This is a genomic window from Anaerotignum sp., assembly GCF_051877975.1.
Taxonomy (GTDB): Bacteria; Bacillota; Clostridia; order Lachnospirales; family Anaerotignaceae; genus Anaerotignum_A.
Map to the genome: position 1 here is coordinate 1 of NZ_JBJEJK010000020.1, position 80,961 is coordinate 80,961.

Genomic DNA, 80,961 nt, shown 5'->3' on the forward strand with positions numbered 1-80,961 from the left:
CTCTATTTCCCTCTAATAAAACAGACCCTTTCTCTTCGGAGAAAGGGCCTTTATTTGTTGGATGTTAGTTCAGTGTTTTTTCATAAGCGGAAAGAATGGCTCCCAAACCTTCCTCTGGTGTGCCGTTGTTTTCCGCAATAGCTTCTGCCGCTGCTGTGTAGAGGGGCAGGCGTTCCTGATACAGTTTTTGTACTGCGGCCTGATCGGGGGCAAGGGGCCTGCCGTGGCCGCTTTGCAGCAGCTCTGCATCCCGTTTCAGCCAGATCATTCTGCCGTTGCGTTTCAGATAGTCTACATTCAGGAAATCCTTTATGATACCGCCGCCGGTAGAAATGACCAGATTGTTTTGTGCGGAAACTTCATGAAGAACTTTTGTTTCGATTTCCCGGAATGCAGGCTCCCCTTCCTTTGCAAAGAAATCAGAAATAGACATGCCGATGCGTTCCACAATGAGCTCGTCTGTATCAATAAAGGTTTTGCCCAGTTTCTCTGCTGCCAGTTTGCCCAAGGTGCTTTTTCCGCCGCCGCTCATGCCGATGAGCACCAGATTGGAGCGTTCTTTTACCAAGCCTGCATGGATTTCCCCAATACGGGCATCATCTATCTTTGTATCCAAAAAAATTTCTACAGCATATTTTGCCTGCGCTACCAGCATTTCCAAACCGCCTGCGGCGTTGATTCCTCTTTTTTGTGCTTCCAATACCAGCTGCGTCCGCAGGGGATTATATACAACATCCGCAACACCTGTAAGATGGGGGAATCTGCTCAAATCAATGGGGCAGTCGTCCGCCTTGGGATACATACCAACGGGCGTTGTATTTACAATGATTTCGGCATCGGCGTGTTCTGCATAACAGGTTTGGTAGGTAATGGTTCCGGGGCTTTCTTTATAATATACTGTCAGGATTTCAGAGGCCCCCAGTGCTTCCAATACAGCGCTGACTGCCTTGGAAGCACCGCCTTTGCCCAGCACCAGGGCCTTTTTGCCGGCAACATCGATACCATTATTCTGCAGCATATAGCGGAACCCGTAAAAGTCTGTATTGTAGCCGTACAGCTTTCCGTTTCTGTTTACTACCGTATTGACAGCGCCGATTTTTTTGGCATGGGCATTGATTTCATCCAGATAAGGGATGACAGTTTCTTTATAGGGAATGGTCACATTCAGCGCAGAAAAGTTTTTTTCTGTCAGAAATGTGTCCAGTTCTTCTCTTGTCAAGGGAATCAAATCGTATGTATAATCCGCCAGCTGTTCATGGATGATTTTGGAAAAGCTGTGTCCTAATTTTTCGCCGATTAGACCGTATCTCATGGGAATCCACCTCATATCTTTCGTTTTTTCTATCAAAGGATAGTTTGTATCTATCTTAATGCAAATAGAAAATTTATGCAATCTCTTTTTTTCAGGAAAAAAGCAGAGCATCGAAAGAGCGGGAATGGATTTGAGAGATTGGTAAATGTTACCAGTTTTGTGCAAATAGCTGTAAATACGAGGCGTAATCATAGTATTATATGAAAAAATGCACAAAATAGAATTGACATATGGATGAAAAATTGATATGATGCAAATATAGTTTCTGGAAACGTTCCCGGTAACGTTTCTGGAAATATTTCCGAAATGGTTATATGGCAGAAAAGAGGTAAGGAACCATGACGATCAAAGATATTGCGGAACGCTGCGGCGTATCCGTCAGTACAGTCTCCCGTGTTCTTAATGACCACCCTGATGTTAGTGACACTGTGCGGGAAAAGGTCATGAAAGTGGTGCAGGAAGTACATTATGTGCCAAACAACAGCGCAAGGGATCTGGTAAAACCCCAATCCAATACCATCGGTCTGGTGGTGCGCGGTGTTGGCAACCCTTTCTTTACGGAAGTCATTCGTTCGATTGAGAATGCAGTAGGGCAGGCTGGATATACTATGATATTCCACCAGATTGCCAGCGGAGCGGATGAACTGAGCGCAGGCGCAAGCCTGGTACAGTCCAAAAAATTGCGGGGGCTGATTCTTTTAGGGGGCTGCTTTGATTATTCTGAGGAGCTGATCGCTGTACTGCAGGTGCCTTTCGTCTGTTGTTCCTATACTAACAGCTTTGGTGGGCTGCAGGAAAATATGTATTCTTCTGTTACGATCAATGACCAGAAAGAAGCCTATAAAGCAACGGAACTGCTGATCAAACAGGGACATAAAAAGATTGCACTGCTTCTGGATTCCAAACAGGATCATTCTGTTTCAGAGCTGCGCTACAGGGGGTATCAGCAGGCTCTTGCCGATTATGGCATTCCGCTGGATGAGGAACTGGTGGAAGAAACGGGAAGATTTGATATGGCATCTGCTTATGAAGCCATGCGTCGTTTAGCAAAGCGCAGAAAAGATTTTACGGCAGTTTTTGCCATTGCCGATTCCATGGCAGTGGCAGCGATAAAAGCCCTTTCCGATGAAGGCTGGCGTGTGCCGGGGGATTGTTCTGTCATTGCCATCGATGGCATTACCATGTCGGCCTATACGGTGCCTACATTGACAACGCTGGTACAGCCGGCAGAAGCCTTGGGAAAATATTCTGTACAGATTCTTTTGGATATGGTGGAAAAGAAAGGGGACAATTGTCATATAGAACTGGAGACTTCCCTGCGGGAAGGAGGCAGTGTCTGTCAATTGGATTGATTTTTATATCTTGAAAAGGGATATGGAAATATATTTTTATGCAAAATAAAGAACGAAAGGGAGATGTTAAGATGAAAAGAATAATTGCACTGATGGTATCTTTGGTTTTGTGTGCAGGGCTGGCGGCTTGCGGCGGTTCTGAAACAGCATCCAGCAGCGATACCCCCAGCGTATACTATCTGAACTTTAAACCGGAGCAGGATGCCCAGTGGCGGGAACTGGCAAAGGTATATGAAGAAGAAACCGGCGTACCTGTCACAGTTGTCACGGCAGCCTCCGGCGATTATGAAACAACGTTGATGGCAGAAATGGGGAAATCTGATGCACCTACATTGTTTCAGGTAAATGGGCCCGTTGGCCTGAAAAACTGGGCAGATTACTGCTATGACCTGACAGGCAGCGATGTGCTGAGCCAATTGACAAGCGACGCATATGCACTGAAAAAGGAAGATGGCTCCGTTGCAGGGATTGCTTATGCCATCGAATCCTATGGCATTATTGTCAATAAAAGCCTGCTGGCACAGGCTGGCTATGCTGTGGAAGATATCACATCCTTTGAAACCCTGAAATCCATTGCAGAAGATATTACAGCAAGGAAAGATGAACTGGGCTTTGCGGCATTTACATCCGCAGGGATGGATAGCTCTTCCGACTGGAGATTTAAAACACATCTGGCAAATCTGCCCGTCTACTTTGAATATCAGGCAGATGGCATCGGCACTACAGATGCCATCAAAGGCATCTATCTGGATAATTATCGTGCAATTTGGGATCTGTATATTAATAACAGCACCTGCAGCCCTGCAGAACTTTCTGCAAAGACCGGCGATGATTCCAGAAATGAATTTTTGGCGGGCAAAGCGGTATTCTTCCAGAATGGTTCCTGGGAATATGGCAACCTGGTTGACGAAGGCAAATTCACAGATGAGGATCTGGCAATGATCCCTATTTATTTCGGCGTGGGGGACGAAACAAATCAGGGCTTGTGCACAGGTACGGAAAATTACTGGTGTGTAAACAACAGTGCATCCGAAGCGGATATCCAGGCAACATTGGATTTTATGAACTGGTGTGTGACCAGTGAAGTTGGTACAACAGCCATGTGCGGCGGCGAAGGCGCAATGCCCAGCGGCGCAGCAGGCATGGGCTTTGTAATTCCTTTCCGGAATGCACTGGAATCTTCCAACCTGTTTGTAAAACAGGATGCTGCAATGACAGCAGCAGGAAAAACGCCTGTATCCTGGAATTTCCCTACCATGCCTTCTGAAGAATGGAAAAATGGCGTTGGTTCCGCGCTGACAGCCTATGCGGCTAATCAGACAGAGGAAAACTGGGCCGCAGTTGTTTCCGCATTTGTGGATGGTTGGGCAACAGAATATCAGCTGGCAAACGGTTGATTTGTGCGAACAGCATTTTTTGCAGTCTGAGAAAAGGGGGAAGCACATGCTTCCTCCTTTTTTTATAAACATTTTCCTGAAATTTCCAAAAGAAAGTGAGATGAACTACCGTGGAAAAAGCTTTAAAAAGATGGTTTCCTCTCTTTGTGGCACCTACATTAGCAGCCTTTTGCGTAGGCTTTATCTGGCCCTTCCTGCATGGCCTGTATCTGTCCTTCTGCCAATTCACTACTGTGAAAAATGCGAAATGGATAGGCCTCAGCAACTATGCAAAGGCTTTGACGGATACATCCTTTATCAATTCCTTCTGGTTTACGGTAGCTTTTGTGATCGTTGCGACCCTCATCATTAATGTGACGGCCTTTGCCATCGCTTTGGCACTGACAAAAGAACTGAAGGGGACAAATATTTTCAGAACGGTTTTCTTCATGCCAAATCTGATTGGCGGTATCGTGCTGGGGTATATCTGGCAGACGCTGTTTAATGCGGTGCTGATGAAAATGGGAGAGCCGCTGCTGGCGCTGAATACACAAGCGGGATATTGGGGGCTGATCATTCTGCTTTGCTGGCAGCAGATCGGCTATATGATGATCATTTACGTTGCCGGTCTGCAGAATGTGCCGCCCGACTTGATGGAAGCGGCTTCCATCGACGGCGCAAATCACTGGCAGACGCTGCTGAAGGTAAAGCTGCCTATGGTCATGCCTTCGATTACCATATGCCTGTTTTTGACCATTACAAACGCTTTTAAGCTCTTTGACCAGAACCTGTCCCTGACCGCAGGCGACCCGGCCCATACTACAGAAATGCTGGCGCTGAATATTTACTATACCTTCTATGCCCGCGCTGGTGCAGCCTGGAAGGGCATCGGTCAGGCGAAAGCGGTGATTTTCTTTATTCTGGTGGTTATCATTGGCTTGACACAGCTGAAAGCAACGCGTTCTAAGGAGGTGCAGCAGTAATGAACAAGGCAAAAAAATCTTTTGGCAGCACATTAGGGACAATTTTCTTCTCGATTATTTGTGTGTTGTATCTATATCCTATTGTTATGGTGGTAATGAATTCCTTCAAAAAGGAAACGGCCATCACCACAGCGGAAACCTTTACCCTGCCCAATGGAGAAACCTTCGCAGGGCTGGCGAATTATAGCAAGGCTTTAAATGCCCAGGGCTTTCTGCAGAGCTTTGGATACAGTGCCTTTATCACCATCTCTTCTGTGGCATTGATTTTGCTGTGCTGCTCCATGTGTGCATGGTATATCACAAGAGTACATTCCAAGCTTTCCAAGCTGATCTATCTGCTGTGTGCCTTTTCTATGGTCGTGCCTTTTCAGATGGTCATGTTCACCTTGTCCCAGACGGCGGACAGTCTGAATATTTTTGGCCTGCGGTTCAATACGCCCTTGACCATCTGCTTTATTTATCTTGGCTTTGGCGCGGGCTTGGCGGTATTCATGTTCTCTGGCTTTGTGAAATCCATTCCCCTGGAGCTGGAAGAAGCGGCAATGATCGATGGCTGCAATCCGTTGCAGACTTATTTTAAAGTCGTTTTCCCTTTGCTGAAGCCTACCATGATTTCTGTTGGTGTGCTGGAAACGATGTGGGTATGGAATGACTATCTGCTGCCCACACTGGTATTGGATATCAAAAAATATCGTACTATCCCGATGCTGATCCAATATTTCCGGGGCAGCTATGGCCGAGTGGAAATGGGCCCTATGATGGCATGTATCGTTATGACTGTCCTGCCTGTTGTTATCATTTATCTGTTAGGGCAGAAACACATCATCAAAGGTGTTCTGGCAGGCGCGGTCAAAGGCTGAGGAGGGGTGTCTATGGAAAGAAGTTCCGGTATTTTGCTGCCGATTTCGGCGTTGCCTTCTCCCTATGGCATCGGTACCTTAGGAGAAGCCGCTTATGCTTTTATTGATTTTCTGGAAAAAGCCCAGCAGAGATGGTGGCAGATGCTTCCCGTTGGGCCCACCAGCTATGGGGATTCCCCTTATCAGAGCTTTTCCGCCTTTGCGGGCAATCCGTATTTTGTCGATTTGGAGATACTTTGCAAAGAAGGTCTGCTGGAACAGGCGGAAATCAATGCTGTGGATTGGGGCAGCGAGCCTGCAAAGGTGGATTATAAGAAAATTTACGAAGGCCGTTTCGACCTGCTGGAAAAAGCAAAGCAGCGCGGCTGGCAAAAAGATGCAGAAAAAATCAAAAAATTTACAGAAGAAAATCAAACATGGCTTCCCGATTATGCTTTGTATATGGCACTGAAACGTCATTTCGGCATGAAAGCATGGACAGAATGGGAGGATGAGGATATCCGCCTGCGGAAAGCGGATGCCTTGGAAAGGTACCGCTGGGAACTGGCTGACGATATGGAAGTATTCATTTATATCCAGTATCTGTTCTTCCGTCAGTGGAACGCCCTGCGGGCCTATGCCCAGGAAAAGGGTATCGGCATCATCGGGGATATGCCTATTTATGTGGCTATGGATTCCGCCGATGTTTGGGCAGAGCCAAAATTCTTCCAGCTGGATGAAAGGAATGTGCCTTGTGAAGTTTCCGGTGTGCCTCCTGATGCATTCAGTGCCGACGGTCAGCTTTGGGGCAACCCTCTCTATGATTGGGATGCCATGAAGGCCGACGGCTATGGCTGGTGGATCCGCAGAATCGATGGGGCAGCCAAGCTGTATGATGTGATTCGAATAGACCATTTCCGTGGCTTGGAAAGCTATTGGGCGGTGCCCTATGGGGATATCAATGCCAAAAATGGGCATTGGGTGAAAGGCCCCGGCATGGATTTGGTTTCTGTACTGAAAAACTGGTTTCCATATGTTTCTTTTATTGCGGAAGATTTGGGCTATCTGACACCGGAGGTGCAGCAGCTTTTGCAGGATTCCCAATTCCCGGGGATGAAGGTGTTGGAATTTGCTTTCGATTCCCGGGAGCCCAGCGATTATCTGCCCCATACCTATCCCTCCCATTGTGTATGCTATGTAGGCACCCATGATAATGAACCCGTAATGGCATGGAAGGATGCCGCAGCCCCTGAAGATATTGCCATGGCGGTCAAATATCTGGGCTTGCATGAGGAGGAAGGCTTCCATTGGGGCATCCTCAGAGGGGGCATGAGTTCTGTGGCGGAGCTGTTCGTAGCGCAGATGCAGGATTTTCTGGGGCTGGGCGCTGAGGCCCGCATGAATACCCCCAGTACCTTAGGCGGTAACTGGCAATGGAGATTGACAGAAGGCCAGATCACGGAGAAACTGACCGCAAAGATTGCCGAAATGACTCGGCTTTATGGAAGGAGCAGCAAAAAATGGCAAGCGTAACGCTGAAAAATATCAAGAAAATTTATCCGAACCCACAGAAAAAGAAGAAAAAAGGCGAGCCGGAAAGAAAATCCAACCTGAAGATCACGGCGGAAGGCGTTGTGGCTGTGGAAGATTTCAATCTGGAAATTGCCGATAAAGAATTTATTGTATTGGTTGGCCCTTCCGGCTGCGGAAAATCCACAACATTGCGTATGATTGCCGGCCTGGAAGAGATCAGCGGGGGGGAATTGCTCATTGATGGCATAAAAGTCAACGATGTGGCACCGAAAGACAGGGATATTGCTATGGTTTTCCAGAGCTATGCCCTGTATCCCCATATGACCGTATATGATAACATGGCATTTTCCCTGAAAATGAGAAAGCTGCCTAAAGAAGAGATCGACCAAAAGGTAAGGGAAGCGGCGGAAATTCTGGATATCACGCAATATCTGGACAGAAAACCCAAAGCCCTTTCCGGCGGGCAGCGGCAGCGTGTGGCGATCGGCCGTGCTATCGTCAGAAACCCGAAAGTATTTTTGATGGATGAACCCTTGTCCAATCTGGACGCAAAGCTGCGGAATCAGATGCGGGCGGAAATCATTAAGCTGCGCCAGAGAATCGATACCACATTTATCTACGTTACCCATGACCAGACAGAAGCCATGACCCTGGGCGACAGAATCGTTATCATGCGCGATGGTGTGGTGCAGCAGATCGGCACACCCCAGGAGGTATTCGACCATCCCGCTAATCAATTCGTTGCCGGCTTCATCGGTATGCCCCAGATGAATTTCTATGATGGGGAGCTGATACGGGAGAATGGCAAATATGCGGTGGTTTTGGAGGGGGCAAAGGTGGTTCTTTCCGAAGATAAACAGGAAAAACTGGCAAAGAATGACGTAAAGCCACAGTCCGTTACGTTAGGGGTTCGCCCCGAACATATCCGCTTGAAGGGAGAAGCAAGCCAGATGATCCATGGTACAGTGGATGTAAGCGAAATGATGGGTTCTGCTGTCCATCTGCATGTGAACGCCTGCGGGCAGGATAGCATTGTCATCGTACCGATGAATGATATCCATGAGGAAGGCATGGATTTTTCCATCGGCGCATCGGTTTCCTTTACTTTCCGGGGCAAAAATGTGAATATTTTTGATAAAGAAACAAAGAAAAACCTTGAATTCTGATAAAAGCGAAGAAAACTGATACGGCGGGAAAGCTTGTTTTTGGCAGGCTTTGCCGCCTGTTTCATTTGTCTGGAAAAAAAGATACAGATATGATATGCTAGAGGCAGAATGGAGGGATGAAAAATGGTATTTACACCATATAAAATCAGGGATTTGGAATTGAAAAACCGTTGGATCATGCTGGCGATGCACACGGGCTTTGCGCAGAGCAATACATTGACAGAGCGGGACTATGCCTTTTATGAAGAAAGAGCCAAGGGCGGTGCAGCGGCAGTGACATTCCTTTTGGCGGTGAATGAGGCGGGCGCGCTGAAGGGGATGTATGATGCGGAAACGGTGGAGCGGGAAAGCCTGAAAGCATTGGCGGACAGGATCCATGCCTACGATTGCAAACTGATTGTGCAGCTCTTCCATTGTGGGCGTAATGAAAGTGAACAAAACCATGGCGGAAAGCCTTTGCTGGCTCCTTCCGCGGTGGCTTCTCCCATTTTCAAAGCAGAGCCCAAGGAAATGACAGCGGAAGACTTGGCTGATACAAAAGAAGCCTTTGGAAAGGCGGCGGCTTTGTGCAAGGAAATTGGTGCGGATCTGGTGGAGGTGAGTGCTTCCGCCGGATATCTGCTTTCTGAATGTTTCTCCCCTTTGAGCAATCTGCGGGAAGATACCTATGGCTATCAAAACGAAAATGGCATCACCTATCCTTTGGAAGTGCTGGCGAAGGTACGGGAAGCAGTTGGGGAATTTCCTGTTTTGGTGAAGGTTTCCGCGGCACAGATGGTAGAGGGCGGCTATGAACTGGCGGATACCCTGCGTTTCTGCAAAAAAGCGGAGGAGGCAGGCAGCATCGATGGTGTGACAGTTACCGGCGGCTGGCATGAATCCCCTGTGGAGCAGATTTCTTATCACGTGAGCAAGGGCGCTTATGCACCTTTTGCGGGTATTCTGAAAAAATATCTTTCTGTGCCTGTTATTGCTTGCAACCGTATTCAGGACGAAGAAACGGCGGAACGAATTTTGGCGGAAGGCCTTTGTGATTTCTGCGGCACAGCCAGAGCCTTTCTGGCAGACCCGGCCTTTGCCGATCGGATGAAGGAAGGAAAACCTTATCTGCCTTGTCTGGGATGCAACAAATGTATTATGGGGGTATTGAAAGGAAAAGAGATTTCTTGTGCCTTCAATCCCGAAGCGGGTAATGAGCATTTTGAACATCAGCGCAGAAAAGTTGCCACCAGAAAAGAATGCGTTGTCATTGGCGGTGGCCCTGCAGGGATGGAAGCAGCAAAGAAATCTGCGGAGAGAGGGTTTAAGACCACTTTGGTCTGCAAGGAGAAGGAATTGGGCGGCCAGCTGCGGTTGGCAGCACTGCCTCCTAAAAAGAGTGATTTTCTGAAATATATTGATTATATGAAATACACCTTGGAAGAATTGGGTGTAAATATCCTGACGGAAACAGAGGGTACACTGGAGCTTGTGAAGGAAAAGAATCCTTATTTCACCGTGCTGGCTACGGGCAGTTTGCCGGAAAAACAGCCCATCGAAGGATTGGCGGAGGAACAGTATTTCACCGCACAGGAAGTTTTGCAGATGGAGGAAGAAAAAATTGCAGAGATGCTGAAGGGCGAAATTGTCATTCTTGGCGGCGGTGCCATTGGCCTGGAAACGGCAGCATTTCTGGCGGCTCGGGCGGAAGAACCGGAAATCAAGATCATTGAGCCCAACAAAAAAATGGGGGGAGATATGGGAGCTATGGCGCGACCTTTGCTGAACGACCTGAAGAAAAAGAACGTAAGCTTTTTGACAACGACAACGGCCGCGTTGATGGAAGGCAGAAAGCTCTTTGTGAAAATTGGCGCCATGACCATGTTTGTTTCTGCGGATACGGTTATTTGGGCAGGGGGCAGTGCATCTGCTGTGGATACGGAGATGACCATGTGGCTGATGGATGAACGGATGAGCTATGCCCTTGTAGGAGATGCCAATGAGGTGGGCGACGGCGGCGATGCTATCTATGATGCTTATGAGCTTTTCACCCGTATGTATCTTGCATGACAAGAATTGTGAATATTGTATTTTTTTCATTTGAGAATGAAATATTTTTCATCAGATATTGTCAAATCGGCCACATTGTGCTATATTTAATACAAGTGTTAAATAATTGCCAATGTTGGAAAGTGCAGGAGCGCATTTCAGGGAAAAATCGCAGTAAATTTCCCTTGGCAATGAAAAAAATACTGGAAAAAGGAACCATTTTTTCTTGGAAAGGAAGCGGAATTTATGGATTTTATCAAAAGAACATGGGCAGAAATCGACTTGGATGCATTGGATTACAACATTAAGAGCATCAAATCCAAAATGGCACCCGAACACAAAGTAATGGGTATCGTAAAAGCGGATGCTTATGGTCATGGCGATGGCTTTGTAGCACGTAAACTGCAGGCTGGCGGCTTCGACTGGTTTGGTGTTTCCAACATCGAAGAAGGTATGAGCCTGAGAAACGAAGGCATCACAAAACCCATTCTGGTTTTAGGCTACACACCCGCAAGCTGTGTTGAAATTCTGTGCCAGAAGAGCATCACAAACGCAATCGTTGGTATCGAACACGCAAGAAGCCTGCAGGAAGCAGCAGCAGCAGCAAACGTTGTTGTAGAAGGCCACATCAAACTGGATACAGGTATGACACGTGTTGGTTTCCAGACAGATGACGCAGACTTTGAACAGTCTCTGAAGGACATTATTGAAGTAAGCAAAATGCCTAACGTTAAAATCACAGGTATTTTCACACACCATGCAGTAGCAGACTCTTATACAGGCGATCATCCTGATTTCACAAAAATGCAGTTCGACCGTTTCGACAGAATGGTAAAAGCACTGCAGGATGCAGGCGTAAACGTTGGTATCCGCCACTGTGCAAACAGCGCAACAACAATCGCATATCCTGAAAGACACATCGATATGTGCCGTTCCGGTATCATTACATACGGTATGCTTCCTTCCGGCGAATGCGAAGGCATGATCGACCTGAAACCTCTGATGACAGTAAAATCCACCATCGGTCTGGTTAAGAAAGTTCCCGCTGGTTCTCAGCTGTCCTATGGCAGAACATACACAGCAGAAACAGAAAGAATCATCGCTACAGTACCTATCGGCTATGCTGATGGTTACAACAGAGCCCTGTCCAATAAAGCAAACATGATCGTAAAAGGTCAGTATGCTCCCGTTGTTGGCCGTGTCTGCATGGACCAGCTGATGATTGACGTTACAGATATCCCTGGCGTAAAAATGGGTGATGAAGTAATCGTTGTTGGTACAGATGGTGATAAACATGTAACATTCGATGATCTGGCAGCTATTCTGGGCACAATCAACTATGAACTGCCCTGCGTACTGACAAAACGTGTACCTCGTATTTACAAAGAAAACGGCGAAATCATCGGTATCGTAGACCACATTCTGCATCAGTATAAATAAGACATAAAAAGAAAGGAGCGACTTTGTCGCTCCTTTTTCTATGCAAAAAATTCTATGTAAAAAACCTTCCGACGAAACATCAGAAGGTTTCCCTTTGAAGATCAAAAACCATAGCATTCGTATTTTTTTACGAAGCAAATACCAGTTGTACCAGGGCCTGTATGTGACGCGATGGTGGCGCCGATTTGGAAAGGGGGCAGATAGTTCATTTTTATTTTATCCTTGAGTATTGCTTCAAAATCAGGCATATCGTCCCAGATATTTGTTGTACCGGCGGTAGCGATATAATCAGCGGGGGTTTCACCGCTTTCTCTAAAATATTTTTCAGTCAAATCTGCAATCTGTGCCAGCCCCTTTTTTCTGCTGCGGCAGATGCCGCCACCCCCAATTTCGCCGCCCTTCAGGATGATAAGGGGTTTGATTTTCAGGAGACTACCGGAAAGGGCAGCTACTTTTCCGATACGGCCGCCAATTTCCAGATAACTCAAATCGCCTACCATAAAGTTGATGCGGGCGTCGATTTTTGCTTTTTCTACATAAGATATCACATCTTCTAAAGGTTTCCCGTTTTTTTGCATACGAGCCATCTCCATCAGCAGCAAAGCCTGTGCGCCGGTTGCCAGCCAGGAATTGATGACGTGGATTTGCGCATCAGGAAACTCTTCCTCCAGCATAGATTTAGCAGCTATGGCAGATTCCAAAGAAGCAGTCAGGGTGCGGGTCATGGTGATGCAAAGGATATCCTTCCCTGCTTCCAAAGCGGGACGGAAGGCATCGATATAATCCTGTGTGGAAGGAAGGGAGGTCTTAGGATAGCCTTTTTCCTCTGTCATATAGTGATAATACGTATCCAAAGAAATTTCTGAAATCTCTTTATAGTAGTTTTCATGGTCGATAGAAACATAAAAAGGAACCAGCTGGATGTTTAATTCTTCTGCCTTTTCAAAGCCAATATCGCAAGCACCATCGCTGAAAATCTGATACTCCGCCATGGGATCCTCTCCTAACTTTTTTACATTGTATGTATGATTCTAAATGATAATTTTCTCCAAAATAAATGATTTTATCATTTTATTGAACAATATAGTCATTGAGTAATATAGCAAATAAAACCGAAGATTTCAATATATAAAAACAGATTATGTAGTTTAAAATACTATAAACCATTATCCTGATACCGGATTGGAATATTTCTTTGAAAAAATGGAAAAAATCTGGGAAAGGAGGGGTTTTATGTTTGAACAGGGACAAAAGATCATTTATCCAATGCATGGAGTGGGAATCATTGAAAGCATTGAGAAAGAATACTGCGTCATCCGCATTCCTTATGGAAATGTGCGTATTCGGATTCCTTTGGCCAATGCGGAAAAAATCGGCCTGCGGCCGCTGTTGCAGCGGGAAGAGATAGAAACCCTTCTGCGGGAAAAACCGATGCAGAAAACAGCCGGAGGAGAAAATTGGAATCAGAGAAATAAAGAAAATATTCAGCGGTTAAAATCAGGAAAACTGGACCAAGCAGCGGAGGTAGTAAAGCAGTTATTGGAACGAAATGAAAAAAAGAAACTTTCGGTGATAGAAAACCGGTTACTCTCTATGGCATGGCAGATCGTTTTGAGTGAAATCATTTCTGTATACGAAATTAACAGGGGAGAGGCGGAAGAACTGCTTGCCAAATGGATGAAAATGGGATAGAATTTTATTATGGTAAAGTAAGGGGATTTTATCTATTTTTTTATTTACCATAAAAATATTTAAAAGGGAGGTGGAACAAATGAAAAGAGCATTAGAATTGATCATGAGTCTGATTGTGACAGCGGCTACTTATGCTTTGATGCATGTAGTGATTTTTATGGACTTATTCAAATTTCAAGCAAAATTGCCGGTGTATGTGCCCACAGCCATATCGGTGATTGTCGGATTTATATTTTATTTTATTTTTTCTTCGCCACTGTCAGAATTGCTCATGAGTAGAATCTCTCAAACGGAAGATCGGTTGTCGAAAATGAACCTGAAGGACTTGGCTTTTTCGGTAATCGGCTGTTTCGTCGGCTTAGTTTTGGCGAATTTGATCGGGCTGGCCTTTAATGGATTTGGTGCATTGGGGACATTTATTGTTGTTCTCTTGAATATCGTTTTTGGTATTCTGGGCATCCGTGTAGCAAGGAGAAAAAAGGATGACGTCAATGTGCGTTCCCTCAAGGAAGTGTTGATGACAACGCCCCCCAGCACAACAGAAGATTCTATTTATGGCAGACCCAAAATTTTGGATACCAGTGTCATTATTGACGGGCGCATCTTGGATCTGCTGCAGACGGGTTTTATTGAAGGGAAAATCGTTATTCCCGATTTTGTATTGGAAGAACTGCGTCATATTGCTGATTCTTCCGATAGCCTGAAACGCCAGAGGGGGCGCCGTGGTCTGGATATCCTCAATGAGATTCAGAAACAGCTGGCAGTTCCTGTGGAGATCAAGGAATTTACGACAACGCAGCCTATGGAAGTGGATTCCATGCTGCTGAAAATGGCGGACAGTATGGATGCGTTCGTTGTGACCAATGATTTCAATTTGAACAAAGTGGCGGAATTTCAGGGCGTTCGGGTGCTGAATATCAATGAATTGGCAAACGCCATCAAGCCTGTGGTACTGCCTGGGGAAGAAATGAAGGTGACTATCATCAAAGCCGGCAAAGAAGCCGGACAGGGGGTCGCCTATCTGAACGACGGCACGATGATCGTTGTAGACGGCGGCAGTCGACATATCGGTGAAACAAAGACTGTGATCGTTACCAGCGTGCTGCAGACTGCGGCCGGCCGGATGATTTTTACAAAAATGATTGCTGCGGCATAAAAAAGAGAGGAAAGGCTTTCAGAAAACTGGAAGCCTTTCTTTCTGATAGGGTATCAGATAAAGAATGGTTTTGATTTTTAATGGAGGAAAAGATATGAAACCCATCAGCACAGCTGTCATCGTGGCAGCGGGAAAGGGAAAGCGCATGGGAACGGAGATCAGCAAACAGTTTTTGCCCCTTTGCGGAAAGGAAATTTTGACCCATACAGTAGAAAAATTTGAACAATCGGCAGCCATTCGGGATATTATTTTGGTGACAAGCGCGGATGCTTTGCAGGATGTATGGGATATGGTACAGGAATATGGCTGGAAAAAAGTGGTTTCTGTAACGGAAGGCGGAAAAGAACGGCAGGATTCTGTTTATCAAGGGTTGAAACAGCTGGGGAAAGATACGGAGATCGTCCTCATCCACGATGGCGTTCGTCCCTTTGTCACAGAAAAGATCATAGAGGAATCTATTGCGGTTGCGCTGGAAATGGGCAGCTGTGTGGCAGGTGTGCCGGCGAAGGATACCATTAAGGTTTGCGATGGAGAGAATATTGCCGTTGCAACTCCGGACAGAAGTACCCTTTGGCAGATCCAGACCCCCCAGACCTTCCGGAAAGAGTTGATTCTGCAGGCATATGAAGCAGCCAGAGCGGATGGATTTCTTGGGACAGATGATGCTTCCTTGGCAGAGCACAGCGGCTATCCTGTTAAAGTCATTATGGGCAGCTATCGCAATATCAAGATTACGACAAGGGAAGACCTGCTGATTGGGGAAGCATTTCTAAAGGAGGAAACGCCATGAAAACAGTGACGATTTATACAGACGGGGCCTGTTCCGGCAACCCAGGCGCAGGAGGCTATGGTGTGGTGCTTTTGTATGGCACTGCCAGAAAAGAGCTTTCCGGCGGCTATCGGCTGACGACCAATAACCGTATGGAGGTGTTGGCGGTCATCAAAGGCTTGGAAGCCTTGAAAGAACCCTGTAAAGTGAATCTTTACAGTGATTCCAAATATGTGGTGGATGCCATCGAAAAGGGCTGGGTCGTGAAATGGAAACAAAACGGCTGGATGCGGAATAAAAAAGAGAAGGCCTCCAATGTGGATCTTTGGGAACGGCTGCTGGTTTTATTGCAGAAGCATCAGGTTTCTTTTATCTGGGTGAAAGGCCATGCGGATAATCCGGAGAATGAAAGATGTGACCAGTTGGCGCGGGCGGCCATCCAAAGCGGGAAACTGTTAGAGGATACACAGTACGGCGCAGTATGAGAAATTTGCGGAGCGCAGATACTTTTCTGTGGCGAAAATCCGCGGGGATTGTCGTGCGAATCCCAAGTAGAATGGTAGAAATCTGATTGACACTTTCGGAAATATATGTTAGTATCAGTCTGTAACAAGTTTTTATCTATCTATGTAGGAGGATTTTAAGGAATGAAAAAAGGTACAGTAAAATGGTTCAACGCAGAAAAAGGTTTTGGTTTTATCTCCGTACCTGGTGAAGACGATGTATTCGTACATTTCTCCGCAATTCAGGCTGAAGGCTACAAAACACTGGAAGAAGGCCAGGAAGTAGAATTTGAAGTTGTTCAGGGTGCAAAAGGCCCTCAGGCTGCAAACGTAACACGTGCTTAATCGATTTTAATTATAGACCGTAATGCGAAAGCATACAGATATATACATTTGATTTTGGTTATGCAAAAGAGGCTCTCCGTTGTTCGGAGAGCCTTTCTTTTGTTTCTGTTTTCGTGCGTGGATTTTAGAGATTTTTTTGATGGAAAGATTGCATGACGGAAAACTGTGTGATACAATAAAGTGTCGTACGTAAGAGAAATTTGAATGTGAATGGAGTAATCAACAGTATGAATCAGAATATTGAAAATATCAGAAATGTTGCGATCATTGCCCATGTTGACCATGGCAAAACGACTTTGGTTGACCAGCTGCTGAGACAGAGTGGCATTTTCCGCTCCAATCAGGAGGTACAGGAAAGAGTTATGGACAGCGGTGATATCGAAAGAGAAAGAGGTATCACAATCCTTTCTAAAAATACAGCGGTAAATTATGGAGATACAAAGATCAACATCATCGATACACCCGGCCATGCGGATTTCGGCGGCGAAGTTGAACGTGTGCTGAAAATGGTAGATGGTGTTGTTCTGGTGGTAGATGCCTTTGAAGGCCCTATGCCCCAGACAAAATTCGTTCTGCGCAAGGCGCTGGAACTGAACCATCCCGTTGTTGTTTGCGTAAATAAAGTGGACAGACCGGAAGCCCGTCCCCAAGAGGTGATCGATGAAGTGCTGGAATTGTTCATGGAACTGGATGCCAACGACGATCAGTTGGATTCTCCTTTTGTATTTGCTTCCGCAAGGGGCGGCTACGCTTCGGAAGATCCTACCGTGAGAGAAGGAGATATGAAGCCTCTGTTTGAAGCTATCATCAACCATATCCCTGCACCCAAGGGCGATCCGGAAGCACCTTTGCAGGCACTGATCTCTACCATCGACTACAGTGAATATCTGGGGCGCATCGGTATTGGTAAGATCGAAAATGGTATCATCCGCGTGAATGATGAAGTTGTCGTTTTGAATATGCACAATGAAGAAACACAGAAAAAGGTGCGCATCACAAAGCTGTACCAGTTTGAAGGGCTGCAGAGGGTGGAAGTAAAAGAGGCAGGCGTTGGCAACATTGTTGCCCTCAGCGGTATCGAAAATATTATGATTGGCGATACAATCTGTTCTCCTGAAAAACCCGAACCGTTGCCCTTTGTGAAAATTTCCGAGCCCACATTGTCTATGAATTTCTCTGTAAATGACAGTCCTTTTGCCGGGCAGGAAGGGAAATACGTTACATCCCGTCAGATCAGAGACAGACTGTTCAAAGAACTGAACACGGATGTTAGCCTGCGGGTAGAAGATACTGATAATATGGACAGTGTAAAAGTTTCCGGCAGAGGGGAACTGCATCTGTCTATCCTGATTGAAACCCTGCGCCGGGAAGGCTATGAATTTCAGGTTTCTAAACCTGAAGTGCTGTTCAAAGAAATCAACGGCAAAAAATGTGAGCCTATGGAAGCGGTTACCATCGATGTACCCGAAGAATTTGTAGGCAATGTTATTGAAAAATTGGGCAGCAGAAAGGGCGAAATGACAAATATGTACCCTGCAAAGGGCGGCTATACCAGATTGGAATTTTCCATTCCTGCGAGAGGTCTGATCGGCTACCGCAGCGAATTTATGACAGATACAAAGGGGAATGGTATCCTGAATTCCCTGTTTGATGGGTATGCACCCTATAAGGGGGATATCATAACTCGTTCCCAGGGCTCTCTGGTGGCCTTTGAAAGCGGCGAGGCAATTACCTATGGTCTGTATAATGCCCAGGAACGGGGTGACCTGTTCATCGGCGCAGGCGTGAAGGTATATGAAGGGATGGTCGTTGGCAGAAACTCCAGATCTGATGATATGGATATCAATGTCTGCAAAAAGAAACAGTTGACAAATACCCGTGCCAGCGGTTCTGATGATGCATTGAAGTTGACTCCTCCCATCCAGATGTCTCTGGAGCAGTGTATGGAATTTATCAGTGATGATGAGCTTCTGGAAGTAACCCCTCAGAACCTGCGTATGCGGAAAAAGATTTTGGATAATACCCAGCGCAGAAAAGCAAGAAACCGTGCAAATAGTTAAAAAGCATTGAAAGATAAACAGAGGTGCACCATGGCAGCAAAAGCAAGGAAAAAAGGCGGATCATTCATCAAACAGGCGGCGATTTTGGCAGCGGCCAGTTTGCTTGTGCGCTTTTTAGGTTTCATCTACCGTCTGCCCTTGACAAATATGATCGGGGACGAGGGGAATGCCATTTATGCCGGTGGGTATTATATTTATACCTTCCTGCTGATCCTCTCTTCGGCGGGGCTGCCAGCGGCGATTTCTAAACTGGTTTCTGAGCGTATTGCTTTGCGCCAGTTCCGAAATGCCCATCGGGTCTTTCAGGCATCATTGGTCATCTCCACTTCTTTGGGGGCATTTTTCGCGATTCTGCTGTTCCTGACAGCAGATAAAATGGCGAATCTGATTGGCATTCCCGATAGCTACTATTCTATCCTGACCCTTTGTCCCACGCTGGTCATTGTAGCTATCATGTCTGTCTTCCGCGGATATTTCCAAGGGATGCGCACGATGGTGCCCACAGCTATTTCCCAGATCATCGAACAAATTTTTAATGCTTTTTTCAGCGTATATCTGGCATGGGTGTTTTTAAGTGTCAGTGTGCCGGAGGGAATGAAGAAAAATATCCCCCTGGCTTCTGCCGGCGGCACTATGGGTACCGGTATCGGTGCTTTGGCTGGCCTGATTGTGGTGATTTTTGCCTATTGCCTCATCCGTCCCTATCTTTTGTGGCGGGCAGAACGGTGCAGGCAGCCCTATGAAGAAAGCAAACGACAGCTCATTGGCAGAGTGCTGCAGACGGCATGGCCCATCATTGCCGGCACAGCGGTATTCAGCATCACGAATCTGATCGATATGGGCATGGTGGTGAACATCCTGCAGGAAACAGGTTTTTCTGCTACAGAAGCCAATGAATTGTATGGGCAGCTTTCCGGCAAATATGTCACATTGACCACATTGCCTGTAACCATTTCCACAGCCATTGCAACGGCAGTATTGCCCAGCATTGCGGCTTCTGTGAAATTGAGAGAGAAAAAACAGGTGCGCAGGAAAATGGCTTTGACTTATCGCATTTCCATGATTATTTCTGTGCCTGCGGCGGTGGGAATCAGTGCCCTTGGCCCTCAGATTATCCAAATGCTGTTTCCCAGAGCCAGCGACGGCGGTATGCTGCTGACGGTTGGGGGGATTTCTATCATCTTCTTGGCTCTCTGCCAGACCTCCACAGGCATCCTGCAGGGCATCGGGCATATTAAAGTGCCGGTGATTGGCGCGATTTTGGGCGCGATTACCAAGGTGATTTTGAATTTGATTTTGATTCGTATTCCTTCCATCAATGTATTGGGGGCAGTGCTTTCCACCACAGGCTGCTATCTGGTGGCGGCAGTATTTGATGTGATCATGCTCTCCCGTAAAACAGGAACGAGGTTCGATTTTATGGGCAGTTTCCTGAAGCCTGTGATTGGCTCTATTGCTATGGCGGCGGGCACATTAGGCAGCTATCATCTGTTCTATGCTCTCTTCGGCAGCAATACTATTGCTACACTGCTGGCGATTTGTGTGGCGATCGCGGTATATGGTCTGGTGATGCTGCTCATCAAAGGGATCGTAGAAGAGGATCTGCAGACAGTACCCGGCGGCGGCAAACTGATTCGTGTATTGAAGAGACTTCGTTTATTATAAGAACAACCAAAAGGAGCGTTATAGATGGAAACGCTCCTTTTTTTACAAATAAAAAGAAAAGAGGTGAGGTCTATGTTTGATATTCAGGAGGAATTGAAAAAACTGCCCCAAAAGCCTGGGGTTTATTTGATGAAGGATGCCGATGGTCATGTGATTTATGTGGGCAAGGCCGTCAACCTGAAAAACCGTGTGCGGCAATATTTTCAGAGCAGCCGTAACCAAACTGCCAAGACCCGTTCCATGGTGCCGAATATCAAGGAATTTGAATATATCGTGACAGATTCGGAAATGGAAGCACTGCTGCTGGAATGTAATCTGATCAAGAAATACCATCCCTATTACAATATCCTGCTGAAGGATGATAAGACCTATCCTTATATCAAGGTAACAGTGCAGGAACCATTTCCCCGTATCTTTGCGACCCGCAGGATGGAAAAGGACAAGGCGAAATATTATGGGCCTTTTACAGATGTTTTGGCCATGAAAGAAACGGTGGAAACTTTGCACAAACTGTTTCCTATCCGAAAATGCAAAAAGGTATTTCCCAGGGACATCGGCAAGGAGCGGCCCTGTCTGAACCACCATATCGGTCAGTGCATCGCCCCCTGCAGCGGAAAGGTATCTGTGGAGGAATATCAAGGGTATATCAAGGATGCCATGGATTTTCTGGAGGGAAAGCATGAAGATATTCTGAAAAAAATGGAGCAGGAAATGTTGGCAGCGGCGGAAAATATGGAATTTGAAAAGGCGGCTTCTTTGCGGGATAAGATTCGCTCTATCAAAAGTGTGGCAGAACGGCAGAAGATTTCTAATACAGGGCTGGGGGATGCGGATGTGATTGCCTTTGTGCGGGCTTTTGAGGAATGTCTGGTACAGGTGTTTTTCATCCGGGGCGGCAAAATGACAGGCAGAGAAAATTTCACCCTGACTGCTTTCGAGGAGCAGAGCCGCCCGGAAATCCTGACGGCCTTTGTGAAGCAGTTCTACAGCGGTACGGCTTATGTGCCCAAGGAGATCATTTTGCAGGAAGCATTGTTGGAAGAGGAAGCGGAGCTGATCGCGGACTATCTTTCCGAACGGCGGGGCAGCAAGGTGACCCTGACTGTGCCTGTAAAAGGGGAAAAGCATAAGCTGGTGGAACTGGCTCATAAAAACGCTATGCTGATTTTTGAGCAATTTGGGGAAAAGCTGAAACGGGAGGAACAGCGTACCAAAGGCGCTATGGAAGAACTGCGGCAGGCCTTGGGCTTGCCGGGAGAGTTGAAACGGGTAGAGGCCTATGATATTTCCAATACTCAGGGCTTTGAGTCTGTTGGCTCTATGGTGGTTTTCGAGGATGGCCGCTCCAAAAACAGTGATTACCGCAAATTCAAGATAAAGACTGTCGTTGGGCCGAATGATTATGCTTCCATGAAGGAAGTCATTACCCGCCGTCTGAACCATGCATTGAAAGAAAAAACAGAGGGCAAAACCAGCAGCTTTACCCGTTTGCCCGATCTGATTTTGATGGACGGGGGAAAAACACAGGTACATGCAGCGGAGGAGGTGCTGCAGGCATTTGGCATGGATATCCCTGTCTGCGGTATGGTGAAAGATGATAAGCACAGAACCCGAGGGCTTTTGTTCCACGAAGAAGAGATTTATGTCCCCCTGACTTCCGAAGGCTTCAAGCTGGTGACCCGTATCCAGGACGAAGTACATCGTTTTGCAATTACTTACCATAGAAAGCTGCGGGATGAGCGAAATCTGCACTCTGTGCTGGATGATATCAAGGGCATTGGGCAGGTGCGGCGAAAGGCTCTGATGCATCATTTTGGTTCGATTGAAAAAATTGCTGCGGCAGAAGTGGAAGAGCTGCTGGAGGTAGACGGCATGACCATCCCCGCGGCAGAGCAGGTGTATCTCTTTTTCCATCAGGAAGAATTGCAAAAGGGATGATTTTAGGGTATGCTATACTTAGGAGAAAATTTGGTTTTGATTTATAGCTAGAAAGAGGGAGACCCATGTATTCTGCGGAGTTAAAGAAGATCGTAGAAGCTTTTGAGCTTGAAAATATGCTGCCCGAGCTGGATTTGGAAGGGCGTGCTGTTATCAGAAAGGAAATCAACCGGCCTGCCCTGCAGCTGACAGGGTTTTATGAGCGTTTCGACAGCGACCGCCTGCAGGTCATTGGGCGGGTAGAATATAGCTACCTGCTGAGCCTAAGCGAAGAAAAACGAAAAGAGGCCATTCAGCATCTGTTTCAGTATCGGATCCCATGTTTGATCGTTTGTAAGAATCTGGAAATTTTTCCGGAAGCACTGGAATACGGCAGGGAATATAATGTGCCGATCTTCCGTACTGCTCAGACAACTACAGATTTTACGGCGGAACTGATTTTTTGGCTGCGGGAAGAACTGGCCGACCGTGTTATGATGCATGGGGTTTTGGTGGATATCTACGGCGAAGGGGTTCTGATCACCGGGCCCAGCGGTATCGGGAAAAGTGAGACTGCTTTGGAACTGATTAAAAGAGGGCATCGTCTCATTGCTGATGATGCGGTGGAGATCAAACGCATTGCCGACAGGCGTTTGATTGGTTCCTGCCCGGAAATCATCCGTTATATGATTGAATTGAGAGGCATTGGTATCATCAATGTAAAAGAATTGTTTGGTGTTGGTTCTGTCAAGGACCAAAAGACTGTGGATCTTGTCATCAAGCTGGAGGTTTGGGACGGCAAGACGGGCTCCTACGATAGGCTGGGGCTGAATGAAGAATATATGGAAATTTTGGGGAATAAGGTGCTTTGTAATACAATTCCTGTACGCCCCGGCAGAAATGTGGCGATGATTTGCGAATCTGCCGCTATGACAAACCGTCAGAAGAAAATGGGAGAAAATACATCACAGAATTTTGCAAATCGCATTGGAAAATAAGAAGAAGGTGATTTTATGGAGAATTTGATACAGGAACTGCAGGCAAGGCTGGGTGAAGAAGGGCTGAAGCTGCAGGAAATGATGAAGGAGCATACCACCTTCCGCGTGGGCGGCCCTGCGGATCTGTTTATTCAGCCAAAGGATGCGGAGGAACTGCGGGATGCTATCAGAATCTTGGAAAAATATCATGTGCCTGTAATGGTCATTGGCAATGGCAGCAATTTGCTGGTGCGGGATAAAGGGATCCGCGGCGCAGTCATTCAGATTTACAATCGTATGGCAGATATTGCTGTGGAGGGGGATATCGTCACAGCCCAGGGCGGGGCCCTGCTCAGTGCGGCAGCAGCAAAGGCGGCAGATGCTTCTCTGACAGGTCTGGAATTTGCTTCCGGCATTCCAGGCAGTATCGGCGGGGCTGTGGTGATGAATGCAGGCGCATACGGCGGAGAAATGAAGGATGTTCTGGTCAGCGTAGATGTGCTGACAAAGGATTTGGAAATCAAAACTGTTCCCGCGGGGGAATTGGAGCTGGGCTATAGACACAGCATTGTGCCTGCGGCAGGTTATATTGTTCTGGGTGCCAAAATGAAGCTGCAAAAGGGCGAGGAAGCAGCCATTCGCAGCCGTATGGCAGAGTTGGCAGAGCAGAGAAGAGAAAAGCAGCCCCTGCAGTATCCCAGTGCGGGCAGCACCTTTAAACGCCCGGAGGGCTATTTTGCCGGAAAGCTGGTACAGGATGCGGGGCTGAAAGGCAAGACCATTGGCGGCGCGCAGGTTTCTGAAAAGCATTCCGGTTTTCTGATCAATATTGGCGGGGCAACTGCCCAGGATATTTTGGATCTGATCGCTTTTTGTCAGAAGGAGGTCAAAGAACAGTTTGGCGTAACATTAGAAACCGAAGTAAAAATCGTTGGGGAAGAATAACGGAAAAAAGGAAAAGAGAAGGGATGGTGAAAGAGTATGAGATTTGTGATCGTTACGGGAATGTCCGGCGCGGGGAAAACCTCTGTGCTGAAATTTTTGGAAGATATTAATTTTTTCTGTGTAGATAATCTGCCCCCTGCATTACTGCCCAAATTTGCCGAATTGTGCTATGAGCAGGAAGGCGAGATCGAACGGGTTGCCTTGGGAATCGATATCCGGGGCGGCAAGCTGTTCAATGACCTTTTTGAGGTTTTATCCAGCTTGCAGGAGAAAGGTTATGAATATGAAATCTTGTTCCTGGATGCTTCTGACGAGGTGCTGATTAAGAGGTATAAAGAGACCAGAAGAAGCCATCCTTTGTCTAGAAATGGTTCGATTCAGGAAGGTATCCGCAAGGAACGGGAAATGCTGAAGGATGTAAAAACAAAGGCTACCTATATCATCGATACCAGCCAGATTTTGACCAGGCAGCTGAAAGAGCAGATCAACCGTATTTTTGTAGAGAATCAGTCTTATGAAAATCTTGTGATCACCATTCGCTCTTTCGGGTTCAAATATGGCATTCCTGCAGACAGCGACCTGGTTTTTGACGTGCGTTTTCTGCCCAATCCCTTTTATATTCAGGAATTAAAAGAAATGACAGGCAACGATGAGCCTGTCAGCAGCTATGTGATGGGCTTTGCCGAAAGCCAGATTTTTCTGAAAAAGCTGGTGGATATGCTGGAATTCCTGATTCCTCTTTATATCAAAGAAGGAAAAAATAATCTTGTGATCAGCATTGGATGCACCGGCGGTAAGCATCGCTCTGTTACACTGGCCAATGCGTTGTATGCAGCTTTGGATAAGGACAAGCACACGCTGCTGCTGAAGCATCATGATATTGAGAAGGATGCCAGACATAAAAAATAAGAAAAGAATGGGTTTTGGAATCTGGATAGATAGGAGGGGCAAATTTGTCATTTTCGTCTAAGGTTAAGGGGGAGTTGTCCCTTCATTTTGGAAATGGGCGACATTGCGAAATTGCAGAAACAGCAGCCTTTGTCAATATCTGTGGACAGACTGCGACCTTTGGAGAGAATTTTTGTTTAAAAATCCAGACAGAGAATTTTTTTGTCGCGAAAAAGTGCTTTACATTATTGCAAAATACTTTTAATATTATAGCGGACGTATCTGTACGAACCAGCGGGCAGAAACGGCAGACCAAAGTGTATACACTTTTGCTGCGAAATCATGCCCAGGCAGAGACAATTCTTCGGGCGACAGGAATGCTGTTTACAGAGGAAGGACAGAAAAAATTGTTAAAACGGATCTATGCACCGGTCGTCAGCAGTATTTGCTGCCGCAGGGCTTATATTCGCGGGGCGTTTCTTTCTGTTGGCTCTGTGAGCGATCCGGAGAAGAATTATCATCTGGAATTTGTTCTTGCAGATATATCATCCGCCGAACAGCTGCGGGAGCTGATCAATACCTTCGGGTTGGATGCAAAGGTAGTGGAACGAAAGGAACACTACGTTGTCTACCTGAAGGAAGGGGAGCAAATCGTAGACTTGCTGAATGTGATGGAAGCGCCTTTGGCATTGATGGATTTGGAGAATGTCCGTATTGTCAAAGAAATGCGCAATGATATCAACCGGAAGGTCAACTGCGAAACGGCGAATTTGAACAAGGTAGTCGGTGCAGCAGTGAAACAGCTGGAGGATATCAATTATATCGAGGAGACCATTGGCCTTTCCCAGTTGCCGGAACAGTTGGAAGAGGTGGCAAGGCTTCGGCTGGAATATCCTGATAAAAGTTTGAAAGAACTGGGTTCTTTCCTGACGACGCCTGTGGGAAAATCGGGCGTCAACCACAGACTGCGTAAGATCAGCAATATTGCTGAAACGCTAAGAGAGGGTAAAGGTGAGGTAGAATGACACAGAAATCAATTACCATCAAGGCGCCCCTGGATGCAAGACAGGCTGCGTATTTTGTGCAGACAGCAGGCAAATTTGAATCTGAGATCCAGGTGAGCATCGATGAAAAAAGAATCAATGCAAAAAGCATCATGGGCACAATCGCCCTGAACATGCAGGAAGGTCAGACAGCGCTGATCACAGCAGAAGGCGCAGATGAGGAAGCTGCCGTAGAAGAACTGGCAGCGGTACTGGCATAATAAAACCGCAATCATACATATATTTTTTTGAGAGAAAGCCCCGCGAAAGCGGGGTTGATTTATTCTGTACTTTGCGTTATAATAGCACGGCAAATATTATAAAGCGAGATGTACCTGCGAAGGATACCATATAAACGCCAAGGATATCCCACCATCTCGTAAAATAAAAAACAGGAGGCTTATTTTTATGGAAAAAAACAGGGCAAACATAAAATTCTTAGTTTCTACGGCATTGATTGCAGCAGTCTATGTAGTGATGACATTGGCGATTGCACCGCTGAGCTTTGGCATGGTGCAGGTGCGTTTTTCGGAAATGCTGATGCTGATGGCATTCATCGATAAGAAATATGCACCGGGTCTGGCTTTGGGCTGCTTTATTGCCAATTGCTTCAGCCCCTATGGTCTGATGGACGTTGCCTTTGGGACAATATGCACAGTGGCAGCCCTTTGGGGCATCACCCACCATAGCAAAACATTGTTTGGTGCCAGCCTTTGGGCAGTGTTCTGTAATGCTTTCGTTGGCATTGAACTGTATCTTTTTGGCAGTCCTCTGCTGTTGAGCATGGCAATGGTGGCGTTGGGGGAATTTCTTTCTGTTTCCTGTGCAGGTTATGCGCTGTTCCGCCAGGTGATGAAAAATTCTATGCTGATGGAAAAATTAAGAATTATTTCATAAGAAAAAAAGGGGCTTTCCACGGAGGAAAGTCCTTTGTCATTTTGGTATTGACAAATCAAATCATCGTGCTATAATCAATATATCCAAACAGAAAAACCAGTGATTAAGAAGAGTAGCCTTTCAAATCGGTTTGCAGAGAGTTGTGATTGGTGGGAGCACAGCAGCAGGAGGTTAGGTGAATGGACTTATGAGGGCGGTCGAAAGCGCAAGCAAGTAGAAGCCGACGGGGAGCGCACCCGTTATCAGGGCGCGGCTGTATGGCTGTACAGCAGAAAGAGCGGATGTTTTTTCATCAATTTGGGTGGTACCGCAGGATCTTCAAGTCTTGTCCCATGGAAATATGTGGACTGGGCTTTTTTTGTTGCATCGAAAAGAAAACAGTGACATAGACGGCAATTCTTTTTTTTGCAAAATATGAATAGTATGAATGGGTACTTCGTTCAAAAAACAGCCAAGACGAGACGAGACAGAAAAAGAAACAAAACAAGATTAGAAAAGGAGAGAGTATTATGAAAAAATTTATGGCAATGACAATGGCAATGGTAATGACAGCAATGGCACTGACAGGCTGCGGCGGCAGCACATCCGCAGAAGAAGGTGCAGCCAGCGGGGATGTACCTGTAATCGGCATCAGCCAGTATGGACAGCATGCTTCTTTGGATAACTGTCGGGAAGGCTTCCTGCTGGGCTTGGAAGAAGCAGGTCTGGTGGAAGGTGTTGATTATACGATCGATTACCAGAATGCCGGCTTTGATGATAATGTAGCGACACAGATCGCTCAAAATTTCTCTGCGAATAATGTGGCATTGATGTGTGCCATTGCAACACCTTCTGCAACAGCTTGCTATGCAGCGGCAGAAGATAAAGATATCCCTGTTATTTTCACAGCGATCACAGACCCTGAAGAGGCAAAATTAACAGGCGGCAACATCACAGGTACCAGCGATAAACTGCCAATCGAAGGACAGCTGCAGCTGATCCGTGAAATGCAGCCCGATGCAAAAACAATCGGTATCCTTTATACAACAAGTGAACCCAACTCTGTTTCCGCAGTAAAAGAGTATCAGGAAAAAGCAGGGGATTACGGCTTCACTATCGAAGCACTGGGTGTTACATCTCAGGCGGAAGTAAATCAGGCAACAGATACACTGATCTCCAAAGGTGTTGACTGCTTTACAAACCTGACAGATAACAACGTAGTCGGCGTTCTGCCCTCTATTCTGGAAAAAACAAATGATGCAGGCATCCCCGTTTACGGCAGTGAAATTGAACAGGTAAAATTGGGCTGTGTTGCTTCTGCAGGGATTGAATATGTGGCTCTGGGCAAACAGACAGGTTTGATGGCAGCAAAAATCCTGAAGGGCGAAGCAGCTGCCGTAGATATGCCTTACGAAACTATTTCCGAATTTGAAATCTATGTAAATCCCGATGCAATGGCTGCAATGGGACTGGATGCAGCAGTGGAAAATGCCATTGATGTAACAGCAGAATGATTTTGCTGTGATAGAAAGAGGTTAAACTATGTTGGATTTGATTATCAGCACATTGACGCAGGGCTTTATTTACGCCCTGCTGTCTTACGGCATTTATATCACCTATAAAATACTGGATTTTCCTGACCTGACTGTGGATGGCAGCTTCCCTCTGGGGGCAGCGGTTGCAGCGGTATTGCTGGTAAATGGCATCAATCCATTTGTGGCATTGCTGGCAGCCCTTCTGGTAGGGGCAGTCGCAGGGCTGGTGACGGGTGTCATTCATGTCAAATTGGGTGTAAGAGATTTGCTGGCAGGCATTATTACAATGACAGCACTTTTTTCCATCAATCTGCAGATTGCTGGTTCCAATCTGGCGGTGGAACGTGCCATTGATACCATTTTTACATCCGGCCCGATCATGGCTGTGATGGGAAATGCTTCTCTGATGATGCGGAAATTCGTGATGTCTCTGGTGGTGGCGCTGATTTTCAAATTCATCCTGGATTGGTATCTTCGTACGAAAAATGGTATGTTGCTGCGGGCTGTTGGTGATAACAGTACGTTGGTAACGACATTGGCTAAGGATAAGGGCATTGTAAAAATTGTTGGTCTTGTCATTGCCAATGCTTTGGTAGCTCTGTCCGGTGCTATGGTCTGCATGGAACAGAGAGCTTTCTCCAGTACTATGGGGACTGGCCAGATGGTATTTGGTCTGGCGGCGGTCATTATCGGCACTACACTGTTCCGGAAAGTAAGCTTTGTAAAAGGCACAACAGCGGTACTGGTGGGTAGTGTGTTCTATAAAGCCTGTATTCAGGTTGCCATCAGCTTGGGCTTGCCCGCAAACCTGATGAAACTGGCAACGGCAGTGCTGTTCCTTATTATTTTGGTATTGGGCAACAGACAGAAAGGCGGTGCGGAGCATGCTTGAGCTGAAGCATATCAAAAAAATCTATAATCCTGGTACGATTTCCGAAACCGTATTGTTTGAAGATTTTAACCTGAGTGTGCCTGATGGAGAATTTGTTTCCATCGTTGGTAGTAATGGCTCCGGCAAAACGTCTATGTTGAATATTATTTGCGGCAGTATTCCTATTCAGGGGGGCGAAGTGCTGATTGGCGGCAAGGATATTGCCAAAATGAAGGATTTCCAGAGATATCGTACCATTGGCCGTGTCTATCAGGATCCTTCCGCAGGCACATGCCCCAACCTGACAATGCTGGAAAATATGTCTCTGGCAGATAATAAAGGGAAACCCTTTGGCTTGGGCAGAGGCATCAATAAAACAAGAGAAAATTATTATAAAGAACAGCTTTCCATTTTGGGGCTGGGTCTGGAAAATAAGATGAATGTAAAGCTGGGCGCCCTTTCTGGCGGACAGCGGCAGGCAGCTACGCTGATCATGGCAACATTAACTCCCATCGAATTTCTGATTCTGGACGAACATACCGCAGCTTTAGACCCCAAAACTGCGGATATCATTATGGAATTGACAGATAAGGTCGTAAAAGAAAAGAAACTGACAGCTATGATGGTAACCCATAATCTGCGTTACGCCACGGATTATGGCAGCAGATTGATTATGATGGATAAAGGCCATATTGTGTTGGATAAAGGCGGCGAAGAAAAGATAAATACAAGAGTAGATGATATTCTGGATATCTTTACCTCTATCAGTATTGAATGTGGTAACTAAAGCCATTCGACAAAGTCGAACTGTGGGAAGCTTTTCGAGGAAAAGTGTTATCTGTTCGGCAGGGCTACAGGCTCGTTGAAAGAAAATAGCAGAAAAAATCCCCAAGCCATTTGGTTTGGGGATTTTCTTGTATTTGTTTTTTATCTTCTGCGTCTGTTAGAGATTCTGCGCTTTCTGCGGCGCTGTCTGCGATTTTTATAGCGGAGATACCCAATGGTGCGGGTGATGCAGAGAAGGATGATACAGATTAGAAGGAGAAGCACAACAATAAGGCCGGCTTTTTTCAGGATGCCTGAAACAGAGGCTTTGTCTAATGTAGCTTTTTGTTCATCGGTCATTACATCGACAGCATTCTGGGAGATCAGATCCACGGTTTTAATGGTCTCACCGTTCAGGGTAATATGAAGTGTGCCGACGGTCTGTCCCTCTTTGACAGGGGCTTCTATCGTCTCCGGGCAATCCATTTCCACTTTGATTTGGGAGATATCGGTGCCTTTGGGGAGAGTATGATACACATCTTCCTTAGGGGCTGCGGTAATCGTCCCCAGTTCTATGGGTTTATCATTATAGGTTTCTGTGACGGTGACCGTGGCGGTATGTTCGGCGGTGGAAAGCAGTTTTACGGATTCATAGTTTTCAAATCCATAATCAAAGAGGGCTGCAGTATCAGTGTAATGCTCTGCACCGTTACATTTCATTACGACGGCGATCAACTCCATGCCATCCCGTTCGGCATAGGTCACAAGAGTATTCAGGGCTTCGGTGGTAAACCCGGTTTTACCGCCGGTAGCGTCTTCATAATAATAGATGGAATTGGGATTCAGCATCTGATGCTGCCCGTGAAGATAGCGGGTTTCGGATTGTTTGTTGGTAGGGGGAATTTCATAATAGGTTTCGCTCATCATGGAACGATATTCTTCGTGGGTGAGCAATTCCCTTGCGATCAGGGCCATATCATAAGCTGTTGTATAATGGTTTTCATCATGCAGCCCATTGGCATTGACAAAATTGGTGTTTTTGCAGCCCAGTTCTTTGGCCCGTTCCGTCATATGTTTTGCAAATTCTTCTACGGTGCCATCCACATATTCTGCGACACCATTGGAAGCTTCATTGGCAGAGCGCAGGATGATGGCACGCAGCACCTGTTCCAATGTCAGGGTTTCGCCTTCTATGATGGCGATATGGGCGCTGCCCGGTTCAATATTATAGACTGCATCATGGGAAAAGGTGATTTCATCAGTCAGATTGCCATGCTCCAAAGCAAGGAGGATCGTCATCAGCTTTGTGATGCTGGCAGGGTACATCTTCTGGTCAGCGTTTTTTTCGTATAAAATTTCACCGCTGGCAGCATCCATCAGAACGGCTGTTTCTGCGGCAAGGTTGAGCGCAGATGTTTGTGTTTCAGATGCAGGATTGGATGTGGAAGCGTTCTCTGCTTCTTCCGCAAAAACGGAGGAGGTGGGAAAAATCAGGGAAAGAGCCATCAAAAATGGCAGAAATCTTTTTTTCATGGGATTCTCCTATCTGTTGATTTGAAAAAATCATATTTCTATGGTAAAATAAATAAAATACGCCGTTAATGAAAAACAGCGTGAATTCGGCACATAATATTTTCCATTATACCAGAAACGGGAATGAAGAAAAAGAGGTTTCGATGAAAGTTGCATGAAAAAGGCTTTTTGAAAAAATTTGGAACAGAACGACTTAAGCTTTTGGCGGTTGTGGTTTTCTTTTTGTTGTGTGGCATTTTTTATAGTCATAGCTTTTATGGAGGAGAATTGGAGATGGGCACGCCCATTTCCGCAGAGAAGATTGGCGCACCGGAAGAAACGACGGCTTATGCGGAAGAAAAGCTGGAAAAACTAAATATTAATACTGCTGCGGCGGAAGAACTGATTCGTCTTTCTGGTATTGGCGAAAAGCGGGCGGCGGATATCATCACATACAGAGAAAGAAACGGAAACTTTTCCTGTATCGAGGATATCATGCAGGTGTCCGGTATTGGGGAAAAGACATACGAAAAAATAAAAGAAGAGATTACAGTGGGAGAATAGGAGGCTGGAAATGGCTTATCAGATTTTGGTGGTAGATGATGAAAAGTTAATTGTAAAGGGCATCAAATTTTCTTTGGAACAGGACGGTATGGAAGTGACAACTGCGTATGACGGGGAAGAAGCCCTGCAGTATATCAAAGAAAAAAATTTTGACCTGGTGGTGCTGGATGTGATGCTGCCCAAGATGGACGGCCTGCAGGTTTGCCAGCAGACCAGAGAATTTTCCCAGGTGCCGATTATCATGGTAACGGCAAAGGGAGAAGATATGGATAAAATTATGGGCTTGGAATATGGGGCCGATGATTATATCACAAAACCCTTTAATATTTTGGAGCTGAAAGCCCGCATCAAAGCCATCCTGCGCCGCAGTGTGAAGAAAGCGCCTGCAGAACCGGCAGCGAAAAATGTGCTGAAAGCAAGAGATCTGGAGCTTTCTTTCGATAGCAGAAGAGTATTTATCAGCGGCAAAGAAGTGAACCTGACAGCAAAAGAATTTGATTTGCTGGAGCTGCTCATGGAAAACCCGGGCAAGGTGTACAGCAGAGAAAAACTGCTGGATACCGTATGGGGATATGATTATCCCGGAGATGTGCGGACCGTAGATGTACACGTACGCCGTCTGCGTGAAAAAATTGAAGCGAACCCTAGTGAACCGAAGTATATCTTTACAAAATGGGGAGTTGGTTACTATTTTAACTAAGCAGAAGGAACAGAAAAAACGCCCGTTTCTCTCGCTGCGCTGGATTTTGATGGGTGCTTATCTGGTCGCCGGCATCATTCCCCTGCTTTTGCTGGCCAGTACCATGCTCCATTCTGTACAGGGGTATTTTGTTGAAGAAAGGAAAAAGGAACTGCTCAGTCAGGCCAATGTGATTTCCGGACAGATAACTTCTTCTGGGTTTTTATATCATGAGGAAAACCGCAGCGATTTAGAGGAAAGTATTTTGGAAACCAGCCAAAACGAGGATTATCGTGTGCTGATTTTGGATGCTTCCTGTATGGCAGTTTACGATACGGGATATGAGGATGCAGGAAAGACTTTTCTGCTGCCGGAAGTTGTGCAGGCTTTGCAGGATAAAGATACGGCAAAGGAACAGAAAGACGGAACTGTTTATGCGGCAGCCTCCATTGTGGGCGCGGGGGACAGCCGCGTAGGCGTTGTGCTGATCGTCGATGGATTGACGGATGTGCGCGATATCATCGGGGATATTGGAAAAGAAGCATATTTACTGCTGGGAGCTTTAGTGCTTTTGGTGTTTGTGATGATGATCGTCATTTCCAAGGTTTTTACAGAGCCCGTAAAAAATTTGATCGGTGTCATTCAAAGAATGTCCGAAGGGCATTTTGAACAAAGGGCAAAGGTCAATGGAAGGGTGCATAACGAGATTGTGGATTTGGCCATTGCCTGCAACCAGATGGCAGAGCAGCTGGAAAAGGTGGAATCCAGCAGGCAGCAGTTTGTATCCAATGTGTCCCATGAATTGAAAACACCGCTCAGTTCTGTAAAAGTGCTGAGTGAATCTATTTTGCTGCAGGAAGATGTGCCGAAAGAAATGTATGTGGAGTTTCTCCATGATATCAATTCGGAAGTAGACCGTATGACGGCTATTATTAACGACCTGCTGACATTGGTGAAATTGGATCAGAAGGAGATTCCTTTGAATTTCCAGGAAACGGATTTGAATCAGATGATGGCGGATATCATCAAGCGGCTGCAGCCTCTGGCAGATGCGAAGGGGGTTTCTCTCCAGTGGGAAGCTTTGAAAGAGGTGCATGCTGATGCGGATGAAATGAAGCTTTCTCTGGCAATTTCCAATTTGGTGGATAATGCGGTGAAATATACCCCTGCGGAAGGCAAAGTGAAAGTAACTTTGGACGCAGATCATCAAAATGTTTTTTTCAGTGTATCGGATACGGGGATCGGCATTCCTGAAGATGAAGTAAATCGTATTTTTGAACGGTTTTATCGTGTAGATAAAACAAGAGACAGAGAGACTGGCGGCACTGGTCTGGGCCTTTCCATCACCCATGCGACGATCATGATGCATAATGGCAGCATCAAGGTAAACAGCAAGGAGGAGGAAGGAACGACGATTTTGGTACGTATTCCTCTGAAACAAACAGCGACTCAGTGATAAAGGAGGTATTCCATGGCAAAAGGAAAAAATTTTTTTCGAAAAGCCATCATATTGATCATTGCGCTGATCATATTGATTCCCTGTTCTGTTTTGTTCTATGATGCGGCGATTGCATCGGGAGAGGAAAAAGTAGATTTTTATTATATGATGACAGATGGGAAGATGAAGCCTTTTGAAAAAAAGATTCGCAGCGAAAGTAAAGAGGATACGCTGGTTACGGTGCTGAATACGCTGAAGGAAGAACCAAAAACCGACGGGGCAACCCATTCCATTCCGGAATCCATAGAAATTCTTTTTGCGAAGCTGGATGGAAGTACAGCTATTGTCGATTTTTCGGATGAATATTATCGCCTGAGCAATCTGGATGAAGTGATATGCCGTTCTTCTGTAGTTTGGACGCTGACTTCTCTGGATTTTGTAGATAATGTGGAATTTTGGGTAGAGGGACAGCCTTTGCGGGATCATAACGGAGAAGCAACTGCTGCTTTCAACCGCGGCAATGTGGTGATCGATTCTGAAATTTCTGCGGAAACCACAGAATATGCTATCCTGACTTTATATTTTGCCAATGCAGAGGGAACGGATCTGGCTATTGAAGAACGGGTGGTTGAAGTGAACGCAAATCAGACTAGGGAAAAAACAATTTTAGAACAGCTGATTGGCGGCCCTACGGAAAAGGATTGTGTGAGAACGATTCCTACGGAAACAAAGATCAGAGATGTGACGACGACGAGTGACGGCACTTGCTATGTAAATCTAAGTGAAGATTTTGTCGTGAAGCATAGTGGTGGAAAAAAGGAAGAATTGCTGACTGTTTATTCCATTGTTAATTCTCTTTGTGAATTGGATTATGTGGATAAGGTACAGTTTCTGATTGAAGGAAAGAAGCTGGATGAATTTAAAGGGAATCTGCAGTTCAAAACACCCTTTACAGCGATCAGCAGCTTGAAAACGGCAGAAGTGCAATGACAGGTGGATTAGGGGTAAGGGAAGATGAAACGGCCAATTGTATGGGCGGCAATTTTCACAATTTGTGGCATTTATATGAGGCTGGGCATATCAGAAATGATGTGTCTGGTCTCCTTTATTTTTATTGCCCTCTCAACATTGCATTTTGTGATAAAAGAGAAAGCTGCAAAATATTTGCTTTTGCTGTTGTTTGCAGCACTTGGCTTTTTATCAGCAGGATATCATTTGGAAGGGGAAAAAAGTGAAATAATGCCGGATGGCATTCTGCGGGGAGAGGGCGTTATCAAAGAAGCGGGTGTGACTTCTTCTGGAAATCAGAAGTTGAAAATGGTCTGTGATCTGCAGGATGAAACGGGAACCTCTTTGACAGGGGTGACGCTTTATGTCCTTTGGAATGGGGAGGATTCCTTTGCGGCAGGGGAGAAAGTTACATTTTCCGGAGAACTGGCGCCTTTCTATAAGCCCTCCTACCCAGGCGGATATGATGAAGAACTGTTTTTGACCACAAAGGGCTTTGATTACAAACTTTATCCGGATACAATGAGCCATCTGGAAAAGGATACTTCGATTTCTTCCGTATTGGCGAGAGGAAGGGCCTATTTTTCTGCTGTTTTGGAGAGAATCCTGCCTGTGGAGGAAAGCGGCATCATGAAAGCCTTTTTGACAGGGGAATAAGATGATATTCCGGATGGCAGCTATCAGTTATATACAGAAGCCGGGGTTGTCCATGTGTTATGTATTTCCGGTCTGCATATGTCCATCCTTGCCTTGTATCTATCCATTTTTATAGAGAGAATATTGGGACGGAGCAGAAGGATTTCTGCCGCAGTCACGATTTTGGCAGTTCTTTCCTTTTTGCTGTTCATTGAACCATCGCCTTCTTCTGTAAGAGCGGCGGTTATGATTTGTATTATTATGGTGGGTAGGATATTCTTCCGCCTTTCTGACCGTATGAATAATATTGCCATAGCGGCTCTCTTGATCTTGAGTATTCAGCCGCTGTATTTGTTCCATGCCGGCTTTCAGCTTTCTTTTATCACAGTCATTGGCATTTGCCTTGGCGTAGGCAAAATGGAAAAGAAGAAAAAGAAGGGGAACGGAAGATTGGATTGGCTCAAGGAGAGCCTTCTGGTTTCTTTGTATGCTTCCTTGTTCAGTTATCCCATAGTAGCGTATTATTTTTATTCTGTCTCCTTAGTGGGGATTCTAGCAAATCTCATCATAGTGCCATTGAGCGGGCTTCTTTTGGGCTTTGGTATGCTCAGCGGAATATTGGGGTTATTTTCTCTGCAGGCAGGAGTTTTTGCCGCAGGCAGTGTGTACGGCATTTTACAGATATTTCACAAAATATGTTCCGTATTGATTCAATTGCCTTTTGCTTATACTTTGGTAGGGCGTCCTTCTTTGCTGGTCATTTTGCTGTATTATAGTCTCCTGATTTGGTTTATGGAATTTGGAAATCGGAAAGGCGGTTGGAAGATAGGTGCGGTTCTTTGCAGTGGTCTGTTTTTCGCTGTTTTTGGAAATACGCTGTTTCGTAAGGAAACGACTGTAGCCTTTTTGGATGTAGGGCAGGGGGATGCGGCGGTCATTTCTACATGCGACAGAAAAACGTATCTGATTGATGGCGGCGGTATTTATGGAAAGGAATTGGGGGAAAATGTCGGGAAGAATGTAGTGCTGCCTTATCTGAACTCTCTGGGCGTTTCCAGGCTGGATGGTGTATTTCTTTCCCATCCGGACAGTGACCATATGACGGGCCTTCTGGAGGTTTTGAAGGAGATTCCGACGAAGGGACTGTATCTTTCTGATTATCCCTTTTCGGAAACAGAGGATATCCAGCTTCTCAAAGAAATGGTGGAAAAATTCCACGTTCCCCTGTATACTGTAAAGGCGGATGATGCATCCGGCGCGTTCCGATGTTTGTATCCTTTTGCGGGAGTGGCTTTTCGGGATGGGGATGATAATCACGGCTCCATGGTGCTGCAATACAGCTATGGCGGGACGGAACTGCTTTTTACGGGGGATATTTCAACAGAGGATGAACGATTCCTTCTGGAACAGGAGGCAGATGTTTCGGCGGATATCCTAAAGGTGGCGCATCATGGCTCGAAATATAGTTCCGATGCAGATTTTCTGAAGGCAGTCTCACCCCAAGCGGCAGTGATTTCCTGCGGCGCAGGCAATCTATATGGGCATCCCCACGAAGAAACCCTGGAACGACTGCAGGTTGCGAAAACAGAGATTTATCGCACAGATACTGAGGGAGCCATCCTCGTGAAGCTGAAACGGGATGGCACATTTGAAATAGAAACCATGGCGGAAAGGAAACCGTTCTATGAAAACGTTAAAGAAAAACTGGAAAAATCATGAATTTAGCCGCTGCTATCTGTTTTACGGCACGGAAACTTATCTCATTCGGGAATATGAAGCTGCTCTGACAAAAGCGATTTTGCCGGAGGGGGCAGAGATGATGAACCATGATGTTTTTGAGGAAAAGCGTGCTACGGCAGCAGCTATTATGGATGCTGCAGAGACATTACCGTTTCTGAACGAAAAACGGCTGGTGACCGTGCGGAACAGTGAATTTTTTCAGAAGGCGGGCCGAAAGGAAGAGGGAGAGAAGCTGAAAAGTTTTTTGGCCGATTTGCCGGAGACGGTATGCCTGCTGTTTATCGAGGAAAAAGCAGAAAAGACCAACGGTCTGTATAAAGCTGTTGTGAAATATGGTCAGGCGGTGGAATTTAAAAAGCCTACGGAAAAAGATTTGGGTACGTGGATCAAGAAACGCTGCAAAGAAAATGGCGTAGAAATGAGCGAGGGGGTATTGAATCTCTTTTTGCAGACTGTCGACCACGATATGGAAAATATAGATGGGGAATTGCAGAAGCTGATTGCCTATAAAGGGGAAGAAAAGGCGATTAAAGCAGAGGATATCCGGGCGGTGTGCACGGTCTCTCTGGAAGCCCGGGTGTTCGACCTGGTGCGGGCAGTGGCAGAAAAACGTCCGGAAAAGGCCGTACAAATCTATCGTACCCTTCTTTCTATGAAAGAATCTCCTTATATGGTGCTTTCTCTTATTTCCAGACAATTTCGCCTGATTTTGGAAACGATGCTCCTTTCCCAAAGCGGCATGACCAACGATGCCATTGGGGCAAGGCTGGAAATCCGGGATTTTGCTGTGAAGGAATATTTGCGGCAATCCAAACGATTTTCCGCGGAAGGCTGGAAAAACGCATTGCGGGATTGCCTGCAGGTTGATCTGGATATCAAATCGGGCAAGGCGGCAGAGGAGACGGCTGTAGAATTGCTGATTATGAAATATAGCGGAGAAGGTTCCGGAAAAGAAAGAGGATAAGAAAAAGCGTGAAACGTTTTATTTTAGAGAAACGTTTCACGCTTTTTTTATTTTAAGATGTGATTATTTATTTTTAATTTTCCGCCTTCATAAGAGGTTTCATCTCCATTGGCAAGGGTGGAGCGGCGGACGGCATTTTTGCCGTATTTCAGGCGGAGGGCGTCCATGGCGGCATCTGCCTTTTTCTGCTTGCTCCAATCCTGATCCAAAATGGAAAGTTGGATACAATCTTCTTCGCAGAGCTTTCCGGCGCGGATGCCCAAAAGACGCAGAGGCTCCCGTTTCCAGACTTCATCAAAGATCTCCTTTGCGGTTTCGTAAACAGCATTGGTGCAGTCGATGGCGTTAAGCAGCTGTTTCTGGTGAGAATAGACCTTGAAATCGGAGGATTTCAGGGTAACAGCGATTTCCTGGGCACAAAGCTTGCTGCAGCGCAGGCGCATGGAGACGGTTTCTGACAGTGCCAGCAGGATTTTATAAGCCGTTTCTTTATCTGTTACGTCATGGGGCGTAGTAGTGCTGTTGCCAATGCTTTTGGTTTCACAGGAATCCGTGGAAGAAGCCACAGGGGTATCATCGATGCCATTGGCATAGGCATGCAGCATTCGCCCGAAACTTTTGAATTCCTTTTCCAAAAGAGGCTGCGGATATTTTGCCAGTTCTCCGATTGTACGGATGCCCATTTTTCGCAGGCGGGGGGCAGTTCTTCTGCCCACCATAAAAAGTTCTTCTACAGGAAGCGGCCAGAATTTTTCCGGCATTTCTTCAGGAAAGAGAGTGATGAGTTTATCAGGTTTTTCCAATTCCCCTGCCATTTTCGCCAGAAGTTTGTTGGAACTGACACCGATATTTACGGTGAACCCCAATTCTTCCCGGATACGGGTACGTATTTTTTCTGCTGTTTCCAGAGGAGAGCCGAGGAGACGTTCCATTCCCGTGTAGTCAAGAAAGCCTTCATCGATACTGAATTGCTCGATGCGGTCGGAATATGCGGAAAGGATTTGGAACATGGCGTGGGAACAACGGGAATAGAGGGGAAAATCCGGCGGAATGACGACAAGGTCAGGGCACTTCTGCAGAGCCATGCCGATGGGTTCCCCAGTGGTAACGCCATATTTTTTGGCAGGGGTAGATTTTGCAAGGATGATGCCATGTCGGCTTTCACTGCTTCCGCCGATGGCAGAAGGAATGGTGCGTAAATCTATTTTTTCTCCATTTTTCAGACGTTCGGCGGCAGTCCAGCTCAAAAAAGCACTGTTGACATCAATATGAAAAATGACCCTGCCCATAGAAGTACCTCCCATTTTTTAAAAAGACGAACGTATTTTCTTATATAATATCATGTTGACTGGTATTTTGCAATGAAAGAAAGGATTTGGATGAAGAGGGGCACTGTCATAGCTTGTAATATAAATATAAACTTTCTCAAGAGCTGCAGAAAGGTGATTGCCCGCGATGTCATATTTAGATATAATAATGGTATCGACAAATTGTGACATTATACTGAATTTTTAAGCAGCGTAAGATGGAACTTTAGATAGTGAAAAGGCCGAAAAGAAACTACAGGAGGCATATAACAGATAGGCCGATGAATGATAAGTAGGACAGGGGGGATTAAGGTGGAATTGATGGAAGAAGAAAAACAGGCAGCAGGGCAAACAGCGAAGAATCGCTTGCAATTATCCTGCGAGATTGATGATGTGCTGACGTATGCCATCGTCCATAACGGGGTGCATATTGTCAGAGATGTCTGCATCAAAAATATTTCCGAAGCTGATTTGGATGATTTCATTGTAAGAATCAGCGCCAGCAATGGTTTGACTGAAAATTTTGAATTTGCTGTAGAAAAGATAAAGCCGGGGGAGGAACGGCACTTTAAAAACCTGGATGTTCCTATCAATGCAGAGTATCTGGCTTCTCTTACAGAGAGAAGCTCCTGCCAGCTAACGGTAGGGGTTTATTTTGCAGAGACACAATTAGCGGCGCAGACAGTGACGATTACAGCGCTTGCCTTTGATCAATGGCCGGGACTTCAGTATACACCGGAGCTTCTGGCGGCGTTTTCCATGCCGAATCATCCTGTAGTTACAAGTATGATCCAGCTGGCAGCAAAGTATCTGGAGAAATGGACTGGTGATCCGTCTCTTGCAGGATATCAGTTTGATGATCCCAATCGGGTTAAAAACATGGCGGCAGCTGCTTATGCTGCCATTCAGCAAAAAAATATTACTTATGCGGAGCCGCCTTCAAGCTTTGAGGCATTTGGCCAGAGAATTCGCCTGGCGGATGCGGTGCTGGATCAGCACCTGGGAACCTGCATGGATATGACATTACTCTATGTGGCTTGTCTGGAAGCTATGGGGCTGAATCCGGTCATGGTTATGATGAAGGGGCATATTTTTGCTGGTGTCTGGCTGTTGGAGGAATCTTTTTCAGATATGATCATGGATGATCCGTCTCAATTGGAAAAGCGCATGTCCAAGGGGATTCATGAGATGATTGTCGTGGAATGTACGGCTATGTGCGCCGGAAGGAATCGGAGTTTCGATGAGGCCGTTGCCCTGGCAGAACGGAATGTGTCGAATTACAATAGCTTTGCTTTTGTCATTGATGTCAAACGTGCAAGAAGCATGGGCATCCGCCCACTGCCGGTACGAGTGAAGACAGCAGGCGGCTTTGAAGTGCAGCATGAGGAACGCAGGGAAGAGGATGTCACGAATGCACCGAAAGCAATCGAACATACCTTTGATCTGCCGGATTCCTTTGAAAAAGAGACGGTTACTAAGCTGACACAGTGGGAACGGAAGCTTTTGGATTTAAGCCTCCGCAATATGCTGATCAATATGAGAATGACAAAGGCTGTTGTTCCCCTTTTGTCTTCTGATGTAAGTATTCTGGAGGATGCGCTTTCAGATGGTGAAGAATTTCAGGTTTTGCCGCGGCCGGCTGATATGTCTATTGCCGGCGATGGCGGGATACCGGTAGAAGCCTTGGGAGAACTGGGGCCATTTAAGGATTTTATCGCGTTAGAGAGTAAGCACCGGCGGCTGCATTCTCTGTATACAGAGAATGAATTAAACAGCTGCCTGACGAAGATGTACCGTTCTGCAAAGACTTCTATGGAGGAGAATGGCGCCAGTACGCTGTACCTGGTTCTGGGCCTTCTGCGTTGGTTTGAAGGAAAAAAAGAAGAAACGGCAAGGTATGCGCCGGTTGTCCTGGTTCCGATCGATATTATCCGTAAATCGGCCAGCAAAGGTTATGCAATGCGCATGCGTGATGAGGATGCACAAATCAATATTACACTGCTGGAATTCTTAAAGCAGAATTATGGAGTGCGGATTGGCGGTCTGAATCCGCCGCCGATGGATGAGCATGGCTTGGATTTGCCGAAGATATTCGCAATGATCCGCCACGCAGTCATGAATCTTCCTATGTGGGATGTGGTAGAAGTTGGGTTTATTGGCAATTTCTCTTTTTCGCAATTTGTGATGTGGAATGATATTCACAGCAACAAAGAATTTCTGGAAAAAAATAAAATTGTCCGCAGCTTGATGCATGGTGCTGTTGAGTGGGACTGCAGGATTCCGGAAGGTGTGGATACAGATGAGGCTTATCTTCCTGTAACGGTGGATTCTTCCCAGCTTCGGGCAATCAACATGGCAGCAGCAGGGGTCAGCTTTGTGCTGCATGGGCCTCCGGGTACCGGAAAGTCTCAGACGATTACGGCAATGGTGGCCAATGCGCTTACGAAGGGACAGACAGTCCTGTTTGTGGCAGAGAAAATGGCGGCTCTTGAGGTTGTGCAGAAGAGGTTAGCTGCCCTTGGCATTCAGGATTTTTGCCTGGAACTGCATTCCAACAAGGCTACCAAGAAGGCTGTACTCGATCAGCTAAAAAGAGGTCTGGAAATTGGTGTCCAGGGACTTGCTACAGATTATGATAAGAAGATACAGGACATCAGGCAGATGCGTGCCGATCTGGATGCCTATGCGAAAGCCCTGCACGCAAAGCGCCCATTTGGCAAGAGCCTTCGCCAGTTGATGGATATTTATGAAATGATTCCGGAACTGGATAAAAGTGTGCGCTTTGACCATGCCTATGCAGCTTCCCTTACGGAAAGTGACCTGGATCATCAGGTGCATAGCTTGGAAAGATTGATTGCAGCCGGCAAGGGGATCGGACATCCGCATCATCATCCGCTGGCTGCGGTACAGCAGACGGAATACAATCAACGTTTGAAATTTGATTTGGAAAGTGTTGTCCTTGCGTATGTTTCCGCATTGGAGAAGTATAGAGATAATGTATCGGCTTTTGTAAAGATGGCAGGCATTGCGCCTCCGGTGACGGAAGCAGAATGGGAGAATACCTGCAGCTATGCCCAAGGTATCATTGCTGCAGAGGAAATTCCTGTATTTTTAAGACAGTGCAATGATGTGGAGCTGGAATTTTCGACACCGATTCTCTATCTGGAAAAGCAGAATGCGTTTTTGGAAAAGAAGGCCGAATTCCTTTCTCAGTGGAATGAAAATTTCCTGCGCATGGATATGGACAGTTTCCGCCAGAAGTATGACCAGGCTAATAAGAAATTCTTTGGCAAGGGCAAGGCATTGGCAGCATTGACTTCTGAACTGCAGGCCTATGCGGCATTTACAGTAGAGACGGATCGTATTCCGGTTTACCTGACGGATATTACTTTCTATCAGCAGGAGCAGAAGGAAATCATGGATGCAGAGGCTGGGCTGTCTTATGAGTGGAAGAAAATATTACAGAATCATCCGACTTTGACGGCGCTGCAGGAATATAAAGCCAGTGTTAAAAGGCAGATACAGGAAATGAAGCAATTCGCTGAAGAGATAGGAAAGATGGAAGAAAATGAAACGCTTTCCAACTGTATGCAAAAGGCGAAATGCCTGATCGATTCTCTTCAGAAGGTGAAAGAAACAGAAGCGGAAGCGTCAGCACTGCTGAAGCTTAATTTTGCGGAGGATGGAAAGAATTGGATGGACAGCCGCCTTGCACTGTGTTCCTGTATCCTTGAAAATACAGCTTCTATGAAAAACTGGATTGTATACAAACAGTTTGATGCAGAATGCAGAGAACGGGGGCTGGCTCCTATATGCAATGCATACGAAGCAGGTTTGCCTCACGATGAAGTAATGACCGTTTATCTCAGATCCATTTACAGAACCATCATCCTGACTGTTATTGAAAATGAACCGGTTCTCAATGGTTTTACCGGTATCAGCTTTAATGAGAAGATTGCTCAGTTCAAGAAATTAGATCAGGAATTTATGGAGCTGACCAAAGAAGAAATGTTCTATCAGCTGACACACCAGCTGCCGACGGCTCAGGATTCTGTGGAAATCAGCAAGGAACTGAATATTTTAAGAAGAGCGATCAGCAGTAACGGGAGAGGCTTGTCTATTCGTGCTTTGTTTGAACAGATTCCCCATATATTGACCAGACTTTGCCCCTGTATGCTGATGAGCCCTATTTCTGCCGCACAGTATCTGAAAGCAGAGAATGACTTGTTTGATATTGTTATATTTGATGAGGCATCGCAGCTGCCTACCTGCAAGGCAGTAGGGGTTCTGGCCAGAGGGAAGAACGCAGTTATTGTAGGGGATCCGAATCAGATGCCGCCTACCAGCTTTTTCGCTGGAAATACAGTTGATGAAGATAATCTGGATATTGAAGATTTGGACAGCATTTTGGATGATTGCCTGGCATTGGGTATGCCTTCTGCTTATTTGCATTGGCATTATCGAAGCAGGCACGAAAGTCTGATTGCTTTCAGTAACCAGGAATTTTATGAAAATTCTATGCTGACGTTCCCGTCGGTAAACGACAGAGAAAAGAGAGTCAGCCTGGTTAAAGCAGATGGTTTCTTTGACCGCGGAAAAGGCCGTGTCAATGAAGGGGAAGCAAAGGCCATTGTTGCAGAAATTCGGAGAAGGTATGAAGATCCGGAACTGAGGCATCAGACGATTGGAGTGGTTACGTTCAATATCAGCCAGCAGACTTTGATTGAAGATCTGCTGCAGGAAGAGTATCAGAAAGATGCTGCTTTCGATCAATGGGCGAATATCGGAGAAGAAGCCTTGTTTGTCAAGAATCTGGAGAATGTTCAGGGGGATGAGAGAGATGTCATCCTGTTCTCCATCTCCTTTGGCCCGGATGCCAATGGCAAGCTGCTGCTGAACTTTGGGCCGCTGAATAAGGATGGCGGCTGGAAGAGACTGAATGTGGCGGTATCTCGTGCAAGATCTGAAATGATGGTATTTACCACCATGACTGCAGATATGATCGATCTGCGAAGGACAAAGTCCAAAGGCGTTGAGGCTCTGAAAGATTTCCTGGAATTTGCGGAAAAGGGAAAACTGCAGGGAGAATATGTAGAAACAAGAGTGCAGAAGGATCAGGGGATCATGGAGCATATCTGCCAGGCTATCACGAATGGCGGCTATCAGTATCAGAAGGCCGTTGGTCATTCTAAGTTTAAGGTGGATATTGCGGTGATCAATCCATATAATCCGGAAACATATTTGTTAGGGATTATGCTGGACGGAGATTCCTATCGGCAGTCTTCCAATACAAAGGATCGTGAAGTAGCGCAGATCAGTGTTCTGAAGGGACTGGGCTGGGAACTGCATCGTATCTGGACGATGGATTGGTGGGATAACCGGGATAAAGAACTGTCCAATCTGATGCAGCTGCTGGAGGAAAAGAAGAAAGCGGCATATCAAGTTTATCTGGAACAGCACATAAATGATACAAAAGAGGCACCAGAAGAGCCGATAGAGGATGTTGCTGCCGCAGGAGAGGATTCTTCCGATATTACAGATGAAAAACAGGAAAAGCCTGAACCGGAAACGGTGGAAGAGCCCATGGAGGAGAATGAGCCAGAGAAAGCAAAGCCGGAGCAGCAAACGGTGCTTGATGCAGAGGAACGATTTATGGTTCAAAATCCTATAACGGAAGCGGCGGATGTCATTGTGGCTTCTGGGCAGAATGCAGCAATCCATTTGATTGCGCAGGCGGATGCGGCGGAACTGGAATATCGCACAGAAGAATATGTTGCTGCGGATGTTGAAGTAACAGAGCTTTCAACAGCTGATTACATTAAGAAGGAAAACTTGGCGCTGATCGCTGAAAAGATGCAGCAGATCATGGATGCAGAGGCCCCCATTACTTATGACCGGCTGATCAAGAAAACGCTGCGGGCATTTCATATTGCCCGATCCAGCACACAGACGCTGGAAGCTACAGAGAAAGCGCTGAAGAAAGTTTCGGCAAGAATGAATAAGCAGGCCGGAGTTAAGTTCTATTGGCGTAAGGATCAAGATCCGGAGTTGTACAGAGTATACAGAAATGATGCGAATTCCGGTGACAGGAGAACTATGGATGAGATTTGCCAGCAGGAACTGAAAAATGCTGTCTGCATTACATTGAAAGAAAAGGGCGCTCAGGATAAGGAAGGCCTTATCAAGGCAGTGATTCGGACAATGGGCTACGCAAGAAGCAGTACTGCGCTGGCTGCTGCCGTTGAGAGAGGCCTGAAGTATGGCCGTAAGACCGGAGAAATCCTGCAGGATGAAGAAAAGAAGTTTGTACTTAACAAATAACAGCTTTTTCGGCTGCATCTGTAGATGCGGACTGTTCTAAGAACGCAAAAGCCTACAGGAAAACGAAAATGCAATGCGGTAACGCTCACTGAAATCGGTGGGCGTTATTTTTTTGCATGTTTTCCAAAAGGACTGCCATACTAACCAAAAGCATTTGGAAAGGTGGCGCGAAATGGATATATATATTAAGCCTGTAGAAAAAGCCCAGATCGTGCAGAAAAGAGAGGTACTCCTGCGGGATATTGCAGAGGTATTCATCGGCGGGCAGACAGCAGGTGAAGCAGAAAAACTGGTGGTGTTTCGAATACCGGAAGAAGGGAAAAAGACCTATCTGCTTTCGGTGGTGGATATTATAAAGGTGTTGAATCAAAAATGGCCTGATGCCACAATCTCTAATGTGGGGGAAATGGATATTTTAATTGAATATTTGCCTACGGCTGCAAAAAGGAATCCCCTTTGGCTGGGGGCGAAGGTCTTTTTTGTTTCGCTGGTTTTGTTTGTGGGGGCATCTACAACGATTATGTGTTTCCATTCGGATACACAGGTGCCATTGGTCTTTGAAAATATGTATTACATGTTTTTTGGAGAAAATAAAGAGATTCCCAAGCTGCTTTCCATTCCATACAGCATTGGCCTGGGGCTTGGCATTATTGTATTTTTTAATCATTTCTCCAAAATTTCCCTGACGCAGGACCCGACGCCCATCGAAATCGAAATGACGACATACGAAAAAGAAACAAACGCCAGCGTTATCGATTATCTGAATCGGCGCAAGGGAGGGGCGTGATATGGCAAAATCTCTTTTTTTGATTTTTTTTGGACTTTCTTCCGGGTGTCTGGTGGCAGCGGGGACATTTGCTTTTATTGCCGCCATTGGCATCGTGCCCCGTATGGCAAAGCGCACCAAGACCCAGCAATATATTCGCATTTATGAGGATGCAATCGTATTAGGCGGTATCTTTGGCACAACAGCCATGTTTATGGATTATCGGTTTCCGGATATTCCTTTCCTGTTAGGGGGATATGGGTTTTGTACCGGTGTGTTTGTCGGCGTGCTGGCAATGGCATTGACAGAGGTACTGAACGTAGTGCCGATCATGCTGCGGCGTGCCCGGATAACAAAGGGGCTGCAATGGTTGGTGCTGGCCTTTGCTTTGGGGAAAGTGTTCGGTTCACTGGCGTATTTTTTAGTAGACGGATTTTATGTTTTATAAATTTTTTGCGTTTTATAAGAAAAAAACAAGAGGGCTTTTCCTTTAGCCGTATTTATTTCTTATGCAGACTTTGCCTGCTTGCTGGAACTGCATCAGCATGGTCAAGCTGGCGAATCAAGGAGGGTTTCATTTGGATACAACGAAAAAAGCACAACAGGAATATGACAAAATGGTGAAGAAGGCTTCACCCAACAGCCCCATTTTGATGAACTGCCTGAAAGCTTTTGTTTCCGGCGGCATCATCTGTATCATTGGGCAGCTATTATCAAATTATTTTACAGGGAAGGATTTTTCCAAGGAAGAAGCGGCTTTGCTGGTTTCTATCACATTGATCGCGCTTTCCGCATTGCTGACAGCTTTGGGATGGTATGAAAAGCTGGGGAAATTCTGCGGCGCAGGGACGATTGTGCCAATTACAGGGTTTGCCAATTCCGTCGTTTCGCCTGCCATTGAATTTAAAAAAGAAGGCATGGTGTTCGGTATGGCCGCAAAAATGTTTATCGTGGCGGGGCCGGTCATTGTGTATGGCACGTTGACTTCCATGCTGGTCGGTTTGGTTTATTATTTTGTGAAATAGAGGTGAAGAAGATGAGTAAGAAGATTGGAAAACAGACGGTTCGCCTTTCGGAGGGGGTCGTGATTCTTTCCGCAGCGTCTACCGTTGGCCCCAAAGAGGCGGAAGGACCTCTGGGCAGCTATTTTGATCAAAAGGTGGAAGACCCTTTTTTCGGAGAAAAAACATGGGAATTGGCAGAAAGTAAATTCGTTGAAAAAAATATGGAATTGGCAGTTCAAAAAGCGAATCTGAAAGCAAAAGATATCGATTATGTGCTCTGCGGCGACTTGTTGAATCAATGTACCGGTTCTACCTTTGGTATCAAAAATTTGAACATTCCTTTTTTCGGCCTGTTTGGGGCATGTTCCACCATGGGGGAATCCATGAGCCTTGGTGCTATGTTGATCGATGGGGGATTTGCCAATCATGTGTTATCGGGGGCATCCAGTCATTTTTGTGCGGCGGAAAAGCAGTTTCGCTTCCCGCTGCCCTTGGGAACACAAAGACCCCCTACCGCTGCATGGACAGTAACGGGGGATGGGGCTGTGGTTTTGGCAAGAAAAGGAGAGGGGCCGAAAATTGTGGAAATTACCACAGGGAAAATTGTGGATATGGGGGTGACCGATGCCAACAACATGGGGGCGGCTATGGCACCTGCTGCGGCAGCTCTGCTGCAGGCCCATTTTGAGGATACCGGCAGAACCCCGCAGGATTATGACGTGATTGCCACAGGGGATTTGGGAACGGTAGGCAGGCAGCTGGCGGCAGAATTGCTGGCGAAGGAAGGGTATGAAATGGACAGCCGATTTACAGACTGCGGAATTGAGATTTTCGATGATGAGACGCAGGATACCCATGCAGGGGGCAGCGGCTGTGCCTGTTCTGCGGTAACCTTCTGTGGGTATTTTTATCCAAAGCTGCTTTCCGGGGAGATCAAACGGATGCTTTTCATCCCCACGGGGGCATTGATGAGCCCCACTTCTTCTCAGCAGGGGCAGCCCATTCCCGGCATTGCCCATGGGCTTGTGATCGAAGGCTGCAAAAAGGGGGCAGATTGATATGATGGAGATTTTGAAAGCATTTTTGGTCGGCGGCATCATTTGTGTCATCGGGCAGATTTTGATCGATAAAACAAAGCTGATGTCCGGGCGGATCCTGGTATTATATGTTTGTCTGGGGTGCATTTTGGGCGGACTTGGCATATACAAAAAAATTGAAGAATTTGGCGGGGCGGGTGCAACCGTTCCCCTGACCGGATTTGGGTTCCGTTTGGCGGAAGGCGTGATAAAAGAAGTGAACAGCGCAGGCTTTCTGGGGATTTTTACCGGAGGCATGAAGGCGGCAGCAGGGGGCGTGACGGCAGCGGTATTCTTTGCTTTTTTAGCGGCGCTGCTGGCAGATCCGAAAGAAAAATAAAGAAAAATCTTTAATTTTTAAAAGGCATGAAGAAATTAGGTTAAATAAAGAATTTATGGGGATTCCTGCCGATATTTTTTCTAAAAATTTTAATGGAATTTTAGGTATTATTTCATATACATTTCTATAAAATTATGATATAATACAGAAAAGCAAAAGTGAAGAGTATTTCAAATACAAAAGAGTGTTTTTATGTATTTGTAATATAAAGCTGTTACCGTATTTTCATATAAATCAGGAATAATAGGGTGATGGATTTCTCTCTTTGCTGATATGCAAATAAATAGGTAAGGAAGTGGAGCCCATGCACAGCGCTATTGGGTCCCGCAAGGATTTCAGCAACTTAGATGAAGATCAGCTGCTGGCGGAGTATAAGGAATGTATTGGAGATATCCTCTACAATGAGCAGGTTCAAAAATTGGATTTGCACACACAGCATTGCAATACAAGCAGACTTCAGCATAGTATAAATGTATCCTATTACAGCTTTTTGATTTGCCGCAGGATGGGCTGGGATTATCGTTCCGCAGCCAGAGCAGGCTTACTGCATGATTTATATTTCTACGATTGGCGGGTAAAAAAATATATTCGTTCCGGTCATGCATCTTGGCACCCTCGCGTTGCATTGGATAACGCGAAAAAAATCACAGAGCTGAATAAAGTGGAAATTGACGCGATTAAAAAGCATATGTGGCCTTGTACACTTGTTCCGCCTCGCTATATCGAATCCTTTGTTATTACATTTGTGGATAAAATTTGTGCGGTATGTGAATTCACAGAACGTAAATATGCACAGATGTTCAGAAGAAGCTATGCTTCCTGATCCTTGCTGGACGAATTCGGATGGCACATTTAAAAGTGAATATTTGAGATTTGAAATCAAAAAAGACACTATTTTTAGTGTCTTTTTTTACGGCTGTTGTTTTTCTGAAAAGGAATTTGCTTTCGCAGGAACCCCTGCTTCAGAGGGTTTTATTTTCAGCCATTCTGTCTGGGATAGATCATGTTTTCTTCTTTGATACAGGAAAGCACTTCATCCACAAATTTCTGACATTCAATTTTTGTGATACCCAGGTTATGATCCAGATAGTTCCCGCACATTTCAGGTTTTGCGGCAGGGATTTCTCCCGTAAAGTCTGCCATATATTGATAGCATTCTTTCATGATCTCAGCGACATCCGCAGATTCCAGATCGCCTTTGAAGATCACATACATCCCGGTGCGGCAGCCCATGGGGCCGACATAGATGGTTTTTTCTGCCCATACAGGGTGTGCTCGGAAAAAAGTTGCCATCAGGTGTTCAATGGTGTGCATCACGGAAGTATCCATGACCATTTCGCGGTTAGGTTCTTTCATGCGCACATCGAAGGTGGTCAAAATGCCATCGCCGACAGTATCTTTTCTGGAAACATAAATGCCCCGCAGCAGCAGGTTATGGTCAATGCCAAAGCTTGTTACGTCCATTGTATTCATCCTTTCCTTCAATAAATTTTCATTTGTGTTCCATTCTACACATTTTGGGAAGGGAATGCAAGCCTTTGCATTTCATACTGTATACCTGTGAAAAGCTATTGCAGGATGTCCGGAAGTTCGCTATAATGTACAAAAGAAAAAACATTTGAAGAAAGAAGGAATAATGATGGGGAAAGTTTTAACGAGAGAAGAAGCATGGGAACTGCTGAATGAATATAATAAAGAACCTTTTCACCTGCGCCACGGGGAAACAGTAGAAGGCGTTATGCGTTATCTGGCACAAGAGATGGGCTATGGGGATGAAGTAGATTTCTGGGGCAACGTAGGGTTGCTGCACGATCTGGATTTTGAACAGTGGCCCGATCAGCATTGTATAAAGGTGCAGGAAATCATGAAGGAAAAGGATATCGATGAAAGAATGATTCATGCAGTAGCCAGCCATGGTTATGAAATCTGCTGTGATGTTGAACCGGAACATGAAATGGAAAAGGTTTTATTTGCAGTGGACGAACTGACGGGGCTGATTGGTGCGGCTGCTCTGATGCGCCCTTCCAAGAGTGTAAAGGATATGGAAGTAAAATCTATCAAAAAGAAATTCAAAGATAAACATTTTGCTGCTGGCTGCGATCGTGAAATCATCAAAAAAGGCGCAGAACGCCTTGGCTGGGAATTGGATGAATTGATGCAAAAGACACTGGACGGCATGAAATCAGACGACAGAAATGCCTAAAGCGAATGGTTTTTCCATTCTCAATACGAAGCAAAAAAAGTTAATGGATCTGCCAATGTAAAAAGAAAGATGGTTCCAAAAAATAACCCCCCTCTGGATTTTCAGAGGGGGATTTTTTAGAGTTTTATCATGGAATCGATCATAGAACTGATCTTATCCCGACTGATTTTTTCCTGAATGGCTTTTTTGACAAATTCATCTTTGCTGAAGCCAAATTCAGCGATATATTCTTCCAGCAGGGCATAGGTTTCCTTATCCAAGGTGACAGAAAGCTTTTTTGTCGTGCTGGCAGCTTTTTTTGCCGTTGTTTTTTTTGCTGTGGTTTTCTTTTCTGCCATGGGATGCACTCCTTTTTGATGAATCAACTGATGTAAGCATACGGCATAACAGTATTTCTGTCAAGGCAGGCGATTTCTTGGCAGGCACGGCAGAAACGGTTGCTTTCAGAAGGTTCCCTGCTTTTTATTTAGATTTTTTGTTTATCTGTTTGGGGAGAAAGTGGCTTCCTGCAGGATAAACCCTCCTGTGGCAGGCTGATATTCTATTTGCAGTTCTCCGCAGAAAGTATCCGGAGATGTCTGGAGCAATACAGTAGCAGTCAGTTTATGGTCTGCAATGGTATATCTGACATTGTCGCTGAAAACCAGCTTGCCATAGCTGCCTAAGTCAGTGATTTCAGAGATACCATCTTTTGTGGAAATGAGGTATTTATCTGCCGTTTCATCATAGCTGATCAGGGGTTCGGCAATTTCGCGGGGATCTGGTACGAAATATTCCTGAAGGTCATCCTTTTCGTAGACGGCGATTCCCTCCACGTGGAACCCGCTTCCGGCACCGAGTGTCAGGATGATACAGATTTCATCTTTTCCATCGCCGTTAAGGTCGGTAAGGGTGAGAACCGGCTGATAGCTGTTGTCCACAAGGCAGTTCCATTGGATGTTCGCTTGGGCATCTTTGGAATTTAATACGAAATTCCCATCTCCCTCATGAAGCAGCGAAATAGATTCTTCTGGTATTTCCGCAATGATTTTTGTGTTTTTGGGTGAGGCAGCCTTTTCTATCATTGCTGCCGCATCTTTCTCTGTTACAGATGCAGAGGGTAGGATCCCTTCTTCTGTTCCAGAAAAGACGCCGCTGCCGCAGGCCCATTGAACGGCGGGAACGGCATATTCGCTGATGTGAAAAGCATCCGCATAACTCAGGATATTTGTATTTTCTCCAATGGAAACATCATGCCCCCGATAGGCGGCATATCGATAGAGGATTGCCGCCATTTGTTCCCGGGTGATTTCAAGGTCAGGCTCAAATTTGCCATTCCCATAGCCGCTGACGATTTTCTCTGCAGCTGCCCAGCGTACAGCTTCTGTGGCATCGCCGGCGATGTCGGTAAAGGGCATGGCATAATTTACCACTGGTTCCCCTTCTTGCTTCCACAACATTGTAACGACAGTTTCTCTGGTGGCTGCTGCGGAAGGCATTTCTGACTCATTCGCAAAAGCATTTACTGAAGTTCCCATTACCATAGCGGCGCTGAGACCTGCAAGCAAAGCTATTTTTCGTTTCATTTTTTCTCCTCCTTTAGTTAGAAAAATATTTTAATTTATTTATGATAAAATAACTATAGCAATTCCATAGAAAGGCTTCAATAAATCTGGAAAAGTTTAAAAATTTTGAAAGAATCTTTAAAAATTCCGCAAATTTTTTGAAAAATAAAATGGATATCTTCTTTGGCTGCCGAAGCATTCCGTTGGGATGCTATTTTTGAAAAAAGAAAAAACTTCTGTTATGTTTTCGGAAAAACAGAGCATACTAGGGTTGTAACAAATTTGAGGAGGGATTTTCACATGGAAAAATGTAATGAATGTATCAAATGTACAGTAGAACAGTGCAGACACCACCACGGCACAAAAAATTACTGCACACTGGATTCTATCCAGGTAGGTACACATGAAATGAATCCTACACAGGATCAGTGCACAGACTGCATGTCCTTTGCAGTGAAATAAGGACAAGGAAAAGGGAGCGGGCGTTTCGAGAATTCGGGGCGTCCGCTTTCTCTTGCATAGAAGCAGGGTTCTGTCGTACAATGAAACATGGGGGTGAGAACATGAAGTTATATTTTGTGCGCCATGGAGAAACGGAAATGAATGCCCGCAATATGTTTTACGGTTGGACGGATGCGGATATCAATGCAAAAGGCATTGCCCAGGCAGAAGAACTGCGGGAGGCCTTTCGGGATATTCCCGTAGATGCTATCTATTCCAGCGATTTGAAGCGGGCTTTACATACAGCAGAAATCATTGCCAATGGCAGGCCTGTCGAAGCAGTCTCTGATATTCGTGAATTGTATTATGGAAAATGGGAAAACCGAACCTGGGAACAAATGACGGAGGAAGACCGAACCGCTTGGCAAAAATGGAGGACAGACTGGGTGGACTGCGTGATGCCGGAGGGAGAATCCTTTATGGATTTTTATAATAGAGTGACCGCAGGGCTGGAACGCATCATTCGGGAAAATAAGAGCAAGCATGTTTTGATTGTGTCTCATAATGGGGCATTGAGTGCTATGCACTGCCATCTGACGGGGGCAGGCCCCAAAGGTTTCTGGAATTTCAATTCCAAGCAGGGGCATTATAGTGCTGTCTGGGTCTCTGAAAAGAAAATCACTTATGATTGCATCAATTATCCCGCTATTTTGAAATGAGAAGGGAAAACTATGGAAAAAGTATATATAGATATGGAGACTAGGGAAAAGATACCTGAAATGGAAGGAAAAGAAATTATCCCAGCAGGGAAAGGCTTTGCGCCTTTTATTATGACCTGTGAGGAAACCGGTTTTACTTCTCTTCAGAGAAAAAGAGGGGTTTTTTTGATTTTTGAAGGAACTATCCCGAATCTGGATTTCTACCCTGTGCCGAAGCTGACGCTTTTTGCCCATGACGGTGAAGGCGGATATTTTGCTTATGCAGAAAAAGATTTGGGCAGCCCTATTTATTTTATCTCCAAAAAACTGGAATGCTGGACTGTAGCAAGAGATTTCCGCACCTTTGTGCAGATGATTATTTTTGAACCGGGCTGGAAAGAAAAAATTACGGGAGACAAGGTGGATTTGCAGGAGACGGAAGGGGAAAGGGCGGCCTTAGGAATGCTGTTCGGGCTTTCTGCGCCGCAGGAATCCCTTGCGGAAAAAATACATTTGGAACCGTGTTACAAGATATTTGAAAATATTGAAAAAGCAAGGGAAAAAATGTGCATCTTATAAGGACATAGGGCTGTAAAAGCCTTGATTTTTCAAGAAAAACACGCTTTTTAAAAAAAGTTTTGTTTGTAAAGGGAAAATACTTGACAATGGGCGCTTTGTCTGGTAGGATATCTAAGGTGATTGTAAAGTAGTTATCCTTTACAGGAGGCAGGAAAACGATGGATGATATTTTGCAGCTGACTTTGCTTTATGATTTTTACGGCGAATTGCTGACAGAAAAACAGAAGCAGGTCTATGAAATGCATTACCAGAACGATCTTTCCTTAACGGAGATCGGCGAAGAATTATCCATCAGCCGACAGGCTGTCCGCGATCAGCTCAAGAGAACGGAAAAGATCCTGCAGGGCTATGAAGAGAAATTGCAGCTGATTTCCCGTTTCCAAGCACAGAAAAAAGCCGTACAGGAAATGAAGCGGATCATGGAGGGGATGGAACAGAAAAATCCCGATGCTTCCATGGTAAAGGCAATCTCCAAAATGAAAAAAATCGCTGATAAAATCTTGTCCTGAAAGGAGGTCGCGATCTATGGCATTTGAAAATCTTTCCAATAAGCTGCAGGAGGTATTCAAGCAGCTGAGAAGTAAAGGTGTGCTGACAGAAGCAGATGTAAAGGCTGCCATGCGTGAAGTAAAGATCGCGCTTCTGGAGGCAGACGTCAATTTCAAGATCGTAAAAGAATTTATCAAAAAGGTAACAGAACGTGCCGTAGGCACGGAAGTGCTGCAGGGGCTGAATCCCGGTCAGCAGGTCATTAAAATTGTAAACGAAGAACTGATCGACCTGATGGGGACGACCCAAAGCCAGCTGACCTTTTCCAGACGCCCGCCTACGGTTTTCATGATGGTAGGTCTGCAGGGTGCCGGTAAAACAACGACCAGCGGCAAGCTGGCAGGGCAGCTCCGCAAACAGGGCAGAAATCCTCTGCTGGTAGCCTGCGACGTTTACAGACCTGCTGCTATCAAGCAGCTGCAGGTTGTAGGGAAGAATTACAACATCCCCGTATTTGAAATGGGCACAGAGATCAGCCCGGTGGAGATTTCCAAGAAAGCCTTGGAGTACGCCGCAGAACAGCACCATGATGTGATCCTGATCGATACTGCGGGCCGACTGCATATCAATGAAGAACTGATGCAGGAACTGCAGGATATCAAAGCGGCAGTGAAACCCCAGGAAATTCTGCTGGTGGTCGATGCTATGACAGGTCAGGACGCTGTCACAGTTGCGGAAAGCTTTGACGGTCAGTTGGGTGTGGATGGTATCATCCTGACAAAGCTGGACGGTGACGCCAGAGGCGGTGCTGCGCTCTCTGTCAGAAGTGTGACCAACAAACCCATTAAATATATCGGTATGGGCGAGAAAATGGAGGACTTGGAGCCTTTCTACCCCGACCGAATGGCATCCCGTATTTTGGGCATGGGCGATGTGCTCTCTTTCATCGATAAGGTACAGGCCAATATCGATGAACAGGAAGCCCTTGACATGGCGAAGAAGATGCGTGCCAACGATTTTACACTGGAGGATTTCCTCTCTCAGATGCAGCAGATCAAAAAAATGGGTCCTTTGAAAGACCTGCTGGGTATGCTGCCCGGCATCCCCGGTATGGGTAAGATCGATCTGGATTCTGCATTGAATGGGGTTGACCCCCAAAAGGAAATGGCAAGAACAGAAGCCATCATCCAATCCATGACGAAGGAAGAAAGAGCAAATCCTTCTATTCTGAATGGCCCCAGAAAGAAACGTATCGCTGCAGGCTGCGGCCGCAGCATTGCAGATGTCAATCGCCTCATCAAGCAGTTTGAAGAAATGAAGAAAATGATGAAGCAGATGAACAATATGCAGAAAGGTAAGAAAGGCAAGCTTCCTTTCTTCCGCTAAAATGAAACTTCATTCCGAAAGGAATCAAGAGATAAAGAAACATTAATCACTAAGTATTTATTTTTAGGAGGACAAAATCATGGCAGTAAGAATCAGACTGAAAAGACTGGGCGCAAAGAAAGCACCTTTTTACAGAATCGTTGTAGCAGATTCCAGAACATCCAGAAATGGTAAATCCATCGAAGAAATTGGTATCTATGATCCTACAAAAGAACCCGTAGTTCTGAAGGTTGATGCAGAAGCAGCAAACAAATGGCTGGCAAATGGCGCACAGCCTTCCGATACAGTAAAAGCTCTGCTGAAAAAAGCTGGCGTAATTGGCGAATAATTCCGAATCAACGGGAGGCCGATTTATGAAAGAACTGTTAGAAGTCATTGCGAAAAGACTTGTGGAACATCCTGAGCAGGTAGTGGTTACAGAAACAGATAACGAACGTACGCTGGTTCTGGAACTGAAGGTTGCTCCCGAGGACATGGGTAAAGTCATCGGCAAACAGGGCAGAATCGCAAAAGCGATCCGTACTGTGGTAAAGGCTGCTGGCATCCATGAAGACAAAAAAATCATCGTAGAGATCGTGCAGTAAGCAGGAAGGCTACGATAGCGGCGGTGGGAATGTTCCTGCCGCCTTTTTTGTAAGGAAAAGAGGGTTGGCAGTGGAAGAGAAGATCATCATCAGAAAGAAGGTTCTAGATAAAAGAAGCCTAAAATTGATTCCTGGCTCTGTTCTTTTCTGTATCCCGCTGCTCTGGTTTTTGTGGTATTTCTGGAAGGATATGGGGGATTTTGCATGGCGGGCTTTGCCTTTGTATCTCCTTTTGTTATTATTCAGTACTTTGGCTGTTCTTTGCATCATAGTGATACTATGGTTTGCGATAACCATCATTCGGGGTGCGACGAAGGGCGAAATTGCTCTGCTGGCGGACGCGGAAGGGGTACATTCTTATCTGGGAACAATGTCAGTTGAATTTATTCCGTGGAAAGCGGTGGAGAGAATCTATCTGAACTGCATTGATGATAGCTGGTTTATAGAATTTGTCTTTCAAGACGAAAATAAATACTTGAGAAATTTCTCGAAACGGCAGAAAAGAGAAATGCGGATGGAGAAAGAAAAAGGGCACCAGTTGGTATATCTTCCTTTGGAAAAGTTGGGGGAAGACCCGGAAGTGCTTTTTTCGAAAATGGAAAAGATTTTTGAAAAAGTAAGACAAAAATGATTTTTTTTCATCATAAATATAAGTTTCCCTTTGTGGAGCTTTGCAGGGAAATCCCTTGAGAAAATAGAGGTGAAATATGGAAAAATATTTTGAAATTGGTAAAATTACAGGTACGCATGGTATCCGTGGTACCATGCGTGTATTTCCTACGACACAGGATCCAACGCGTTTTGAAAAATTGAAAGAAGTTACCATAGAGATCAGAGGAAAGCAAGAGGTTTTCCATGTACAGAAGGTAGCATATCAGAAAAATATGATCCTGCTGACAGTAAAGGAAATCAATGATATCAACGTGGCAGAGCTGTATAAAAACGGGCGTATTCTGATTCCCGATGCGGTTGCCATTCCTTTGGAAGAGGATGAATACTATACCCGTGATCTGTACGGCTTGCGGGTTGTGACAGAAGAAGGGGAAGAGTTAGGCGAGCTGGTGAAAATTTATGAAACCGGTGCAAATGATGTTTATGCTGTGAAAAAAGACCCCCAGGCAAAGGAACTGCTGATCCCTGCCATCAAGGACTGTATTCTGAAAGTAGATATAGAAGCTGGCGTTATGACGGTACATCTGTTGGAAGGGCTGAGATAAAATGAAGCAGTTTTTTGTATTGACATTGTTCCCCGAAATGATTGAGCAGACCCTTTCCCACAGTATTATGGGAAGGGCCCAGAGGGATGGCTTTATTTCTGTGGAAGCCATCAATATTCGGGATTACACATTGAATAAACAGAAACATGTAGATGATTACCCCTATGGCGGCGGTGCGGGCATGGTAATGCAGGGGCAGCCCATTTATGACGCTTATCAGAGCCTGATGCCCAGAGCGAAAGGGGCGAGGGTGGTCTACATGACACCCCAGGGCAGACCTTTTACCCAACGTATTGCGGAAGAGCTGGCCCAGGAAGAAAGCCTTGTATTTCTCTGCGGGCATTATGAAGGGGTGGATGAACGGCTCATTGAAGAAATCGTTACAGATGAAATTTCCTTGGGGGACTTTGTGCTGACGGGCGGTGAATTGGCGGCGATTACTATTATCGATGCGGTATCCCGTCTGGTGCCCGGTGTATTGGGTAAGGAGGAATCCTTTGCGGATGAAAGTTTTTCTGATGGCCTTTTGGAATATCCCCAGTATACCCGCCCCCCTGTATTTATGGGCAGAGAGGTGCCGGAGGTGCTTTTGAGCGGACACCATGGCAATGTGGCAAAATGGCGCAGGGAGCAGGCTCTGCTGCGGACGGCAAAGAAACGTCCGGATCTGCTGCAAACAGCAGAACTGACAAAAAAAGATTTACAATTCCTGCAGGAGCAGGGGATCATAATAGAGAAAGAATAAGAAAAAGGAACTGACTGCGTATCAATTGCGTATAGATCAGTTCCTTTTTGTGTCAATCTTTTCAATGATTTATGTGTTATTTATTCATATTTCTAATGTGCATATATACTGTGTTTTTGGAAATACCAAGATGGTTGGCAATGGTAATGACGGAATCCTTCAGATTGAAGATGCCTTTTTGATACAACAGCGCAATAATCTCTTTATTTTTATTGGAAGAAGAGATAGCCAAGTTACTGTAAACAGCTTTTTTGGCATCTTCCAGTGCATTCAGCATCAGTTCTTCTGCATTTTCTACAAAGGTTTCAGAGATATTTTCTGTTTCCGCTTTTGATGCAGGCGTGAAAGTCTGCATAAAAGATAACAGAGATGCATTCAAATAAAAATTGATGCAGAAAAGACCAATGATATTGTGATTTTCTCCTTCAATGGCGGAAATGGATGCTTTGAAAGCTTCTCCCCGTTTGTTTTTCGCAAAATATGTTACGTGATGCATTGCGGGGTTTGCCATCATTTTATTCAAAAAACCAAGCGTTACTTCAGAAATGGGTGCGCCGATTTGCCTGCCGGAAAGATGACCGTTGATAATCTTAACAACAGAAGAATCCAGATGGGACAAATCATGGATAACCACTTCACAATTTTCCCCCCAGAAATCTGCCAGACCGTCAGCAACGTTCGTGTAAGATTCCAAAATCGCCTTATCCTTTTCGGTCAGAATGGTGATCGTGTTTTCCATAGTGTACCTCCATATGTGATATTTGTTGCCCCTAACAACAAAATGACTCTTTAATTCTTGTATTATACATGATAGACAAATGTTTTTGCAAGGGGCAGAGGTGGTTTTTAGTGAAAATATTTCATTTCACTGAAATTTTTTCATCTGTTTTTGTGTTTCATTACAAAAAAGATGTTGTTAAAATGATGTTAAGGAAGAAAAGAAAAGGGTTCTTAACAGGAATTTAATGCACTTATCCCTTATAATATTATCAGAAAAGATAGAAATACAGAAATAGATAAGATGATATTAGGAGGGTGGAACGAATGAAAAAAATTTTAATTGGCGAAAAAAAGATTCGCGATGGGCTGTGCAAAGAATATATTCTAAAATATTCTCTTTTGATTCGTTCTGGCGAATCTGGCAAAATTTATGGTGTGGAAATAGAAAGAATGGATGCCTGCGGAATCTGCGAAAAAGATACGTTGGGTGTTTCTGAACAGAAGAAAGAAGTAGAACGATTCATCAGCAAACTTTGGAAGGGCAATGCGCTGCCGATAGAACTGGCTGCATTATATGATGATTTTGTTGGAGAAAAAGAGTGGAAGGAAGATGACGAAGGGATTCTTCCGGCATGCTGATATCCTGCCCATAAAAAAGACCTTCAATTCGAAAGAATTGAAGGCCTTTTTTCGTTTTTGCGAAGCTTTTGAAGCAGCTTAAGGTAAGTGCTGACCTGCATACTGGGTGATTTTGTCGGAAATCCGTTTGCAGATGTGAAAAATGTTTTTTGACAGGGGTGAATGATGTATTATTTTTGTATGAATTGGTGAAAAATTGGCTCAGAATGGAAAAGATTTCTCCAACTCAGAAAAAGTAAAATCGTTGCAAAAGCCTTTTGCGGCTTATATAATTAAATGTGAATTGTTTCATTATAAAGAAGGAAAAAATAATTGTAGATATTGAATAGAACAAAAGAGAGGGGCAATCTATGAACGACAAGGTTTCTGTACCTGAAATTTTCGGGATGAATGTATTCAATGACGCAATGATGCGGGAGCATCTGCCCAAGAAAGTATACGAAGAACTGAAAAATACCATTGAAAGAGGAGAAATGCTGAATTCCTCCATTGCGGATATTATTGCAAATGCAATGAAAGACTGGGCCATCGAACGGGGAGCGACCCATTATACCCATTGGTTCCAGCCTATGACAGGCATCACGGCGGAAAAACATGATTCATTTCTGGCGCCTCCCTCTAATGGCAAAGCGATTATGGAATTTTCCGGCAAGGAACTCATCAAAGGGGAATCCGATGCTTCTTCCTTTCCTTCCGGCGGTCTGCGTGCCACTTTTGAAGCCCGGGGCTATACAGCGTGGGACTGCACTTCTCCCGCTTTTTTGAGAGAGGATGCCGGCGGTGTTACCTTATATATTCCGACTGCTTTTTATTCCTATACAGGGGAAGCACTGGATAAGAAAACACCTCTATTGCGTTCTGCGGAAGCTGTCAGCAGACAGGCTATGCGTATTGTGCGTTTATTTGGCAACAAAACAGCAAAAAAGGTTACAGTCAGCTGCGGTGCGGAGCAGGAATATTTCCTTATCGACAGAGAGTTGTATAATCAAAGAAAAGACCTGATCTTTACAGGCAGAACCTTGTTTGGGGCTGCGCCTCCCAAAGGGCAGGAAATGGATGATCACTATTTTGGCAGCATCAAGGAAAGAATTGCTTGTTTCATGCATGAATTGAATGTGGAATTGTGGAAGCTGGGGGTTCCTGCGAAGACACAGCATAATGAAGTTGCTCCTGCCCAGCATGAGTTGGCACCAATCTATGATGACTGCAATCAGGCGACAGACCATAATCAGCTTATTATGGAAGCCATGAAACGAATTGCCAGTCACCATGGTCTTGCTTGTTTGCTCCATGAAAAACCCTTTGCCGGCGTCAATGGCAGCGGTAAGCATAACAACTGGTCTCTTTGCACAGATGATGGACAGAATTTACTGGATCCCGGCAAAACGCCCCATGAAAATGCCCAGTTCCTGGTATTCCTCACTGCCATCATTAAGGGTGTGGATGAATATCCTGAATTGCTGAGATTATCTGCCTCCAACCCTGGTAACGACCATCGTCTGGGTTCTCAGGAAGCGCCTCCTGCGATTATTTCCATTTTCCTTGGGGATCAGCTGCAGGATATTTTCGACCAGATTGAGCATGGGGAAGCTACAAGCAGCCTGCAGGGTGGAAAGATGCGTGTTGGCGTAAATACTCTGCCTGCCCTGAAAAAAGATGCTACGGACAGAAACAGAACCTCTCCCTTTGCCTTTACCGGCAATAAATTTGAATTCCGTATGCCTCCTTCCTCTGGTTCTATTTCCGGCCCGAATTTTGCCTTGAATACCATTGTTGCGGAAGAATTGAGACAATTTGCCGATGAACTGGAACAGGCAGAGGATTTCAATGCGGCAGTTCATGAGCTGATTCGCAAGACTTATGTGGAACATAAACGGATTATTTTTGATGGCAATGGCTATTCCGATGAATGGGTGCAGGAAGCAGAGCGCAGAGGTTTGCCGAATATTACAAATTCTGTGGATGCGGTCGATGCGTTTTTGGATCAGAAGGTCATCGATTTGTTCGGGAAGCATGGTGTGCTGAGCAAGATCGAGCTGCAGTCCAGAGCAGAAATTCGTTATGAAGGCTATGTGAAGCAGATCAATATTGAAGCAAAAACAATGATCGACATTGCTTCTAAGCAGATTCGTCCTGCGGTGGTGAAATATGCTGGAGAAGTTGCCCGCTCTGTTGCAGCATTAAAGGCCGTTGGCGCAGATGCTTCTCCAGAGGAAGAACTGCTGCAGGAAATCAATGATAATATGAAACTATTCCATAAATGCCTGAAAATGTTGATAGAAGTGACAGAACAGGCTGGCATGCTGAAAGGGGACAGTAAATCTCAGGCGATTTTCTATCGGGATTACGTATTTGAAGCAATGAAAGAGCTGAGAGAGCCTGCTGACCGGCTGGAAATGCTGGTAGATGAAAATGTATGGCCTTTTCCGACCTATGGCGAACTGCTGTTTAATATCTGATCATCTTGTATGACAAGAAAAAATAAAATATTAACAAACCCTCGTTTTCCAAAAGAAATTTTTGACGAAAACGGGGGTTTTTCTTGTTTTTAGAGCATTTTAACAATAAGAAAAGTTTGCTTTGTTTTGTATGACAAATAGCAAATTAATTCAAAAAAGTACTGGTTATTATGAAAAAAATATAACTTTTTTACAAATGACTTGTAGAACTGTATTCATTTCATCATTTTTTTGTGTCAGAAATTATGTATTTTTTTGAATACGGAGGAAAAAATATGTTAATTTTCTTGCAAGTGATAAAAAAATGCGTTATAATGTAAACATACAAAAGGAAAATGAATTCAAAAAAATAGATAAAAAATTTTTTGAATATACCATTATTTTATTTAAATCTTCTATAAAAGCCTTTTTGTCATACTTTATATAGAAAATATTTACAAATATGATGTATGAGAAAAAGAACAAAGGAAGCTTTTAGGAGGCGAAAACATGGTAACTGATGATAAAAGAGTAAGAATCATTACAGGTCACTACGGCAGTGGTAAAACAGAATTTGCAGTCAATTATGTGACAAAGCTGCGTGAAAGCGTGGAAGGCAAAGTTGCTATTGCCGATTTGGATATCGTAAATGTTTATTTCCGTTCGCGTGAAAAGAAAAAAGAACTGGAAGAAAAGGGGATCATTGTCATTGCATCCAATATTGAGGGTGCGGGTGCTGATGTTCCCGCTGTTTCCGGTGCCATGACAACACCTGTTACCAACAAGGAATATCAGTATGTGGTAGACTTAGGCGGCAACGATGTAGGTACTCTGGTTCTGGGCAGAATGAAACCCCTTCTGGATCCTGCGGAAACAGACTTTCTTATGGTAGTCAATGCATATCGTCCCAATACTTCTACACCGGAGGGCATCATAGAACAGATGGAAAGTTTGGAGTACGCTGCAGGGCTGAAGGTGACAGGCTTCATCAATAACACAAACCTGGTAAGGGAAACGACAGTCGAATGTCTGCTCCATGGGGATGAGGTATTGAAAGAAGTGACAAAACGCACAGGGGTTCCTGTGAAATATGTTTCTTATGTCAAAGAACTTTTGACAGAGGAAATACCCGAAGGACTTACTGGGGAATTATTCCCTATGGAGTTTAATATGAGAAAAACCTGGATGTAAATTCAAATATTTATGGAGGTGTATTTTGAATGGCAAAAGGTAAAGTAACGATCAATGAAGTGATTTGCAAGGGTTGCGGTCTTTGTGTATCTGTTTGTCCTAAGAAAGTTCTTGCTCTTTCGACAACAAAAATCAACCCCGCAGGTTACAATCCCGCTGAGATGATCAGCGAAGATTGTATTGCATGCACAAGCTGTGCGAAGATGTGTCCCGATTGTGCGATCACAGTAGAAAAACTGGACTGATAGAGAGGAGGATTTTTCAATGGCAAAAGTTTTGATGAAAGGCAACGAAGCAGTTGGTAAAGCGGCTATTGAGGCGGGTTGCAGATATTTCTTTGGCTATCCCATCACTCCTCAGAGCGAAGTACCTGAATATTTATCTAGTGAATTACCCAAGGTTGGCGGCACATTCGTTCAGGCTGAATCTGAAGTGGCTGCGATCAACATGGTTTATGGTGCAGCGGCAGCTGGCGCAAGAGTTCTGACAAGCTCTTCTTCCCCCGGGATTGCGCTGAAACAGGAAGGGATTGGTTATATCTCCAACGCTGGTCTTCCCGCAGTTATCATTAATATGATGCGCGGCGGCCCGGGCCTGGGTACGATTCAGCCCGGTCAGGCTGACTATAACATGGCAGTAAAAGGCGGCTCCAATGGTGACTACCACAACGTAGTTCTGGCTCCCGCATCCGTACAGGAAGCTGTTGACATGGTTATGGACGCTTTCGATATCGCTGATATGTATGGCACACCTGTTATCGTTCTGGCGGATGGTCTGATCGGTCAGATGATGGAACCCGTAGAATTCAACTACGTTCCCAGAGCAGGTATCCCTGAAAAAACATGGGCACTGACAGGGAAAGGCAAAGGCGAAAGACACAACATCAAGAACCTGGTTATCGATCCCGATGAATGTGAAGCATGGAACCATGAACACTTTGAAGTATATGAAAGAATCCTGGCCAACGAAGAAGCTTGGGAAGATTATCTGATGGATGATGCTGAATATGCATTCGTATCCTATGGTACAGCTTCCAGAGTTGTCAGAACAGCTATCGCTTACCTGAGAGAAGAAGGCTATAAAGTAGGTATGATCAGACCTAAAACACTGTGGCCTTTCCCTCAGAAAGCATTTGATAAATGGAATGCTCAGATCAAAAAATATCTGGATGTAGAAATGTCCATGGGTCAGATGGTACCCGATGTTGCATATGCATGTAATGACAAAAACAAAGTAGTATTCCACGGCAGAACAGGCGGTAACGTGCCTACTGTTGACGAAGTGGTAGCATTTGCGAAAGAAATTATGGGAGGTGACAAATAATGGCAGTTGTATTCGAAAAAACGAAAGCTTTAACAGATGTGAAATTGCATTATTGTCCTGGTTGCGCACACGGCATCGTACATAGACTGGTAGCAGAAGTTCTGGAAGAAATGGGTGAAGTGGAAAACACAATCGCTTGTGTTCCTGTAGGCTGTGCTGTATTTGCAAACAATTATTTCAACTTTGACGCAATCCAGTGCGCACACGGTCGTGCTCCCGCTACAGCAACAGGGATCAAGAGAGTACATCCCGACAAAGTTGTTATGACATATCAGGGTGATGGTGACCTGGCTTCCATCGGTACCTGTGAAATCGTTCATGCAGCAGCTCGCGGCGAAAAGATCACAACCATCTTTATCAATAATGGTATCTATGGTATGACAGGCGGTCAGATGGCTCCTACAACATTGCCTGGCATGAAAGCAACAACAGCAAAAACAGGCCGTGATCCCAAGATCAATGGTAACCCCCTGCGTGTTTCCGAAATGCTGGCTTCCCTGACAGGCCCTGCTTACATCGAAAGAGTAAGTATTTCCACACCTGCACAGGTTACAGCAGCAAAGAAAGCAATCAGAAAAGCATTTGAAATCCAGAAACAGGGTCTGGGCTTCACATTCATTGAAGTAGTAGCTTCCTGCCCTACAAACTGGGGTCTGACACCTGTAAAAGCTATGGAATTTGTAAGAGAAAAAATGATTCCTTACTATCCTCTTGGCGTTTTCAAAGATATCACAGCAGAGGAGGGCAAATAATATGAGTACATTTTCTATCATCTTTGCAGGTTTTGGCGGCCAGGGGACACAGTCCATGGGTAAAATCCTGGCTTATGCAGCAATGCTGGAAGGCAAAGAAGTATCTTGGTGCCCTTCCTATGGTCCTGAAATGCGTGGCGGTACCTCTAATGTACATGTTATCATTTCTGAAGAAGGCATTGGTTCTCCCGTTATCACAAAGGATGCAACTTGTGTAGTAGCGCTGAACAAACCTTCCCTGGATAAATTCGTACATACTGTTGCAGACGGCGGCGCTCTGGTAATCAACTCCGATTTGGCTGAATTGGAAGAAGGCCAGGCAAAGGCTGGCACAAGAGTATTCAATATTCCTGCAAACAAAATAGCTGTAGATGCTTTCGGCGGCTCCAAGCTGGCAAACCTTGTTATGTTGGGCGCAGTTGTTTATGCTACAAACCCCATTCAGGTAGAAAGCATTGATGATGCATTTACACATGTTTTTGAAGGCGGCAAAGCAAAATTCATTCCCGATAATAAAAAGGCGTTTGAATTGGGCTACAATTACGCAAAAGAACTGGATAAATAATTTCATCCTATAAAAATGACCCCTGAAGGAATTCCTTCGGGGGTTTTTAGATGGAAAAATGAGTAAAAATTTATATGTATTAGTCTTTTTTCAGGAATAAGTTTGCAAAATCCTGAAAAGAATCGTCTGGTCTTGTGTGGTCTGGATCGGCCAGATTGAAGAAGCAGGTGGGGATTTCTTTCAGCTTCAAATTTTTTGCGATACAGGGCGCACAACCTTTATCATGCTTTGTAGGATGCATGGGGCAAGCAAGATTTTGGCAGGTGCAAAATTGGCTTAAATTGTTCATAGAAACTCCTCCTCTCTATTTAAAATGTGTGATTTTTATATGATTTTGTTTGAGTTCAATGATACCGTTTTCCCGTATTTGCTTTGGGGAATGGCAGGTAAGCTGCATAAAATCCCGATACATGTGGGATTGATCGGCATAACCGCATTCTGCAGCAATTTCAGAGAGAGAAAGCTGCTTTTGGTTGTTTATTAAAGAAGCAGCGTGCTGCATGCGGATGGTCTTTTCAAACAGCTTTGGTGCGTTCCCGATATATTTTTTGAATAGGTTATGGATATATCTCCGGCTATAACCAGTATCCTGAGAAAGCTGTTCAACAGAGCATTTTCCATGGGTACGGATGATACGATCTGTGCAGTAATGCAGCAGACGCTGCTGCCCGCTGACTTCAAGACGTTGCTTCTGTAAAAAGCGAGTCAGGATCTCTTCTCGCTTTCCGGGGGTAGGGGCGTGAAAAAGTTCTTCTGATGGAAAATGGCTTTTGGGAAAAATATCTTCCAAAGGAATGGGCGTGTTCAAAAAAGAAGCAACGGATTCCCGGTGCAGTGCAATGGGAGCTCCGGGTAAAAAACGAATCCCCAATAGAAGTGTTCCTTTTTCAAAATGAAATCGACGAGGGGCATCTACCGAAACAGAAAAATATCCCTTAATTTTTTCTGGGCCGCAGGCAAGGATGATATCGTGACATCCATCGGGAATCGCAGAGAGAAAAGATTGATTTTCTGCACATCCATCAATCTCATAAATTTGACAGACCAAATCAGCAATGGGGTTGTCCGGATAAATGGAATAAGTTCTGGAGTTGGTTCCGTATGCTTCAAAGCCCGGATTCCATGGATAGTATCTCGTTGTTTTTTTTACCGAATTCATTCCATCACCTCCAGCTATGGTTCACTTTGTTCGCAATCATTATAGCAGATAAAATTTTGTTGGGCTATAACAAATCGGAACTGACAGAATGATTTGGATTATTTTGTTGAAAAGACTCTGTATCAGCGATATACAGGGTCTTTTTTGCAAAAAATCTGTTCCTTATAAAAAGCATTTGTGGTATACTTACAATTAAGTTTGTAGTTGTGAAAAAACATGAAGGAGTGTGCGGCACATGAAAAACAGAGTGAAGATTTCCATTGATGGAAAAAGCTTTACCCTGGTAGGGGACGAATCTGAAGAACATATGCGCAAAGTGGCGTCTTATATTGATGAGAAAATGACGGAAATGCGGGAAAAAGCCGTTGCCGTTTCGATGGATTCCAGCCTTGCTTATGTGCTGACTTCTATCAATGTGGCAGATGATTATTTCAAGCAAAAGGCCTATGTGGCGGAATTGGAGGGCAAATTATCTGGCCTGACGGCAGAAGTGCAGGAATTGTCTGAAAAATTGGAAGAAGCGGAAAAAGTAAGAGGAGAAGCAGAGAAGGCAAGAGAAGAAGCGGAAAATAAATTGGATGAATATACACTGGCATTGGAAAATGGCAGTGGTGTGCAGCTGCACCTGTCTCCTGCTAAAAATAAAAAAGGAAAAAAATAAATGAGACTACATAGGAAAGAGTAGAAAACCGTAGCTTGGGATTCCCCAAACGCAGAATCTGCTCTTTTCATTTTAAATAGAACTCGAAAAAAAGAAAGGGGATAACCATGTCCGTAGTGAAAAAACCGGAACTGCTTTCTCCCGCAGGGTCAATGGAAAGCTTGAAGGCGGCGGTGAATAATGGCTGTGATGCAGTTTATTTGGGGGGCAAGCAGTTCAGTGCCAGGCAGTATGCAGGGAATTTTTCCTTGGAAGAATTGGAAGAAGCTTGTGATTACTGTCATCTGAGAGGGGTAAAAGTATATGTAACGGTCAATACCGTTTATAAAGATGAAGAATTAACGGATTTTGTGGAATATATCCAACATCTGTATGAAATGGGCGTGGATGCTCTTATCCTGCAGGATGTTGGGGCGGCAAGGCTGGTAAAGAAATATTTCCCGGATTTCCCCTTGCATGCCAGCACCCAGATGACCTGCAATTCCCTGGCAGATGTAAAATATTGGGAAAGCCAGGGCTTTGATAAGATTGTGCTGAGCAGAGAGCTTTCTGTGGAGGAAATCAAGCATATCACGGAAAATGTGGATGCAGAGATTGAGACGTTCGTCCATGGGGCATTATGCGTATGTTATTCCGGTCAGTGCATCATGAGCAGTATTTTGGGCGGCAGAAGCGGCAACCGTGGCCGCTGTGCTCAGACTTGCCGTTTGCCTTATACCCTATATAAAGGCTACGACAACATGGAAGAGGGCTATTTGCTTTCCCCGAAAGATGTGATGACAGTGAATATTCTGCCTCAGCTTGTCGAAGCGGGCATTGCTTCCCTGAAAATCGAGGGCAGAATGAAAAGCCCTGAATATGTAGCGGGGGTAACGGGCATCTATCGAAAATACATTGATAAATATTTTGAAGACCCTGAACATTACGAAGTGGAACAGGCAGATGTGAAGGCTTTGCAGCAGCTGTTCAATCGCGGAGGCTTTACAGAGGGCTATTATACCTCTTTTGCCGGCAGAAATATGATGAGTATTGAACGTCCGAAGCCCTGGGGCTTGAAGGTTGGCATTGTGGATAAATATCTGCCGAAGCATAAGAAAGTGACCATCCGCACCAGAGAACCTTTGGTGCCCGGTGATGGTCTGGAGGTATGGACCCAGACAGAACCCCACGTTGGGACAAATGTTTCCAAGCATTCCAAGGCTGGTGAAGTGATTACTATCACCATGGAAGGGGATATCAATAAAAATGACGTGGTTTATCGTACCTTTGGCAAAGCCTTGAACGATGAACTGAAAAAGACCTATGAAAAAGACAGCAGAAAGCTGCCGATTTATGGGATGCTTCGGGTAAAGGAAGGGGAACCGATTTCCCTGCAGCTGTGGGATACCAGCGGGCATAGCGTGTTCGTCAGCGGCGCAGTGGTTGAGCCTGCGGGCAGTTCTCCGATGCTGCCTATGAAGCTGCGGGAACAGGTTAGCAAAATGGGCGCAACCCCTTTCAAGTTGGAAGATTTGCAGACAGATATCGATCAATATATCTATGTGAATATCACTGAAGTGAACCGCGTGCGCCGGGAGGCCTGCGAAGCATTGGAGGCGGCTATCCTCAAAAAATCCAAACGGAAAGCCAAAGGCAAAGCCTCTTTGGAGCAGGAGGAGAAAAAACCTTTCCTGCTCCGCAAAAAGCTGACTGCGTTGGTGATGAACCTGGGACAGTTGGATGCGGTGCTGCAGGCAAAGGGCATTTGCAGAGTATATTATGAATGTGGCGGGGATTTTGAAAAGAATCTGGAGAAAATCACAGAAAAATGCCACAAGATGGGTGTGACGCTTTATGCGGCACTGCCCAGAGTGGCAAGGGAATGGAATGCGGAAAAGGAACAGCCTATGATTGACCGTTTGGCGAAAAGTGATATCGATGGTTTTCTGGTTCGTTCCGCAGGCCAGTTTGCCCAGGTGAAGAACAGCGGCAAAAAGATTGTTGTAGATTACAATTTGAATGTAATGAATCGCAGTGCGGTGGAATATTGGAAGGAACAGGGGGCAGATAATGTTTGCCTTTCTGTGGAAGCCAATTTGCAGGAGATCAACCAGATGGGAGATAAAGACTGCGAAATGGTAGTTTATGGCTATCTGCCGCTGATGAAAACACAGCAGTGTCCCATCGGTAATTATGTGGGCGGTAAGGACGGCCATAAATATTGTACCGAGAAAAATAACGAAGACCTGTATTTCCTGCGGGACAGAAAGGGTGTCAAATTCCCCCTGATGACAGACTGTGAAAGATGCGTCTGTACCATCCTGAATGGGAAGCCTTTATTTACCTTGAAATTCTATGATGAGATTTTGGAAAGCACGACAGGGCTGGTTCGCCTGGATTTTACAAAGGAAGGTTCCGGCAGAACCGAAAGAATTGCGAAAGCTTATGGGGAAATGACAGGGGACGTGGAACGCATGAGCCCTGCGACCCGTAACCTTTTGGGAGAAATGAGTGAAAAAGGAAGTACAAAGGGTCATTTCTTCCGCGGAGTGGAGTGATTGGAATGTTTGATTTAATCATCATGCTGAGCAGATATCTGTTCATCTTCTATATTGTCTTGTTTCTATGGCAGGGTATCGTTTATATTGCCTATGAGCAGGGTGGCTTTTTGGGCAATCCTTATACGGCGGTGTCCATGCAGAGAAGAATCGTTATTCTGATGCACATGACGGCATTTTTGATTTTAGGATATAATCGGGAGACCCATTTGTTCGATTTATCGACACTGATTTTTGGGGCAGTTGCTTTTATCTTCCTATTATTGGCGGTCAAGCTTTTGGATAGATTTTATTATGAAGGCTGTCCGTTGATTTGGACAGGGATGCTGTTTTTGATGGATCTGAGTTTGATCATCCTGCAGAGGGTAGAGCCTTCTCTTGCCCACAGGCAATTGATGTGGATGGTGATCGGGTTGGCGGGAATGCTGTTTTTGCCCTTTTTCTTCCGTATGATACCCCGGTTTGAAATATTTGAATGGGCGTATATCATCGTTTGCTACGGTCTGCTGATCTGCACCAGATTTTTTGGCGTTGCCAAAGGTGGTTCTACCAACTGGCTTTCCTTTGGCCCGGAGGCCTTCAAAATCACCTTCCAGCCTTCGGAAATCGCAAAATTTTTGTTTGTTTTCTACTTAGCCAGTGTGTTCCGCAAGCGGGTGGAATGGAAACAGTTTTTGACGACGGCGATCCTGAGCGCAGGTTTGGTGCTGCTGTTGGTACTGCAGAAGGATTTGGGCAGTGCGCTGATCTTTTTTATGACATATATGGTCATGCTCTATATTGCTACATCCAATGAATTTTTGTTCCTTTTGGGCATGGCAGCGGCATCGGTAGCGGCGACTGGGGCCTATAAATTATTTTCCCATGTGCAGGTGCGTGTGGCGGCATGGCGAAATCCTTGGGCAGATATTGATGCAGGCGGTTATCAGATCGTCAGCTCTCTCTTTGCCATTACTACATGGGGGTTGTTCGGCAGCGGCCTGACAAAGGGTATGCCAAAAAGTATCCCTGTTGTGGAAAGTGATATGATCTTTGCGGCCATCTGCGAAGAATTTGGTGTGATCTTCGGCGCTGGTGTCATTGGTATTTTTATTATGATTCTATATCGCGGTGTGCGGATCGCTTTGGATTGCAGCCGCCGTTACTATAGTATTCTTGCGGCAGGGGTAACGACGATGATTTCCTTCCAGGCTTTTGTCATTCTGGGCGGCGTCATCAAATTGATTCCTCTGACAGGGGTGACACTGCCTTTTGTCAGCTATGGCGGCAGTTCTGTTCTGGTCAGCCTGATGATGATCGGGCTGCTGCAGTGGGTATGCGTATATTGTGAGCAGCATAGCCAGCAGGAGCAGGAACAGATGAGAACCATGGAAATGCAGATGGGAGGCGGCAGAAATGAGTAATATGAAGCGGAGCATGCGCCGTGTGTTTTGGCTTTTGGCGCTGTGTTTCTTCCTATTATTAGGGTATCTTGGCAAGTTGGTCCTTGTGGATCGGGCAGAGATTTCCGGCAATGCCTACAACAGCCGTTTGCGTTATGTGGATGAAACGATCAAACGAGGAGATATTCTGGATCGAGACGGCGAGGTTCTTGCCACCAGCACCTTGCAAAGTGATGGTACTTACAGCAGAGAATATCCCCGCGCACGCATGGCAGCCCATATCACTGGCTATAGCAGTGTGGGGAAGACCGGTGTGGAAGCGGCGGAAAATTTTGAGCTGATGAAGCTGCATAATGAATTATTCCAGCGGATCAGCGGCATCATAAGAGGGACAGAATTACAGGGCAACAGTGTTGCCTTGACGGTTGATATGGATATTCAGAGTACGGCGGGGAATCTGCTGGGCAGTGCCAAGGGGGCTATCGTGGTGATGGAGCCTTCCACAGGCCGTATCCTTGCATTGCAGGCTTATCCCGATTTTAACCCCAACAATGTGGAATCCCAGTGGGATACGCTGAAAGACCATCCAGACAGCCCTCTGGTAAACAGAGCAACACAGGGGCTTTATCCTCCTGGTTCTACATTCAAGACGGTAACGGCTTTGGCTGGGATGGAGTATCTTTCCAACTGGCAGGATTTTACCATTGAATGTACAGGAGAACGGGAATTTGAGGATAAGGTGATTCATTGTTACAATAATAAAGCCCATGGCACCGTAGATATGAAGGGGGCTTTGGCGGTTTCCTGCAACTGTTATTTTGCAGCCCTTGCAGAAGAGATTGGCGCTGGCAATCTGGCAAAGACCATGCGGCAGGTAGGAATGGATACCGAAAGCCATTTTGAATTGGAAACCAGCCTGAACAATATTTATCTGGAAAAGGGTGCAACAGAAAGTGAATTGGTGGAAACAGCCATTGGGCAGGGCAGAACAGGCGTGACCCCCCTGTATATGGCGATGTTGGCATCGGCCATTGCCAATGATGGTATGATGATGCGGCCGTATATTGTAGACCATGTGGTTTATCCCGATGGGACGGAAGCAAAGCATACGGTTCCAGAAAAATTGATGGATATTTGTTCTGCAGAAGAAGCGGCGATTTTAAAGGATATGATGACGGAGGTTGTTACCAGCGGTACGGGCACTGCGGCGGCGGTCAGCGGCGTGACCGTTGCAGGGAAGACCGGTACGGCGGAAAATGCCACAGGCTACGATCATAGCTGGTTCATCGGCTTTGCGCCTGCGGAAAATCCCAAGGTGGCAGTCGCTGTTTTGATTGAAAATTCCAATTACGGCAGTGCAACGCCGATCGCAGGCAAAATGATCCGTGCAGCTTTGGAAGAACTGGGAGAATATTAAAATGAGGTGGGCCGGATGGAGCTGAAGTTTGACATATCAAAAACATATGCCATTGCTTTAGAAGGCGGCGGTGCCAAAGGCGCCTACGAAGTAGGAGTCTGGAAAGCGCTGGATGAAGCAGGGGTGCAGTTTGATGCTGTAGCAGGAACCTCTGTCGGGGCATTGAATGGTGCCATGATGGTTATGGGAGAGTTGGAGCAGGCCATCCGTCTTTGGGAAAATATCAAATTTTCTCAGGTCTTTGATGCAGATGATACCCAGATGAAAAAGCTTTATGACAGGAATTTATCTGGGGCAGATATCAGGGGGCTTCTGAAAGATTTGATAGAAGCTATCAAAGAGGGCGGTTTGGATATTGAACCTCTGCGGGAGCTTCTTTCCGAATGGGTGGATGAAGAGAAGATCAAAGCTTCCGGTAAGAAATTTTTTCTGGTGACCTATTCTCTGACGGATAAAAAAGAACTGGATATCGATGCAGATGAACTGGAGGCTGGCAAGCTGAAGGATATGCTCCTTGCCAGTGCCTATGTGCCGTTGTTTCAGAGAAAAAAACTGGATGGCAAGGATTATGTGGACGGCAGTGTGCATAACATTGTGCCCATCAGCAGCTTGCTGGATCGGGGCTACAAAGATATCATCGTGATCCGTATTTATGGTGTTGGTTTTGAGAAGCGAACGAAGATTTCGGAAGATGTCAATATTACTACGATTGCTCCGCGGGAAAAACTGGGCGGCGTTTTGCAGTTTGATGCGGAACAGAGCAAAAAAGATATGAATTTGGGATATTTCGATGGCATGCGGATGCTTTATGGATTGGAAGGGGAAAAGTATTATATTGACCGCCAGTGGAATGAAATGCAGGCATATCTGGCATTGAAAACTTTACTGGAATCTTATTTAAAGGAAGAAACTGTTTCTCTGCGGGAAATGAACGAAAAACTTCTGCCGAAGCTGGCAAAAAAACTGAAGGCAAAGGATTGTGATTATCACGGATTACTGCTGCGCTTTTTGGAACAGCTGGCGGAGAAAGCGGAAATTTCTCCATATAAAATCAGAACAGAAGCCGAACTCTTAACTGAGATTGCAGAAATTTGGCAAAAGCAAAAAAATTAGAATTTTATGAAAAAATCTCTTCTGGCATATCATACTAGAAGGGATTTTTTATTTTACAAAAAAATTTTCTATGGAGTGAACAGAAAAACAGTGAAAAATAAAGAATCTATCAGGAAAAAGCTGGACAAGAAACATGCTGCGAAAAGGTATATCTATCTGGATTTTGCATATAATTTAACAAAATCATGGGAGCGGACAGGGGTTTTGAAAAGCACTGTATCGTGATAGGAATAAAAAATAGCCTGTGAAAGGGCAGGAAAGCCCAAGGAATAAGAAGAAAGAAAGCGTGAGGATGGAAAGGATTTGTCAAAAACAGAAAGGATTTTTAGGAAAAAAGAGATCATTTTTACAAAAAAATAGGGAAAATATGTAGGATGCGAAGTACTTTGTATACAAGAATTTGCTTTTTTAAAAAGAAGTACCATTTTTCTGCAAATTTTCCAAAATAATAATAAATTTTTAACAATTTAGGTTGAAATATAATGATATTGATGTTATAATCAAAACAAATACAGGAGGATGTAAAAAAATCAACCTGTATTTTGGAATGATTGGGACTTATATTCAAGGATATAGGTTTTTTCTGATGTCATTCAAAGGATGATCTGCGGAAAGAGAAACACGGGGACAGCAGATACATCTAAAACTCTTCATGATTGTTTTATCGCATGGTTGAATATAAAACAGAGGAGGTAAAAAAGAATGTATACATTGGGCATTGATGTTGGCTCCGCTTCTTCCAAGGCAGTCATCCTGAAAGACGGAAAAGACATCGTAGCTGCAGAGGTTGTACAGATCGGTACAGGCTCTACAGGACCCCAGAAGGCCTTAAAGAAGGCTTTTGAAGCCAGTGGTCTGACGAAAGACGATATCGCCTTTACAGTAGCCACAGGGTATGGCAGATTTGCATTCAAGGAAGCTGATAAACAGATGTCTGAGATCAGCTGCCATGCAAAAGGGATTTATTTTTTGGTACCCACTGCACGAACCATCATTGATATCGGCGGTCAGGACGCAAAAGCGATCAGACTGGATAACAAGGGCGGCATCAAGCAGTTTTTTATGAACGATAAATGTGCGGCAGGTACAGGCCGTTTCATTGAAGTAATGGCCAGAGTTCTGGAAACCACACTGGATGAAATGGCTGGACTGGACGAACAGGCAGAAGAAACAGCACCAATCAGCAGTACTTGTACTGTATTCGCTGAATCTGAAGTTATTTCTCAGCTTTCCAAAGGTACAAGCAGAAATAACATCGCCAGAGGCGTTCATATGTCCGTAGCTAGCAGAGCGTGTGGCCTCGCTTACAGAGGCGGCCTTGAAAAAGACGTTGTCTTCACTGGCGGCGTTGCAAAAAATGCAGGCGTAGTTAGAGCGGTCTCTAGCGTATTAAAAACAGATGTAATTGTGGCACCAAATCCACAAACAACAGGCGCTCTCGGTGCGGCACTGTTCGCATACGAAGCGGCACAAAAAAAATAAGAAAGAGGGATTAGAATGAGTTTAACACAAGGCATGACAGCAAAAAAATTGTTAGGCTACTACCAGAACAAAGCTGACCAGGACGCAAGAGAAGCTAAAGCAAGAGGCGACCTTGTTTGCTGGTCCGCATCCGTAGCTCCTTCCGAATTTTGCGTAACAATGGGTATCGCTATGGTTTACCCTGAAACACACGCAGCTGGTATCGGCGCTAGAAAAGGTGCTATCGATATGCTGGACGTTGCAACTAGAAAAGGTTACAACATCGACTGCTGTTCTTATGGTAGAGTAAACATGGGTTACATGGAATGTCTGAAAGAAGCAGCTATCACAGGCAAAAAACCTGAAGTACTGGTTAACTCTCCTGCAGCTGACGTTCCCCTGCCCGACCTGGTAATCACATGTAACAACATTTGTAACACACTGCTGAAATGGTATGAAAACCTGGCTGTAGAGCTGGATATCCCCTGCATCGTAATCGACGTACCTTTCAACCACACAATGCCTATTCCCGAATATGCAAAAGCATATATCGCTGACCAGTTCAGAAACGCTATCTCTCAGCTGGAAGTAATCTGCGGCAGACCTTTCGACTGGAAGAAATTCAAAGAAGTAAAAGACCAGACACAGCGTTCCGTATACCATTGGAACAGAATCGCTGATATGGCTCAGTACAAACCCTCTCCTTTGAATGGTTTCGACCTGTTCAACTACATGGCTCTGATCGTAGCTTGCCGTTCTCTGGACTATGCTGAAATCACATTCAAAGCATTCGCTGATGAACTGGAAGCTAACCTGAAGGCTGGTGTATACGCATTCAAGGGCGCAGAAAAGACACGTTTCCAGTGGGAAGGTATCGCTGTATGGCCTCACCTGGGTCACACATTCAAAACAATGAAGAACCTGAACTCTATCATGACAGGTACAGCATACCCCGCTCTGTGGGATCTGCACTATGATGCAAACGATGAATCCCTGCACTCCATGGCAGAAGCTTACACAAGAATCTACATCAACACATGCCTGAGCAACAAAGTTGAAGTTCTGCTGAACATCATGGAAAAAGGCCAGATCGATGGTACAATCTACCACCTGAACAGATCTTGTAAGCTGATGAGCTTCCTGAACGTTGAAACAGCTGAAATCATCAAAGGCGTAAACGGCAAACCTTACGTATCCTTCGATGGTGACCAGACAGACCCTAACGTATATTCTCCTGCTCAGTACGAAACACGTGTACAGGCACTGGTAGAAATGATGGAAGCTAACTTGGCAGCAGAATAATTTTGAGGAGGAGAAAACGATGAGTAAAGTAGAAGCTATCTTATCCCAACTGAAAGAAGTTGCAGCTAATCCCAAGAAAGCAATGGATGATTATAAAGCTGAAACAGGTAAAGGCGCTGTAGGTATCATGCCTATCTACGCTCCCGAAGAATTGGTACACGCAACAGGTTACCTGCCCATGGGTATCTGGGGTGCACAGGGCAAACAGATCTCTAAAGCACGTACATATCTGCCTGCATTCGCATGTTCTATCATGCAGCAGGTAATGGAACTGCAGTGCGAAGGCGCTTATGACGATCTGGCAGCAGTTCTGTTCTCCGTACCTTGTGATACACTGAAATGTCTGTCCCAGAAATGGAAAGGCGCTAACGCTGATAAAGTAATCGTATTCACACATCCTCAGAACAGAGGTCTGGAATCCGCTAATCAGTTCCTGGTAACAGAATATGAACTGGTTAAAAAACAGCTGGAAGCTTACCTGGGTGTTAAAATCACAAACGCAGCTCTGGAAAACTCCATCGCTATCTACAACGAAAACAGAGCAGTTATGCGTGAATTCGTTAAAGTAGCAGCTGATTATCCTCAGGTTATCAGCGCTGTTGACCGTCATGCTGTATTCAAAGCAAGACAGTTCATGCTGAAAGAAAAACACACAGCACTGGTTAGAGAACTGATCGATGAAATCAAAGCTATGCCTATTCAGCCTTGGGATGGCAAGAAAGTTGTTGTTACAGGCATTCTGCTGGAACCCAACCAGCTGCTGGAAATCTTCGATGAATTCAAACTGGCTATCGTTGATGACGACCTGGCTCAGGAATCCAGACAGATCCGTGTTGACGTTCTGGACGGCGAAGAAGGCCCTCTGTACAGAATGGCAAAAGCATGGCAGCAGATGTATGGTTGCTCCGTTGCAACAGATACAAAGAAAGGCCGCGGCAAAATGCTGATCAACAAAACAATCGCTACAGGCGCTGATGCAGTTGTCATCGCTATGATGAAATTCTGTGATCCCGAAGAATGGGACTACCCTGTAATGTACAGAGAATTCGAAGAAAAAGGTATTAAGAACCTGATGATCGAAGTTGACCAGGAAGTAACATCCTTCGAACAGGTTAAGACAAGACTGCAGTCCTTCGTAGAAATGCTGTAATTCTTCCTACCGCATTTACTTTGATGGAAATGTAAATAAACAGGGGTAGGAAACTGCCCCTGTGTTTTTATAAGAGAAAAATTTTTTATAGGAGGTCTAACATAATGGCTAGACATGTAAAAGTTATCACTGCTGAAGAAGCTGCTATGCTGATCAAAAATGGTGATACAGTTACAACAAGCGGTTTCGTAGCAAGTGCTATTCCTGAAGCTCTGGACAGAGCAGTAGAAGAAAGATTCCTGAAAACAGGCGAACCCAGAGATATTACATATGTATACTGTGGTTCTCAGGGCAACAAAGACGGCCGTGGTGCTGAACATTTTGCACACGAAGGTCTGCTGAAAAGATACATTGCTGGTCACTGGGCAACAGTACCCGCTATGCAGAAAATGGCTCTGGAAAACAAAATGGAAGCTTACAACGTATCTCAGGGTGCTCTGTGCCACCTGTTCAGAGATATCGCTGCTCATAGACCCGGTTGCTTCACAAAAGTAGGTCTGGGTACTTTCATTGACCCCAGAAACGGCGGCGGTAAAGTAAACGAACGTACCACAGAAGATATCATCGAATTGGTTACAATCAAAGGCGAAGAATATCTGTTCTATCCCTCTTTCCCCATCAATGTTGCTATGATCAGAGGTACATATGCTGATGAAGCTGGTAACATTTCCTTCGAAAAAGAAGTTTCTCCTCTGGAAGGTACATCCGTATGCCAGGCTGTTAAAAACAGCGGCGGTATCGTTATCGTTCAGGTAGAAAAAGTTGTAAAAGCTGGTACACTGGATCCTCGTCTGGTTAAAGTTCCCGGCATCTATGTTGACTATGTAGTAGTTGCTGATCCTAAAGATCATCAGCAGTCTCTGGATTGTGATTACGATCCCGCTCTGTCCGGTGAATGCCGCAATCCTGATGTTGCTCCCGAACCCCTGCCTCTGAGCGCTAAGAAGATCATCGGTCGTCGTGGTGCTATGGAACTGGAAAAAGACGTTGCAGTTAACTTGGGCGTAGGTGCTCCTGAATATGTTGCATCTGTTGCAAACGAAGAAGGCATCGGCGACTTCATGACACTGACAGTAGAAGGCGGCGCTGTTGGCGGCGTACCCGCTGGCGGTATCAGATTCGGTGCTGCTTACAATGCAGACGCTCTGCTGGATCAGGGCTATCAGTTCGACTTCTATGATGGCGGTGGTCTGGATCTGTGCTATCTGGGTCTGGCTGAATGCGACCCTAAAGGTAACATCAACGTTTCCAGATTCGGCCCTAGAATCGCTGGTTGCGGTGGTTTCATCAACATTACACAGAATACACCCAAAGTATTCTTCTGCGGTACATTTACAGCTGGCGGCCTGAAAGTAAAAGTAGAAGACGGCAAAGTTGTAATTGCTCAGGAAGGTAAACAGAAAAAATTCATCAAATCTGTAGAACAGATCACATTCAATGGTGATGTTGCTCTGAAGAACAAACAGCAGGTAATGTATATGACTGAAAGATGTGTATTCGTTCTGAAAGAAGACGGTATGCACCTGACAGAAATCGCTCCTGGTATTGATCTGCAGACACAGATTCTGGATATGATGGAATTCGAACCTATCATTGACAGAGATGCTGATGGCAATATCCCTCTGATGGATGCAAAACTGTTTGCAGAAGGTCTGATGGGCCTGAAAGAAATGAAAGAAGGCAAATAATCTTTTTGATTATTGGACAACTTCATTTTTAAGCACATAAAAATTGGCTCCTGCCTTAGGGCAGGAGCTTTTTTGTTTTATAGTAAAGAAAGAATTTTACAGCAAGACAGTATTTACAGAAGTCTTTTTGATTTCTGTAAGTACTATCTAGCGGAAAGAGATTTGCGGAGCAAATCATGAATAAGG

General features: G+C 45.2%; 76 protein-coding genes and 1 other annotated feature. Of the genes, 66 read left to right on the plus strand and 10 right to left on the minus strand.

The genetic code is table 11. The features are described 5' to 3' along the window. Positions 1–64: 64 nt before the first annotated feature. Positions 65–1,312, minus strand: coding sequence for a shikimate kinase (locus tag ACI39P_RS03555; RefSeq protein ID WP_439719320.1), 1,248 nt, complete (start codon positions 1,310–1,312; stop codon positions 65–67). Between the two features lie 338 nt (positions 1,313–1,650). Between ACI39P_RS03555 and ACI39P_RS03560 the strand changes: the two genes are divergently transcribed. The 8 genes from ACI39P_RS03560 to alr all read left to right on the plus strand — a co-directional run bounded on the left by ACI39P_RS03560 (position 1,651) and on the right by alr (position 12,029). Next, positions 1,651–2,664 (plus strand): substrate-binding domain-containing protein, encoded by a 1,014-nt coding sequence (locus ACI39P_RS03560; RefSeq protein WP_439719321.1) that lies wholly within the window; start codon positions 1,651–1,653, stop codon positions 2,662–2,664. A 71-nt stretch (positions 2,665–2,735) separates the two neighbouring features. Beyond that, on the plus strand, positions 2,736–4,061 hold the full coding sequence (locus tag ACI39P_RS03565) for an extracellular solute-binding protein (protein ID WP_439719322.1): 1,326 nt from the start codon (positions 2,736–2,738) through the stop codon (positions 4,059–4,061). 110 nt (positions 4,062–4,171) lie between these two features. Further along, positions 4,172–5,023, plus strand: a complete 852-nt coding sequence (locus tag ACI39P_RS03570; protein WP_439719323.1) for an ABC transporter permease subunit — start codon at positions 4,172–4,174, stop codon at positions 5,021–5,023. Beyond that, entirely contained in the window at positions 5,023–5,883 is an 861-nt protein-coding gene (locus ACI39P_RS03575) for an ABC transporter permease subunit (RefSeq protein ID WP_439719324.1), read from the plus strand. Before ACI39P_RS03570 ends, ACI39P_RS03575 begins: the two co-directional genes overlap by 1 nt. 12 nt (positions 5,884–5,895) lie before the next feature. Continuing rightward, positions 5,896–7,395: a 4-alpha-glucanotransferase gene (gene malQ / locus ACI39P_RS03580; protein WP_439719325.1), complete on the plus strand. Its 1,500-nt coding sequence runs from the start codon at positions 5,896–5,898 to the stop codon at positions 7,393–7,395. Beyond that, positions 7,383–8,561, plus strand: a complete 1,179-nt coding sequence (locus tag ACI39P_RS03585; RefSeq protein ID WP_439719326.1) for a sn-glycerol-3-phosphate ABC transporter ATP-binding protein UgpC — start codon at positions 7,383–7,385, stop codon at positions 8,559–8,561. Before malQ ends, ACI39P_RS03585 begins: the two co-directional genes overlap by 13 nt. A gap of 123 nt (positions 8,562–8,684) precedes the next feature. Further along, positions 8,685–10,610 carry an oxidoreductase gene (locus ACI39P_RS03590; RefSeq protein WP_439719327.1) on the plus strand — a complete coding sequence of 642 codons (1,926 nt, stop codon included), beginning with the start codon at positions 8,685–8,687 and terminating at the stop codon, positions 10,608–10,610. A 225-nt stretch (positions 10,611–10,835) separates the two neighbouring features. Next, positions 10,836–12,029, plus strand: a complete 1,194-nt coding sequence (gene alr, locus ACI39P_RS03595; RefSeq protein ID WP_439719328.1) for an alanine racemase — start codon at positions 10,836–10,838, stop codon at positions 12,027–12,029. Between the two features lie 101 nt (positions 12,030–12,130). Here alr and ACI39P_RS03600 read toward each other — a convergent pair whose 3' ends face one another. Further along, positions 12,131–13,021, minus strand: a complete 891-nt coding sequence (locus ACI39P_RS03600; protein WP_439719329.1) for a DegV family protein — start codon at positions 13,019–13,021, stop codon at positions 12,131–12,133. 241 nt (positions 13,022–13,262) lie between these two features. On the opposite strand from ACI39P_RS03600, the gene ACI39P_RS03605 reads away from it, so the two are divergent. The 17 genes from ACI39P_RS03605 (at position 13,263) to ACI39P_RS03685 (ending at position 30,058) form a co-directional block, all read left to right on the plus strand. Then, positions 13,263–13,721 (plus strand): CarD family transcriptional regulator, encoded by a 459-nt coding sequence (locus ACI39P_RS03605; RefSeq protein ID WP_439719330.1) that lies wholly within the window; start codon positions 13,263–13,265, stop codon positions 13,719–13,721. Between the two features lie 79 nt (positions 13,722–13,800). Beyond that, positions 13,801–14,877 (plus strand): PIN/TRAM domain-containing protein, encoded by a 1,077-nt coding sequence (locus ACI39P_RS03610; protein ID WP_439719331.1) that lies wholly within the window; start codon positions 13,801–13,803, stop codon positions 14,875–14,877. 94 nt (positions 14,878–14,971) lie between these two features. Then, a complete protein-coding gene (gene ispD / locus ACI39P_RS03615) occupies positions 14,972–15,667 on the plus strand; it encodes a 2-C-methyl-D-erythritol 4-phosphate cytidylyltransferase (RefSeq protein WP_439719332.1) in 696 nt (231 codons plus the stop codon). Beyond that, positions 15,664–16,131, plus strand: a complete 468-nt coding sequence (gene rnhA, locus ACI39P_RS03620) for a ribonuclease HI (protein WP_439719333.1) — start codon at positions 15,664–15,666, stop codon at positions 16,129–16,131. The genes ispD and rnhA overlap by 4 nt, the downstream gene beginning before the upstream one ends. Before the next feature lie 162 nt (positions 16,132–16,293). Then, positions 16,294–16,494 (plus strand): cold-shock protein, encoded by a 201-nt coding sequence (locus ACI39P_RS03625; protein WP_004036546.1) that lies wholly within the window; start codon positions 16,294–16,296, stop codon positions 16,492–16,494. Between the two features lie 227 nt (positions 16,495–16,721). Beyond that, positions 16,722–18,554 carry a translational GTPase TypA gene (typA, locus tag ACI39P_RS03630; protein ID WP_439719334.1) on the plus strand — a complete coding sequence of 611 codons (1,833 nt, stop codon included), beginning with the start codon at positions 16,722–16,724 and terminating at the stop codon, positions 18,552–18,554. Between the two features lie 30 nt (positions 18,555–18,584). Continuing rightward, entirely contained in the window at positions 18,585–20,219 is a 1,635-nt protein-coding gene (locus tag ACI39P_RS03635) for an oligosaccharide flippase family protein (RefSeq protein WP_439719335.1), read from the plus strand. Between the two features lie 72 nt (positions 20,220–20,291). Continuing rightward, entirely contained in the window at positions 20,292–22,157 is a 1,866-nt protein-coding gene (uvrC, locus tag ACI39P_RS03640; RefSeq protein ID WP_439719336.1) for an excinuclease ABC subunit UvrC, read from the plus strand. Between the two features lie 65 nt (positions 22,158–22,222). Then, entirely contained in the window at positions 22,223–23,134 is a 912-nt protein-coding gene (hprK, locus tag ACI39P_RS03645) for an HPr(Ser) kinase/phosphatase (RefSeq protein ID WP_439719337.1), read from the plus strand. A 15-nt stretch (positions 23,135–23,149) separates the two neighbouring features. After that, positions 23,150–24,058 (plus strand): UDP-N-acetylmuramate dehydrogenase, encoded by a 909-nt coding sequence (gene murB / locus ACI39P_RS03650; protein WP_439719338.1) that lies wholly within the window; start codon positions 23,150–23,152, stop codon positions 24,056–24,058. A gap of 36 nt (positions 24,059–24,094) precedes the next feature. Next, a complete protein-coding gene (rapZ, locus tag ACI39P_RS03655; RefSeq protein WP_439719339.1) occupies positions 24,095–24,967 on the plus strand; it encodes an RNase adapter RapZ in 873 nt (290 codons plus the stop codon). A gap of 44 nt (positions 24,968–25,011) precedes the next feature. Further along, a complete protein-coding gene (whiA, locus tag ACI39P_RS03660; protein ID WP_439719340.1) occupies positions 25,012–25,971 on the plus strand; it encodes a DNA-binding protein WhiA in 960 nt (319 codons plus the stop codon). Beyond that, positions 25,968–26,210, plus strand: a complete 243-nt coding sequence (locus tag ACI39P_RS03665; protein WP_439719341.1) for an HPr family phosphocarrier protein — start codon at positions 25,968–25,970, stop codon at positions 26,208–26,210. Before whiA ends, ACI39P_RS03665 begins: the two co-directional genes overlap by 4 nt. A gap of 187 nt (positions 26,211–26,397) precedes the next feature. Beyond that, positions 26,398–26,886 carry a QueT transporter family protein gene (locus tag ACI39P_RS03670; protein WP_439719342.1) on the plus strand — a complete coding sequence of 163 codons (489 nt, stop codon included), beginning with the start codon at positions 26,398–26,400 and terminating at the stop codon, positions 26,884–26,886. A gap of 90 nt (positions 26,887–26,976) precedes the next feature. Next, positions 26,977–27,222: a binding site (T-box leader), on the plus strand. 173 nt (positions 27,223–27,395) lie between these two features. Further along, positions 27,396–28,379 (plus strand): ABC transporter substrate binding protein, encoded by a 984-nt coding sequence (locus ACI39P_RS03675; RefSeq protein ID WP_439719343.1) that lies wholly within the window; start codon positions 27,396–27,398, stop codon positions 28,377–28,379. Positions 28,380–28,407: 28 nt separating this feature from the next. Then, positions 28,408–29,292, plus strand: a complete 885-nt coding sequence (locus ACI39P_RS03680) for an ABC transporter permease subunit (protein ID WP_439719344.1) — start codon at positions 28,408–28,410, stop codon at positions 29,290–29,292. Then, positions 29,285–30,058 carry an ATP-binding cassette domain-containing protein gene (locus tag ACI39P_RS03685; RefSeq protein WP_439719345.1) on the plus strand — a complete coding sequence of 258 codons (774 nt, stop codon included), beginning with the start codon at positions 29,285–29,287 and terminating at the stop codon, positions 30,056–30,058. Before ACI39P_RS03680 ends, ACI39P_RS03685 begins: the two co-directional genes overlap by 8 nt. A 140-nt stretch (positions 30,059–30,198) precedes the next feature. Here the strand turns inward: ACI39P_RS03685 and ACI39P_RS03690 are convergent, their stop codons facing one another. Then, positions 30,199–31,569, minus strand: coding sequence for a serine hydrolase (locus tag ACI39P_RS03690; protein WP_439719346.1), 1,371 nt, complete (start codon positions 31,567–31,569; stop codon positions 30,199–30,201). A 273-nt stretch (positions 31,570–31,842) separates the two neighbouring features. On the opposite strand from ACI39P_RS03690, the gene ACI39P_RS03695 reads away from it, so the two are divergent. From ACI39P_RS03695 to holA, 7 genes are all read left to right on the plus strand, one after another. Continuing rightward, a complete protein-coding gene (locus ACI39P_RS03695; protein WP_439719347.1) occupies positions 31,843–32,112 on the plus strand; it encodes a helix-hairpin-helix domain-containing protein in 270 nt (89 codons plus the stop codon). A gap of 10 nt (positions 32,113–32,122) precedes the next feature. Next, entirely contained in the window at positions 32,123–32,812 is a 690-nt protein-coding gene (locus tag ACI39P_RS03700; RefSeq protein WP_439719348.1) for a response regulator, read from the plus strand. After that, complete coding sequence (locus ACI39P_RS03705; RefSeq protein ID WP_439719349.1) at positions 32,793–34,247, plus strand: ATP-binding protein; 1,455 nt, start codon at positions 32,793–32,795, stop codon at positions 34,245–34,247. The genes ACI39P_RS03700 and ACI39P_RS03705 overlap by 20 nt, the downstream gene beginning before the upstream one ends. Positions 34,248–34,262: 15 nt before the next feature. Next, positions 34,263–35,219, plus strand: a complete 957-nt coding sequence (locus ACI39P_RS03710; protein WP_439719350.1) for a GerMN domain-containing protein — start codon at positions 34,263–34,265, stop codon at positions 35,217–35,219. A 99-nt stretch (positions 35,220–35,318) separates the two neighbouring features. Continuing rightward, positions 35,319–35,894 carry a DUF4131 domain-containing protein gene (locus ACI39P_RS03715; protein ID WP_439719390.1) on the plus strand — a complete coding sequence of 192 codons (576 nt, stop codon included), beginning with the start codon at positions 35,319–35,321 and terminating at the stop codon, positions 35,892–35,894. A 6-nt stretch (positions 35,895–35,900) separates the two neighbouring features. After that, positions 35,901–37,592, plus strand: a complete 1,692-nt coding sequence (locus ACI39P_RS03720) for a DNA internalization-related competence protein ComEC/Rec2 (RefSeq protein ID WP_439719391.1) — start codon at positions 35,901–35,903, stop codon at positions 37,590–37,592. Continuing rightward, on the plus strand, positions 37,558–38,577 hold the full coding sequence (gene holA / locus ACI39P_RS03725) for a DNA polymerase III subunit delta (RefSeq protein WP_439719351.1): 1,020 nt from the start codon (positions 37,558–37,560) through the stop codon (positions 38,575–38,577). The genes ACI39P_RS03720 and holA overlap by 35 nt, the downstream gene beginning before the upstream one ends. A 47-nt stretch (positions 38,578–38,624) precedes the next feature. On the opposite strand, the gene ACI39P_RS03730 is transcribed toward holA, so the two are convergent. Next, positions 38,625–39,866, minus strand: coding sequence for a Y-family DNA polymerase (locus ACI39P_RS03730; RefSeq protein WP_439719352.1), 1,242 nt, complete (start codon positions 39,864–39,866; stop codon positions 38,625–38,627). A 339-nt stretch (positions 39,867–40,205) separates the two neighbouring features. Here ACI39P_RS03730 and ACI39P_RS03735 point away from each other — a divergent pair, with 339 nt between their 5' ends. The 7 genes from ACI39P_RS03735 to ACI39P_RS03765 all read left to right on the plus strand — a co-directional run bounded on the left by ACI39P_RS03735 (position 40,206) and on the right by ACI39P_RS03765 (position 50,214). Further along, positions 40,206–46,205: a DUF4011 domain-containing protein gene (locus ACI39P_RS03735; RefSeq protein ID WP_439719392.1), complete on the plus strand. Its 6,000-nt coding sequence runs from the start codon at positions 40,206–40,208 to the stop codon at positions 46,203–46,205. Positions 46,206–46,377: 172 nt separating this feature from the next. Beyond that, complete coding sequence (locus ACI39P_RS03740; RefSeq protein ID WP_439719353.1) at positions 46,378–46,992, plus strand: stage V sporulation protein AA; 615 nt, start codon at positions 46,378–46,380, stop codon at positions 46,990–46,992. 1 nt (position 46,993) lies between these two features. Next, positions 46,994–47,419 carry a stage V sporulation protein AB gene (locus ACI39P_RS03745; protein ID WP_439719354.1) on the plus strand — a complete coding sequence of 142 codons (426 nt, stop codon included), beginning with the start codon at positions 46,994–46,996 and terminating at the stop codon, positions 47,417–47,419. 130 nt (positions 47,420–47,549) lie between these two features. Next, entirely contained in the window at positions 47,550–47,996 is a 447-nt protein-coding gene (spoVAC, locus tag ACI39P_RS03750) for a stage V sporulation protein AC (RefSeq protein WP_439719355.1), read from the plus strand. Positions 47,997–48,007: 11 nt separating this feature from the next. Then, positions 48,008–49,033: a stage V sporulation protein AD gene (gene spoVAD, locus ACI39P_RS03755; RefSeq protein ID WP_439719356.1), complete on the plus strand. Its 1,026-nt coding sequence runs from the start codon at positions 48,008–48,010 to the stop codon at positions 49,031–49,033. A 4-nt stretch (positions 49,034–49,037) separates the two neighbouring features. Next, entirely contained in the window at positions 49,038–49,391 is a 354-nt protein-coding gene (gene spoVAE / locus ACI39P_RS03760; protein ID WP_439719393.1) for a stage V sporulation protein AE, read from the plus strand. Positions 49,392–49,695: 304 nt separating this feature from the next. Continuing rightward, on the plus strand, positions 49,696–50,214 hold the full coding sequence (locus tag ACI39P_RS03765) for an HD family phosphohydrolase (protein WP_439719357.1): 519 nt from the start codon (positions 49,696–49,698) through the stop codon (positions 50,212–50,214). 155 nt (positions 50,215–50,369) lie between these two features. Here ACI39P_RS03765 and ACI39P_RS03770 read toward each other — a convergent pair whose 3' ends face one another. Beyond that, positions 50,370–50,855: an S-ribosylhomocysteine lyase gene (locus ACI39P_RS03770; protein ID WP_439719358.1), complete on the minus strand. Its 486-nt coding sequence runs from the start codon at positions 50,853–50,855 to the stop codon at positions 50,370–50,372. 175 nt (positions 50,856–51,030) lie between these two features. Here ACI39P_RS03770 and ACI39P_RS03775 point away from each other — a divergent pair, with 175 nt between their 5' ends. Next, entirely contained in the window at positions 51,031–51,594 is a 564-nt protein-coding gene (locus ACI39P_RS03775; RefSeq protein ID WP_439719359.1) for a hydrolase, read from the plus strand. A 116-nt stretch (positions 51,595–51,710) separates the two neighbouring features. Here ACI39P_RS03775 and ACI39P_RS03780 read toward each other — a convergent pair whose 3' ends face one another. Together ACI39P_RS03780 and ACI39P_RS03785 are read right to left on the minus strand one after the other, a co-directional pair. Then, the gene (locus ACI39P_RS03780) at positions 51,711–51,932 is read right to left on the minus strand and encodes a hypothetical protein (RefSeq protein ID WP_320791382.1); all 222 of its coding nucleotides are present in this window, start codon (positions 51,930–51,932) and stop codon (positions 51,711–51,713) included. Positions 51,933–52,073: 141 nt separating this feature from the next. After that, the gene (locus tag ACI39P_RS03785) at positions 52,074–53,159 is read right to left on the minus strand and encodes an S-layer homology domain-containing protein (protein WP_439719360.1); all 1,086 of its coding nucleotides are present in this window, start codon (positions 53,157–53,159) and stop codon (positions 52,074–52,076) included. Between the two features lie 279 nt (positions 53,160–53,438). Between ACI39P_RS03785 and ACI39P_RS03790 the strand changes: the two genes are divergently transcribed. The 10 genes from ACI39P_RS03790 (at position 53,439) to trmD (ending at position 59,277) form a co-directional block, all read left to right on the plus strand. After that, positions 53,439–53,600, plus strand: a complete 162-nt coding sequence (locus tag ACI39P_RS03790) for a DUF1540 domain-containing protein (RefSeq protein ID WP_320791520.1) — start codon at positions 53,439–53,441, stop codon at positions 53,598–53,600. Between the two features lie 101 nt (positions 53,601–53,701). After that, positions 53,702–54,298, plus strand: a complete 597-nt coding sequence (gene cobC, locus ACI39P_RS03795) for an alpha-ribazole phosphatase (protein ID WP_439719361.1) — start codon at positions 53,702–53,704, stop codon at positions 54,296–54,298. 12 nt (positions 54,299–54,310) lie between these two features. Then, on the plus strand, positions 54,311–54,856 hold the full coding sequence (locus ACI39P_RS03800; protein ID WP_439719362.1) for a hypothetical protein: 546 nt from the start codon (positions 54,311–54,313) through the stop codon (positions 54,854–54,856). 158 nt (positions 54,857–55,014) lie between these two features. Beyond that, positions 55,015–55,365, plus strand: coding sequence for a YlxM family DNA-binding protein (ylxM, locus tag ACI39P_RS03805; RefSeq protein WP_439719363.1), 351 nt, complete (start codon positions 55,015–55,017; stop codon positions 55,363–55,365). A gap of 16 nt (positions 55,366–55,381) precedes the next feature. Beyond that, positions 55,382–56,731, plus strand: a complete 1,350-nt coding sequence (gene ffh, locus ACI39P_RS03810; RefSeq protein ID WP_439719364.1) for a signal recognition particle protein — start codon at positions 55,382–55,384, stop codon at positions 56,729–56,731. Between the two features lie 79 nt (positions 56,732–56,810). Beyond that, positions 56,811–57,059 carry a 30S ribosomal protein S16 gene (gene rpsP, locus ACI39P_RS03815; protein ID WP_439719365.1) on the plus strand — a complete coding sequence of 83 codons (249 nt, stop codon included), beginning with the start codon at positions 56,811–56,813 and terminating at the stop codon, positions 57,057–57,059. A 25-nt stretch (positions 57,060–57,084) separates the two neighbouring features. Continuing rightward, on the plus strand, positions 57,085–57,315 hold the full coding sequence (locus ACI39P_RS03820; protein ID WP_439719367.1) for a KH domain-containing protein: 231 nt from the start codon (positions 57,085–57,087) through the stop codon (positions 57,313–57,315). Positions 57,316–57,385: 70 nt separating this feature from the next. After that, positions 57,386–57,946, plus strand: a complete 561-nt coding sequence (locus ACI39P_RS03825; RefSeq protein WP_439719368.1) for an STM3941 family protein — start codon at positions 57,386–57,388, stop codon at positions 57,944–57,946. 76 nt (positions 57,947–58,022) lie between these two features. Next, complete coding sequence (rimM, locus tag ACI39P_RS03830) at positions 58,023–58,532, plus strand: ribosome maturation factor RimM (protein WP_439719369.1); 510 nt, start codon at positions 58,023–58,025, stop codon at positions 58,530–58,532. Between the two features lies 1 nt (position 58,533). Further along, positions 58,534–59,277 carry a tRNA (guanosine(37)-N1)-methyltransferase TrmD gene (gene trmD / locus ACI39P_RS03835; protein ID WP_439719370.1) on the plus strand — a complete coding sequence of 248 codons (744 nt, stop codon included), beginning with the start codon at positions 58,534–58,536 and terminating at the stop codon, positions 59,275–59,277. A 76-nt stretch (positions 59,278–59,353) separates the two neighbouring features. Here the strand turns inward: trmD and ACI39P_RS03840 are convergent, their stop codons facing one another. Continuing rightward, complete coding sequence (locus ACI39P_RS03840; RefSeq protein ID WP_439719371.1) at positions 59,354–60,016, minus strand: PAS domain-containing protein; 663 nt, start codon at positions 60,014–60,016, stop codon at positions 59,354–59,356. A 305-nt stretch (positions 60,017–60,321) separates the two neighbouring features. On the opposite strand from ACI39P_RS03840, the gene ACI39P_RS03845 reads away from it, so the two are divergent. The 7 genes from ACI39P_RS03845 (at position 60,322) to ACI39P_RS03875 (ending at position 66,905) form a co-directional block, all read left to right on the plus strand. Then, the gene (locus ACI39P_RS03845) at positions 60,322–60,636 is read left to right on the plus strand and encodes a DUF6514 family protein (protein ID WP_439719372.1); all 315 of its coding nucleotides are present in this window, start codon (positions 60,322–60,324) and stop codon (positions 60,634–60,636) included. 350 nt (positions 60,637–60,986) lie between these two features. Further along, complete coding sequence (locus ACI39P_RS03850; protein WP_439719373.1) at positions 60,987–63,095, plus strand: glutamine synthetase III; 2,109 nt, start codon at positions 60,987–60,989, stop codon at positions 63,093–63,095. Positions 63,096–63,584: 489 nt separating this feature from the next. Beyond that, positions 63,585–64,265: an ATP-binding protein gene (locus tag ACI39P_RS03855; protein ID WP_439719374.1), complete on the plus strand. Its 681-nt coding sequence runs from the start codon at positions 63,585–63,587 to the stop codon at positions 64,263–64,265. Positions 64,266–64,294: 29 nt separating this feature from the next. Continuing rightward, a complete protein-coding gene (locus ACI39P_RS03860; RefSeq protein WP_439719375.1) occupies positions 64,295–64,510 on the plus strand; it encodes a 4Fe-4S dicluster domain-containing protein in 216 nt (71 codons plus the stop codon). A gap of 19 nt (positions 64,511–64,529) precedes the next feature. After that, the gene (locus tag ACI39P_RS03865; RefSeq protein WP_439719376.1) at positions 64,530–65,588 is read left to right on the plus strand and encodes a 3-methyl-2-oxobutanoate dehydrogenase subunit VorB; all 1,059 of its coding nucleotides are present in this window, start codon (positions 64,530–64,532) and stop codon (positions 65,586–65,588) included. Further along, on the plus strand, positions 65,588–66,340 hold the full coding sequence (locus tag ACI39P_RS03870; protein WP_439719377.1) for a thiamine pyrophosphate-dependent enzyme: 753 nt from the start codon (positions 65,588–65,590) through the stop codon (positions 66,338–66,340). Before ACI39P_RS03865 ends, ACI39P_RS03870 begins: the two co-directional genes overlap by 1 nt. A 1-nt stretch (position 66,341) precedes the next feature. After that, the gene (locus tag ACI39P_RS03875; RefSeq protein WP_439719378.1) at positions 66,342–66,905 is read left to right on the plus strand and encodes a 2-oxoacid:acceptor oxidoreductase family protein; all 564 of its coding nucleotides are present in this window, start codon (positions 66,342–66,344) and stop codon (positions 66,903–66,905) included. A gap of 79 nt (positions 66,906–66,984) precedes the next feature. Here ACI39P_RS03875 and ACI39P_RS03880 read toward each other — a convergent pair whose 3' ends face one another. Both ACI39P_RS03880 and ACI39P_RS03885 read right to left on the minus strand, forming a co-directional pair. Next, positions 66,985–67,194 carry a DUF6485 family protein gene (locus ACI39P_RS03880; RefSeq protein ID WP_439719379.1) on the minus strand — a complete coding sequence of 70 codons (210 nt, stop codon included), beginning with the start codon at positions 67,192–67,194 and terminating at the stop codon, positions 66,985–66,987. 15 nt (positions 67,195–67,209) lie between these two features. Further along, positions 67,210–68,064, minus strand: coding sequence for a helix-turn-helix domain-containing protein (locus tag ACI39P_RS03885; RefSeq protein ID WP_439719380.1), 855 nt, complete (start codon positions 68,062–68,064; stop codon positions 67,210–67,212). A 235-nt stretch (positions 68,065–68,299) separates the two neighbouring features. On the opposite strand from ACI39P_RS03885, the gene ACI39P_RS03890 reads away from it, so the two are divergent. The 9 genes from ACI39P_RS03890 to ACI39P_RS03930 all read left to right on the plus strand — a co-directional run bounded on the left by ACI39P_RS03890 (position 68,300) and on the right by ACI39P_RS03930 (position 80,775). Further along, a complete protein-coding gene (locus ACI39P_RS03890) occupies positions 68,300–68,725 on the plus strand; it encodes a cell division protein ZapA (protein ID WP_439719381.1) in 426 nt (141 codons plus the stop codon). A gap of 107 nt (positions 68,726–68,832) precedes the next feature. Beyond that, entirely contained in the window at positions 68,833–71,262 is a 2,430-nt protein-coding gene (locus ACI39P_RS03895; RefSeq protein WP_439719382.1) for a DUF3656 domain-containing U32 family peptidase, read from the plus strand. Positions 71,263–71,267: 5 nt separating this feature from the next. Then, positions 71,268–72,665: an FtsW/RodA/SpoVE family cell cycle protein gene (locus ACI39P_RS03900; protein WP_439719383.1), complete on the plus strand. Its 1,398-nt coding sequence runs from the start codon at positions 71,268–71,270 to the stop codon at positions 72,663–72,665. After that, positions 72,658–74,061 carry a penicillin-binding transpeptidase domain-containing protein gene (locus tag ACI39P_RS03905; RefSeq protein WP_439719384.1) on the plus strand — a complete coding sequence of 468 codons (1,404 nt, stop codon included), beginning with the start codon at positions 72,658–72,660 and terminating at the stop codon, positions 74,059–74,061. Before ACI39P_RS03900 ends, ACI39P_RS03905 begins: the two co-directional genes overlap by 8 nt. A gap of 15 nt (positions 74,062–74,076) precedes the next feature. Beyond that, on the plus strand, positions 74,077–75,174 hold the full coding sequence (locus ACI39P_RS03910) for a patatin-like phospholipase family protein (protein ID WP_439719385.1): 1,098 nt from the start codon (positions 74,077–74,079) through the stop codon (positions 75,172–75,174). A gap of 702 nt (positions 75,175–75,876) precedes the next feature. Continuing rightward, positions 75,877–76,656 carry an acyl-CoA dehydratase activase gene (locus tag ACI39P_RS03915; RefSeq protein ID WP_439719386.1) on the plus strand — a complete coding sequence of 260 codons (780 nt, stop codon included), beginning with the start codon at positions 75,877–75,879 and terminating at the stop codon, positions 76,654–76,656. A gap of 15 nt (positions 76,657–76,671) precedes the next feature. Continuing rightward, complete coding sequence (locus ACI39P_RS03920; RefSeq protein ID WP_439719387.1) at positions 76,672–77,937, plus strand: 2-hydroxyacyl-CoA dehydratase subunit D; 1,266 nt, start codon at positions 76,672–76,674, stop codon at positions 77,935–77,937. Between the two features lie 19 nt (positions 77,938–77,956). Continuing rightward, positions 77,957–79,087 carry a 2-hydroxyacyl-CoA dehydratase subunit D gene (locus tag ACI39P_RS03925; RefSeq protein WP_439719388.1) on the plus strand — a complete coding sequence of 377 codons (1,131 nt, stop codon included), beginning with the start codon at positions 77,957–77,959 and terminating at the stop codon, positions 79,085–79,087. A 104-nt stretch (positions 79,088–79,191) separates the two neighbouring features. After that, entirely contained in the window at positions 79,192–80,775 is a 1,584-nt protein-coding gene (locus tag ACI39P_RS03930) for a malonate decarboxylase subunit alpha (protein WP_439719389.1), read from the plus strand. Positions 80,776–80,961: the final 186 nt, after the last annotated feature.

Bases quoted from the DNA above. Each gene is read 5' to 3' on its own strand.
- ACI39P_RS03555 (WP_439719320.1), bottom strand. From the start codon at position 1,312: ATGAGATACGGTCTAATCGGCGAAAAATTAGGACACAGCTTTTCCAAA.
- ACI39P_RS03560 (WP_439719321.1), top strand. From the start codon at position 1,651: ATGACGATCAAAGATATTGCGGAACGCTGCGGCGTATCCGTCAGTACA.
- ACI39P_RS03565 (WP_439719322.1), top strand. From the start codon at position 2,736: ATGAAAAGAATAATTGCACTGATGGTATCTTTGGTTTTGTGTGCAGGG.
- ACI39P_RS03575 (WP_439719324.1), top strand. From the start codon at position 5,023: ATGAACAAGGCAAAAAAATCTTTTGGCAGCACATTAGGGACAATTTTC.
- malQ (WP_439719325.1), top strand. From the start codon at position 5,896: ATGGAAAGAAGTTCCGGTATTTTGCTGCCGATTTCGGCGTTGCCTTCT.
- ACI39P_RS03585 (WP_439719326.1), top strand. From the start codon at position 7,383: ATGGCAAGCGTAACGCTGAAAAATATCAAGAAAATTTATCCGAACCCA.
- ACI39P_RS03590 (WP_439719327.1), top strand. From the start codon at position 8,685: ATGGTATTTACACCATATAAAATCAGGGATTTGGAATTGAAAAACCGT.
- alr (WP_439719328.1), top strand. From the start codon at position 10,836: ATGGATTTTATCAAAAGAACATGGGCAGAAATCGACTTGGATGCATTG.
- ACI39P_RS03600 (WP_439719329.1), bottom strand. From the start codon at position 13,021: ATGGCGGAGTATCAGATTTTCAGCGATGGTGCTTGCGATATTGGCTTT.
- ACI39P_RS03605 (WP_439719330.1), top strand. From the start codon at position 13,263: ATGTTTGAACAGGGACAAAAGATCATTTATCCAATGCATGGAGTGGGA.
- ACI39P_RS03610 (WP_439719331.1), top strand. From the start codon at position 13,801: ATGAAAAGAGCATTAGAATTGATCATGAGTCTGATTGTGACAGCGGCT.
- ispD (WP_439719332.1), top strand. From the start codon at position 14,972: ATGAAACCCATCAGCACAGCTGTCATCGTGGCAGCGGGAAAGGGAAAG.
- rnhA (WP_439719333.1), top strand. From the start codon at position 15,664: ATGAAAACAGTGACGATTTATACAGACGGGGCCTGTTCCGGCAACCCA.
- ACI39P_RS03625 (WP_004036546.1), top strand. From the start codon at position 16,294: ATGAAAAAAGGTACAGTAAAATGGTTCAACGCAGAAAAAGGTTTTGGT.
- typA (WP_439719334.1), top strand. From the start codon at position 16,722: ATGAATCAGAATATTGAAAATATCAGAAATGTTGCGATCATTGCCCAT.
- ACI39P_RS03635 (WP_439719335.1), top strand. From the start codon at position 18,585: ATGGCAGCAAAAGCAAGGAAAAAAGGCGGATCATTCATCAAACAGGCG.
- uvrC (WP_439719336.1), top strand. From the start codon at position 20,292: ATGTTTGATATTCAGGAGGAATTGAAAAAACTGCCCCAAAAGCCTGGG.
- hprK (WP_439719337.1), top strand. From the start codon at position 22,223: ATGTATTCTGCGGAGTTAAAGAAGATCGTAGAAGCTTTTGAGCTTGAA.
- murB (WP_439719338.1), top strand. From the start codon at position 23,150: ATGGAGAATTTGATACAGGAACTGCAGGCAAGGCTGGGTGAAGAAGGG.
- rapZ (WP_439719339.1), top strand. From the start codon at position 24,095: ATGAGATTTGTGATCGTTACGGGAATGTCCGGCGCGGGGAAAACCTCT.
- ACI39P_RS03665 (WP_439719341.1), top strand. From the start codon at position 25,968: ATGACACAGAAATCAATTACCATCAAGGCGCCCCTGGATGCAAGACAG.
- ACI39P_RS03670 (WP_439719342.1), top strand. From the start codon at position 26,398: ATGGAAAAAAACAGGGCAAACATAAAATTCTTAGTTTCTACGGCATTG.
- ACI39P_RS03675 (WP_439719343.1), top strand. From the start codon at position 27,396: ATGAAAAAATTTATGGCAATGACAATGGCAATGGTAATGACAGCAATG.
- ACI39P_RS03680 (WP_439719344.1), top strand. From the start codon at position 28,408: ATGTTGGATTTGATTATCAGCACATTGACGCAGGGCTTTATTTACGCC.
- ACI39P_RS03685 (WP_439719345.1), top strand. From the start codon at position 29,285: ATGCTTGAGCTGAAGCATATCAAAAAAATCTATAATCCTGGTACGATT.
- ACI39P_RS03690 (WP_439719346.1), bottom strand. From the start codon at position 31,569: ATGAAAAAAAGATTTCTGCCATTTTTGATGGCTCTTTCCCTGATTTTT.
- ACI39P_RS03695 (WP_439719347.1), top strand. From the start codon at position 31,843: ATGGGCACGCCCATTTCCGCAGAGAAGATTGGCGCACCGGAAGAAACG.
- ACI39P_RS03700 (WP_439719348.1), top strand. From the start codon at position 32,123: ATGGCTTATCAGATTTTGGTGGTAGATGATGAAAAGTTAATTGTAAAG.
- ACI39P_RS03710 (WP_439719350.1), top strand. From the start codon at position 34,263: ATGGCAAAAGGAAAAAATTTTTTTCGAAAAGCCATCATATTGATCATT.
- ACI39P_RS03715 (WP_439719390.1), top strand. From the start codon at position 35,319: ATGTGTCTGGTCTCCTTTATTTTTATTGCCCTCTCAACATTGCATTTT.
- holA (WP_439719351.1), top strand. From the start codon at position 37,558: ATGAAAACGTTAAAGAAAAACTGGAAAAATCATGAATTTAGCCGCTGC.
- ACI39P_RS03730 (WP_439719352.1), bottom strand. From the start codon at position 39,866: ATGGGCAGGGTCATTTTTCATATTGATGTCAACAGTGCTTTTTTGAGC.
- ACI39P_RS03735 (WP_439719392.1), top strand. From the start codon at position 40,206: ATGGAAGAAGAAAAACAGGCAGCAGGGCAAACAGCGAAGAATCGCTTG.
- ACI39P_RS03740 (WP_439719353.1), top strand. From the start codon at position 46,378: ATGGATATATATATTAAGCCTGTAGAAAAAGCCCAGATCGTGCAGAAA.
- ACI39P_RS03745 (WP_439719354.1), top strand. From the start codon at position 46,994: ATGGCAAAATCTCTTTTTTTGATTTTTTTTGGACTTTCTTCCGGGTGT.
- spoVAD (WP_439719356.1), top strand. From the start codon at position 48,008: ATGAGTAAGAAGATTGGAAAACAGACGGTTCGCCTTTCGGAGGGGGTC.
- spoVAE (WP_439719393.1), top strand. From the start codon at position 49,038: ATGGAGATTTTGAAAGCATTTTTGGTCGGCGGCATCATTTGTGTCATC.
- ACI39P_RS03765 (WP_439719357.1), top strand. From the start codon at position 49,696: ATGCACAGCGCTATTGGGTCCCGCAAGGATTTCAGCAACTTAGATGAA.
- ACI39P_RS03770 (WP_439719358.1), bottom strand. From the start codon at position 50,855: ATGGACGTAACAAGCTTTGGCATTGACCATAACCTGCTGCTGCGGGGC.
- ACI39P_RS03775 (WP_439719359.1), top strand. From the start codon at position 51,031: ATGGGGAAAGTTTTAACGAGAGAAGAAGCATGGGAACTGCTGAATGAA.
- ACI39P_RS03780 (WP_320791382.1), bottom strand. From the start codon at position 51,932: ATGGCAGAAAAGAAAACCACAGCAAAAAAAACAACGGCAAAAAAAGCT.
- ACI39P_RS03785 (WP_439719360.1), bottom strand. From the start codon at position 53,159: ATGAAACGAAAAATAGCTTTGCTTGCAGGTCTCAGCGCCGCTATGGTA.
- ACI39P_RS03790 (WP_320791520.1), top strand. From the start codon at position 53,439: ATGGAAAAATGTAATGAATGTATCAAATGTACAGTAGAACAGTGCAGA.
- cobC (WP_439719361.1), top strand. From the start codon at position 53,702: ATGAAGTTATATTTTGTGCGCCATGGAGAAACGGAAATGAATGCCCGC.
- ACI39P_RS03800 (WP_439719362.1), top strand. From the start codon at position 54,311: ATGGAAAAAGTATATATAGATATGGAGACTAGGGAAAAGATACCTGAA.
- ylxM (WP_439719363.1), top strand. From the start codon at position 55,015: ATGGATGATATTTTGCAGCTGACTTTGCTTTATGATTTTTACGGCGAA.
- ffh (WP_439719364.1), top strand. From the start codon at position 55,382: ATGGCATTTGAAAATCTTTCCAATAAGCTGCAGGAGGTATTCAAGCAG.
- rpsP (WP_439719365.1), top strand. From the start codon at position 56,811: ATGGCAGTAAGAATCAGACTGAAAAGACTGGGCGCAAAGAAAGCACCT.
- ACI39P_RS03820 (WP_439719367.1), top strand. From the start codon at position 57,085: ATGAAAGAACTGTTAGAAGTCATTGCGAAAAGACTTGTGGAACATCCT.
- rimM (WP_439719369.1), top strand. From the start codon at position 58,023: ATGGAAAAATATTTTGAAATTGGTAAAATTACAGGTACGCATGGTATC.
- trmD (WP_439719370.1), top strand. From the start codon at position 58,534: ATGAAGCAGTTTTTTGTATTGACATTGTTCCCCGAAATGATTGAGCAG.
- ACI39P_RS03840 (WP_439719371.1), bottom strand. From the start codon at position 60,016: ATGGAAAACACGATCACCATTCTGACCGAAAAGGATAAGGCGATTTTG.
- ACI39P_RS03845 (WP_439719372.1), top strand. From the start codon at position 60,322: ATGAAAAAAATTTTAATTGGCGAAAAAAAGATTCGCGATGGGCTGTGC.
- ACI39P_RS03850 (WP_439719373.1), top strand. From the start codon at position 60,987: ATGAACGACAAGGTTTCTGTACCTGAAATTTTCGGGATGAATGTATTC.
- ACI39P_RS03855 (WP_439719374.1), top strand. From the start codon at position 63,585: ATGGTAACTGATGATAAAAGAGTAAGAATCATTACAGGTCACTACGGC.
- ACI39P_RS03860 (WP_439719375.1), top strand. From the start codon at position 64,295: ATGGCAAAAGGTAAAGTAACGATCAATGAAGTGATTTGCAAGGGTTGC.
- ACI39P_RS03865 (WP_439719376.1), top strand. From the start codon at position 64,530: ATGGCAAAAGTTTTGATGAAAGGCAACGAAGCAGTTGGTAAAGCGGCT.
- ACI39P_RS03870 (WP_439719377.1), top strand. From the start codon at position 65,588: ATGGCAGTTGTATTCGAAAAAACGAAAGCTTTAACAGATGTGAAATTG.
- ACI39P_RS03875 (WP_439719378.1), top strand. From the start codon at position 66,342: ATGAGTACATTTTCTATCATCTTTGCAGGTTTTGGCGGCCAGGGGACA.
- ACI39P_RS03880 (WP_439719379.1), bottom strand. From the start codon at position 67,194: ATGAACAATTTAAGCCAATTTTGCACCTGCCAAAATCTTGCTTGCCCC.
- ACI39P_RS03885 (WP_439719380.1), bottom strand. From the start codon at position 68,064: ATGAATTCGGTAAAAAAAACAACGAGATACTATCCATGGAATCCGGGC.
- ACI39P_RS03890 (WP_439719381.1), top strand. From the start codon at position 68,300: ATGAAAAACAGAGTGAAGATTTCCATTGATGGAAAAAGCTTTACCCTG.
- ACI39P_RS03895 (WP_439719382.1), top strand. From the start codon at position 68,833: ATGTCCGTAGTGAAAAAACCGGAACTGCTTTCTCCCGCAGGGTCAATG.
- ACI39P_RS03900 (WP_439719383.1), top strand. From the start codon at position 71,268: ATGTTTGATTTAATCATCATGCTGAGCAGATATCTGTTCATCTTCTAT.
- ACI39P_RS03905 (WP_439719384.1), top strand. From the start codon at position 72,658: ATGAGTAATATGAAGCGGAGCATGCGCCGTGTGTTTTGGCTTTTGGCG.
- ACI39P_RS03910 (WP_439719385.1), top strand. From the start codon at position 74,077: ATGGAGCTGAAGTTTGACATATCAAAAACATATGCCATTGCTTTAGAA.
- ACI39P_RS03915 (WP_439719386.1), top strand. From the start codon at position 75,877: ATGTATACATTGGGCATTGATGTTGGCTCCGCTTCTTCCAAGGCAGTC.
- ACI39P_RS03920 (WP_439719387.1), top strand. From the start codon at position 76,672: ATGAGTTTAACACAAGGCATGACAGCAAAAAAATTGTTAGGCTACTAC.
- ACI39P_RS03925 (WP_439719388.1), top strand. From the start codon at position 77,957: ATGAGTAAAGTAGAAGCTATCTTATCCCAACTGAAAGAAGTTGCAGCT.
- ACI39P_RS03930 (WP_439719389.1), top strand. From the start codon at position 79,192: ATGGCTAGACATGTAAAAGTTATCACTGCTGAAGAAGCTGCTATGCTG.